General features: G+C 65.6%; 117 protein-coding genes, 4 tRNA genes and 3 pseudogenes (2 of these 124 running past the window's edge). 59 read left to right on the top strand and 65 right to left on the bottom strand.

Annotated elements, in window-relative coordinates; translation table 11 throughout:
- The 4 genes in view from pstA to P1K88_RS04390 are tightly spaced (at most 59 nt apart) and all read left to right on the top strand, a layout consistent with a single transcriptional unit that may run on beyond the window.
- A protein-coding gene (gene pstA, locus P1K88_RS04375; protein ID WP_276412842.1) for a phosphate ABC transporter permease PstA crosses the window boundary here: on the top strand, positions 1–2,489 show its 3' portion. Its footprint begins 163 nt before the window's first position; 2,489 of the gene's 2,652 nt are visible here — the last part of the coding sequence; its start codon lies beyond the left edge, outside the window; its stop codon occupies positions 2,487–2,489.
- Entirely contained in the window at positions 2,482–3,393 is a 912-nt protein-coding gene (pstB, locus tag P1K88_RS04380; RefSeq protein WP_276412844.1) for a phosphate ABC transporter ATP-binding protein PstB, read from the top strand. Before pstA ends, pstB begins: the two co-directional genes overlap by 8 nt.
- A 5-nt stretch (positions 3,394–3,398) precedes the next feature.
- A complete protein-coding gene (gene phoU, locus P1K88_RS04385; protein ID WP_276412846.1) occupies positions 3,399–4,073 on the top strand; it encodes a phosphate signaling complex protein PhoU in 675 nt (224 codons plus the stop codon).
- Between the two features lie 59 nt (positions 4,074–4,132).
- Entirely contained in the window at positions 4,133–4,879 is a 747-nt protein-coding gene (locus P1K88_RS04390; protein WP_276412848.1) for an MBL fold metallo-hydrolase, read from the top strand.
- A gap of 6 nt (positions 4,880–4,885) precedes the next feature.
- On the opposite strand, the gene P1K88_RS04395 is transcribed toward P1K88_RS04390, so the two are convergent.
- Together P1K88_RS04395 and P1K88_RS04400 are read right to left on the bottom strand one after the other, a co-directional pair.
- A complete protein-coding gene (locus tag P1K88_RS04395; RefSeq protein ID WP_276412850.1) occupies positions 4,886–6,181 on the bottom strand; it encodes an eIF2B alpha/beta/delta subunit family protein in 1,296 nt (431 codons plus the stop codon).
- A gap of 37 nt (positions 6,182–6,218) precedes the next feature.
- Complete coding sequence (locus P1K88_RS04400; RefSeq protein WP_276412851.1) at positions 6,219–7,322, bottom strand: aminotransferase class V-fold PLP-dependent enzyme; 1,104 nt, start codon at positions 7,320–7,322, stop codon at positions 6,219–6,221.
- A 135-nt stretch (positions 7,323–7,457) separates the two neighbouring features.
- On the opposite strand from P1K88_RS04400, the gene P1K88_RS04405 reads away from it, so the two are divergent.
- From P1K88_RS04405 to P1K88_RS04415, 3 genes are read left to right on the top strand one after another with little or no spacing between them, the layout of a single operon-like run.
- Positions 7,458–8,528 (top strand): metal ABC transporter substrate-binding protein, encoded by a 1,071-nt coding sequence (locus P1K88_RS04405; RefSeq protein ID WP_276412853.1) that lies wholly within the window; start codon positions 7,458–7,460, stop codon positions 8,526–8,528.
- Positions 8,525–9,271, top strand: a complete 747-nt coding sequence (locus P1K88_RS04410; protein ID WP_276412855.1) for a metal ABC transporter ATP-binding protein — start codon at positions 8,525–8,527, stop codon at positions 9,269–9,271. Before P1K88_RS04405 ends, P1K88_RS04410 begins: the two co-directional genes overlap by 4 nt.
- Positions 9,271–10,278, top strand: a complete 1,008-nt coding sequence (locus P1K88_RS04415) for a metal ABC transporter permease (RefSeq protein ID WP_276412857.1) — start codon at positions 9,271–9,273, stop codon at positions 10,276–10,278. The genes P1K88_RS04410 and P1K88_RS04415 overlap by 1 nt, the downstream gene beginning before the upstream one ends.
- Positions 10,279–10,283: 5 nt before the next feature.
- Here the strand turns inward: P1K88_RS04415 and P1K88_RS04420 are convergent, their stop codons facing one another.
- From P1K88_RS04420 to P1K88_RS04430, 3 genes are read right to left on the bottom strand one after another with little or no spacing between them, the layout of a single operon-like run.
- Positions 10,284–10,631, bottom strand: a complete 348-nt coding sequence (locus P1K88_RS04420; RefSeq protein ID WP_276412859.1) for a fluoride efflux transporter FluC — start codon at positions 10,629–10,631, stop codon at positions 10,284–10,286.
- A complete protein-coding gene (locus tag P1K88_RS04425) occupies positions 10,628–11,023 on the bottom strand; it encodes a CrcB family protein (protein ID WP_276412861.1) in 396 nt (131 codons plus the stop codon). The genes P1K88_RS04420 and P1K88_RS04425 overlap by 4 nt, the downstream gene beginning before the upstream one ends.
- Before the next feature lie 28 nt (positions 11,024–11,051).
- Complete coding sequence (locus P1K88_RS04430) at positions 11,052–12,131, bottom strand: ATP-binding protein (protein WP_276412864.1); 1,080 nt, start codon at positions 12,129–12,131, stop codon at positions 11,052–11,054.
- A gap of 76 nt (positions 12,132–12,207) precedes the next feature.
- Between P1K88_RS04430 and P1K88_RS04435 the strand changes: the two genes are divergently transcribed.
- Positions 12,208–12,651, top strand: coding sequence for a DUF7382 domain-containing protein (locus P1K88_RS04435; RefSeq protein WP_276412865.1), 444 nt, complete (start codon positions 12,208–12,210; stop codon positions 12,649–12,651).
- Positions 12,652–12,656: 5 nt separating this feature from the next.
- On the opposite strand, the gene P1K88_RS04440 is transcribed toward P1K88_RS04435, so the two are convergent.
- The 5 genes from P1K88_RS04440 to P1K88_RS04460 all read right to left on the bottom strand — a co-directional run bounded on the left by P1K88_RS04440 (position 12,657) and on the right by P1K88_RS04460 (position 16,521).
- Entirely contained in the window at positions 12,657–13,388 is a 732-nt protein-coding gene (locus P1K88_RS04440; RefSeq protein ID WP_276412867.1) for a protein-L-isoaspartate O-methyltransferase family protein, read from the bottom strand.
- A 48-nt stretch (positions 13,389–13,436) separates the two neighbouring features.
- Entirely contained in the window at positions 13,437–14,063 is a 627-nt protein-coding gene (locus tag P1K88_RS04445; protein ID WP_276412869.1) for a protein-L-isoaspartate(D-aspartate) O-methyltransferase, read from the bottom strand.
- Position 14,064: 1 nt separating this feature from the next.
- Positions 14,065–14,718 (bottom strand): HVO_0476 family zinc finger protein, encoded by a 654-nt coding sequence (locus tag P1K88_RS04450; protein ID WP_276412871.1) that lies wholly within the window; start codon positions 14,716–14,718, stop codon positions 14,065–14,067.
- 98 nt (positions 14,719–14,816) lie between these two features.
- Positions 14,817–15,407 carry a hypothetical protein gene (locus P1K88_RS04455; protein WP_276412872.1) on the bottom strand — a complete coding sequence of 197 codons (591 nt, stop codon included), beginning with the start codon at positions 15,405–15,407 and terminating at the stop codon, positions 14,817–14,819.
- Positions 15,408–15,564: 157 nt separating this feature from the next.
- Positions 15,565–16,521 (bottom strand): aminopeptidase, encoded by a 957-nt coding sequence (locus P1K88_RS04460; RefSeq protein WP_276412874.1) that lies wholly within the window; start codon positions 16,519–16,521, stop codon positions 15,565–15,567.
- A 147-nt stretch (positions 16,522–16,668) separates the two neighbouring features.
- Here P1K88_RS04460 and P1K88_RS04465 point away from each other — a divergent pair, with 147 nt between their 5' ends.
- Positions 16,669–17,733, top strand: a complete 1,065-nt coding sequence (locus P1K88_RS04465; RefSeq protein WP_276412876.1) for a type II glyceraldehyde-3-phosphate dehydrogenase — start codon at positions 16,669–16,671, stop codon at positions 17,731–17,733.
- 6 nt (positions 17,734–17,739) lie between these two features.
- Here P1K88_RS04465 and P1K88_RS04470 read toward each other — a convergent pair whose 3' ends face one another.
- Entirely contained in the window at positions 17,740–18,231 is a 492-nt protein-coding gene (locus tag P1K88_RS04470) for a metallophosphoesterase (RefSeq protein WP_276412878.1), read from the bottom strand.
- Positions 18,232–18,379: 148 nt separating this feature from the next.
- Positions 18,380–19,084 carry an SDR family oxidoreductase gene (locus P1K88_RS04475; RefSeq protein WP_276412880.1) on the bottom strand — a complete coding sequence of 235 codons (705 nt, stop codon included), beginning with the start codon at positions 19,082–19,084 and terminating at the stop codon, positions 18,380–18,382.
- Between the two features lie 263 nt (positions 19,085–19,347).
- On the opposite strand from P1K88_RS04475, the gene P1K88_RS04480 reads away from it, so the two are divergent.
- Positions 19,348–19,596, top strand: a complete 249-nt coding sequence (locus P1K88_RS04480; RefSeq protein ID WP_276412882.1) for a DUF7533 family protein — start codon at positions 19,348–19,350, stop codon at positions 19,594–19,596.
- Here P1K88_RS04480 and P1K88_RS04485 read toward each other — a convergent pair.
- Positions 19,593–20,267: an RNA ligase partner protein gene (locus P1K88_RS04485; protein WP_276412884.1), complete on the bottom strand. Its 675-nt coding sequence runs from the start codon at positions 20,265–20,267 to the stop codon at positions 19,593–19,595. The genes P1K88_RS04480 and P1K88_RS04485 overlap by 4 nt on opposite strands.
- Before the next feature lie 89 nt (positions 20,268–20,356).
- Here P1K88_RS04485 and P1K88_RS04490 point away from each other — a divergent pair, with 89 nt between their 5' ends.
- On the top strand, positions 20,357–21,472 hold the full coding sequence (locus P1K88_RS04490; protein WP_276412886.1) for an RNA ligase: 1,116 nt from the start codon (positions 20,357–20,359) through the stop codon (positions 21,470–21,472).
- 1 nt (position 21,473) lies between these two features.
- On the opposite strand, the gene P1K88_RS04495 is transcribed toward P1K88_RS04490, so the two are convergent.
- The 8 genes from P1K88_RS04495 to P1K88_RS04530 all read right to left on the bottom strand — a co-directional run bounded on the left by P1K88_RS04495 (position 21,474) and on the right by P1K88_RS04530 (position 29,611).
- Positions 21,474–23,315 carry a UvrD-helicase domain-containing protein gene (locus P1K88_RS04495; RefSeq protein ID WP_276412888.1) on the bottom strand — a complete coding sequence of 614 codons (1,842 nt, stop codon included), beginning with the start codon at positions 23,313–23,315 and terminating at the stop codon, positions 21,474–21,476.
- A 76-nt stretch (positions 23,316–23,391) separates the two neighbouring features.
- Positions 23,392–23,550, bottom strand: a complete 159-nt coding sequence (locus tag P1K88_RS04500; protein ID WP_276412889.1) for a DUF7563 family protein — start codon at positions 23,548–23,550, stop codon at positions 23,392–23,394.
- Between the two features lie 67 nt (positions 23,551–23,617).
- Complete coding sequence (locus P1K88_RS04505; protein WP_379786841.1) at positions 23,618–23,875, bottom strand: DUF7521 family protein; 258 nt, start codon at positions 23,873–23,875, stop codon at positions 23,618–23,620.
- Between the two features lie 75 nt (positions 23,876–23,950).
- A complete protein-coding gene (locus tag P1K88_RS04510; protein WP_276412893.1) occupies positions 23,951–24,301 on the bottom strand; it encodes an ArsR/SmtB family transcription factor in 351 nt (116 codons plus the stop codon).
- Positions 24,302–24,626: 325 nt separating this feature from the next.
- Positions 24,627–24,806, bottom strand: coding sequence for an HVO_0416 family zinc finger protein (locus tag P1K88_RS04515; protein ID WP_276412894.1), 180 nt, complete (start codon positions 24,804–24,806; stop codon positions 24,627–24,629).
- Positions 24,807–25,049: 243 nt separating this feature from the next.
- Positions 25,050–26,561 carry an Ig-like domain-containing protein gene (locus tag P1K88_RS04520; protein WP_276412896.1) on the bottom strand — a complete coding sequence of 504 codons (1,512 nt, stop codon included), beginning with the start codon at positions 26,559–26,561 and terminating at the stop codon, positions 25,050–25,052.
- Positions 26,562–26,690: 129 nt separating this feature from the next.
- Positions 26,691–28,820 (bottom strand): type II secretion system F family protein, encoded by a 2,130-nt coding sequence (locus P1K88_RS04525; protein ID WP_276412897.1) that lies wholly within the window; start codon positions 28,818–28,820, stop codon positions 26,691–26,693.
- Positions 28,820–29,611: a type II/IV secretion system ATPase subunit gene (locus P1K88_RS04530; RefSeq protein WP_336407605.1), complete on the bottom strand. Its 792-nt coding sequence runs from the start codon at positions 29,609–29,611 to the stop codon at positions 28,820–28,822. Before P1K88_RS04530 ends, P1K88_RS04525 begins: the two co-directional genes overlap by 1 nt.
- Positions 29,612–29,766: 155 nt before the next feature.
- On the opposite strand from P1K88_RS04530, the gene P1K88_RS18575 reads away from it, so the two are divergent.
- Positions 29,767–29,988 carry a hypothetical protein gene (locus tag P1K88_RS18575; protein ID WP_473092251.1) on the top strand — a complete coding sequence of 74 codons (222 nt, stop codon included), beginning with the start codon at positions 29,767–29,769 and terminating at the stop codon, positions 29,986–29,988.
- A 350-nt stretch (positions 29,989–30,338) separates the two neighbouring features.
- On the opposite strand, the pseudogene P1K88_RS18580 reads toward P1K88_RS18575, so the two are convergent.
- The 5 genes and pseudogenes from P1K88_RS18580 to P1K88_RS04560 all read right to left on the bottom strand — a co-directional run.
- A pseudogene (locus P1K88_RS18580) lies at positions 30,339–30,713 on the bottom strand (hypothetical protein); the annotation flags it as partial.
- 373 nt (positions 30,714–31,086) lie between these two features.
- The gene (locus tag P1K88_RS04545) at positions 31,087–31,614 is read right to left on the bottom strand and encodes a phosphopantetheine adenylyltransferase (protein ID WP_276412901.1); all 528 of its coding nucleotides are present in this window, start codon (positions 31,612–31,614) and stop codon (positions 31,087–31,089) included.
- 88 nt (positions 31,615–31,702) lie between these two features.
- Positions 31,703–31,825, bottom strand: a pseudogene (locus P1K88_RS18400) (urease accessory protein UreF); the annotation flags it as partial.
- Positions 31,826–31,929: 104 nt separating this feature from the next.
- Complete coding sequence (locus P1K88_RS04555) at positions 31,930–32,313, bottom strand: urease accessory protein UreE (RefSeq protein WP_336407612.1); 384 nt, start codon at positions 32,311–32,313, stop codon at positions 31,930–31,932.
- Positions 32,314–32,345: 32 nt separating this feature from the next.
- A pseudogene (locus tag P1K88_RS04560) lies at positions 32,346–32,591 on the bottom strand (urease subunit beta); the annotation flags it as partial.
- A gap of 234 nt (positions 32,592–32,825) precedes the next feature.
- Between P1K88_RS04560 and P1K88_RS04565 the strand changes: the two are divergent.
- Positions 32,826–33,545 carry a HoxN/HupN/NixA family nickel/cobalt transporter gene (locus tag P1K88_RS04565; protein WP_276412904.1) on the top strand — a complete coding sequence of 240 codons (720 nt, stop codon included), beginning with the start codon at positions 32,826–32,828 and terminating at the stop codon, positions 33,543–33,545.
- 212 nt (positions 33,546–33,757) lie between these two features.
- Positions 33,758–33,931, top strand: coding sequence for a hypothetical protein (locus P1K88_RS04570; RefSeq protein ID WP_276412906.1), 174 nt, complete (start codon positions 33,758–33,760; stop codon positions 33,929–33,931).
- Between the two features lie 68 nt (positions 33,932–33,999).
- On the opposite strand, the gene P1K88_RS04575 is transcribed toward P1K88_RS04570, so the two are convergent.
- A complete protein-coding gene (locus P1K88_RS04575) occupies positions 34,000–34,374 on the bottom strand; it encodes a truncated hemoglobin (RefSeq protein ID WP_276412908.1) in 375 nt (124 codons plus the stop codon).
- Between the two features lie 624 nt (positions 34,375–34,998).
- Here P1K88_RS04575 and P1K88_RS04580 point away from each other — a divergent pair.
- Positions 34,999–36,192 (top strand): MFS transporter, encoded by a 1,194-nt coding sequence (locus P1K88_RS04580; RefSeq protein ID WP_276412910.1) that lies wholly within the window; start codon positions 34,999–35,001, stop codon positions 36,190–36,192.
- A gap of 81 nt (positions 36,193–36,273) precedes the next feature.
- Positions 36,274–36,693, top strand: coding sequence for a DUF6069 family protein (locus P1K88_RS04585; RefSeq protein ID WP_276412911.1), 420 nt, complete (start codon positions 36,274–36,276; stop codon positions 36,691–36,693).
- Positions 36,694–36,708: 15 nt separating this feature from the next.
- Here P1K88_RS04585 and P1K88_RS04590 read toward each other — a convergent pair whose 3' ends face one another.
- Complete coding sequence (locus P1K88_RS04590; protein WP_276412912.1) at positions 36,709–37,197, bottom strand: DUF7552 domain-containing protein; 489 nt, start codon at positions 37,195–37,197, stop codon at positions 36,709–36,711.
- Positions 37,198–37,443: 246 nt separating this feature from the next.
- On the opposite strand from P1K88_RS04590, the gene P1K88_RS04595 reads away from it, so the two are divergent.
- Complete coding sequence (locus tag P1K88_RS04595; RefSeq protein ID WP_276412913.1) at positions 37,444–38,526, top strand: aspartate/glutamate racemase family protein; 1,083 nt, start codon at positions 37,444–37,446, stop codon at positions 38,524–38,526.
- Positions 38,527–38,535: 9 nt separating this feature from the next.
- Here the strand turns inward: P1K88_RS04595 and P1K88_RS04600 are convergent, their stop codons facing one another.
- Complete coding sequence (locus P1K88_RS04600; protein ID WP_276412914.1) at positions 38,536–39,141, bottom strand: hypothetical protein; 606 nt, start codon at positions 39,139–39,141, stop codon at positions 38,536–38,538.
- Between the two features lie 78 nt (positions 39,142–39,219).
- Here P1K88_RS04600 and P1K88_RS04605 point away from each other — a divergent pair, with 78 nt between their 5' ends.
- The 6 genes from P1K88_RS04605 to P1K88_RS04630 all read left to right on the top strand — a co-directional run bounded on the left by P1K88_RS04605 (position 39,220) and on the right by P1K88_RS04630 (position 43,720).
- Positions 39,220–40,260, top strand: a complete 1,041-nt coding sequence (locus P1K88_RS04605; RefSeq protein WP_276412915.1) for a P1 family peptidase — start codon at positions 39,220–39,222, stop codon at positions 40,258–40,260.
- 48 nt (positions 40,261–40,308) lie between these two features.
- Complete coding sequence (locus P1K88_RS04610; protein ID WP_276412917.1) at positions 40,309–41,865, top strand: methyltransferase domain-containing protein; 1,557 nt, start codon at positions 40,309–40,311, stop codon at positions 41,863–41,865.
- An 11-nt stretch (positions 41,866–41,876) separates the two neighbouring features.
- Positions 41,877–42,419: a GNAT family N-acetyltransferase gene (locus P1K88_RS04615; RefSeq protein WP_276412918.1), complete on the top strand. Its 543-nt coding sequence runs from the start codon at positions 41,877–41,879 to the stop codon at positions 42,417–42,419.
- Positions 42,416–43,189 carry a metallophosphoesterase family protein gene (locus tag P1K88_RS04620; RefSeq protein ID WP_276412920.1) on the top strand — a complete coding sequence of 258 codons (774 nt, stop codon included), beginning with the start codon at positions 42,416–42,418 and terminating at the stop codon, positions 43,187–43,189. Before P1K88_RS04615 ends, P1K88_RS04620 begins: the two co-directional genes overlap by 4 nt.
- Positions 43,190–43,246: 57 nt before the next feature.
- Positions 43,247–43,435, top strand: a complete 189-nt coding sequence (locus tag P1K88_RS04625) for a hypothetical protein (protein ID WP_276412921.1) — start codon at positions 43,247–43,249, stop codon at positions 43,433–43,435.
- 87 nt (positions 43,436–43,522) lie between these two features.
- Positions 43,523–43,720: a hypothetical protein gene (locus tag P1K88_RS04630; protein WP_276412922.1), complete on the top strand. Its 198-nt coding sequence runs from the start codon at positions 43,523–43,525 to the stop codon at positions 43,718–43,720.
- Between the two features lie 85 nt (positions 43,721–43,805).
- On the opposite strand, the gene P1K88_RS04635 is transcribed toward P1K88_RS04630, so the two are convergent.
- From P1K88_RS04635 to P1K88_RS04645, 3 genes are all read right to left on the bottom strand, one after another.
- Positions 43,806–45,113, bottom strand: a complete 1,308-nt coding sequence (locus P1K88_RS04635; RefSeq protein ID WP_276412924.1) for a cobyrinic acid a,c-diamide synthase — start codon at positions 45,111–45,113, stop codon at positions 43,806–43,808.
- Between the two features lie 632 nt (positions 45,114–45,745).
- Positions 45,746–46,468 (bottom strand): fumarylacetoacetate hydrolase family protein, encoded by a 723-nt coding sequence (locus P1K88_RS04640; RefSeq protein ID WP_276412925.1) that lies wholly within the window; start codon positions 46,466–46,468, stop codon positions 45,746–45,748.
- A 47-nt stretch (positions 46,469–46,515) separates the two neighbouring features.
- Positions 46,516–49,536, bottom strand: coding sequence for an FAD-binding and (Fe-S)-binding domain-containing protein (locus tag P1K88_RS04645; RefSeq protein WP_276412926.1), 3,021 nt, complete (start codon positions 49,534–49,536; stop codon positions 46,516–46,518).
- 33 nt (positions 49,537–49,569) lie between these two features.
- Here P1K88_RS04645 and P1K88_RS04650 point away from each other — a divergent pair, with 33 nt between their 5' ends.
- The 4 genes from P1K88_RS04650 (at position 49,570) to P1K88_RS04665 (ending at position 53,453) form a co-directional block, all read left to right on the top strand.
- Complete coding sequence (locus P1K88_RS04650; protein WP_276412927.1) at positions 49,570–50,739, top strand: IclR family transcriptional regulator domain-containing protein; 1,170 nt, start codon at positions 49,570–49,572, stop codon at positions 50,737–50,739.
- Between the two features lies 1 nt (position 50,740).
- A complete protein-coding gene (locus P1K88_RS04655) occupies positions 50,741–51,691 on the top strand; it encodes a 3-hydroxyacyl-CoA dehydrogenase family protein (protein WP_276412929.1) in 951 nt (316 codons plus the stop codon).
- A gap of 295 nt (positions 51,692–51,986) precedes the next feature.
- Positions 51,987–52,448 carry a hypothetical protein gene (locus tag P1K88_RS04660; RefSeq protein ID WP_276412931.1) on the top strand — a complete coding sequence of 154 codons (462 nt, stop codon included), beginning with the start codon at positions 51,987–51,989 and terminating at the stop codon, positions 52,446–52,448.
- A 573-nt stretch (positions 52,449–53,021) separates the two neighbouring features.
- The gene (locus P1K88_RS04665) at positions 53,022–53,453 is read left to right on the top strand and encodes a hypothetical protein (RefSeq protein WP_276412933.1); all 432 of its coding nucleotides are present in this window, start codon (positions 53,022–53,024) and stop codon (positions 53,451–53,453) included.
- A 187-nt stretch (positions 53,454–53,640) separates the two neighbouring features.
- Here the strand turns inward: P1K88_RS04665 and P1K88_RS04670 are convergent, their stop codons facing one another.
- From P1K88_RS04670 to P1K88_RS04685, 4 genes are all read right to left on the bottom strand, one after another.
- Positions 53,641–54,204, bottom strand: coding sequence for a type IV pilin N-terminal domain-containing protein (locus P1K88_RS04670; RefSeq protein ID WP_276412934.1), 564 nt, complete (start codon positions 54,202–54,204; stop codon positions 53,641–53,643).
- A gap of 619 nt (positions 54,205–54,823) precedes the next feature.
- Positions 54,824–57,214 (bottom strand): heavy metal translocating P-type ATPase, encoded by a 2,391-nt coding sequence (locus P1K88_RS04675; RefSeq protein ID WP_276412937.1) that lies wholly within the window; start codon positions 57,212–57,214, stop codon positions 54,824–54,826.
- Between the two features lie 66 nt (positions 57,215–57,280).
- Positions 57,281–58,030 carry a helix-turn-helix domain-containing protein gene (locus tag P1K88_RS04680; protein ID WP_276412939.1) on the bottom strand — a complete coding sequence of 250 codons (750 nt, stop codon included), beginning with the start codon at positions 58,028–58,030 and terminating at the stop codon, positions 57,281–57,283.
- A 208-nt stretch (positions 58,031–58,238) separates the two neighbouring features.
- On the bottom strand, positions 58,239–58,973 hold the full coding sequence (locus P1K88_RS04685; protein ID WP_276412940.1) for a helix-turn-helix domain-containing protein: 735 nt from the start codon (positions 58,971–58,973) through the stop codon (positions 58,239–58,241).
- 89 nt (positions 58,974–59,062) lie between these two features.
- On the opposite strand from P1K88_RS04685, the gene P1K88_RS04690 reads away from it, so the two are divergent.
- The 3 genes from P1K88_RS04690 (at position 59,063) to P1K88_RS04700 (ending at position 61,600) form a co-directional block, all read left to right on the top strand.
- The gene (locus P1K88_RS04690; protein ID WP_276412942.1) at positions 59,063–59,818 is read left to right on the top strand and encodes an MBL fold metallo-hydrolase; all 756 of its coding nucleotides are present in this window, start codon (positions 59,063–59,065) and stop codon (positions 59,816–59,818) included.
- 3 nt (positions 59,819–59,821) lie between these two features.
- Positions 59,822–61,111 carry an MFS transporter gene (locus P1K88_RS04695; RefSeq protein ID WP_276412944.1) on the top strand — a complete coding sequence of 430 codons (1,290 nt, stop codon included), beginning with the start codon at positions 59,822–59,824 and terminating at the stop codon, positions 61,109–61,111.
- A gap of 219 nt (positions 61,112–61,330) precedes the next feature.
- Positions 61,331–61,600, top strand: a complete 270-nt coding sequence (locus tag P1K88_RS04700) for a hypothetical protein (protein ID WP_276412946.1) — start codon at positions 61,331–61,333, stop codon at positions 61,598–61,600.
- A gap of 214 nt (positions 61,601–61,814) precedes the next feature.
- Here P1K88_RS04700 and P1K88_RS04705 read toward each other — a convergent pair whose 3' ends face one another.
- Complete coding sequence (locus P1K88_RS04705; protein WP_276412947.1) at positions 61,815–62,174, bottom strand: SHOCT domain-containing protein; 360 nt, start codon at positions 62,172–62,174, stop codon at positions 61,815–61,817.
- Positions 62,175–62,180: 6 nt separating this feature from the next.
- Positions 62,181–62,597, bottom strand: coding sequence for a DUF302 domain-containing protein (locus P1K88_RS04710; protein WP_276412949.1), 417 nt, complete (start codon positions 62,595–62,597; stop codon positions 62,181–62,183).
- A 557-nt stretch (positions 62,598–63,154) separates the two neighbouring features.
- Here P1K88_RS04710 and P1K88_RS04715 point away from each other — a divergent pair.
- Both P1K88_RS04715 and P1K88_RS04720 read left to right on the top strand, forming a co-directional pair.
- Entirely contained in the window at positions 63,155–63,421 is a 267-nt protein-coding gene (locus tag P1K88_RS04715) for an MTH865 family protein (protein ID WP_276412950.1), read from the top strand.
- 193 nt (positions 63,422–63,614) lie between these two features.
- Positions 63,615–66,758: a PAS domain S-box protein gene (locus tag P1K88_RS04720; RefSeq protein ID WP_276412952.1), complete on the top strand. Its 3,144-nt coding sequence runs from the start codon at positions 63,615–63,617 to the stop codon at positions 66,756–66,758.
- Here the strand turns inward: P1K88_RS04720 and P1K88_RS04725 are convergent.
- The gene (locus P1K88_RS04725) at positions 66,712–67,704 is read right to left on the bottom strand and encodes a transposase (protein WP_276411503.1); all 993 of its coding nucleotides are present in this window, start codon (positions 67,702–67,704) and stop codon (positions 66,712–66,714) included. The two genes, P1K88_RS04720 and P1K88_RS04725, sit on opposite strands and share 47 nt — an antisense overlap.
- A 38-nt stretch (positions 67,705–67,742) precedes the next feature.
- On the opposite strand from P1K88_RS04725, the gene P1K88_RS18405 reads away from it, so the two are divergent.
- The 5 genes from P1K88_RS18405 (at position 67,743) to P1K88_RS18410 (ending at position 73,424) form a co-directional block, all read left to right on the top strand.
- A complete protein-coding gene (locus tag P1K88_RS18405; protein WP_379786726.1) occupies positions 67,743–67,910 on the top strand; it encodes a helix-turn-helix domain-containing protein in 168 nt (55 codons plus the stop codon).
- 235 nt (positions 67,911–68,145) lie between these two features.
- Complete coding sequence (locus tag P1K88_RS04730; RefSeq protein WP_276412953.1) at positions 68,146–69,732, top strand: globin-coupled sensor protein; 1,587 nt, start codon at positions 68,146–68,148, stop codon at positions 69,730–69,732.
- Between the two features lie 78 nt (positions 69,733–69,810).
- A complete protein-coding gene (locus P1K88_RS04735; protein WP_276412955.1) occupies positions 69,811–70,425 on the top strand; it encodes a response regulator in 615 nt (204 codons plus the stop codon).
- 105 nt (positions 70,426–70,530) lie between these two features.
- The gene (locus P1K88_RS04740; RefSeq protein WP_276412957.1) at positions 70,531–73,137 is read left to right on the top strand and encodes a PAS domain S-box protein; all 2,607 of its coding nucleotides are present in this window, start codon (positions 70,531–70,533) and stop codon (positions 73,135–73,137) included.
- A 17-nt stretch (positions 73,138–73,154) separates the two neighbouring features.
- On the top strand, positions 73,155–73,424 hold the full coding sequence (locus tag P1K88_RS18410; RefSeq protein ID WP_379786728.1) for a HalOD1 output domain-containing protein: 270 nt from the start codon (positions 73,155–73,157) through the stop codon (positions 73,422–73,424).
- 650 nt (positions 73,425–74,074) lie between these two features.
- Here P1K88_RS18410 and P1K88_RS04745 read toward each other — a convergent pair.
- Both P1K88_RS04745 and P1K88_RS04750 read right to left on the bottom strand, forming a co-directional pair.
- A tRNA-Ile gene (locus P1K88_RS04745) sits at positions 74,075–74,149 on the bottom strand.
- A 316-nt stretch (positions 74,150–74,465) separates the two neighbouring features.
- Positions 74,466–74,538 (bottom strand) — tRNA-Asn (locus tag P1K88_RS04750).
- Between the two features lie 95 nt (positions 74,539–74,633).
- Here P1K88_RS04750 and cca point away from each other — a divergent pair.
- The gene (gene cca / locus P1K88_RS04755; protein WP_276412959.1) at positions 74,634–76,025 is read left to right on the top strand and encodes a CCA tRNA nucleotidyltransferase; all 1,392 of its coding nucleotides are present in this window, start codon (positions 74,634–74,636) and stop codon (positions 76,023–76,025) included.
- Here the strand turns inward: cca and P1K88_RS04760 are convergent.
- The 4 genes from P1K88_RS04760 to P1K88_RS04775 all read right to left on the bottom strand — a co-directional run bounded on the left by P1K88_RS04760 (position 76,004) and on the right by P1K88_RS04775 (position 79,608).
- The gene (locus tag P1K88_RS04760) at positions 76,004–77,011 is read right to left on the bottom strand and encodes a histone deacetylase family protein (RefSeq protein ID WP_276412960.1); all 1,008 of its coding nucleotides are present in this window, start codon (positions 77,009–77,011) and stop codon (positions 76,004–76,006) included. The genes cca and P1K88_RS04760 overlap by 22 nt on opposite strands.
- Positions 77,012–77,449, bottom strand: a complete 438-nt coding sequence (locus P1K88_RS04765; RefSeq protein ID WP_276412962.1) for a histone — start codon at positions 77,447–77,449, stop codon at positions 77,012–77,014.
- 55 nt (positions 77,450–77,504) lie between these two features.
- On the bottom strand, positions 77,505–78,950 hold the full coding sequence (locus P1K88_RS04770) for a single-stranded DNA binding protein (protein ID WP_276412963.1): 1,446 nt from the start codon (positions 78,948–78,950) through the stop codon (positions 77,505–77,507).
- Positions 78,951–79,125: 175 nt separating this feature from the next.
- On the bottom strand, positions 79,126–79,608 hold the full coding sequence (locus tag P1K88_RS04775; RefSeq protein WP_276412964.1) for a twin-arginine translocation signal domain-containing protein: 483 nt from the start codon (positions 79,606–79,608) through the stop codon (positions 79,126–79,128).
- A gap of 135 nt (positions 79,609–79,743) precedes the next feature.
- Here P1K88_RS04775 and P1K88_RS04780 point away from each other — a divergent pair.
- Positions 79,744–79,816 (top strand) — tRNA-Arg (locus P1K88_RS04780).
- A 150-nt stretch (positions 79,817–79,966) separates the two neighbouring features.
- Here the strand turns inward: P1K88_RS04780 and P1K88_RS04785 are convergent.
- Both P1K88_RS04785 and P1K88_RS04790 read right to left on the bottom strand, forming a co-directional pair.
- Positions 79,967–80,284, bottom strand: coding sequence for a hypothetical protein (locus P1K88_RS04785; protein ID WP_276412965.1), 318 nt, complete (start codon positions 80,282–80,284; stop codon positions 79,967–79,969).
- A gap of 72 nt (positions 80,285–80,356) precedes the next feature.
- Entirely contained in the window at positions 80,357–81,382 is a 1,026-nt protein-coding gene (locus P1K88_RS04790; protein ID WP_276412966.1) for a PAS domain-containing sensor histidine kinase, read from the bottom strand.
- A 155-nt stretch (positions 81,383–81,537) separates the two neighbouring features.
- Here P1K88_RS04790 and P1K88_RS04795 point away from each other — a divergent pair, with 155 nt between their 5' ends.
- On the top strand, positions 81,538–82,149 hold the full coding sequence (locus P1K88_RS04795) for a DUF309 domain-containing protein (protein WP_276412968.1): 612 nt from the start codon (positions 81,538–81,540) through the stop codon (positions 82,147–82,149).
- Here P1K88_RS04795 and azf read toward each other — a convergent pair whose 3' ends face one another.
- Positions 82,150–82,923 carry an NAD-dependent glucose-6-phosphate dehydrogenase Azf gene (gene azf, locus P1K88_RS04800; protein ID WP_276412970.1) on the bottom strand — a complete coding sequence of 258 codons (774 nt, stop codon included), beginning with the start codon at positions 82,921–82,923 and terminating at the stop codon, positions 82,150–82,152.
- Between the two features lie 148 nt (positions 82,924–83,071).
- Here azf and P1K88_RS04805 point away from each other — a divergent pair, with 148 nt between their 5' ends.
- The 3 genes from P1K88_RS04805 (at position 83,072) to P1K88_RS04815 (ending at position 85,175) form a co-directional block, all read left to right on the top strand.
- Positions 83,072–83,419 (top strand): dihydroneopterin aldolase family protein, encoded by a 348-nt coding sequence (locus P1K88_RS04805; RefSeq protein WP_276412972.1) that lies wholly within the window; start codon positions 83,072–83,074, stop codon positions 83,417–83,419.
- 93 nt (positions 83,420–83,512) lie between these two features.
- A complete protein-coding gene (locus P1K88_RS04810) occupies positions 83,513–84,622 on the top strand; it encodes a DUF7544 domain-containing protein (protein WP_276412974.1) in 1,110 nt (369 codons plus the stop codon).
- Between the two features lie 109 nt (positions 84,623–84,731).
- Positions 84,732–85,175: a DUF5790 family protein gene (locus P1K88_RS04815; protein ID WP_276412976.1), complete on the top strand. Its 444-nt coding sequence runs from the start codon at positions 84,732–84,734 to the stop codon at positions 85,173–85,175.
- Between the two features lie 6 nt (positions 85,176–85,181).
- Here the strand turns inward: P1K88_RS04815 and P1K88_RS04820 are convergent, their stop codons facing one another.
- Entirely contained in the window at positions 85,182–85,895 is a 714-nt protein-coding gene (locus tag P1K88_RS04820) for a creatininase family protein (protein WP_276412977.1), read from the bottom strand.
- A 317-nt stretch (positions 85,896–86,212) separates the two neighbouring features.
- Here P1K88_RS04820 and P1K88_RS04825 point away from each other — a divergent pair.
- Positions 86,213–86,286 (top strand) — tRNA-Phe (locus P1K88_RS04825).
- 58 nt (positions 86,287–86,344) lie between these two features.
- Here the strand turns inward: P1K88_RS04825 and P1K88_RS04830 are convergent.
- The gene (locus tag P1K88_RS04830) at positions 86,345–87,292 is read right to left on the bottom strand and encodes a hypothetical protein (RefSeq protein WP_276412979.1); all 948 of its coding nucleotides are present in this window, start codon (positions 87,290–87,292) and stop codon (positions 86,345–86,347) included.
- A gap of 298 nt (positions 87,293–87,590) precedes the next feature.
- On the bottom strand, positions 87,591–88,103 hold the full coding sequence (locus tag P1K88_RS04835) for a hypothetical protein (RefSeq protein ID WP_276412981.1): 513 nt from the start codon (positions 88,101–88,103) through the stop codon (positions 87,591–87,593).
- 161 nt (positions 88,104–88,264) lie between these two features.
- Here P1K88_RS04835 and P1K88_RS04840 point away from each other — a divergent pair, with 161 nt between their 5' ends.
- From P1K88_RS04840 to P1K88_RS04850, 3 genes are read left to right on the top strand one after another with little or no spacing between them, the layout of a single operon-like run.
- Positions 88,265–88,459, top strand: coding sequence for a cold-shock protein (locus P1K88_RS04840; protein WP_276276288.1), 195 nt, complete (start codon positions 88,265–88,267; stop codon positions 88,457–88,459).
- 2 nt (positions 88,460–88,461) lie between these two features.
- Positions 88,462–88,656, top strand: coding sequence for a cold-shock protein (locus P1K88_RS04845; RefSeq protein WP_276235313.1), 195 nt, complete (start codon positions 88,462–88,464; stop codon positions 88,654–88,656).
- A gap of 2 nt (positions 88,657–88,658) precedes the next feature.
- Positions 88,659–88,853, top strand: coding sequence for a cold-shock protein (locus P1K88_RS04850; protein ID WP_276412983.1), 195 nt, complete (start codon positions 88,659–88,661; stop codon positions 88,851–88,853).
- Between the two features lie 64 nt (positions 88,854–88,917).
- Here the strand turns inward: P1K88_RS04850 and P1K88_RS04855 are convergent, their stop codons facing one another.
- Both P1K88_RS04855 and P1K88_RS04860 read right to left on the bottom strand, forming a co-directional pair.
- Positions 88,918–89,661: a DUF429 domain-containing protein gene (locus P1K88_RS04855; protein ID WP_276412984.1), complete on the bottom strand. Its 744-nt coding sequence runs from the start codon at positions 89,659–89,661 to the stop codon at positions 88,918–88,920.
- Between the two features lie 57 nt (positions 89,662–89,718).
- Positions 89,719–89,904: a hypothetical protein gene (locus P1K88_RS04860; protein ID WP_276412985.1), complete on the bottom strand. Its 186-nt coding sequence runs from the start codon at positions 89,902–89,904 to the stop codon at positions 89,719–89,721.
- Between the two features lie 278 nt (positions 89,905–90,182).
- Between P1K88_RS04860 and P1K88_RS04865 the strand changes: the two genes are divergently transcribed.
- The 3 genes from P1K88_RS04865 to P1K88_RS04875 all read left to right on the top strand — a co-directional run bounded on the left by P1K88_RS04865 (position 90,183) and on the right by P1K88_RS04875 (position 92,757).
- Positions 90,183–90,890 (top strand): nucleotidyltransferase family protein, encoded by a 708-nt coding sequence (locus tag P1K88_RS04865; protein WP_276412987.1) that lies wholly within the window; start codon positions 90,183–90,185, stop codon positions 90,888–90,890.
- A gap of 40 nt (positions 90,891–90,930) precedes the next feature.
- A complete protein-coding gene (locus tag P1K88_RS04870; protein ID WP_276412988.1) occupies positions 90,931–91,611 on the top strand; it encodes a DUF4864 domain-containing protein in 681 nt (226 codons plus the stop codon).
- A gap of 132 nt (positions 91,612–91,743) precedes the next feature.
- A complete protein-coding gene (locus P1K88_RS04875) occupies positions 91,744–92,757 on the top strand; it encodes a lysylphosphatidylglycerol synthase domain-containing protein (protein ID WP_276412990.1) in 1,014 nt (337 codons plus the stop codon).
- 19 nt (positions 92,758–92,776) lie between these two features.
- Here P1K88_RS04875 and P1K88_RS04880 read toward each other — a convergent pair whose 3' ends face one another.
- The gene (locus P1K88_RS04880; RefSeq protein ID WP_276412992.1) at positions 92,777–93,247 is read right to left on the bottom strand and encodes a type IV pilin N-terminal domain-containing protein; all 471 of its coding nucleotides are present in this window, start codon (positions 93,245–93,247) and stop codon (positions 92,777–92,779) included.
- A 95-nt stretch (positions 93,248–93,342) separates the two neighbouring features.
- Entirely contained in the window at positions 93,343–94,461 is a 1,119-nt protein-coding gene (locus P1K88_RS04885; RefSeq protein WP_276412993.1) for a glutathione S-transferase family protein, read from the bottom strand.
- Between the two features lie 185 nt (positions 94,462–94,646).
- Here P1K88_RS04885 and P1K88_RS04890 point away from each other — a divergent pair, with 185 nt between their 5' ends.
- On the top strand, positions 94,647–95,180 hold the full coding sequence (locus P1K88_RS04890) for a 50S ribosomal protein L16 (RefSeq protein WP_276412994.1): 534 nt from the start codon (positions 94,647–94,649) through the stop codon (positions 95,178–95,180).
- A 381-nt stretch (positions 95,181–95,561) separates the two neighbouring features.
- Here P1K88_RS04890 and P1K88_RS04895 read toward each other — a convergent pair whose 3' ends face one another.
- From P1K88_RS04895 to P1K88_RS04915, 5 genes are all read right to left on the bottom strand, one after another.
- Entirely contained in the window at positions 95,562–95,993 is a 432-nt protein-coding gene (locus P1K88_RS04895) for an EamA family transporter (RefSeq protein WP_276412996.1), read from the bottom strand.
- Between the two features lie 115 nt (positions 95,994–96,108).
- Positions 96,109–97,260: an ABC transporter permease gene (locus tag P1K88_RS04900; protein ID WP_276412998.1), complete on the bottom strand. Its 1,152-nt coding sequence runs from the start codon at positions 97,258–97,260 to the stop codon at positions 96,109–96,111.
- A 73-nt stretch (positions 97,261–97,333) separates the two neighbouring features.
- On the bottom strand, positions 97,334–98,512 hold the full coding sequence (locus tag P1K88_RS04905; RefSeq protein WP_276412999.1) for an ABC transporter permease: 1,179 nt from the start codon (positions 98,510–98,512) through the stop codon (positions 97,334–97,336).
- A 22-nt stretch (positions 98,513–98,534) separates the two neighbouring features.
- A complete protein-coding gene (locus P1K88_RS04910) occupies positions 98,535–99,302 on the bottom strand; it encodes an ABC transporter ATP-binding protein (RefSeq protein ID WP_379786730.1) in 768 nt (255 codons plus the stop codon).
- 6 nt (positions 99,303–99,308) lie between these two features.
- Positions 99,309–100,487, bottom strand: coding sequence for a COG1361 family protein (locus tag P1K88_RS04915; RefSeq protein ID WP_276413001.1), 1,179 nt, complete (start codon positions 100,485–100,487; stop codon positions 99,309–99,311).
- Positions 100,488–101,081: 594 nt separating this feature from the next.
- Here P1K88_RS04915 and P1K88_RS04920 point away from each other — a divergent pair.
- Both P1K88_RS04920 and P1K88_RS04925 read left to right on the top strand, forming a co-directional pair.
- Positions 101,082–101,279, top strand: coding sequence for a hypothetical protein (locus tag P1K88_RS04920; protein ID WP_276413003.1), 198 nt, complete (start codon positions 101,082–101,084; stop codon positions 101,277–101,279).
- Between the two features lie 144 nt (positions 101,280–101,423).
- On the top strand, positions 101,424–101,645 hold the full coding sequence (locus P1K88_RS04925; protein ID WP_276413004.1) for a hypothetical protein: 222 nt from the start codon (positions 101,424–101,426) through the stop codon (positions 101,643–101,645).
- A gap of 276 nt (positions 101,646–101,921) precedes the next feature.
- Here P1K88_RS04925 and P1K88_RS04930 read toward each other — a convergent pair whose 3' ends face one another.
- The gene (locus P1K88_RS04930) at positions 101,922–102,272 is read right to left on the bottom strand and encodes a hypothetical protein (protein WP_276413006.1); all 351 of its coding nucleotides are present in this window, start codon (positions 102,270–102,272) and stop codon (positions 101,922–101,924) included.
- A 510-nt stretch (positions 102,273–102,782) separates the two neighbouring features.
- Positions 102,783–103,217 (bottom strand): DUF1810 domain-containing protein, encoded by a 435-nt coding sequence (locus P1K88_RS04935; RefSeq protein WP_276413007.1) that lies wholly within the window; start codon positions 103,215–103,217, stop codon positions 102,783–102,785.
- Positions 103,218–103,324: 107 nt separating this feature from the next.
- Here P1K88_RS04935 and P1K88_RS04940 point away from each other — a divergent pair, with 107 nt between their 5' ends.
- From P1K88_RS04940 to P1K88_RS04950, 3 genes are all read left to right on the top strand, one after another.
- Positions 103,325–103,501: a hypothetical protein gene (locus P1K88_RS04940; RefSeq protein ID WP_276413009.1), complete on the top strand. Its 177-nt coding sequence runs from the start codon at positions 103,325–103,327 to the stop codon at positions 103,499–103,501.
- A 148-nt stretch (positions 103,502–103,649) separates the two neighbouring features.
- On the top strand, positions 103,650–104,516 hold the full coding sequence (locus tag P1K88_RS04945; protein WP_276413011.1) for an ATP-grasp domain-containing protein: 867 nt from the start codon (positions 103,650–103,652) through the stop codon (positions 104,514–104,516).
- A 246-nt stretch (positions 104,517–104,762) separates the two neighbouring features.
- Positions 104,763–105,521, top strand: coding sequence for a hypothetical protein (locus P1K88_RS04950; RefSeq protein WP_276413012.1), 759 nt, complete (start codon positions 104,763–104,765; stop codon positions 105,519–105,521).
- 144 nt (positions 105,522–105,665) lie between these two features.
- Here the strand turns inward: P1K88_RS04950 and P1K88_RS04955 are convergent, their stop codons facing one another.
- Positions 105,666–106,052, bottom strand: a complete 387-nt coding sequence (locus tag P1K88_RS04955) for an Hsp20/alpha crystallin family protein (protein WP_276413013.1) — start codon at positions 106,050–106,052, stop codon at positions 105,666–105,668.
- Positions 106,053–106,224: 172 nt separating this feature from the next.
- Between P1K88_RS04955 and gap the strand changes: the two genes are divergently transcribed.
- Positions 106,225–107,232 carry a type I glyceraldehyde-3-phosphate dehydrogenase gene (gap, locus tag P1K88_RS04960; protein WP_276413015.1) on the top strand — a complete coding sequence of 336 codons (1,008 nt, stop codon included), beginning with the start codon at positions 106,225–106,227 and terminating at the stop codon, positions 107,230–107,232.
- A gap of 119 nt (positions 107,233–107,351) precedes the next feature.
- Entirely contained in the window at positions 107,352–108,560 is a 1,209-nt protein-coding gene (locus tag P1K88_RS04965) for a phosphoglycerate kinase (RefSeq protein WP_276413016.1), read from the top strand.
- 51 nt (positions 108,561–108,611) lie between these two features.
- Here the strand turns inward: P1K88_RS04965 and P1K88_RS04970 are convergent, their stop codons facing one another.
- Positions 108,612–108,785 carry a hypothetical protein gene (locus P1K88_RS04970; protein ID WP_276413017.1) on the bottom strand — a complete coding sequence of 58 codons (174 nt, stop codon included), beginning with the start codon at positions 108,783–108,785 and terminating at the stop codon, positions 108,612–108,614.
- A gap of 126 nt (positions 108,786–108,911) precedes the next feature.
- Between P1K88_RS04970 and P1K88_RS04975 the strand changes: the two genes are divergently transcribed.
- Complete coding sequence (locus P1K88_RS04975) at positions 108,912–109,490, top strand: riboflavin synthase (protein WP_276413018.1); 579 nt, start codon at positions 108,912–108,914, stop codon at positions 109,488–109,490.
- Here the strand turns inward: P1K88_RS04975 and P1K88_RS04980 are convergent.
- A protein-coding gene (locus P1K88_RS04980; RefSeq protein WP_276413019.1) for a PrsW family intramembrane metalloprotease crosses the window boundary here: on the bottom strand, positions 109,487–110,282 show its 3' portion. 236 nt of this gene lie beyond the right edge of the window; the window shows 796 of its 1,032 coding nt (coding positions 237–1,032); the start codon falls outside the window, past its right edge; it ends in the stop codon at positions 109,487–109,489. The genes P1K88_RS04975 and P1K88_RS04980 overlap by 4 nt on opposite strands.

Consider the following 110,282-nt stretch of genomic DNA (forward strand, 5'->3'; position numbering starts at 1 on the left):
GGGGGTTCTTCCTGACGCTGCTGGCCGTCGTCGTCGGCGGCGTCGGCATCGTCGGCCTCGCCTCCTACACGAACGTCGTCCCCGTGACCTCACAGCGCGTCCGTGGCATCGGCTTCGGACTGCTCGTCACGACGCTCGCCCTGACCGTCCTCGCCTACGGACTGGGCGTCTCGCTGGCGACGTTGCTGGGCCTCGTCCTGGTCTTCGAGGCCGTAGCCGTCGCGACCGCCGGCGTCGTCTCGCGCCTGGAACTCGTCGACACGGAACCGAACATGAGCGCCGGCCTGCTCGCCGGGGGCGCCTACGGCGTCATCGGCCTCGCCATCGGCGGGGCGCTCGGCGGGGCGCTCGTCGGCTTCGAGTCGATACTCTGGCCGGTCGTCTCGCTCGCCGCCGGGGCGGCGATGGCGGCACTCGCCATCTTCCCGCGCGAGGACCTCGGGTCGACGCTGCCGACGGCCCTCGTCGTCGGCTTGCTCGGCGCGGTGATCGCCACGTCGGTGCTCGGCGTCTCCTGGCAGTGGAACCCGGAAACCCTCTCCGGTGGCTTCACCGGGACCGCGATGGTTCCCGTCTTCGTGCTGTTCTCCTCGGTGCTCGCTGCCTGGTCGGCCGCGAAGGCCCGCGCGGGCTTCGGTGCCCGCGGTCGGGAGTACGGCGCGTTCCTCGTCATCAACCTGAACGCGTTCCTGATGCTCGCCGTCATGGCCACCATCGTGGTGTTCGTGACGGTGAAAGGCGTCGGCTTCGCGTTCCACGGCCTCTCGATCGGCGCGCTGGCCGCCCTCGTCCTCCTCTCGCCGCTCTTGGTCGGGGCACTCCATATCGCCCGCACACCCGCGGGGACCAGCGAGTGGCACAGTGGGGCCCGGCAGGTCCTGCGGCTCCTCCCGCTCGCGGCGGTCGGTTCCGTCGCCGCCGTCCTCCTCTCGGTGCTCGTCACGGGCAACGCGCTCGCCTACGAGTTTGTCTACTTCGTGCTCGTCAACCGGGCCGAGAAACCGCTCGACACCGCTGTCGCGGTGACGCCGGAAACGACCGTCGGTTCGCTGGTGCTCGTCGGTCCGGCGCTCCTGCTCTTCGTCTACTTCTTCCGCCGCTACGGCTCGCTTCGAGGGGTCGGCAGTCGCTTCGACCGCGCCGAACTGACCCGCCGGGCCGTCCCCGCGGCGGTGTTCGCCGTCGCGGCGCTCGTCTTCGTCTTCCTGGTCGGTGGTCCGACGCCGCTCGGCCTCCCGCTCGGGGCGACGGTCGGAACGGCCGCCGTCTACCTGGGCGCGCTCGCGGCCGGCGGCCTGGCCGTGCTCCCGCTGGCCGGCGTCCTCGTCGGCGACGGCGACCTCGGCGCCCGCGCCCAGGACCGGGCCCAGCTGTTCACGCTGGGCGTCTTCGGCGGCCTCGCGCTGCTGACTTCCGTCCTCTTCCTCCAGCCGGTCGCCCAGGTCGCTCCGAGTCTCGGCCCGGTCAACGCCGTGCCGGCGATGGGGCTGCTCGGCGCCGCCGGGTCGCTCGCGACGGCCGCGCTCACGGTCTTCGCCCGGCGGAACAGCGACGAGACGCTCCGCCGGCGGCTGCTCGCCGAGGAGACGCGCCTCGCGCTCGCGGGGGCGTCCGGATTCCTCGCGCTGGTCGGCCTGCACGTGGCCGTCACCGGCGTCCCGCTGTTCGTCGTGGGCCTCGCCGTCGCCAACGCCGGGTCGTTCGCCTGGCCGATGGTGATGCAGGCGTACATCCCGCTGGGCGCGGAACCCGGCGGCATCATGCCGGCCATCGTCGGCACGGTGTGGCTGGTCGTCGGCGCGACGCTCTTTGCCGTCCCGCTCGGGCTGGGGGCCGCCGTGTTCCTCACCGAGTACGCCGAGCAGGGTCGGTTCACCGCGCTCGTCGAGGTCGCCACGAACGCACTCTGGAGTACGCCGAGCATCGTCTTCGGCCTGTTCGGCGCCGCGTTCCTCATCCCGCGCATCGGCGGCGACGAGTCGCTGCTGGCCGGGATGCTCGTGCTTGGCTTCATGCTCCTGCCGCTGGTGCTCATCACCTCGCGGGAGGCCATCAAGGCCGTCCCCGACGAGTACCGCGACGCCAGCGCGGCACTGGGTGTGACCCAGTGGGAGACCATCCGCAGCGTGGTCATCCCGGCGGCGATGCCCGGCGTCATCACCGGCGTCATCCTCGGGGTCGGCCGCATCGCCGGCGAGACGGCCCCGCTCATCCTGGTGCTGGGCTCGACGCTCAACGCCACCGAGTCGGCCCAGGTCATCCAGGGCTTCCGCTTCATGGCGGAACCCCCGTTCGTGGCCAACGAGGCGCTGCTCTCGGCCTCGGCCTCGCTGCCGACGCAGGTGTGGGCCGTCATCGCGGCCGGCGTCAGCGGATCGCCCTCGATGGGGTGGGCGACGGCCTTCATCCTGCTGATGGTGGTGCTGACGTTCTACGCCGTCGGTATCGTCGCCCGGACCTACTTCAGGAGGAAACTGAACTATGAGTGATTCAATGACAGACACCGAACCCGCGAGCACCGCGAGCCAGACGACCACGACGACCGCCGGCGAGACCGACGAGGAGGTCCGCGCGGAGTGGACCGACTACCGCTTCGACGGGCAGGCGAAGCTCTCCGTCGAGAATCTCAACGTCTGGTACGGGGACGACCACGCCATCAAGGATGTCTCGATGGACATCCCCGAAAACAGCGTCACGGCGCTCATCGGCCCCTCGGGCTGCGGGAAGTCGACCTTCCTGCGGTGTCTCAACCGGATGAACGACCGCATCAAGGCCGCGCGCATCGAGGGCTCGGTCGAACTGGACGACATGGAGATATACGACTCGAACGCCAACCTCGTGGAACTGCGCAAGCGCGTCGGGATGGTCTTCCAGTCGCCCAACCCGTTCCCCAAGTCCATCCGGGACAACATCTCCTACGGCCCGCGCAAGCACGGCGACATCAACAAGGGCCTGCTCGCACGCCTGTTCGGGCGCGACGACACGGCCGAGGAGACCGAACTCGTCGAGCGTTCGCTGAAGCAGGCCGCGCTGTGGGACGAGGTCAGCGACCGGCTTGACGACAACGCACTGGGGCTCTCCGGTGGCCAGCAGCAACGCCTCTGTATCGCCCGGGCGCTGGCGACCGACCCCGAGGTCATCCTGATGGACGAGCCGGCGTCGGCGCTGGACCCCATCGCCACCTCGAAGATAGAGGACCTCGTCACCGAGCTCGCCGAGGACTACACCGTCGTCATCGTCACGCACAACATGCAGCAGGCGGCCCGCATCTCCGACCAGACCGCCGTCTTCCTCACCGGCGGCGAACTGGTCGAGTACGACGACACGGACAAGATATTCGAGAACCCGGCGAGTCAGCGGGTCGAGGACTACGTCACCGGCAAGTTCGGGTAAGCACGATGCCACGAGAGCCCTACCAGGCGACCCTTTCGGACCTCCAGGAAGACGTGCTCGCGATGGGCTCGCTCGTCGCCGACCGGCTGGAGATGGCGCTCGACAGTCTGGCGTCCGGTGACGAGGACCTCGCTCGTCGCGTGATCGAGGGCGACGACGAAGTGAACGACCTGTATCTCTCCCTCGAGGACCGCTGTATCGACCTCTTTGCCCTCCAGCAGCCCGTCGCGAGCGACCTCCGGCTGGTGGCCGCCTCGTTCAAGATACTCACCGATATCGAGCGTATCGGCGACCTCGCGACGAACCTCGCTGGCTACGCGACGGCCGCGAACGCGGGCCTCGTCCCCGAGGTGGCCATCGACGACATCGGCCGCGACGCCCTCGGGGCGTTCGAGCGGAGTCTGGACGCCTACGCCGACGAGGACGCCGAGGCGTGTCGGGCTATCGCCGCCGCCGACGACGACCTCGACGCGCTCTGTCAGTCCGCGAGCGAGACGGTCGCGCGTGACCTCATCGAGCGCGAGGCCGACGACGACCTCTGGTCGGTCGAGCAGCTTCTCGACGACGTCTCTCGCGTCCTCCTGACCATTCGCGACCTCGAACGGGTGGGCGACCACGCGGTCAACATCGCCGCCCGCACCCTCTATATGACCGAGTCGAGCACCGAACTCATCTACTGACCGACCGCCTGCGCCCCGAAACCGCCGACTTATTCCTGTCCCCTCGCGTAGGTGGTCCAATGACCGTTCGGCACGACGGCCTCACCGTCAGGTGGCTCGGGTACGCGACGCTCCGACTCGCCGGGGCGGACTCGGTCGTCTATCTGGATCCCGGCCGCTACGGGGTGCTGACCGGGGAGTGGGAGCCCGACGACGAGTCGCTGGGCCACCCACCGTCGCGGGACTACCGCCCCGAGGACGGCGACGTCGTCTGTGTCTCGCACGTCCACCACTACGACCCGGACGGCATCGAACGGGTCGCGAGCGACGACGCGACAGTCGTCGCCTTCGAGGGTATCGAGGGACGCGACGTCGAACGCGACCTCGACCCGATACTCGACCTTCCCTACGACGTCCGGGAGGTCGGGATGAAAGACCAGGTCACCGTCGGCGACGTGCCGGTGTGGACGACGCCGGCGTACAACGAACCCGACGGCCCCCACACCCGACCCGACGGCACGCCGTACCACCCGGAGGGCTTTGGCTGTGGCTTCCTGGTCGACGTCGAGGGGACCCGCGTCTTCTGGCCGGGCGACACCGACGTGTTGCCGGGCCACCGGACCGTCGACGTCTCGCTGTTCTGTCCCCCTATCGGCCAGCGCTTCACGATGGACGCGAGGGAGGCGGCGGCGCTGGCGGCGACCATCCGGCCGGACCTCGTGTTGCCGGTCCACTACAACACCTTCTCGACGCTCCGGGCCGACTCGCGGGCGTTCGCCGCCGACGTGGCACAGGCGGGGGTCCCCGTCGTCCTCGACGAGCAGTGACCGGACTCACCCGCGCCAGGCCGCCCACTCGCGGTGGGCCGCGGCGACGATCGCCACGTCCGCGCCGTCCAGTTCGCCCTGCTCGGTGAGGACCCCCGTCACCGCGTCGGCCGGCGTCACGTCGAAGGTCGGGTTCGCCACCGCGAGGTCGGCGTCGCCGTCGTACACCTCGCCGGCACCGCGCGGTTCCAGGTCGTAGTCGGCCGTCGCCGCCACCTTGTCGCTGGCGGCCACGACGTAGACGTCGATGCCGTCGTGGGCGGCCGCAAGCGCGGCCGCCCGGGTCCCGGCCTTGTTGACCACGTGGCCGTCCGGGAGGACCCGGTCGGCGCCGACGAGCAGCGCGCCGGCGTCCCAGTCGGCGAGTTCGAAGGCGAACGCGGCGTCCGTGGTCAGCGTCACGTCGTGGCCGTCGGCCAGCGACGCGGCGACGCCGACGCCCTCGCCGCCCGGCCGGGACTCGGCGACCAGGACGCCCTCGGTGTCGGCCCGGCGAATCGCGTCCGCGACGGTCCCCGACCGGGAGAGCGTCGCCACCCTGTCGGGCAGTCGCTCGGCGGCCAGCGTGGCGGCGTCGGCGTCGGCCTCGATCGACTGCTCGATAGCCCCCGTCGCGGCGTGTTCGAGGGCGGCGAGGGTACGCTCGTCGCTGGCGGCGACCACGGCCCGGTTCACGCGGTTCGCGACGACGGCCATCGACGGACGGGCGTCCAGCAGGCGCCCGGCCAGGTCGGTCAGGGCCGCCCAGTCGTCGCCGGTCCGCTCTGCGGTCTCCAGGTCGTCCCAGTGCCCCGCGACCGCCAGGGCGGCCTCGTCTCGGAGCACCTCGAGCGCGCGCAGCGAGAGCCAGGCCGACCCGTGGGCCGTGTCGTCGCGGACCGTCGCGACGCGGGGCCGCACCCGGTCGTAGGAGGTCCACAGGCGCGGGACCGTCTCGCGGCGGCGTATCTCGGGCGGGGCGACCCACGCGACCTCGGTCGTCTCCTCGTTCGTCGTCACGGCCCGCGAGGCACAGTCGAAGAGGAACGGGTGGACGACCCACCGGGTCCCGCGCCCTTCGTCCGCGACCGGGAACGCCTCGCCGGCGCGCACGAGCGTCACCGCGTGGGCCAGCCCGACCTCCTCGGCGATCTCGGCGCGCGCGGCCGTCTCCGGGTCGCGGTCGCGTCCCGCGTCGTCGGCGACGTGGCCCGCGACCCCACCCCACTGGCCCCGGTAGGACCCGACGGCGTCGCTCCGGCACAGGAGCAGTACCTCGCCCGCGTTCCGCAGGAAGCAGGTGACGACGTGCCGTTCGTCCATACTCGACCGTCGCGCGCCCGGACAATGAGCGTGGGGGCTACACCCGCTCGAGCAGGGCGTCGACGTCCTCGCGGGTGTTGAACACGTGGACCGACGCGCGGACGACGTCGGGGTGGGGCAGCGACCGGGCGACGATGCCGTCCTCGGCGAGGCGCTCGACGGTCGCCGCGGGGTCCTCGGCAGTAAACGAGACGAGGCCGGATTCGTACTCCCGTGGGCTCACCAGACGGTCGCCCAGTCCCGCCTTGAGCCGGTCGGTCAGGTCGGCGACGCGGGACTGGACGGTGTCGAGACCGACCGCCTCGATGGTCTCGATTGCCTCGGCCAGCGCGGCGTACGGGGCGGGCTGGGTCGTCCCGACCTCGAAGCGGCGGGCGCCCGCGTGGTAGGTGTAGTCGGGCGCGGTGGGGTCGGTGACGCTCCGGTAGCCGATGCGGCGCGGGCGCAACCGGTCGTGGGCCGCGGGGTCGACGTAGAGGACGCCGCTGCCCCACACCCCCAGCAGCCACTTGTGGCCCGCCATCGCGACGAAGTCCGCGCCCCACTCGGTGACGTCGACCGGGTGCTGGCCGAGCGACTGGACGGCGTCGACGAGCACCTGCGCGCCGGCGTCGTGGGCGATATCGACCACCTCGCCGACCGGCAGGCGCGTCCCGTGGGTCCAGGTGAGCGAGCTCAGCGAGACCAGGCGCGCGTCGGCCACCGTCGCCTTCACCTCGTCTATGTCCAGCCGGCCGTCCTCGGTCTCTATGACCCGCACCTCCACGTCGTGCGTGTCGGCCAGGCGGTCCCACGGGAGCGTCCCGGCGGGGTGTTCCAGGTCGGTCCGGACGACCACGTCGCCCGGTTGCCAGTCGATGGCACAGGCCACGAGGTTGACCCCGTCGGCCGTGCTCCGGGTCAGCGCGACGTCTTCGGGGGCGGCGCCGACGTGGCCCGCGACGACCTCCCGGGCGGCGGCCAGCTCGCTCCAGGCGACGTCGTAGGGCCCCTGCCCGGCCGGGGCCTCGAAGGCGTGATGCTCCAGGAAGTCGGTCGCGGCACCCACCACGTTGCGGGGACTCGGGCCGCTCGCGCCCGTGTTGAAGTACGTACACCGCTCCAGTGCCGGTATCGACGCGCGGAGTTCCGCTGGGTCCATACGCCACGTACGGGCACCGGCGTCTTGAGGACTGTGCCACCGACGGCGAGGCTCCTGCCGGGACGGTGGATTAGATCAGTCTAATCTCATACTTAGAGCAGAACTATTAATTACTTCGCCGTAGTCTATCAGGCAATGACGACTCCCGATACGCGGTCCGGACCCGACAGACGACTCTCGCGCCGACAGGCACTCGCCGCCGGCGGCTCGCTGCTCGCCGGCGCCGTCGCCGGCTGTGTCGGCGACAGCTCCGGTGGCGGGCGGACGACGAGCGACGAGTCGGGCCCCGTCGCCGTCGCCTCCTTTTTCAGCTTCTACGATTTCGCCCGGACGATCGCACGCGACACGCCAATCGAGGTGCGCAACCTCGTCCCGACGGGCCTGCACGGGCACGGCTGGGAGCCCAACGCGAGCATCACGCGCGACATCATCGAGGCGGACGCGTTCATCCACGTCGGGCCGGACTTCCAGCCGTGGGCCGACCGCGCCATCCAGACGCTCGAGGACGACGACGCCGAGACCATGACCATCAACGTCCGCGAGGGCGTCGAACTGGTCGACCTGGCGGCGAGTCTGGACCCCGAGGAGGAGGGTGTCGGTGAGGGCCGCGGGAAGGACCCGCACTTCTGGCTCGACCCGCTGCGCGCGAAGCAGTCCGTCGACAACATCACCGCGGGACTGGTCGAACTCGCGCCCGACCACGAGGCGACGCTGCGCGAGAACGCCGCGACGTACAAGTCGGACGTGCTCGACCGTATCGACGCCGACTACCGGCGCATCTTCGAGGCCGCCGACCGCGACGTCGTCCAGCTGGCGGCTCACAACGCCTTCCAGTACGTCGGTGTGAGGTACGGCGTCCGGATGCGCCCGCTCGTCGTCAACCTCGCCGCCAGCGGCGACGTCCGCCCGTCGGACATCACCGAGGCAAAGCGGGTCATCGACGAGAACGACATCCGCTACATCGGCGCGGCCGTCTTCGAGACGCGCCGACCGGCCCAGCAGCTGCTGGCCGAGACGGCCGTCGAGGCCTACTACCCCGTCACGCCCTACGCGGGCGTCCGCGAGGACTGGGTCGAGCGTGGCTGGGGGTACGAGGACATCGCCGACAACGTCAACATGCCCACCTTCGAGGTCGTCCTGGGCAACACGGCGCCCGAGGATGTCGGCATCGACGGCTGGAACGAACGGTGGCGGAACTTCGAATGACCGACCCCGACGCTCCGGTCGCCGAACTCGACGGCGTGTCCTTTGGCTACACGGCCACGCCCGTCGTCGAGGACGTCTCGCTGCGCATCGATCCGGGCGAGTACGTCGCCGTCGTCGGCCCGAACGGCTCCGGGAAGTCGACCCTGATGCGATTGCTGCTCGGCCTGAAACGGCCGGATTCGGGAGATGCGCGGCTGTTCGGCGAGCCGGCCCACCGGTTCGACGACGGGGCGCGCATCGGCTACGTCGCCCAGGAGGCCAGCGCCTCGAAGGAGATGCCCATCACGGTCCGGGAGGTCGTGAAGATGGGGCGGTTCCCCCACGTCGGGTTCGGGCGCCTCTCGAAAGACGACGCCCGCATCGTCGACCGGGCGCTCGAGACCGTCGGGATGGCCGCCTTCGCCGACCGCCGGGTGACCCAGCTCTCGGGCGGGCAGCGCCAGCGGACCTTTATCGCCCGGGCGCTCGCCGGCGAGGCGGACCTGCTCGTGCTGGACGAACCGACCGTCGGCGTCGACGCCGAGTCGGTCGCGGCGTTCTACGACCTGCTGGACTCGCTGCACGACGACGGTATCACCATCCTGCTCATCGAACACGACCTGCGCGCGGTCACGGACCACGCCGAGCGGGTGGTCTGTCTCAACCGCGAGGTCTACTTCGACGGGCCCACCGCCGAGTTCGTCGACAGCGACGCGCTGGCCCGCGCGTTCGGCACGGCGATGGCCGTCGGCGGTGATGCCTGATGAGCCTCCTGCTCGTCGCACTCCAGTCGAGCCCGCTCGATTCGGTCCTCTGGCCCCTGTACCTGCTGCTGGAGCTGTGGACGGACCTGCTGTTCTGGGTCGCCGGCGTGACGGGGCTGGAGCTGCTCCAGTACCGCTTCATGCACCGCGCCATCCTCGTCGGGCTCTGCATCGGCGTGATGGCGCCGCTCATCGGGACCTTCCTGGTCCACCGGCAACTGGCGCTCATCGGCGACGCGCTCGCCCACACCGCCTTCGCGGGCGTCGCCGTCGGCCTCTTTCTCAACGGCGTCTTCAGCCTCGGCGTCTCGCCGTATCTGACGGCCGTGGTCGTCGCGATGCTGGCGGCGCTGCTCATCGAACTCATCTCCGAGGCGACCGACGCCTACAACGACGTCTCGATGGCCATCGTCCTCTCGACGGGGTTCGCGCTGGGGACCGTCCTCATCAGCCTCAACGCCGGCGGGTTGGCGGTCGGCATCAACCAGTTCCTCTTTGGCAACCTCTCGACGGTGTCGATGGAGAACGCCGCCATCCTGCTCGTCCTCTTTACCGTCATCGTCGTGACCGTCGCGGTCACCCGCAACCAGCTGCTCTATGTCACCTTCGACGAGACGGCCGCGGCCGTCTCCGGGCTCTCGGTCGGCTGGTACAACCGCATCATGGTGATGCTCACCGCGCTGGTCGTCGTCGGCGCGATGCAGATCATGGGCGTCATCCTGGTCGCCGCGATGCTGGTCGTCCCCGTCGCCGGCGCGGCCCAGGTCTCCCGCAGCTTCTCCCAGTCACTGCTGGTCTCGGTCGTCCTCGCCGAACTCGCGGTCCTGCTGGGCATCGGCGTCTCGTACTACGGCGGGGCGACAGCCGGGGGCGTCATCGTCCTCGTGGCCGTCGCAATCTACGTCCTCGCCGTGGTCGTCGGGAAGGTACAGACGGCCGTCGGCGACGATTCGGTCGCCGAGGTCGGGCACATCTCCGCCGAGGACGCGGATTCGACCGCCGACTGACTCTCCTACCACAGGACGACGGCGATTGCCCCGCCGGCTGTGACCCCGACCAGCGCCGCGAGCAGCGTCCCGCTGGCGTACAGGCCCGCCGCCCGCGGGTGGCCGAGTTCGGCCAGGCGAACCGTCTCGAAGGCGAACGACGAGAACGTCGTGAACGCGCCACAGAACCCCGTCCCGACGACCAGCAGGGCACTCTCGTCGATCGGTGTGGCGACCAGCGCGCCCAGCAGGACGCTCCCGAGGACGTTCACAGCCAGCGTGTCGGCCCGGTCGCGTTCCAGGCGTGTGCCCACGAGGTGGCGTCCGAGCGCGCCCGCGACGCCGCCCGCCCCGACCAGTAGCAGGGGGTTCACGACAGCCACCTCGCGACGAGTCGGCCTCCGACGACGGCAAGGAAGGCCAGCGCGTAGTTCGCGGCGACGTTCCCGACCGCCAAGGCCGGCGCCAGGTCGCTGGTCTGGACGGCGAAGGTGCTGTAGGTGGTAAACGAGGAGAGAAAGCCCGTCCCGAGCACCAGCCGGGTCTCCGCCGACAGCGTGTCGGCCAGGTGGGCCTCGTACAGCAGGACCCCCAGCGCGAAGCTCCCCAGGACGTTGACGGCCAGCGTCCCGACGACGGCACCCTCGACTACCCCCAGGCCGGGTGCCGAGACCGACACCGCGTGGCGCAGGACGGCCCCCACGAACCCGCCGACGGCCACGAGCAAGAGCGGTTCGGCCCGCGAGAGGGTGTGTGACTCGCTCATTGCTGGGGACACAGCCGCGCGGTATTCGTCAGTTGCGGTCGGTCGCCGCTCGGGCCGACGGGCGGCCGTCACCGTCGGTGAGTGCGGACGCGCAGGGACTCTCGCCCTCGTGTGGGGTCTCGCGCTCGCGAACCCGGACGGTGTGCGCCGATTCGGTGGCGTCGTCGACGACCAGCGCCGTCCCCGTCTCCGCCGGCAGACCCGCCGATAGGCCCTCGGCCAGGTAGGTCGGTCGCGCCGCTGCCAGCGCGTCGAGGTCCGCCCGACTCGTCAGGTGGTGCGCGACCAGCAGGTCGGCCTGCGAGACGGCGACGGCCGGGAGCGCGCTGGGTCGCTGCGTCGCCAGCCAGCAGCTGACGCCGGGCTGGCGCCCTCTGGTGACCAGGCGCCGGAGTGGGCGGGCCGCGGCACCGTCGGTGAACGCGTGGGCCTCGTCGACGAGCAGCCAGGGCAAACGGTCGGTGGCATCGGCGACCCGGGCGTCGTAGAGGACGGTGGCGACGGCCGCGAGGACCGCGCCGGCCGGGCCGCTGTGGAGGCCGGTCAGGTCCAGGACGGTCACCTCGTCGGCACACAGCCCCCCGGCGCCCAGCCCGTCGGGGTCGAAGACGTCCCAGGACGCCGCCAGGTCGAGGTGGTTCGCCGCCGCCCGGCGAGCGGACGGGGCGGCGTCGCTCGCGGAGACCCACTCCCGCATCGCCGCGAGCGTCGCACACTCGCTGGCGGCCTGCCAGACGAGCGCGCCGGCGCCGCCGTCGGGCGCCAGGTCGAGGACGGTACACCACTGGCGTGGGCCGAGGCTGTCTGCCCGAACCTGCGGGTCGACCCGGCGTGCCTCGATGTGCGGCTCCGCGCCGGCGAGCCCGCCGAAGGCGCCCATCGGGTCGGCGACTACCGGCGTCACCCCCTCGGCCGCGGCCAGCCCCTCCAGCAGGACCCCGAGCGTGTAGGACTTTCCGGTGCCGCGCTTGCCGACGACCAGTCCCAGGTGTGGCCGGTCGACGTCGAGTGTTACGCGTGCCCCGTGACTTCCGTCTCGCGCCCGGTACCGCCCCAGCGGGGCGACCGGCCCGTCCCCGCGTCCCGTCTCGCGTCCGATGACGACCATAGGGGGGCCTGGTCCCGTCCCGATACTTGAATCTCCGTCCGAGGGTTCAAGTAGGAACCCGGGCCCAGACCGGTCCATGTTCGAGGCGCTGTGGCGCGACGACCGCGCCATCGAGGGACTGCCCATCAGACTGGTCATCGCGCTCGTCGTCGGCGTGGCCTGCCTGAGCGTGATGATGAGCACCATCTCCGGGATGGAGACGCTACAGGTCACCGAGGTCGACGTCGAACCCGTTCCGGAGGTGACCTCGCCGGGGTCACAGAACGTGACCGTCACCGTCGTCGACCCCGACGGGGGACCGGTCGCCGGGGCGACGGTGGTCGCAAAGAGCGGGACGGCGTCGCTCTCGGGGGTATCGACGGCCGAGACGAACGCCACCGGGACGGCGACGCTCGCGCTGTCGCCCACGCTGGAGAAGAACCAGGGCGAGGGAACCGTCAGGTTCGACGTGAAACCGCCCGCGGGGAGCAACTACCGGGACGACCGGTCGAACACGGCGCTCCTGGTGGTCCGGTCGTGACCGGACTACCGGTCCCAGTCGATCCACTCCTGCTCCCAGCCGTTCCGGGACTGGGCCGACCGCCGGGCGTGTTCGCGGTCCTCGCGCCGCGTCCGGTTGCGCTCGACGGTGTCGGCCTGCTCGCCCTCGACGAGCATCGGTTTGAACGCGACGCTCCCCAGACGCTGGTCGACGCCGTCGGGCGTCACGATGGCGAGTGCCTGCTGGCTGGCTCCGAGCGGCATCACCAGCCGTCCGTCCGGCGACAGCTGCTCGCGCAGCGCTCGCGGCGGTTCGATGGCCGCCGCCTCCACCAGGATCCGGTCGTAGGGGGCGTACTCCGGGAGGCCGCCGGCACCGTCGCGACAGTCGACGAGCACACCCTCGTAGCCCGCCTCCGCGAGGTTCGAGCGCGCCTCGATGACCAGCCGCCGGGTGATGTCGATGGCCTGGACGTTGGCCGCGCCGACGTGTTCGGCGAGTACGGCGGCAGTGTAGCCCACGCCCGCCCCCACGACCAGCACCGTGTCGCTTGCGTCCGGGTCCAGCGCCTCGAGGAGCCGTGCGGCGGTGTTGGGTGCGAGCACGCGGGTGCCGAGGCGCTCGAACGGCCGGTCGGAGTAAGCCTGCTCCTCGCCGACGAACGCCTCGCGCGGCACCGCTCGCATCGCGGCCGAGAGCCAGTCGCTGTGCACGACGCCCTTGCTGTCGTGTTCCAGGCTCGCGACCATGTCGTCCCGCAGTACCGCCGGGTCCATGACTGAATGTTCGACCGGAACTATATCAATGACGCGCCCACTGGGGCGCTACTGCAACCGGACGAACCGGACGGGGCCGTGGGTCTCGGCCGACAGCGAGCCGTCGGCGCGGCGCCGGGCCTCGACGAGGCGCTGCTGGTCGCCGCCGATGGGGGCGAGCAACAGGCCCCCTGGCTGGAGTTGCTCGACGACGGCCGGCGGGAAGGACGGGGCCGCACAGGTCAGGTAGGCACGCTCGTAGGGCGCGTGCTCGGCCCACCCCTCCTTCCCGTCGCCGACGCGAACCGAGACGGCGTCGTAGCCCAGCGACGCGAGCGTCTCGCGGGCGCGCTCGGCCAGCGGTTCGTGATACTCGACGCTGTAGACGTGGTCGGGGCCGACCAACTCGGCCGTGACGGCGGCGTGGTAGCCACACCCGGTGCCGACCTCGAGTACGTCGTCGCCGGGCCGGAGGTCAAGCAGATCGGCCATCCTCGCGACCATGTGCGGCGCCGAGATGGTCTGTCCCTCGCCGATGGGCAACGGGCGGTCCTCGTAGGCCTCCTCGCGGACCCCCTCGGGGACGAACCGGTGTCGCGGGACCGTCTCGAGCGCGTCCAGGACGGCTTCGTCGATGTGGTCGCGTGTACCGAGTCGGTCGACGAGCGCCGCCCGCTGTCGTCCCCAGTCGGGCATCCTACCAGGCCGACCAGGCCGTGGTCGACTCGTCGCGCACCAGCAGCCGGGCGATGTCCTTCGCGAAGGCGATGTCGCCGTCGAAGTCCAGCTTCTCGTGCTGGTAGCCGTGGGCGTCCTCCCGGACGTGGATGCCCTCGACGGTGAACTCCTCGTCGCCGAACTTCTCGGTCCCGCCGACGACGAACTCGAAGTCGCCGGGGACCTGCAGCTTGAGGCTCTCGGTCTCGTCGTGGCGGCCGTCCTTCGGGTGCATCGTGACGTTGATCGCGACGTTCCCGACCGCGCGGGACCAGATGGTCTCGACGTCGGTGACCGGGGCCTCCTCGGTGCGCCCCTCGGCGGTCTCGAGGCTGGTGATGCGGACGGTCATGACCGCCTCCTCGGTCTCGAGGAGGAACTCTTCGCCGACCTTCAGACCCTCGTCCTCCGGGACGTCGACCTGCGCGGAGAAGGAGTCGCCGTCCTGCGAGACGACGACGTCGGTCTGGACGGTGCGTTCCTCGGGCAGTCGCTCCTTGTGGACGTGGTCGCAGGCCGTACAGCGGACCGTGACCTGGCCGCCCGGTTTGAGGACCTCGTGGACGGTCTCTAACTCCGGCGAACAGGCCGGGCACGGCAACGCGATGCGGTCGCCCGGTGTAGCGTCAGTCATACCTACTCCTCTATCGTCCGGGCCTAAATGGTCGTCGCACCGGCCCTATCCGTGGTCTGCCGTCCCACGGTCGGCGACGCGGACGGGTCCGTCGCGGCTCAGGACTGCCAGACGTGGACGGTCTCGCCCGTCCCCGCGCCGACGGCCAGACGGCCCGCTCCGAACTGGACGCCGGTGACGTTGCTCGAGAGCGCCCCGGTCAGCGGGTGGCGCCGGACCGTCTCGGCGCCGACTCGGGTCCGGCGGACCGCCGCGAGTTCGTCGCGCGCCCGCGTCGGTAGGAGGAGTCGGTGCCCGACGTCGCCGGCCGCGACGACCGGCGGCGTCTCGGGGGGCTGGTCCCCGGCACTCGACAGGCGGTCAGCGCTGCCGTCGGCGACGACCCGGTGACTCGCCCGCCCGTCGGCAGTCACGACAGTCCAGTGGCTCCCCTCCCGACCGGGGTGGACGACCAGCCACTGCGGGCGACCCCCGGGCGCGAACGTCACGGCGTCGGCCTCGTGGAGGGGCCCCGCGCCGTCGACGTGGCGGTTCCCCGTCGGTCGGGGGTGGGTGTACCAGACGGTCTCGCCGTCGACCGGCATCGACTCGTCACCGCCGTCGGGCGCTGCCGTCGGAGGGGCCGCCGAGACACACCCGGCCAGGCCGGCGAGGGCGACCGTCCCGAGTACCGTCCGGCGCGTTGGCATCGGGCGTGTGTCCGTCCGGTGTCGAATTAGCCGTTCGGTTACCCTGCCCTCACCGCTCGCCGTTCCGGAGGCGATTTCCTCCCTCTGGTCGCGGCTATCGCCGCTCACTCACTACGAGGAAGTTTCACTTCCTCGCCGTCCTCGCGGCTCACTTCGTTCACCGCTCGCCCTGCGGGAGGTCTACGACCTCCCCGTCCGCGTACACGGTCGGCTCCGTCAGGATACCGTCCAGGTGCAGCGGCGCGTGGACGTCGCCCCCGATGGCGTGGTCGTCGCCGATGGCGATGTGGACGGTGCCGCCGGCCTTCTCGTCCAGCAGCACCGACCCGACCAGTTCGGTGACGGCGACGTTGGTCCCGATGCCAAGTTCGGCGAGGTTGTAGGCGTCCGCGCCGACTTCCTCGGCGGCGTCCTCGACCTGCTCGCGGATGGCCGGGTCGGAGATGTCGGTCACCTGGCCGTCCTCGACCTCGAAGGAGAGCAGTTCGCCGTCGAGTTTTCCGTGGGGACGCATCGTCCCGTCGACGACGAAGGTGCCGTCAGCCGTCTCGGGCGAGACGAACACCTCGCCGGCGGGGAGGTTCGACATCTCGCCGGCCTCGTGGACGATACCGGTGTCGAGGTGCCACTCCCGCGACCCGAGGCCGAAGGTGATGTCCGTGCCCTGGGGGGTCGTGACTCGAATCTCGCCGGCGTCCTGCACCTGGGCGAGCACGTCCTCACAGTGCTGCTCGATGGCCTCGTAGTCGGCGTCCAGCCCCATCAGGAACACGCCCTCGGTGATGCCCGGCAGCGTCGCGACCCGGGCGCCGGCGGCGTTGGCCTCGCTCCGGGCCTCGGTGTGGGTCAGGCTCTTGGTGGTCGGCGCGAGGACCACGTCTGCCGTCCGCATCGCCCCGGCGACCGGCGCCGGCGGTTCCTCGCCGTGCTGGTCGCCCGGCGGGTAGCGGACGAAGACGCTGTCGTCGGTGGTCTCGCCGGCGACCCGGTACAGCGCCTCCCCGATGGCCTTGCGCTTGTCGTCGGTGACGACGGCACACGATTCGTCGGCCTGGAGGTTCAGACACTGGTGGATGGCGGTCTCCGCTGGCTTCCGCAGCGAGGAGTTGTCCATACCGACGGGTCGGCCTCCGTCGGATTAACTCTTGGTGGGCCGGGGCTCGTGTCCTGTGCTACCTCGTGTCATTAGTACAACAATCCGAGTTAATTTCTCCACAAAACCACCGAAAAGAATATCGTGGTGCCACGAGTACGAAGGTACATGCTCCACGTGGGCATCAACGGATTCGGCACCATCGGCAAACGCGTCGCTGACGCGGTGCGTGCCCAACCGGACATGACTGTCGCGGGCGTCGCGAAACGCTCGCCGAACTTCGAGGCAACCATCGCGACCGACCGGGGCTACGACCTCTATGCCGCCGGCGACCGCGACCCCTTCGAGGACGCCGGCATCCCGACCGCTGGGACCGTCCACGACCTGGTCGCCGCGAGCGACGTCGTCGTCGACGCCACCCCCAGCGGCGTCGGGGCCGAGAACGCAGCCCTCTATGCCGAGTACGACACGCCGGCCATCTTCCAGGGCGGCGAGGACGTCGACGTCGCCGACGTGAGTTTCAACGCCCGGGCGAACTACGCCGCCGCCGTCGGCGCCCAGTCTGCCCGCGTGGTCTCGTGTAACACCACCGGCCTCTCGCGCCTGTTTGCCCCCATCGAGGAGGCCTACGGCATCGAGAAGGCCCGCGTGACGCTCGTGCGCCGGGGCGGCGACCCGGGCGATGCGAGCCGTGGACCGATCAACGACACGTTGCCCGACCCGGTGAAGATTCCCTCCCACCACGGGCCGGACGTCCAGACCGTCTTCCCCGACCTGGACATCGACACGATGGGCATGAAAGTGCCCACGACGCAGATGCACACCCACTCGGTCAACGTCACGCTCGCGTCCGAACCCACCAGTGACGCGGTCAGGGACCTCCTCTCGCGGGAGTCCCGGCTCTTTCTCATCCCCGAGTCGCTGGGCATCGACGGCACGGGCAAGATAAAGGAGTACACGCGCGACGCCGGCCGCTCGCGGGGCGACGTCTGGGAGAACTGCATCTGGGCCGAGTCGGTCACCGTCGAGGGCCGGGACCTCTACCTGTTCCAGGCCATCCACCAGGAGGCCGACGTCGTCCCCGAGAACATCGACGCCGTCCGGGCGCTCTCCCGGCGGACGGCCAGCGCCGAGCAGAGCATCGCCCGCACGAACGAGGCGCTCGGCATCGGCCGCGGCCTCGTCCAGCACGAGGGGGCGCCCGCCCGCGTCGACGGCCTCGCGGACGACTGACCTTCCTCACCCCAGGTCGTGGAACGTCAGTGCGCCGCTCTCGGTGTCCAGCGTCGCCACGGAGAAGGGGTCCGGCGCCGGCGGGATGGCGATGCCGCCGGGGTTGACCCGGACCGTCCCCTCGTACTCCTCGGTGCCGGCCTCGTGGGTGTGCCCGTGGACGACGTAGTCGTAGGTGCCACACTCCACCAGCGCGTCGACGATGGCCCCGCTGGTCCCGTGGTAGACGGCCACCTCGGTCCCGTCGAGGCTCAGTTCGCCCATCTCGCCGAGGTACGTGCCGAACGACTCGACGGTGGCGTCGACGGCCCACTCGCCGTCGTTGTTCCCCCGAACCGCGTAGAACGTCCAGTCGCCGTCGAACGGCGTCACCGAGAAGGGCGCGACAAAGTCGCCACAGTGGACGACCGTCTCACAGCCCTCGCGCTGGAACGTCTCGACTGCCGCCTCGACCCGGTCTAGGTTGTCGTGAGTGTCGGACACGATGCCGATGTTCATGGGTGTGTGTTCCGGTGGCGGCCCCAAGAACGTATGGCCCCATCGACGCGCCGAGTTGCGCCATCGCTCGCGGTCGTGACGTGACCGACGCGGCGGACGGAACGGGGCTACGGGGCCGTGCGTGAACGCCTCGTCGGGGGCAGGGCGGCTAGACGGAGGCTGTGAGGCCACCGTCGACACGGATGTTCTGGCCCGTGACGTAGCTGGACTCCGAAGAGAGCAGATACGCGACCGTGTCTGCGATCTCTTCGGTCCGTGCCGGGCGCTCCATCGGGATCTGCGCTCTCGTTTCCTCGTCTACGTCGTAACTATCGACGAATCCGGGCTGGACCGTGTTCATTCGGATCCCGGCCGACGCGTATCTATCGGCGTAGAGCTTGGTGAAACTCCCGAGCCCAGCTCGAAGCACCGAGGAGACGGGGAACGCGCTCGACGGTTCGAACGCCGAGAAGGTGGAGATGTTCACGATGGACCCGTGACCCTGGTCCGCCATGATCGGGGTGACGAGTCGTGCCATCCGGACCGTGTTCAACAGGACGAGGTCCAACCCTTCGTGCCACTCCTCGTCGGTGATCTCGAGGAGGTCGCCCGTCGCCGGGTGGCCCGTATTGTTCACGACCGCGTCGATTCGCCCGTAGCGCTCCGCGGTGGTCTCGACGAGCGCCGCCAGGTCGGCGGGGTCGGTCACCGACCCCTCGAACCCGTCGCCACCGAGGTCCTCCGCGACCTCGACAGCGCTCCCCGACCGTGAGAGCAGTACCGGCGTGTAGCCGTCCTCGTGGAGTCGCCGGGCACAGGCCTCCCCGATTCCACTTCCAGCAGCAGTCACTATGGCCACCTTCGCTTCGGACATGGACGTCCCTTCCACCGGCCGCGCTTTATCTATTTGCACCGGTCATGGGGTGGTGGTTGGGTACGAGCGGCCGGGAGTGAGACGCCAGCGGGTCCCGCGATGTACTGACAACGCGGGGGAACTGAACGGGCTGGGCGGCCACGCGAACCGGGCGAGGGCTCAGTCGGGGGGCCTGCTGGACCGACTGTCTCCCCCTTTCCGACGACTCCTCCCCCTCACGCCGTCCCGCACGCCTTTTATCCGGGTAGCGCCAACCCCCGCTAATGCCGAGGGGTATCCTCGAGACGGTCGGGCTGGTGACGGTGCTGGTCTTTGCCATCCCCGTCGCGCTGTTCGGCGCCGAACACCTCGTCCGCGGGGAGCTTCTCCAGGGCGTCGTCTTCATCGCCATCGCCGGTCTGATGGTCGCCGTCGAGCAGTACCTCACGACGCCGACGGACGTCCCCGGGCTGGTCGCGGAGAAGACCGTCGGGGCCGTCGTGAAGACCGACGAGTCCGACACCGAGGATTAGGACTGGTCGCGCCAGCGGTCCGGGTCGTCGGCCGCCAGGTACTCCCGCAGGAGCGAGGGGAACGCCCGGCCTTTCAGGTAGCGCAGGCCGAAGTCCTCGGCCCAGTTGATGATGCCCCGGTCCTCCGTGACGACGCCGGCGTCGAGCTCGCGGGCCAGGATGAGCAGGTCGAAGTCCTCCCGGGAGTCGAGCACGCCCTGACGGAGCGTGTCGCGGTACTCGTCGCGCAGTTCGGAGATGACCGCGTCGACCTGGGTCATGTGGTCGTGGTCCTCGACGGTCTCGGCGCGGGACTCCTCGGCCTTGCGGACGGCCTTCTCGGAGACGCGCAGGCCGCGGTTGACCCGGTCGGACATCTCGTCGATGAACGTGTAGACGAGCTCGGCCGGAATCATCACCTCGTAGTGGGCCGGCGACTTCGTGATGACCCAGGTGTCGAGTTTCGTCAGCACCTCGTCGCTGATATCCCGGTCTTCCAGCATCGTCGTCAGCTCGTCCTTGATCGACGGTGGCATGTAACAGGAGATGTTGTGGATCTGTTTCGCCGCCGCGATGAGGTCGAGCAGATCGAGACAGGCCGCCTCGAGGTCGCCGTCCGGGCCGCGTATCTCCGTCGTGAGAAACAGCGACGTGTCGAGCACGAAGCGTTGTTTGAGCGGGCGCTCGGCCATACCGGGTGCTTGGACCGCAGGGGAGATAGAACCACGGGCAGAGTGCTCGGTCTGGCAACATTTTACACCCCCGCACACCTATCGGTCACATGGGCGGCGACTGGACGACAGTCTTGGACACGGAGGACGTCGACCCCGAGGACCTGCTCGAGCACTTCGACCGGGCGTGGTTCCGGGGCCGGGAGTACCGCCACCTCACGGACGCCCGCCACGGCGTCGAGCGGGGCACCGCGCTCGTGGGCGACGCCGTCGTCCGCGGGTTCCCGTCGATTCCACGCGCGCTCGTCCTCGAGACGGCCGTCCCCGCACAGTTCGACGGGTCGGTCTCCGTCGAGGAGAAACTGAACGGCTACAACGTCCGTGTCGCGCGAATCGACGGCGACCTGCTGGCCTTTACCCGCCGGGGCTACATCTGCCCGTACACGACGGCGGCCCTCGAAGCGACGCTCGAGGCGACCGCCTTCTTCGATGACCACCCCGAGCGGATGCTCTGTGGCGAGTTCGTCGGCCCGGAGAACCCCTACACGACCCACGACTACGCGGCGGTCGACTCCGCGCGGTTCTACGTCTTCGACGTTCGGGACCGGGCGACCGGCGACCCGATGGGGCCCGAGCGTCGCCGGGCGGTCTGTGCGGAATACGAGCTCGAGGCCGTGCCGCACTTCGGGACGTTCGACCCGGGCGAGGCGGCGGCCGCGGTCCACGACGTGCTCGCCGACCTCGACGCCCGTGGCCGTGAGGGCGTCGTGCTGAAATCGGCGGACGGTCGGCGGGCGCTGAAATACACCACGAGCGCTATCCACCGCGCGGACCTCGAACACGCCTTCTCCTTGCCCTTCGACTACGGCCGGGACTTCATTTTCACCCGCGTCGTCCGGGAGGCGTTCCAGGCCGTCGAACGTGGCGAGGACCCCGAGGCCGTCCGGGAACGCGGCCGGGACCTGGGCGAGGCGATCCTCCCGCCGGCCGTCGAGACCATCCGGGCGGTCGCCGACGACGAACTCGTCGGCGAGTCACACACCGTCCGGAGCGACCCGGACGTCGTCGACGCGCTGCTCTCGTACTTCCGGGACCAGGGCCTCCAGGTAGAGGTCGAGCGGGACGAACGGGTCGACGGCGAACGCGTCGTCGAGTTCACGAAGGTGGCACGGGCCACACAGGACAAGACGGCGTACTACCTCGAGGGCGGGACCGTCGACGAGTGAGTCAGTCGGCGGCGACGGCCTCGCCGGCCTCGTCGAGCAGGTCCTCGATGTCGCGTTCGGTCGGCTCGTTCTCCAGCAGGACGCCGATGGGCAGGGTCGGCGCGCCGTCGACGAGGTTCTCCATCAGGACCAGGCGTTCGCGGGCCCGCGACATCCCGACGTAGAACACCCGCCGCTCGTTGTCCGTCAGGATCGGGACGGGGCTTGTGTGTTTGGTGAACTCCTCGACGCTGGGCACCTCGATTCCCTTCTGGTCTATCGTCGCGGCCATCTGCTCGACGACCTTCTCGGTGAGGTCGGTGGCGACGAAGACGTGGTCGGCCTCGCGTCCCTTCGCGGAGTGGATGGTTCCCAGACGGACGCGGTTCGGGTCCATGCTGCGGTAGTCGCCCGTGAAGTAGGCGTCGACGGATCGCTCCTGGAAGTTGGTCACCTTCCGGAGCATGTCCGCCGCGGAGGCTGGGTCGGGGACGAACGGGACGTGGTCGCGCACGACGTCCGGGTCCAGCTCGATCTCGGCGATGTCGTCTGCCTCGTGCTCGTCTTCGAGGTCTTCGAGCGCCTCGAAGAAGTCGTCGCGTTCGCCGGTGCCGAAGGCCGAGTCGGCGAGCATGTCGGCCAGTCGGCGGCCCTGCAGGACGGTGAGCGGTTCGTCGTTCTCCATGGCCTCGACGGCGCGGACGTACTGGGTCAGCCGGTCGGTCCACATCCGCTGGTCGGTCAGACAGGAGAAGGGGATGCCGTTGCCGATGAACTCGTCCATGAACTGGAACATCTGGTAGCGCGCCCGGAAGAGGACCATCACCGTCTCGTCGGACTGTTCGACGGTCTTGGTGACGTTCCGCGAGAGGTCGAACATCGAGGGGTTCTGGACGGCCTCGACGCGACCGCCCTCCTTGCGCGGGTTGAGGTCTTTCTCCTGGCGCTTCTCGATGTGGCGCACCTCGCGGTTGACGACGTTGAGGATGCGCGAGGGCAGGCGATAGGAGTTGGGCAGGATCTCGTCCTGGGTGACGACCTCCTCGAGCAGGAGGTCGGGGTCGGCGCCCTGCCAGGCGTAGACGACCTGGTCGTCGTCGCCGGCGATGAGCACTCGCCTCATGTGGGGCTTCCACTCCTGGTAGACGTCGTACTGCAGGGTCGTGATGTCCTGGAACTCGTCGATGATGAGGTAGTCGACGTTCGGGAGCAGCGAGCGCTGGGCGACCCGTTCGAGCATGTCGGCGAAGCCGGTCAGGTCGTTGTCGCCCTTGTAGGTGCGCCAGGCGCGGATGGCGTTTGGCACGTCAACCCGGTCGTCGTCGGTCGGCCACGTCGGCGTGTACTTGTTGCCCGTCTGGGCCCGGTCGTCGATCTCCGGGGGCAGGCGGACCTCCTCGTCGTCCCACTTGAAGGGGACGTCGTACCAGTCGGCGACGTCACGGCGGGTCCGCTGGAGCCACTGGCTCGTCGCGATGATCTTGTTCCCGAGCGTCGTCGAGCGGGCCGAACGGCGACGTGACCCCTCGTACTCGTCCTCGAACTCGAGGCCGAACTGCTCACAGAACTCCTCCTTGTCCGTCTCGCCGACGACGTCGCCACGCGAGAGGTTCAGCAACTCGTAGGCCTTCGCGTGCATCGTCGAGACGTTCCCGCGGAGCGCCCGGGGCGAGAGGTCCAGGCGCTCGGCCAGCCGCTCGCGTATCTCGGCCGCTGCGGCACGGGTGTACGAGACCACGAGTACGTCCCGGAACTCGACGTCGTCGTCTTCGAGTATCTCCTCGACGCGGTCGAGCAGCGCTGTCGTCTTCCCGCTACCGGGCCCACCGAACAGGCGGACGACCTCGGTGGTCGAGTCGGTCATTGGGCCTAGGCTAGACCCCCGCGACTATAAACGACGTGCTTTAAGAAAGGCGTGGGGCGAACTCACGTGGCCGCCGCTACGGGTGTCGCGGCGACCGCGCGTCTCTGACCTCGGGGCCGTCCCGAACCTTGTCTTCGCAGGCCGGACAGATTCGTGGCGCGCTGACGTCCGGAGGCGTGAAGACCCGCACGTAGTCTTTCGTGACGAAACCGCCGCAGTTCTGACACTCTGGCATGGGTACTCGTCACATTGTCATCAACTCTCATATAATTATTGGCAAAAATTACTTTCACATTAGTTGACTATCTGTACAGCGAGACGTACAGCATCGCGAACCCGATGATAAAGGGCACCGTCTCGGACATCTGGAGGAAGACGTCGACGAGCGGGGCGGTGCGCCCGGTCCCCAGCTGCGTGATGACGGTGGTGACCGCGACGCCCATGCTGATGAACGCGAACCCGACGAAGGCATACTGCAGGCGCTCCGAGGGGCGCTGCCGGTAGGCCTGGAAGCTGATGAGCGTGATACCGAGCGTCAGGCCGAAGACGGCCATCCGCATCAGGAGGAGGACGCTCCTGGCGACCTCGACGCCGTCGACCACGGCGTCACCACCCCCCCTGCGTCGGCGTCCGCTTCATTCCGGATTCAGCTCGTCCCAGAGCTGACTGAACCGGTCGGGGAGGTTCTCCTCGCGGTAGATGCGGACCCTGTACTCCTCGTCTTCAAGCGAGATGACAGTCGAGTCGAAGTTCGACTCGTAGACCTTGTAGTGGTTGCCGTCGTCGGCCACCAGTGTCTGGTCGGTGACCAGGTCGTACTCGTCTAACATCTCGATGCGACGGTAGACCGTCGGGAGGGACAGGTCACACTCGTCTGCGAGCTCCTTTGCCGACCGGGGCTCTTGACTGATAGCGGCCAGGACACGTCGGGCGTGTGAATCGCCGATCGTATCCAGGATCTCCTCGATACTCTTGTCCTCGGACACTGGTTCAGTCTACTCGTCGTATCATATAAGCGTTCGTGCAGCGGGTACCGTGTTCACACTCAGAAAACGCTCACCTGGCTATATACCGGTGGTGTCCGTCGGTTCGCCTGCAGTCGCCGGGCGGGTGTGAGGCCGCCGTCGCCGGCCGATATCCCCGTCGACGCCGGGCCTCGTGACCCAGCGCCCGCCCGTTCGTCGCCCGCCGGCGCCTGACCCTCGTCGGCCGGCGACTGTCTGCGTCTTTACACGGAGTAGCGACGGCGCCGAGAGCCGTGGCTCCGTCACTCGCGTCACCGCCGAAAAGTACCCCCCTCGCGGGGCGTGGTCAGTTTACCGGTGTCCAGCCACACACCGAGCACTCGGTCGCGGCGGACGAATGGAGCCCGCCACAGTCCGGACACTGCTTTTTGTTGTAGTTGTCCTCCCAACCTGTCTCCTCGACGTCGTGTCCGCGCTGGGTGAGAAATTCGTCGAACATGTCGTCAGGACTCGGTGCGGTCGCCATACATGGTATGCTATACCACGCCAGTACTTAGAGGTACTGGTCCCGTCGCATGTTGTCACGGAACGGCCGACGACGCGAAGCGCCCCCTGGACGGGACGAAACTGGAGAGCACATGTGTGCGGGACGCCGGCTTCCGAGTGGGACCGGGTCCCGGGCGCGCGACGTGTCGACGACGGCGTCGAGGTCGACCGTTCCGGGCCGGTTCGAGGGCCGTCCGGGAGTGTCGAACTGTCCCGGTACCAGTCAGGGGAGCTGGACGAAGTAGTTCGCCGAGGTCCCGCTGTACTCGATGGAGAAGCCGAAGAAGTCCTTCGTCCCCACCTTGTCGAAGGTCAGCGTAATGGTCTGCTCGCCGCCTGCCGGCACGACGATGTCGCTGTCGACGGTGTCCCAGTCACCGAAGAGGTACAACGTGTCGGCGTCGTTGCCGTTCAACACAGCGGAATCCTGGTTTGCCTTGTTGCTGTTCGAGGAATAAAACAGGAGCCGGGCACGCGTTATCTTCTGGTCCTGGGTGCCGGTGTTGGCCAGCGTAACCTCCACCGTGCCCGTGTTCTTGCGTTCCACCGATTCCAGGCTCACGCTCCCGGGGGTCCCGGGGTTGATTTCGGAGACGCTGTCCTCGCCACCACTCCCGCCGCCGACTGTGATTGTGAACGTCGTCCGTTCTCTGGGCTCGATGGTCCCGCTCCCGTCGAAGTCGCCTTCGGCGGTGACGACCGACGTTCCGGCGCTCGACGGCGAGAACACGACCGACGCCGCCCCGTCCTCGTCGCTCCGCTCCGTGACCGACGTCCCACCCGAGGGAAGGAAGGTCCCGTCGGACGTGCTGAACGTCACCTCGCCCGTCGCGGGGTTGTTGTACCGGTCCCGGACCTCGACGGCCAGTTCCGTCGACTCCCCGGTGCGGATGCTCTCCGTCACGTCGCCGTCTCCGGTCAGGTAGCGCGCGCCGAGGACGCTGTCGTCGACGTCACTGCCGACGCCGACCCGGGCAATCCGGAGCTGGTACTCGCCGGGCTCGAGGTTCACCGTCAGCGTGTTGTACGGGTCGCCGGGCGTGACGTCGATGTTGGCGACGTTGCCGTTCGGACTCCTCTCGTCCTCGAGGAGCGTCTCCCACTGTTCTTCGGTCAACGTCGTCGGGAGTTCGATCACGATGTCGCCGCTCCCGTCGTTGGTGATGGTCGTCGACGTGGTCGGCGCCGACAGGGGGACCGTCTCGATGGCCACCGACTGCGTGCTCGCCGTCGAGAGCTGGCCGTCGAGCAACACGAGCGTCACCTGGTCGCCCTCGATGAAGCTCCCCGAGCTGACGGGCAGTCCCGCACCGCCCTCGAAGGTGTTGACGAGCGTGTTGTGTTCGTACACCGTGACTGGCGCGTTTCCGTACTCGTTGTAGGCCGGCCGGTAACGGAGCGTCGTCGTCTCGAAGGTCCTGTCGTCCCCGTTCCAGTAGGTGTCGGCCGACGGCGCGCGGGCGTTCGAAACTGTCACCGTCCCGGCACCCCTCGTCTCGATAGTTCCCGCCCCGACGCCGGGGTTGATGAGGAAGAACCGTGACGGGTAGCGTGCGGCGAGTTCCAGCTGGGCCGACCCCGGGACGTCCTCGGTCCCCGACTGGAGGATGGTGCGCTCGAGGTTCAACATGTCCTGCTGGACGCGCTTGTTGTGCTCGAACTCGACTTGCTGGTTCTCGGCCGGGACGGCGTTGACCTGTATCAACGCGAGCATCGAGATGAGCAGTCCGAACATCAGTATCGCACCGACGACCGGCGAAACACCCCGGCTGTCGCGGCCGAACCGGCTAGCGGACCGGGCGGGGTCGCGGGTTGACCGCTGGCGACTCTGTGACTGGGTCTGTGTCTCTTGTGTCATAGTCTGTTAGATGAGCATGAACGCGGCAGTTGAGAGCACCACGAGCCCGATTCCGTACTTCAGGCCGCTGAACGCGTCGTTGTCGACGAGTTTCCCGGCCAGCAGCCCGGAGCCGAGCCCCTGGATGATCGCCGAGTGGAAGAACAGCGTCTCGTAGGCCGCGATGGGCAGATTCGAAATGCTGATCGGTGCCTCGATGTCCGTGTTCGGAGCCGTCGTCTGGGTGTTCGCGATCGGTTCGAGATACGCCGTCGTCAGCATCGCGACGACGAGCAGGTAGACCAGGAACCCGATGATGACGACGGCGACGTAGGAACTGAGCTCGCGTCGTCGCTGTTGCTCTATCTTGAAGCGGTTCCGGGTGTCGTTGGCGGCGATACTGAGAACCCGCGCGAGGTCGCTGCTCGAGCGCATCCCCTCGGCGATGAGCTTGATCGCCCGCGAGAGCTGTGGGACGCGCAGTCGGTCGGCGAACGAACGGAGTGCCCGGGACGTGTCGTGGTTCCACTCGATGTCGTTGCGGACCTTCCGCAGTTCCGTCTCGATGGGGCCACTCGACCACTTCGCGACGAGGCCGAGCGCCTCGGTGGTCGGCACGCCCATCTTGTTCGCGCTCGACAGCGCGTTCATCGTGTCCGGGAACTGGCTGGCGATCCGGTTCTCGCGACGCCGCTTTCGCTCGACGAACGCCGACAGCGGCACGATGACGACGAGGAGCGGCACGACGACGAGCAGGAGCGTCGCGACGCGGGGTGCATCGAGGAACGCCTGTCGGCTCAGTTCCGCGCTCCCCGCGTTGACGACGCCCCCGACCCAGAGCACTGCGAGCGGGACGCTCACCGGCAGTGTCATCAGGGGGCTGGCATCGAAGACGGCCGTCACCGGGAACAACGAATCGACGAAGTACCGCTGCCGGCGCTGGCGGAGGTACGCCCTCTGTTCTATTTGCATCTGCGCTTCGGGAGACGTCTCCTCGGCGCCATTGACCGCCGATGCGACCGTCTCGATCGCCTGCTGGACGAGATCCCGGGCGACCAGCACCGCGAGTCGCGCCGTCCCGTCGTTCGTGACGTGGTGTTCCGTTTCGAGGTCGACCTTCGGCTGGGTGAACGGGCTCGACAGCGTGTCGATCAGCACGAGGAACATCACCATCGCCAGCGGCATCACGGCATAGACCAGGAGCGTGACCTGGCCGACGGTGTTCGCGCCAAGCAGGCTCATCACGATGAGGATGACGATGAGGAACAGCGGTGCGGCGACGAACAGGACGACGAAAACCTCGCTCAGCAACGAGAGCGTCTCGAGGAACCCGGTCTGTTCGTCCCGTGCCTCCTCGAGGTAGGCGTCGGTCTGGGTCTCTAAGAACACCGTCACTTCGCCGCCCGAGTCGATCACGCTCAACAGGTCGTCGAAGAACTGTTCTAAGTTGTCACTCGGGGTGATGTTCCGGGCGTTCTGCAGGGCCGTATAGAGGTCGTTCCCGAACAGTTCGACGTCGCGGACGATCATCTGGAACTCGTTTGCCACCTCGCCGTAGGTGTCCTGGGCCGACCCGAGTATCTTGATCGTCTCGACGATGTCCATCCCGCCGTACGACAGCGCGTACATGAATGTGATCGCGTGTGGGAGGGTGACGTTGATGTTTCGACGCCGGCCGCCGACCAGCGATTTCGGATAGTAGTACCGGGCGAACCACGTCCCGCCGGCAAGGAGGCTGGCGGCGACGATAGCGAGCGCCCCACCGGTGAACAGCGTCCTGTTCTCGCCGAGGTACACCGTCACCTCGCCCCGGAACTCGAAGGGGTTCGACAGAGACCCGACGACGCCCAGGTCGACGAGGACGACGGTCAGGAGGACGCCCGCTACCACCCCGACGAACGCCGCTGCGATGGCGTACATCGCGGTCCGCTCGAGGTACACGTCGTAGTTCTGCCCGAACCGGGCCTGGTTCAGCCAGCGCTGGAGGTTCCGGTACTTCTTCGGGCGGAGTCGGTAGTAGCTCCGGAGGTACCCGTACTGCTCGCGGAACTCCTCGCTGTCCTCGGGCCGGACCGACTCGGGGTCCCGGTACTGACTGACCCCGGTATCGGTCGACGTTCCCCGACTGGAGGCGCTCCGGTAGTCGTCTCCCCCCATCAGCCGTCCTCAATGAGCGTTCGCAGGTCGACGTCGTTCGACTTCATCCCCTCGAGGTTGGGCCCATGTTTCCGGAGGTACTCGCCGGTGAGTCGACCCGCTTCGAGGTCGGCCATCGTCCCCTCGTGGTCCTTGTCGAACAGCTGAATCGCGCCGGTCACCTCGACGTAGCCGTTGATCCCCTCGTCGGCGAGGTATTGCAGGAGCCGTCGCCGGTCTTCGAGTTGCCGGTCGAGTTCCTCGTCGTCCCAGCCCCGCTCGCTGGCGATCTCGACCATCAACTCGGACTTTCCAGTCTGCTCGTGCGTGTCGGTCTCGGCGTCGCGCTTGAACACTGTCTTCGAGCGGACCTCGCTGCTGTCGTACTCCTGGGGCAGTATCTCGGCCGTCTCGACGTTCCGGCGGACGCGCTCGTCGCCCATGTAGGTCTGGCGCTGTATCGAGACGATGTCCAGGTCCTGGAGCATCTGGACCGGGACGTTGAGCGGCTCGTTTTCCATCCGGGAGATGACCGTCTCGACGGAGTCGGCGTGGAACGTCGTGTAGGCCGTGTGGCCCGTCGACATCGCCTGGAAGAAGGTCAGTGCGACCCGCTCTTCGGTCCGGATCTCCCCGACGAGGAGGTACTCCGGCCGCTGTCTGAGTGCGGCATTGAGGAGGTTGTACATGCTGACTTCGCCACGGCCCTCGGCGGTCAGCGGCGTACGCGTGACGCTCTGGATCCAGTTCTCGTGGGGGAGGTCGATCTCGCGCGTGTCCTCGATGGAGACGATCTTGCTCGACGGCGGGATGGAAAAACGAGATGGCGTTCATGCTCGAGGTCTTGCCCGACCCCGTGCCGCCGGCGAAGATGAGCGACTTGTTGTTCTGGATCGCGATCCAGTAGTACGCCATCAACTCCGCCGAGAACGTGTTCCACCGGACGAGGTCGACCGGGGTGAAGGGAATGTCGGCGAACTTCCTGATGGTGAAGTTCGACCCGCGGGTGCTGATGTCGCCGCCCAGCGTCATCTGCACGCGGCTCCCGTTCGGGAGCGAGGCGTCGACGAGCGGGCTCGAGACCGTGAGTTGCTTCCCGGCCCGCTGGGCCGTCCGGAAGATGAAGGAGTCGAGCGATTCGCGGTCGAAGGCGATGTTCGACTTCAGGTCGCGGTACTCCCGGTGGTAGACGAACACCGGGACGTTCGTCCCGTCACAGGAGACGTCCTCGACCGCGGGGTCACGCATGATGGGATCGATGGCTCCGTAGTCGATGAAGTCACGGACGAGGTAGTACAGGAGCTTGTGGAGCGTCCCGGCCTCGACCGTCGCGGCGTTCTTCAGGATCATCTCCTTCGCTTCCTGTTCGAACAGTGTCCGGCGCTCGAGTTCGTCGTCGAAATCCTTGTACATGAGCTGGTTGCGCAGCAGCTCGACGAGGTCGGTCCGGACGTACCGCTCGAAGTTGTTCATCGTCACCTCCGTGACGAGGTATCTGTGCTCCCGTGTGTGGTCGTCGTAGACGATGGCGACGAACGCGTAGGGCTTTCGCACCCACCGGTACTCGACCAGTTCGTACGCGTCGAGAAACGAGAAGTCGAAAAAGCGCGTCGCGATGAACTCGTTCGACGGCGCGTCGGCGAACTCCTCGTCCGTGTTCTCGACGTAGTAGTTGCGAACGTCGGTGAGGATGTCGGTCACTGTCGGGTCCTCCCACAGGACCATCTCCGTTTCGGACTGCTCGTCCTCGGAGTCGACCCGTTCGATGTCGAGCGCTTCTGTCAGCTGTTCGTCGGGCTGTTCGTCGCCCTCGCGTCGCTCGGAGACGCCGGCTGCCGATTCGGCGGTACTCTCCAACAGATTGCTGGCCTGTTCGGTTACCCCTCGTCCTCCTGTCGTTGGTTCGTCGTTCATGATAGTCTGTTCCGTCTTCCGCAGACCCGCCCCGAACGTTCGCTGTCACCCCGGTCGTCGACCGCTCGACAGCGAGAGTGCCACACTCACCGCCGTCCGGAGCAGACTCGGTTCGTTCGGACACCGGTGCGTCCCGATATCCACCCCCTTGACAGTCCGAACGGAGTCGTTATGTCAGGACCGCATCCACGTATGTTAGGATAGTCTCCAGTAAGCTACGTCTATTTATCAATATATCGGCTGATAATATCCATTAGATTATCGGTTGGTTTCCCGAACCACACAGATACGAGAGACGACACCGGCGGCCCGGGGTCTCGGAACGACGACCGTCGGGTCGGCCGAACCGTGGCCGCTGAACGACCGTTCCCTGTCACTCCCCGTCGTCGAGGAGTCGCCCGTGCGTGTCTATCTCGCCGTTCCGAATCCGGGTGCTACTGATGCGCGTGCCGTCCTCGGCGGTGACGAAGGGCGGCGTGTGGACCTCGAGCGGTCGGAGACCGTTCTCGCGGCGCTGCTGGTTGAGTTCGTAGGCGCGTTGCTGGGCTTTCGCCTCGGGCGAGGCGACGAGCGCGTCCACGTCCTCCCGGGTCGCGGCGGGGCCCAGCGCGTCCTCGAGCCGGTGAATGTCGTACGACGCGGTGTAGGCGGCCGCCAGGCGGTCCAGTTCGTCGTCCAGCGCCGCCTTCCGGTCCGCGAACGACCCGAGCAGTTCGACGTGGGAGGGGTCGCTGCGGGTCTCCGCCGCCAGTTCGGTGCTGGTGAGGGCGACGACGACGTGGCCGTCGCCCGTCCCGTCGTGACTCGCCGTCTGGAACGCCTTGTGCAACAGGGCGCGGTGCCCGTTGTGGACGGGCGTGAACGTGCCGCCGAGAATCGCCGTGCGTTCGGTGCCAGCCATACCGGTCGTTCTCACGGCACGGCCCTATAGGTGTGGGCACCTGCGACCGACGGCGCGGTCGCTCGCCGATCGATCGGCTATCGGTCGCTCAGCTGGCGAACAGCCGGCGGTCGGCCCGTTCGTGTTCGGCGGCGAGCACGTCGACTAGCGGGGCGAACGGCGCCATCTCCGCCACCGAGCGGTCGGCGCTGTCGTCGACGGCGGCGGCGACCCGGCCGTCGGCGACGAACTGCTCGAGACCGCAGGAGACCGAGTCGGTCCCGATCGGGAGAAACGAGTCCGCCAGGCGGAACGCCCCGAGGGTCCCGTCGTCGCTCATCGGTCGCCCCCGTCGATGGTCCGGACGTCGTGGTCGCCGTGCGGGTGTGAGTGCCCGCGGTGGTGGCCGTCCGTGCCATCGCCGTGGTCGTGACCATCCGTCCCGCCGCCGTGGTCGTGGTCCGGCGTCGCGTCGTCGAACGTCGTCGGCGGGGCGGACTCGTAGCGAACGGAGACGCCCTCGGGCAGCAGGTCCCGACCCAGCGTCTCCATGCGCTCGCCGCTGTCCGTGACTGGGAACAGCGCCCCGGCGTCCCGGACGGCGAGGCCCCAGTGCCGGTTCCCGAGCGCGTGACCGAGTTCCAGCGCAGCCGTGGCGGACACGTCCGCCCCAGCGAGCTCGAGGACCAGCGCCTCGACGTCGGTCAGCGCGACGATCACCAGGTCGCCGTCTTCCGTCGCGAGGACGTCGCCGTCTGCTCGTCGCCGGGTTCGAACCGGATGGCGGTGCCCGCGGGGATGTTCAGTCGCATCCCGTAGGCGGCCGCGCGGTCGAAGGCGAGCGCGGCGTTGGCCTCGAAGAAGTGGAAGTGCGAGCCGACCCGTACCGGCCGGTCGCCGGTGTTCCCGACGGTCACCTCGGCCGTCTCGCGCCCCTCGTTCAGCGTCACGGTACCCTCGCCGGCGACGATCTCGCCGGGGACGAGGTCGTCTGTCATCTCGCCCCGACACCTCCGGGGCGCGTCGCCCGCGCGGCGCTCCCTGTGGATTCGGTCATCGTAGGGTGGTATTTGGCGAGTCCCGTCATAAAGGGGCGCAGCGGAACAATATTTATGTAGTTGTGGGCTGGTTTGTGGGACGTTCGTTTACTCGGTGAGCATGCAACCGAACACGTCGCTACCGGACGTAGTGACCGCAACCGTCATTGAGCGTCGGCGAGAGGGTGCGGTGTAATGACTGCCACGGAACTGACCGCGTTGCTGACCGCCGGCGTCCTCGGGATCACACACGCCCTCGAACCGGACCACGTCGCCGGCATCTCGTCGCTGACCAGCGAGTACGCGGACTCCCGTCTGTCGGCGCTGGCCGGGGCCTGTTTCAGCCTCGGGCACGTCGCGCTCGTCGTCGCCTGGCTCGGCGTGGGCTACCTGGCGCTGGGCCGGACGTCGTTCCCGCCGGTCTTCGAGGCGGTCGGCACGGCCGGTGCCGGCGTCCTGCTCGGCCTGCTCGGGGCCGTCATGGCCGTCACGGGGCTGCGACGGACGGTCCGCACGACCGAACACGACCACGACTCCATGACCCACAGCCACCCGCACCTCCACCTCCCGTTGCCGGGCTTCGAGGGCCACGACCACGGCCACGACACCGTCTCGTACCTCAAGACCGGGCTCGTCGGCGCGCTCTTCACGCTCTCCCCGCCGGTCTCGATGCTCGTCTTCTCCTCGACGCTCCTGCCCGACTACGGCGCCACCGTCGTCACCCTCGCCGTCGTGACCTACGGCATCACCATCACCGTGACGATGAGCCTCCTCGGCGCGGGCGCGGGCGCGCTCTTTGGCGTCACCGAGGCGCGCAGCGCGACGTTCCACGGGGCCGCGCAGGCCGTCGCCGGTGTCGCGATAGCGCTGCTCGCGTCGACGCTGCTCGCCGACGCGGTGCCCGTGCTGGTCTAGCGCGGCCGCCACCCGCTCGTTCTCGCATCCGTAGTCGTCGGTCACAGCCCGAGCGCCGACGACGGCCGAAACGAGCAACGTTCCCCGCCACCGCCCTCGCCGCCGGCCAAAACTGACAAAACACACCGACCGTCTCGAACCCCGACCGCCGCCTGCTCGACGAGCCCAGCGAGGGCATCCAGCCCTCTCTCGTCGCTCAGAGCAGCGCGGACATGCAGGACGTCAACCCGGACCCGGCACGATCATCCCGTTCGCCGGGCAGAACCTCGGTGTCGTCCGCGAGATGGCCGACGCTGCTACGTGACAGAGCGCGGCGCGACCGTCGAGAGGTCGGGCCGACGGCGCTCACCGACGAGGCCGCAAACGCCGAGTATCTGGCCGTCTGACCGGTGGACTCGGGTCCGCGGTCGGCCACGCCCGGACACGTTCTCGCCGGGTCGAAAGCGAAGCCCCGTCAGTCGTCGTCCGGTTCCGCCAGCAGGTCCTCCTCGTAGGCCGCGACCGCTTCCACGACGGCGGCCGCGTCGTCGTCCGGGACGTCGAACGCGTCGAGACTCTCCTGGAGTAACTTGACGGCACGCTGGATGTGTGCGGGTGTGAACGGGACGTGGAGGTGGGCCTCCCGGACCGGCGCCGCGTCGTAGGTCTCCGGCCCGCCGGCGGCCTCACAGAGGAAGTCGGTCTGGGTCCGCCGCAACAGCTCCATGTCCGCGCTCTCGAAGAACTGTCCGAGGTCGTCGTCTTCGACCAGTCTGTCGTAGAAGTCGTCGACGACCGCACGGATGCCCTCGCGTTCCCCCAACCGCTCGTACAGCGTCTGCTCGCTCATAGATTCTGAACGGCCGTTTCGACTAATATTGCTTTCGCCGTGGACGCGAGCAATCCGTCTTCGACCCACCACGAACCGGGTCTCACGGACGGACGCCTCTGTAGTGCCGTGGTCGTCGGCGGTGTCGAATCCTGCCGACCGGCGAGTCCACATCGCCTAGCGGCACGGCGAACAGCCGCTCGTCGACCTGGATTCCCCGGAACAAGGATACCGTCTCGGTACGTCCTGTTACGTATATACTCTCACCACAATTGGTGGTTAAATACTCGAATAGACATCTAAAAACTCCAAATACACCCCTATCGAGTTGTATTGGGGCCATATATATGCCTATACGTGGTATATGGTCTCAAAAATGAGACACTTGCAGTAGTGGTGGGAAAATATACCCAGAGATACCGATATCGTATGTCATATCGGGAGCTGCGATCGGAACACGCCGCTCGAGGAGTGGTTCGTGACATCTCTCCGGGATGCTGCACGACTCCCTCGGCAGTTCCCCGGGTAGCGGTCTGTCCTGGCCCACCACGTGAGGCAGTGACTGGAACCTCGACGCAACCGCCGGTACCGGGTCCACAACAGTATTACCCCCTGGGAGCCACAAATCCGGGTGATAGCGGCGAGATGTCCACCACACGCACCCGCCTGTCCCTGGCCGGCATCGTCTTCACCATCCTCTTCGCGCAGGTGCTCCTCTACCCCGGCGTCGACGTCCTGGTCACGGCGCTGGGGGCACAGACGCGCCTCGACGCGAGCATGTGGTTCCTCGCGGCCGAGTTCGGGGCCTTCATCGCCTTCGCCGGCGTCTGGGGGGCGGCCAGCGACGCGGCCGGGAAGCGCGTCCCGTTCGTGGCTGTGGCGGCGGTGGGCGGCGCCGTCGGGTACGCCGCGCTGGCGACGCTGCCGACGCAGTTCTCGCTCCCGTTCGAGGCCATCCTGCTCCTGCGGGCCGTCCAGGGCGCGACGACCATCGGCGCGTTCTCGCTGGCGATGACCATGCTGATGGACTTAGAGGGCGGCCACGGGCGGAACATGGGCGCGGCCGGTATCGCCATCGGTGCCGGCACCGCGCTCGGAGCGCCCGTTGGCGGCCAGCTGTTCACCCAGGGGCCGCTCGTGCCACTCTACGTGGCCTGTGCCCTCATGTGCCTCGTCGCGCTCGCGACCCGGGCCATCCCGGACCGCGCCCCGGCGGAGAACCGCGACTCCGTGCTCCGCATCCTCACCGGCGGGGTGCGCGAGCGGCCGGCGCTGACGCTGCCCTATGCCTTCGGGTTCATCGACCGGCTGACCGCCGGGTTCTTCGCGCTCGTCGGGACGCTGTACTTCCGGACCGCCTTCGAGTTGAGCCCCGGCGCCACCGGCCTGATGCTCGCGCTGTTTTTCGCCCCGTTCGGGCTGTTGCAGTACCCGTTCGGAGTGCTGTCGGACCGCATCGGTCGGACGCTCCCCGTGGTCGCCGGCTCTGCGCTCTACGGCCTCGGCGTGGTCGCCGTCGGCCGGGCACCGAGCGTGGAACTGGCGGCCGTCGCGATGGTCGCCGTCGGCGTCCTGGGCGCCCTGATGGCGCCGGCGACGATGGCGCTCGTCTCCGACCTGGCGGCGCCCACCGGCCGGGGGGTGGCGATGGCCGGCTTCAACGTCTTCGGGAGTTTCGGGTTCCTCGTCGGCATCCTGCTCGGTGGTACCGTCGCCGGCGCCTACGGCTACCCCGCCGCCTTCACCGCCATCGGCGCGCTGGAACTGGGACTGGCGCTCGTCGCCGCGCCGGTGTTCCTCCGGTTGAACGCCGACCGGCGGGTCGTCTTCTCGCGGTGAGTGCCGTCCAGGCAGAGCCCGTCCCGGTCGACCGGCGCCGTGATGTCAACGCTTAATCTATTCCGGCTGCCTACCTCTCGTATGGCAACCGAAGCCACCAGTCGACAGCACAGCGCGGGACCGTCGATGCCGGTCCGTGCCGGTGTCGGGCTCGCACTCGGCGTCCTCGTGAACGTGGGTATCGTCGCCGGGGCGACCAGTCTGGGCGTGGCCCCGGGCTTTCGTCCGTTGACCGTGCCGCCGGTCGCCTTCCTCTCGGCCGTCGGGGCCGTCGGCGCCGTCGTCGTCTACCAGGGCTTCCGGCGCTACCTGGACCGGCCGGACCACTACTTCGTCAGGGTCGCGGCCGTCGTGCTCGTCCTCTCGTTCCTGCCCGACGTCGGCCTCCTGCTCAACGACCCGGCCGCCACCGTCGCCGGCGTCGTCGTCCTCATCGTGATGCACGTCGTCGTCGCGGCCGCGTCCGTCTGGACGCTCGTCTACTGGAACCGCACCGACTGACTCCCGATCACTCGTTCAGCGGTTCTCGCTCAGTTTCGAGTCGAGCTGGCGGGTGACGAACTCGTCGTCGAGCAACGCCTCGGGCCCGGCGAACTGGACGACCGGGCCGTTCTCGACGCGGAGCCACTCGTCGCTTCCGTTGCCCGCCAGCGTCACGGTCTGGCTGGTGCTCGGAAGGCCGTTCTCGCGCCGTCGGCCCGTCCGTTCGCGGACGCTGACGAGTTCGACCGTCGTGTCGTCGGTCGCCGAGACGGTCAGGTCGTACCTGGCAAGCTCCGGGTCGACCCGGCGCATCGCCGCGCGGTACCGGCCGGCGAGTTCGCACGCCGCCTCGGCGTCTGCGTAGGCCTCGAACCGACACTCCCTGACGGGCTCCGGGCGGAACCCGGACACCCGGCAGGCGACGACGTACCTCCCTTCGGGGTCGGCGAGCGTCTCGATGCGCTCGCGGAGCCGCGACACGGCCTCGGCCGGGTCGCCGTCCCGTTCGCGGCCGCCCGTCACGGGCGGATCGCTCCCCTGCGACCGCGATTCACGATTCGTGGCCCGCGCTCGACCGTCCGTGGCCCGATGTCCCGGACGCCCCGCCGCGTCGGCTCTCGCATCATACGCGTTAGGCTGGCCTAAACGTTGATAACCGCTTCGGATTTTAGGCGGGCCGAAAAACGAACGGTGGAGCGCACCGGCCCGACACTCGCCGGGGCCCCGACTTATTTATTTAGCGGACGTCTGGGCTGTACCAACGGCGCCATGTCCGAGACGATAGGCATCATCGGTGGGATGGGGAACGAAGCGATGGCCGACCTGGCGGCGAACGTCGCCGCGTTGCCGGACGCGGACGACTACTCGTATGTCTGCTATGGCAACTCCCGGCAGGCGTTCACCCCGGAAGAGGCCGACGGCGAGTGGGAGGACGGCGACCCTCCGATACGTCGCAAGCGGCACACGGGCGAGTTCACCGCGGCACTCCTCCAGAACTTCGGCGCCGGTAGAGTCGGCCTGGCCTGCAACGGCGGGCACCCGCTCTACCGGGACATCTACGGGGACTTCGACTCGACGTTCGTCGACATGATCGCGGAGACGGCGGCCGTTCCCGATGCCGACGACGGCGTGCTGGTCCTCGGGACGAAACGGACGCTCGAGGAGCGGCTCTACGACGACGAGCTCGAGGCGGCCGGCATCGACACGTACCAGCCGACGCCGGCCGACCGACGGCGGCTCATGGACGTCATCTACGACCCCGAGTTCGGCATCAAGACGGGCGAGGTGACCGACGAGGCCGAATCGATGCTCTGTGACGTCGTCTCGGCGGCCTGTGACAGGCACCCGGCCATCGACTCGGTCGTCCTGGGCTGTACCGAGCTGCCGCTTGCGCTGAACGCCGAGAGCGTCCCCCGCCTCAAGGCGGCGGGCGCGCTGCCGGACCACCTCTCGGTCATCGACCCGACGCAGGTGCTCGCCGAGTCGCTCTTTCCCTCCACGGGGCCCGTCGAGACGCCCGACCAGGTCGCACTCTCGGAGTTCCGCGGGGAGTTCCTGGACTACGACCCGCCGCTGACCGTCGCCGTCGACTCCCTAGAGCAGATGGTCGAGTTCCAGACGAAGCTCGTCGAGTGGACGATGGACTACTTCGCCGACCGCGACGCACACGTCGGTGGCAGCTACATGCACGTCCCGACGCTGTTCCTGATCGACTACACGCGCCCGGTACCGGTCGACACCGACGCCCTCGACGTGACCGTCCACCGGTACGAGACCGTGCCGTCCGAACCCGACGCGGCCGTCGAGACGGCGCTGGAACGGAACTTCGAGGCCGTCTCGCACCTCTGTTGAGACTTCCCCCTACAGGTTCGTGAGGAACGGCGCCAGGAGGCCGAGGACGATGAGGCTGGCGAGTGCCACGACGGCGATGCGGAGGAAGGCCATCCCGTAGGCGGTGTTCCGGGCCTTCTGTCGGGCGACCACCTTGTAGTTGAGGAGCCGGGCGTACTCGAAGGTCGTCTTCGAATCGACGGTCGTGTCCTGGTCGTAGTCGTCGATCCACGACTCGACGGCGTCCTCGAGGTCCGCGGGCGTCTCGATGTCCCCGCTCCGTGCGTACCGCTGCAGGTCGACCGGGTCGTCGTTTCGCCAGACCAGCCACCGGTGGTCCAGGAACCGCTGGCCGACGCCCTCCCCGTAGAACTTCCGGGGCGCGAGCGCGTCCGTCAGGAACGTGATGCTCAGGACGATCATCAGCACGCAGACGACCCCCAGCACGACGAACAGACCCTGTGCCCACAACCCGGCGAGCCGGTTGTACGCGAACGTGATCCAGGTCCCGAGGGCCGCAAGCAGGAACGTGATGCCGACGATAGCCGTGTCGCTGATGCTGTCGAGGTTCGAGATAGAACGGAACGTCTCGTCCGCTTCCGCTTTTGCGATCTCCCCGTTCGTGTCCTCGGACATAGTTTCCCCATAGACGAGCCATTGTATTAGAAAGTGGGCATAACAACACTAATCCGTGGGTCGGCTGTAACCGGGAACATGACAGCGAACTCCCGACCCAGAATCCGCGAGGTCGGTGTCTGCCCCGGCCGACTGCCCACAGGGACGGACAACTCCATCACGGACGTCCCCGGAGTGTGCGTCGGTCACGAGACCGTTCGCGAGGGTGCGCCGACGGACGCGGAGTGTGTCCGGACCGGCGTGTCTGTCGTCGACCCCGACGGTGACCGGAACGTCTACGAACGTCCCGTCACCGGGGCGACCCACGTCCTCAACGGGTACGGCAAGTCCGTCGGCTTCCCGCAGGTCGACGAGCTGGGCGACATCGAGACACCGATCGGCCTGACGAACACGCTCGACGTCTGGACCGTCGCCGACGCGCTCGCGGGCCACGTCGTCGAGACCAACGAGGCTGCCACGTCGGTCAACCCCGTCGTGGGCGAGTGCAACGACGGCGTGTTGAACGACATCCGCGGGCAACACGTCACCGCCGACCACCTCTCGCGTGCACTCGAGGCGGCGACCGCCGCGAACACGCAGGAAGGCTGCGTCGGTGCGGGTACCGGAACCACGGGCTTTGGCTGGAAGGCCGGCATCGGGACGGCCTCGCGTCGCGTCGACGGACACACGGTCGGGGCGCTCGTCCTCACGAACACGGGCAAACCGGACGACCTCCGCATCGATGGCCTCCACGTCGACGCCTTCGTCGACGACTCGACCGGCGCCGTCTCGGCGGGCGGCTCGATCATGATGCTCGTCGGGACCGACGCGGCGCTGTCGGCCCGAAAGCTCCACCGCGTGGCAACGCGGACCGACCTCGCGCTCGGCCGGGTCGGCGGCATCGCGCACCACGGTAGCGGCGACTTCACTGTCGGCTTCGCGAACGGGCGCGGCGATCCGGTGGCCGACAGCGACCTCACCCCGCTGTTCAGGGGCGCGATCGAGGCCACCGAGGAGGCGATATACAACTCGCTCCTGCGGGCAGAGACGACCAGCGGACTGGAGGAGACGACGATACGGGCAATTCCCGAGGACGCCGTCGCCCGTGCAGTAGCAAACCGCAACGCGAGCGGTACGTAACTGGGCCATACACAACACCTATCTTCCCAAGCCCGCTACACCACGGTGATGCCACCCGAGGAACTGGACATCCAGTCGGAAGCGACCGTCTCCGTGCTCTTCCTGGACGTGCGGAACTTCACGCTGTTGCTCGACAACTACGATTCCAAGGACATCACGGAGATGCTCGACTTCCTTTTCAGTTCCGTCCGCGACATCGTGACCGACCACGGCGGGACGGTGGACAAGATCGTCGGCGACGGGATGATGGTCGTCTTCGAGGGCGACGACCCCGGGACCGAGGCGCTCCGGGCCGCGACCGAGATCCACCAGAACACGACCGGCGAGACCGAACGGACCCAGGGCTTCGGGACCATCGAGATCGGCATCGGTATCTCGACCGGGACGGTCAACCAGGCGAGCCTCGCCGACGTCGACTCGACGGTCATCGGCCGGTGTGTCAACATCGCCGCCCGACTCGAGGCGCTGTGTAAGAAGTTCGACGCCTCGATCCTCTTCGACGCGGAGACCTACCGCAGCAGTTCCGTCCGCGGCCTCACCAAGGGCTTCATCGCCCGCAAGATTCCGGACCAGAACCTTCGTGGCATCCGGAAGGGTATCGACGTCTATCACCTCTGTGATACCCACAAGTTCAGCGAGGAGTACATCAGACTGTTCAACGAGGGCGTCGAGCAGTTCGTCGACCAGAACTACGAGGCGGCGCTCAGCGCGTTCACCGAGGCCTACACGCGCGACGAGCGCTACACCGACCAGGCCTTGCTCAACCACTTCACGAACAGCTGCTTAGAGCACATCAACAACGAGCGGGCCCTCTTTCGCAACCCGGACCGCTACGAAGAACACTCGACGACCCAGGAACGCCAGTCCCTGGAACTGGAGGGGTACATCGACCGCGTCACGCTGACCCGCGAGTTCGACCCCGAGTACGTCCTCGACGTCGGCTGTGGGACCGGGAAGGTGACCCAGCGCCTCGCGAAGTCCTACCCCGACAGCACCATCGTGGGCCTGGACACCTCCCGCTCTGCCGTCGCGAAGGCCCGGACCGAACACGCCCCCGAGAGATTCGACATCGAGTACAAACACGCCGCGATAGAGAACTACTGTCCGGACGACGAACGCGGGCGCTACGAACTCATCTTCTCGAACTCGGCGATGCACTGGGTCGAAGAGCAACACCACGCTTACGCGAACCTCCGGCGGCTGATCACCGAGGACGGCCTGCTGGCCATCCACCAGGGCCACGAGGGCACGTACAAGGAGTTACACCAGGTGACCGTCGACGTCCTCGAGGACTTCGGCTACGACTCGTACTTCGAGAACCTGAGTCCGCCGCTGGACCTCATCTACTACACCGAGGAGGCGATGCGGACGCTGCTCGAACGCCACGACTTCGACCCACTCGAGTCGAAAGTCGAGGAGACCACCGCACCGGACACCATCATCGAGGACTTCGCCGAGGCGAGCCTCAACGCCTACTGTGACCGACTCGAGAACGACTCCCAGCGGACTGTCTTCCGGGAGCAGTTCAAGAAGCGCGCCAACCGGGAACTCGACACCGACGACGTCACGGTCCGTCGGATATACGTGATTGCGACTCCAGCGTGAGGGTGTACACGATGGTCACGGTGGAATTCGTTCGCGACCCACGGCCCTACGGCAGCGAGATTCGGCGGCTCCTCGCCGAGGCAAACGACGAGTTCGTCCCGCCGCTTGCGTCCCGTGAGGGGACGACACAGACGGCTGGGCTCGACGAACAGCGAAACGACGCGCTCGAGGACTACCACGAGCAGTGCATGGACCAGTCGTTCGTGCTTGCCCACGCGGACGACGACGTCTACGGATTCCTCTCCTTTCGCCAGGACTACGCGACCGAGGCGCTGGGGGACTACATCCCCTCGAACTACGTTTCGACGATCATCGTCGACGAGGCCCGTCGCCGCGAGGGGTACGCACGACGGATGTACGAGACGCTCCTGACGGACCTCCCGCCGTCGGCGCGGGCGCCCTACGTCACGACCCGGACCTGGAGCACGAACGACGGGCACCTGACGCTGCTCGAGGAACTCGGGTTCGAATGCCTCGCTCGCCTCGAGGACGACAGGGGCGAGGGCATCGACACAGTCTACTACGGCATCGCCGCCGACGAGTTCGACCCGTGAGCGGCCCCATCGCGGTCCTCGGCGACGTCCACCTGGAACCGCGCCGGGAATCGCGACTGTTCGACGCGCTCGAGGCGACGCTCCGGGACGTCCAGTCACACGACCCGTCGCTGCTGGTCGTGCTGGGCGACGTCGTCCAGGAGACGGCCCCCGGGACCGACCGGCGATTGCTCCGCCGGTTCGTCGACTGCCTCGAGCGTACCGACGTCCCGTTCCGGTGTGTCCCCGGCAACCACGACCTGGCCGGCCTCTCGCCGGCGGCCTATCGCGACGTCGTCGGCCACGACCTGTGGGACATCGACCCGTCGGCCGACTGCGTCTTCCTCGATTCGACGGCGCCCCACCTCGACGGCGGCCGGGGGGAGGTCTCCGAGGCCCAGCTGGCGCGGCTCCGGGACCTCCGTGGCGAACTGACCGACGCCGTGGCGTTCGTCCACCATCCGCTCGCCCGCCAGACCCTCGACGGCAACTACTGGCACGAGTCGGCCCCGGCCGGCGCGTACTGTGCGAACATGGACCTCGTGTGCGACCGCCTGTCTGCCGCCGGTGTCGCGACGGTCGTCAACGGACACCTCCACTGGTGGGGGTACGTCCGGTCGGACGACGTGGTCCACGCCACCGTCGACGCGTTCAACAAGGAACTGCATCCACGGGGCGAGACGGGGAACTACGCGCTGGTAGCGCCGGGCGACCCGGCGTCGGTCACGAAGGTGGCCGGCGACGGGACGGCCGAACGGCTCGACGGACGGTTCGACCGCTCGCCCGACTAGGGGCGCCGACTGGTCCGCTCCCCAACACTTACGTTCGCGTCTGCCGTCCATTCGCTCGTGTCGGCCGCTGCCACGTCGTTCTGGCAGGAGTGCGACCGCTACCACGACCTCGCGGAGCGGTTCGAGCGCAATATCGAGATCACCCACCCCGACGCCCTGTCGGGGCGTAGCGGCACCTACAGCTGTGGCTGTGCCTGGTGTGCCCGTGAGGTGACCTACTACACGTACGCCGGCCCGCGACGCTGATGGGCGCTGGCCCCCGTCCAGTTTTGGGTGGCGGCGCAGAGACTTCACAGGCGCGGGTTTGAATACCGTCATGCCCCATGTACGGGTATGGATACCGACCGACTGCTCGAGCTCGCACCCCACTACATCGCCATGCTGGCGCTGGTCTTCCTCGTCCTCGAACTCGTTACCATACTCGTTGGCGACATCGGCTTCCTGACCGAACTGGCCATCATCGTCGTCATCGTCTTTGCCTACCGCCCCATCGTGATTCGCCTCGGCGTCGCCCCCAGCGGCTGGCAGTGAGCGAACCGGAACCCGACTGTCCGGTCCGGGCACCGTCTCTGGCGTACGGCTCGCCGCGCTCACCTCGGCCACGCACGGCGGCCGGTCAGCGCTCGGCCGCCCGCTCGACGAACGCGTCGAACGCACCGCTCTCGGGGTGGAGGTGGCAGTAGGTCCCCAGCGTCCGGTGCGCACAGAGGCCGTCCCGTCCGTCGAGAATCCCCGTCCCTCGCACGACGTCGAACGCGAACTGCGCGTCGCCGGCGACGTCGGCGCTGGAGTAGTGGAACTCGTGGCCGCGACGCCGGTCGGCCGCCGCCGCGGTCAGCGTCCCTCGCGTCGCCCGCAGTTCGACGTGGTCCAGCGCCTGATAGCGGTCGTGCATGCGGACCGTCGCGGGCAGCACGCCGGCCATCTCGTGGGTCTCCCCGTCCGTCGTCGTCAGCGACTCGGCGAGCGCCATCAGCCCGCCACACTCGCCCAGGACGGCCGCACCGTCGACGGCGCGGGCCGCGATGGCGTCCATCGTCGGACTCTCTGCCAGCGCCGCTGCGTGTAGTTCGGGGTATCCGCCCGGTAGGTAGACGCCGTCGCACGCCGGTAGGTCGTCGCCGGCGAGCGGCGAGAACGTGGCGACCGACGCCCGGTCGCGGAGGCATTCGAGCGTCGCCGGGTAGGTGAACCGGAACGCCGCGTCACGGGCGACGGCGATGCGGGCGTCGGTCGGGGCGCCTGTCTCGTGGGGCTCTGGACGCGGCGGGGCACGCGCGAGGTCGAGGAGCCGGTCGACGCGTATCGCGCCGGCGGCGTCGTCGAGGGCCGCCTCGTCGAGGGCCGCCTCCTCGCCCATGTGGAGGCCGAGGTGGCGGTCCGGAATCTCGAGCGCGTCGTCCGGCGGAATCCGACCGAGGTACGCCAGCTCGTCCGGCAGGGCGTCGCGGATGCCCTCCGCGTGGCGGCCGCCGTGGGCGCGCTGGGCGACGACGCCGGCGACGTCGACGTCGCGGCCGGCCCGGGACGCGTACTCGCGGAACCCGTGGGCCGTCGCGGCGACGCTCTCCATGCCGGCCGTCGCGTCGACGACCAGCACCACCGGGAGGGAGAGCGCCTCGACGACCATCGCGGTGCTGGAACAGTCGCCGTCGTACAGCCCCATCACCCCCTCGACGACACAGACGTCGCCCTCGCCCCGGTAGTAGTTTCGGCGCACGCCCGCGCTCCCTTCGAGCCACAGGTCGAGCGTCCGCGAGGGCGTCCCCGCGACGGCCGCGTGGTGGCTCGGATCGATGAAGTCCGGCCCGGCCTTCGCGGGCTGGACGTCGTGGCCCCGGCTCTGGAGGGATCGAAGGATAGCGAGCGTCGCCACGGTCTTCCCGACGCCCGACCGGGTACCGGCCACGACGAACCCCTTCATCTGCCCGCCCCTCCCCACACCACGGAGGTTGCGCGGTCGTCGCTCTCACTCGCCGGTCGCGTCCCGCTGTCCACGTGTGCTGTCACGTCGTTCGTTCCGTGGGGGGCGCCGCATGAATGAGTATCGACTGGCCTCACCACGGGGTCGTCGTCCAGCGACGTCTCGAACGCTCAGGTGGTCGGGAGGAGATTCCCCCGTTCGAGCCCCGTGGACGCCCGCACCGTGACGGACGCGCTCGCCCCTCGGCACCCAGCACGGCACCGCAACTGGACCCGGCAGGCGCCGCCGGGAAGTTCCCGGTGTACCCATCCAGTCACACGGCCGTCGCCTCACAGGACTCGTGGTCGGTGCGTCGGAAACGGTCTCACGAATCAACGTTGCCGGACTCATACAGCCGAACTCGCTATTCGAAGTGCAGCGACCCGACTCACACTCATAAATAGTTAAATTATATATTCATATTTGCGGAATACATGAACTTAAAAGTATAATAGGGTTATAATAATGACAAATTCTCACTTTTCACCTCCATAGTGCGAATTTATACCTTCAAAACAGCCTCTCAGGGAAGCGTATTCCCTCATACCGGGTGTAAACAGTCGTCGGTTGAGCCACTACGACGGCGGCCCGCCTCACTCCGACGGAGCGACGACCGTGTTGCGAAGCGTCCCGACACCCTCGTAAGTAATCTCGACGGTGGCTCCGGGTTCGACGGTGCCGGGATTGGCCGGACTCCCGAAGGCGATGGCGTCGCCGGGGCGGAACGTGAACCGCTTCGAGAGGAACGAGACGATCTCGTAGGGGTTGAACAGCATCAGCTCGGTGTTGGCAGATTGGCGTGTCTCCCCGTCGATGACGGTCGTCATATCGAGATTCCGCGGGTCGAGGTCCGTCTCGATCCAGGGGCCAAGCGGGCCCGAGGTGTCGAAGGCCTTGCGGGCGGTGCGGCCCTGCTGGTCGAGGGCGTCGACGTCGTTCATGACGGTGTAGCCCCGGACCACGTCGGGGACGTCTTCCTCGGCGACGTCGTGGCACCGCTCGTCGATGACGGCGACGAGTTCGCCGGCGTAGGTCAGCTCGGCCGTCCAGTCCGGGTAGCGAATCGGATCCTCCGGACCGACGAGGGATGCCGGGGGTTTGATGAAGAAGTCGGGCTCTTCGGGGCGTTCGTAGTCCATCTGGTCGAGCGTCTCGGCGAAGTTCCGGCCGACGCAGTAGACGGCCGACGGCGAACACGGGTAGGTCAACTGTCCGTCGCGACCGACGACGTACTCGCCGTCGTCGGCGGTGACGACGCCGTCCTCGTAACGACCGGAGACGACACCTTCGGGGGTCTGCAGGCGTGCACGCTTCATACGCCTCGGTTCTCGCCCTGCTAAAAATGTCTACTGGAACGCGGCGATTACAGCCGGTCTGCGACGGCCTGGATGGGGTGGGGCGGGATACCCTCGGCGCCCTCGCGGTCGCCCAGTTGCGACCGGCAGGACCCACCGGGTGCGACGACCTGTTCACCCTCGCTCTCGGCGACCGCCTCGAACAGCAGGCCCCCGATGGTCTTCGAGAGGTCGTAGTGTTCGTCGTGGTAGCCGAAACTGCCGGCCATCCCACAGCAGGTCGTCTCCAGCGGGTCGACCTCGTAGCCGACCCGGCGGAGGACGCCGACGGCGTGGTGGTCCTTGTTCGTCGCCGTCTGGTTGCAGTGGCCGTGGTAGGAGAGCGACCCGGCGGCACCCGACGAGCGGTCGGCGGCCTCGAGTTGGTCGCCCAGACGGTTGACGTCGAGGTACTCCAGGGCGCCGTAGGCGCTTTCTGCCACGTCTCCGACGCGGTCCCCGTTCAGCAGGTCGCGGTACTCGTCCTGGAACATCACGGCGTCCGAGGGCTCGACGAAGACGACGTCCCAGCCGTCGGCCACCTGAGGTGCGAGCCGGTCGGTGTTGGTCCGTGCACGGTCACGCGCTAGGTCGAGCATTCCCGACGAGAAGGCTGCACGACCCGACGGTGCGGTGTCGTCCGGAATCGCCACGTGGACGCCCGCCGCCTCCAGCACTTCGACGGCAGCCTTGCCGGTCGCCGGATATGAGTAGTTCGTGTAGGTGTCCGGGAACAGCAGCACCTTGTGGTCGGCCTCGACCGGGGAGACGGTCGACCCACCGCGAGCCTCGAACCAGTCTTCGAGCGTCTCCCGTCGGAACGGCGGCAGTTCGCGGTCCGGGTGGATGCCCAGCAGTTTCTGCATGGCGGCCCGGGCTCCCGGAATCTCGGTCGCCCAGTTCGAGACGGGTGCCAGCGCCGACCCCAGTTTCGAGACGGTGTCGATGTTGGCAAACAGCCGTTCGCGCAGGCTCACGCCCGCCTCCTGGTGGTGCTGGTGTTTCACCTCCGTCTTGAGCTTCGCCATGTCGACGCCGGTCGGGCAGTCGCTCTTACAGCCCTTGCAGCCCACACAGAGGTCGAGCACCTCCTCCTGGAACCGGTCGGAGTGAATCTCGTCTTCGGGCAGGTCGCCGCTGATGGCCGATCGAAGCAGGTTCGCCCGGCCACGGGTCGTCTGGACCTCCTCCTTCGAGGCCCGGTAGGTCGGACACATCACGTCCTCGCCGGTCTGCCGGCAGGTCCCACAGCCGTTACACAGCTCGACGAGCTGGGTGAAGCCGCCCTCGTCCTCGAAGTCGAGCGCCGTCTGGGGCTCCAGCGACTGGTACTCCGCGCCGTACCGGAGGTTCTCGCGCATGTCCGCGCCGACGCCGCGGTCGGCGTCCGGGCCGACGTCCTCGGAGTCCGAGCGATAGACGACGTTGCCGGGGTGCATCCACCACTCCGGGTCGAAGGCGGTCTTGACCCGCTTGAACGCCTGCCAGAGGTCCTCGCCGTACATCTTCGGTGTGAACTCCGTGCGGGCGATGCCGTCGCCGTGTTCCCCGGAGAACGACCCGTCGTGTTGCAGCACCAGGTCGGTCACGTCCTCGGTGATGGAGTGCATGTCCTCGATGCCCCCTTCTGTCTTGAGATTGAGGATGGGGCGGATGTGGAGCGTCCCCGACCCCGCGTGGGCGAAGTACGCCGCCGACGTGTCGTGGTCCTCCAGCACCGCCTCGAACTTCGTGACGTACTCGGCCAGCTCCTCGGGCGGGACCGTCGCGTCCTCGATGAACGGGTACGGCTTGGGGTCGCCGTCGAGGCTCATCAACAGCGGGATGGCCGCCTTCCGGAGCTTCCAGATGTCGGCCTGGTCCTCGTCACCGTAGGCCTCGACGACCTCGAAGGCCCGCCCGTTCTCGAGGAACCGCTCGTTGGTGGCGGCGACGGCGGCCTCGAAGTCGTCGTGCAGTTCCGAGTCGTACTCCAGCATGAGCGCGGCGTCGGTCCCCTCGGGGATGGGTTCGACGTACTCCGCGTAGCCGTCGGACTCGGCCGCCAGCCTGAACACCTCGTCGTCCATCAGTTCCACGGCGCTGACCTCGTAGTCCAGCGCCACCGGGACCGCTTCCATCGCCGCGACGAGGTCCTCGAAACAGTACAGCGCCAGCGCCGTCTCCTCGGGGACGGTCACGAGCGACAGCTCGGCCTCGACGATGACGCCCAGCGTCCCCTCCGAGCCGACGAACAGCTTCGCGAGGTTCATGACCGCCTCGCCGTCCTCGTTCTCGTAGACGACGCGGTCGAGGTTGTAGCCCGTGACCCGCCGCTTCAGGTCGGGGTAGCGCGCCTCGATCTCCTCGGCGTTGTCCTCGACGACCTCGCGAACTGTCCGGTATATCTCGGCCTCGCGGTCGTCCTTGCCCACGATGTCGTCCCACTCCTCGGAGTCGAGGACGACCTCGCGGGCGTGGAGGAGCGACCCGTCCGAGAGGACAGCCGTCACCTCGTCGGTGTAGGCGTCGGTGATGCCGTAGCGGACCGAGTGCGCGCCGGTCGAGTTGTTCCCGATGCCGCCGCCGACCGTCGCCCGGTTCGAGGAGGCGGGGTCGGGTGCGAACTTGAGTCCGTGCTCGCGCAGGCGGTCGTCGAGGTCGTCCTGGACGACGCCGGGCTGGATGCGCGCGGTCTGTCCCGCCGGGTCGACGTCGACGACGTCGTCCATGTGCCGGGACATGTCGAGGACCACACAGCCCGGGCCGACGGTCTGGCCGGCGAGCGAGGAGCCGGCCCCCCGCGGGAGAATCGGGATCCCGTGGTCCGTGGCGACATCGACTGCGGCGCGCACGTCCGCGACGTCGGTCGGGTAGACGACCCCGGCTGGCTCGGCGCGGTAGATGCTGCCGTCCGTCGCGTAGAGCACTTGTACGTACTCGTCGAACTCGACGCGGCCGGTCACGCGCTCGCGGAGGTCCGCCGCCAGCGCGCGGTACTCCGCGACGTCGGGGCGGTCCTGGTCGAGCTCGTGTGCCGACCACGTCGACCGTTCGTACTCGGTGGCCATGCGATACCTCATGATCGATCCGTGTTAAATCCTATGCCGCGCGTTCACACTTGTTTCGGGTACTGCACTCGCGGACACACCAGCTATCTCGCTCGGGGCGAGACCGGGATCGAGACTGGAACGGCGTGGGACCGCCTCGCGCTCGGCGTCGACGACGTCGACGCCACTGCCGAACCGGTCGACCACTACGGCGTCGCGCAGGCATCCGGCCCACAGCCCGAGGCCGGTGCCTACACGGCCCTCCTCGAGGAGCCGGAAGGCATCTGGTCGGACATGTCCGACGAGCGTATCGACGCTATCGTCGACGAGCACGGGTTGCCCGCAGAGACGGACAACACGATCACCGACCGCGAGTCCCTGTTCGACGACCTCGAGACGATCCGCGACAGAAGGGTGGCCCCCGACGAGGAGGAACGCGTCGACGGGACCGGGTGTATCGGGGTCCCCGTCGACACGGGCGACCGCCGCGAGGCCGCTATCAGCATCACCGCCCCTCTCCACCGTCTGACTGCCGGCGACACGCAACAGCGGATCATCGAGATGGTCAAGCAGACGGCTAACGCCATCGAAGTGAACCCGGCCCACGAGTCACGCCCCCTCGAATTTACGCCCTACCAGTCCAGCGGCCGGACCTTCGAAACCGCACCGCTGGACTCCAGGTACGACGACTGGGACGGTACCTGTCCCGTCCCGGGCCGAGGTGGACCGTTTCGCGTGGCTCGGACTGAATCGACTCGTGTCGCCGACACCCGCTCCGAGGTGGGCGATTCGTGCCTCTCCTATCTGATGTACAATTGTTATTCTGTGGGTCGTGAACGCCGGATGCCCGACCGGTCTGCGCGGGGGTATCCCACAACTCGCTCTCGCATCCCGTATCCAGTCCAGGGCTCTGTGAGTGCGCCAGGCGAAGCGGTCGGGTATCCGGTGTTGCCGGGGATCAGGGTATCTGCACTCGACGGCCTCGACACGAGGTACTGGAGACCCACAGACGAGGTACCGGTCGCGGGTAACGGACAGCAGCCGTCGGCGCCGAGTCGGACGTCGAACGGACCGTGTACTGGACGACCACTGGTCGAGTGTCCGGTCGTGCTACAGACGGACAGACCGAGCGTCGCAGACGTCCACGGAAGGCGGACTCTGAACCGAATACGACACATCAATTGCAAAGCATTTATGATGGTAAATAACGAGACCACTACGTAGTATGCAAGAAACACACCGTGTCGGTGTCTTCGGGGCTGGCGATATGGGACACGGTCTTGCGGCGCACTTCGCCGTTCACGGTCACGACGTGACCCTGTTGGACCACCGGCAGTCGAACCTCGACGCGGCCAGAGACAGGATTCACGACGTGGTCTCGTTCCTCAACGACCAAGGAGTTACCGACCAGCCTCCGGACGCGGTCACTTCGGACATCGAGTATACGCTGGACACCGCGAGTGGGCTTTCCAGTACCGACTTCGTCATCGAATCCGTTCCGGAAGATATCGACGTGAAACACCAGGTGTTCCGCCAGATAGTCGAGGCTGCCCCGAGCGATGCGGTCCTCGCTTCGAACACGTCCGGTCTTCCGATCACGGACATCGCAGCGGGAATCGCCGACCACGCCGCGCGTGTCGTTGGCTGTCACTGGTGGTATCCGCCGTATCTCCTCCCGACGGTCGAGGTCATCCGGGGTGAGGAAACCAGCGACGAAACCGTCGAGCGGGTCGAATCGCTCCTCCGATCCGTGGACCGAAAACCGGTCCTGGTCAACAAAGACGTTCCGGGATTCGTCTGGAACCGTATCCAGATGGCCATCTTCCGCGAGTCACTACACATCGTCGAGGAAGGGATCGCCTCTGCAGCGGACGTCAACAAAGCGATCCGTGACGGATACGCGCTCAGAACCGCCGCAATCGGTCCGTTCGAAACGATAGACATCGCGGGCCTCGATTTGGTCCAGACGGTTCTCGACGACCTCAGTCCGCATCTCTGTGACGACGACGAAGCGAATCCCCTGCTCGAAGCGCACCTTTCTGCGGGGCGCGACGGAATCCGCAGCGGTAGCGGTATCTTCGAGTACGACGACTCGCCCGAAGAGATCACGCAAGCACGCGACGAACAGGTTATGGCGATCCGCCGAGCACTCGAAGAGACCCGGGCCGACCGATGACCATCCTCACGCACCCACAGACCGCGCTCTACCCGGAGAGAACCGAGACACGATAGACGGTCGCACGTGGCGATGTCCCGGGCGAAACCATCGTCTACTCATCGCTATCGAGGAAATAATGATATACTACCTATATATGAATTTATACAGGAGTTATAAACCTGAATCGGGAGATACAGATGTAAAATAAGAGATATAGGGAAATTAAAGTGTAAATACAGGGAGAACTATCCACAATACGCGAATCCAAGTTTATAATCTCTTCGTGACGAGGTAGGATACACATCGACCTGCGGTGCTCGACGAGCTGCCCGAACCCAACGTCGGTACTCGTCGCCTCGAACTTACTCGAGTCACGCACCGAGTCAGTCTGCTGAACGAAGTCGTACGTCCCCTAGCCCGTGATACAGGGCGAGACGAGGGGGAAGGCTACCGAACCGTGAAGCGTCTCTGGACCGCTGACACTGTGCCTGGAATTTCCGGACGTATTACCGTCCGTTCACAAACAGATACCACACCACGCGGTGCGCGTCGAGTCGAGCTCGAGGTCACTGTCAACGATCAGCCCTGGGCGACGTACACAGCAACGATCAGTACGGACGACGACCGGACCAGTGTCGACGTCGAGTACACCTCGAACCGGCGATTCGGACTGCGGCGCATTCCCCAGCAGATCGTCGCAGAACGCTACCGCAACGAGGCGCTCACAGCGCAGGGCTACACCGTCGTTGAACGTGACTCCAACTTTGGTATTTGAGATTTCTGGCTCTGTTGCATCCCTCGCCAGCAGACACTACTGACCTGACCGATACAGGGATGTAGAGACTACTTCTGGGCGTAGAGACGCGACTTACTCCCGAATGCTTCGGAGTCCGAAAATCACGAGCAGCAGTAACCCCGCGGCTACCCCCATCGCTATCTGACCACGAATCAGTGGAAACAGGTTGTTTATGGTGATAGCAATCCCGATGAGCAAGGTCGCGATTGCCACCCATCTCGCTCTCTCCTCTAGCACAATCGAAGCGGAGTGTTCTGTCTTGGATAACTCTTTGCCGACCTGGCTGACGGAAATCGATGAGAGATCCACCGCCCCAGTGAGTAGTGGACAACAAGGTGCGTAGACGAAAGGAACGAAGCGGTCTCGCTGACTGAATCTTCGCTATTTACACGCCATTTCTGTCACCATCAGCGGATTCTGACGGAGCTGGACAATTTTCAACCGCCGTGGCGACTCCACGCACGAGTGGGGCATATCCTTAGAATTACTACCCGTGGACTCACAGCATGCCTTGTGCCCTCCAGACGTGACTTGCTTACGGGTGTAGCTGGCATGTTGAGCGCGACCGCGGGCTGTCTCGGTACCGAGGAGTTCATCGCTCGGTGTTCCAGTCGCGGAGTGGGTAGTGGCTCGCAACATCTCCGTGAAATTGCCCCAATCGAAGGTGACGAACGGATCGCCCTCGGGATACTGGTCTCTGAGCAGGCTGTTTCCAGTCAACTGTATCACACGGTACGGATACGAGATAGTGACGACACTCTCGTTGCTTCGGTCCCGCTCATGAGTAATCGTGGGATGAGCAGTCTTGACCCCGAAGACTACCCGGTATTCGGATCCAGCAGTGGCGAACTTTACGCGGTACCGCTGGGTCCGCCACCGGTTCATGGTGAGTACACGGTCTCGCTGATGGGTTCGGAGGGCGAGCAGATCGCAACCACCAGGCTCCGGTTCAATTGCTACGCGGAGGACGGAACGCTCCCGTAACTGAGACCGATGGGTCGCAATGAGGTGGCTCTGTGCAGTATTCACGCCCGGTATCGGTCACGCCAGTACCGACAGAACCCGAGTGCGATCTGCACTCGGTGCTGCATACAGCGCGCATATCACCTATTGTGATAGACTTGCAATCACAGGTGATCCTGCTGGCCGATCCGGATCTTTACATCTGGTATCAGGCGATCAACTCCTTGTCGATAACGACCGCCTGCGATGGGCTATGAACGACCTGGACCGATATCTCACTCCCCTGTGTCAATTCACAGTCCGATTTTGCTATCCGGAAAATGATGCTGTCACCAGCGGTGTACTGTCCGCCCTGTAAAAGCGCACCGCCGTTATTCACACCGTCTACCTGATTGTCGATCGTATTCAACGACCTCTCGTCGAAAATCTCATCGCCCTCGATCTGACCGTCCGACTGGCGGATTGCGTTGTACGACCCTGCTGGAAGATTGACGATCCGTCCCTGTCTCGTTCCTACCTCACATGCTGCCCTCACTGCGATCTCGACGTCCGAGATTGCGACGGATTCACCGGCGACATGTGTCAGTTTGACGATCCCACCGCTGTTTCCATCTTGGGGGATGAATGCGCCACTTGACTGGGCGACGTTCGGTGCAGGGTCATCGAGGTCCTCGGTGAAACCGAGGACAAATACGGAGATTGTTGCGGCTAATATAACGACAATTGCAACCATCAGAATGACTGAAATGATAGGTGAGACGGCGCGGTCCATCCCTATAATTCGGTTTTGTGTACCGACGGAATAAAGTGTCCCTCTCAGTCTGCAACTCTCTGTCGAAGACACTCTCTGTACCGGTCACCCTGCGTCTGGCTGCGGTTTGAAAGCTCGTTCAGACGGAGGGACACCGAGAGCGCGAACCCCTCGCGCTGGAAGGGTTCTCTCAGCGGGGATGGCCGGTCTCGAAGGGGGTTCAAGTTCCTGGACTGTCGCTTGGAGTCGGTCAGCAGCCAGCCTCTGTGTCGCAATCGAGGTCGCGACGATCGTTGTAGGGAACCCGGACCGTCGACTCGGCGACGGGCGTTCCCTCAGCTGCTTGAACATGGGCGTCGCCTTGCTCAACACCACCGGACGGCCGAGTGCATCGCCACACGCCAGTCCGAGAAGACCGACCGCTGCGCTCTCGCTCTCGATAGTGGCGCTTCGGCCGTCGTGACAACGAGCGCGAGTGACAGTCGTCGCCAGTTCCCGGTCCGGCCAGGTTCGACGGCCGTAGACTGGCACACCGGCGTGACTGTTGATTGACTCGACGAGAACATGGGCCGGTGCATCGCCGCCAGTCGAGACGTGCTCGTTCCTGTCAAACGATGCTCGACTGACGACACGCAAGACGTCAGGAGTCGAAGAACTGGTCGGGCGTCAGTCGGGAGAGTCGCAGCGCGTTCCCGGTCACGCCCAGACTCATCCCCATGTCACCGACGACGACCGCGAGCGCGACGCTCACGAAGCCGAGGGGGACGCCGAGTGCGAGCAGTGCCTTCACACCGAGACTCGACCAGATGTTCTGGCGGATCACCCCGTTGGCCTCGTGCGACAGGGCATACAGGTACGGCAGTTTGGCGATGTCGTCGCCCATCAGGGCGATGTCGGCCGTCTCCAGTGCCGTGTCCGTTCCGGCTGCCCCCATCGCGATACCGACGTCCGCCGTGGCGAGTGCGGGGGCGTCGTTGATGCCGTCGCCGACCATCGCCACCGCACCGTACGCCGCCTGCAACTCCTCTACGGCAGCCACCTTTCCGTCCGGCAGGAGTTCGGCCCGGTACTCGTCTACGCCTACCTGCTCGGCGATGGCCCGGGCGGTCCCCTCGTTGTCGCCCGTCAGCATGACCACGTGTTCGATACCGAGGCCGTGGAGTCGCTCGACGGCCCGTGAAGCCCCCGGACGGACCTCGTCGGCGATCGCGACGACGCCCAGCAGCTCGGACTCCGTTCCGACGAGGACGACCGACTTGCCGTCCTGCTCGAGATCGGCGAGGATGGTGCTATCGGGACCGGTGGGTGCCTCCTCCGTCACAGCACCGCCGTCGGTCGCGTGCCCAGCCCGCGACAGGTCGAAGCCCAGGTCCTCGAACAGCGCGGGCTTGCCCGCGTAGTACGTCTCGCCGTCGAGCGTGGCGCGGATCCCTTTGCCAGTCAGACTCTCGAAGTCCGACGGTGCCGGGCGGTCGGTCACGCCTGCCTCGCTGGCGTGGGCGAGGATCGCCGCCGCGATGGGGTGTTCGCTTCGCTGCTCGAGGCTGGCGGCGTACCGGAGCACGTCCGTCGCCTCGTTGTCTCCGAGCGGGACGACGTCGGTGACGGACAGTTCACCCTTCGTGAGCGTCCCCGTCTTGTCGAGGGCGACGACGTCGACCGCGCCCATCGCTTCGAGGTGGTTGCCGCCCTTGACCAGTACGCCGTTCTTTGCGGCACTCGTAATCCCGGAGACCACGGAGACGGGCGTCGAGATGACGAACGCGCACGGACACGCGATTACGAGCAGGGTGAGCCCGCGGATGAACCACGGCTGCCAGCCTCCGGGGAGCGTGAGGACGTATCCGGCCACGTCGACGGTGACCGCGCCGTCGATGAGCAGCGGCGGGACGGCGGCAGTGAGAATCGCCAGGGCGACGACAACGGGCGTGTAGTAGCCCGCGAACCGGTCGACGAACTGCTCCTTCTCGGTCTTTTTCTCCTGGGCGCCCTGCACCATCTCGATGATCCGCGAGAGCGTCGAGTCACCAGCCGTCGACGTGACCGCTACCTCGAGGTACCCTTCCTCGTTGATCGCGCCGGCGTACACCTCGTCGCCCTGCGATTTGTCGACAGGGATACTCTCACCGGTGATCGGGGATTCGTCGACGGCACTCCGGCCATCGACGACCGTGCCGTCGAGCGGGATCTTCTCGCCGGGACGGACGACGACAGTCTCGCCCACAGCGACGTCTTCAGCCGGGACGGTCACCTCGACGCCGTCGACGGCTTTGCCGTCTGCTCGGGGCGTCTTCGACGACCCGGTGTCGCGACGGACGGTGGCGTCGTCCGGCGAGAGTTCCATCAGCTCGCGCAGCGAGTCACGTGCCCGGTCCATCGAGTAGTCCTCGAGCAGTTCCGCGATACTGAACAGGACGGCCAGCGTGGCGGCCTCGACGAAGTAGCCGATGCCGGTGGCCGCGATGATCGCCGTCCCCATCAGGAGGTCGATGTCGAGACTCCGGTTCCGTGCGGAGTAGTAGCCGCCACGGACGACCGGATACCCGCTGAGGGCGATCGCCACCAGGAAGAGCCCATCCGCGACGGTGAGAGGATAGTTCAGGACGCTGGCCACAGCGGGATTCAGCCCCGTGAGGACGAATTCGAAGAGGAGTCCCAGGACGAGAAAGCCCGCGCCGACCCACGTCTTGATCGCGCGAGCGCTGGTCCAAACCTCCGACGGGGGTGCGATGTCCACACCGCCACTGGCCCCGTCTTCGGCATCACGCCCGTCGACGACCTCGTAGCCCGCCCCTTCGATCGCCGCGATCACATCAGCCTCCGAGATGCGGTCGGGGTCGTAGGTCACCGTGGCCGTGCCCGTGGTGGGCTGGAGCGTGGCGTCGAGGACGCCATCGACGCGTTGGAGACTGTTGTCGACCTTCTGTGCACAGGACGGACAGTCCATCTCCGGGACGACGAGCCGGACGGACAGGTCCCGTCCCTCCCCGTCGGTTCGTATCGCGCTCTCTCCCGCGCCGTCGTCGTTCATTACGTCGAGGTACGGGCGTCAACTCGATAAGCCTTGGTTGGAATATTCCAAGAACAGGGGCTCGGCTCACAGTGGCGTCGACGACTGCTCCGCTGACCGCTCCCGAGAGACGTGCTGTTTCGCCAGGTGTTCCTCCGCCCGCCGGAGCCGGTAGGTGAGCGTCGACCGTGGAACGTCGAGATGTGCGGCGAGTTCACCGACGTCGACCTCTCGTGGTGTCTCGTAGTATCCGTGTTCTACGGCAGCACGGAGGGCTGCCTCCTGTTCCGGTGAGAGGGCAGTGGTCCCGTCGTCGGCCTCGTCAGTCACCACCGCAGTGTCCGCCGTTCGGAGCATCTCCGTCTGTGCGCAGTCGCCGACAGCGTCCTCGAGTTCGTCGAAGAACGCAGCGACGTCACCGCTGCCGGAGTGGATGAGCCGCCAGGTGTAATGCCGCCCCTCGTGACGCGTCTCGAACATCACGCCGTCACCGAGATAGTCGAGGGCGATGTGGGGCACTGATGCACAGGTAGCGGTTCGCTCCCAGTACGAATAGAGGACGAGCGTGCCGTCCGTGTGGTCGAGGACCTGTGTCTCCTGCGTGGCCCCACAGTCCTGTGTCGCGAGACAGTCCGCGTAGTAGTCGGCAGTGAGGAAGGCGTTCTCGATAGCCTCGAGGGCTGCGGGCGCGCCGGTCGCGTGGTCGACTCGCCAGAGACGCTCCGACGTCGCGTGCAGCGAGAGCGACCGGATCCGGGCGTCAGGATGGTCGGCGAGCGTCTCAGCCACCCGGTTGCACCCAGGCTGGTATTCGAGAGCGAAGACGAGTTCGCGCATACGCCCACCTAGGAGTCAGCAAGTCATAACACGTGGGTCCGGACTCGCCGTGTGCCGTCGTTCGAATCACCCCGCCTTCGCGGGGGCAGGGACTCACGCCGTGCGCCGGAACCACTTCGCGAGCCCGGCACTCGTCGCCATCGTCGAAGATGCCGACAACGTCCTCACTATCGGTTAATCTCGTGTTCCTCTCCGAACAGACGCCTGTTCAGTCGGCGACCCGTTCGGTTTGTCCCGACTTCGCTACTTGCAGCGGATCTGTCGACGACGTCGCGGTCACCAGGCGCAGGAACTGCCCGGCGTTCGTCAGGAGTTTGTTTTCCGCTTTCCGAAGGTGTTCTTCGTACGTTGAGCGAGCGACGACCGTCTGGTCGGCCAGGTCTCGGAGCGATGTCTTCCGGGGTTGCTCGTAGTACCCGCTTTCGAGGGCCAACCGGAGTGCCGCCATCTGTCGCTCAGTCACGTCTTCGAACAACTGATCGACCGGGGCCAACATACTGTGTGGGATCTGCTGTTCCGTGATAGCGGTCTTCGAGAGCACCTCAATGTCCCTGTCGTCCTCTAGGTCCTGCAGAAGGGCCCGAACATCGCTCTCGTCGAACGCGATGACAGTGTAGTGTTCCCACCCCTGACGATGGATCGTCGGCGGCTGGTACAGGGCGTTGAATTCCTCGAACCGTTCGATGATGGAGTCCTCTAGCGAACAGAGACAGGACTGCGTGACAACGTGGAGACCGGATCCGTCGACCGACTCGTGGAGCACCGTCCCGAGACGGTCGATTTCTTCGAGCAACTCGTCTGTCGGCGACTCGGGTGACGTGAGCTCGAGTACCTGGCAGTCGCTCAGATACCACTCGCGGATCGTGAGGTCCGGGTAGTGTTCCGAGAGTTCCCGATAGGGACACTCGTGTTTCACCCGGAACGAGGCCTCGTAGAGGCTCATGTTCGTATGAAATACGCTGATCGAATTAAGGATGCCGGTCATGTCCGGCAGGACCTATACCTAGATACCCCGTCTATGGGAGAGCACTGATGCCGGCAATCGACCCCGACCGATTCAGCGAACGTGTCCAGACCGACGGCGAGGACGTGGTCGTCCTCGACGGCCGCCACCAAGCGGCCGTCGACGACTGGCACACTCCAGACAGTGGTAACATCGATGTCTACGACGAACTCACTGACGAGCCCCACGCGGCGAAGGGAACCGGCGGCGCGCAACTCGCCGAGCGACACGGCGTCCCCTACTATCTCCATCCGAAAGATGCGCTCGCTCTCGACGCAACTCCCATCGAGGACGGGCAAACCGTGACGGTCGGCGAACTCGAAATCGAGGTCGTCCACACGCCCGGACACAGCGAAGGGAGCGTCTCGTTCGAGGTCGACGGCGCGGCACTGATTACGGGCGATAGGCTCTTCGACGAGAGCGTGGGACGCGTCGAACTCGGCGTCGAGGCCGGGATCGAGGACTCCGACGTGGAAGCGAACGCCGCGACGCTCTACGAGAGTCTCCAGCGCCTGCTGGACCGCTCGGAGGACGCGGTCGTCCTGCCGGCACACGACTCCGGGGCACCAGAGCCGCCGGTGACCGCGACCCTCGCTGAACTCAGTGAGCGAAACGCGGAGCTCCGGCGAGACCGTGCGGCGTTCGTCGAGACGCTCGCCGCCGACGTCCCGGACCATCCGCCGAACTTCGAACGCGTCAAGCGAACCAACGTCGGACAGGAATCAGTTCCCGACGACGAACTGGCCGAGCTCGAACTCGGACCGAACAACTGCGCCACAGGGTAATCAATGAGTACCGCACCCAACCGCGAACAGGGGATCCGCGAACACCTCGGGCAGTTCTCGCTGCACGTCCTGCTCGTGTTCGCTACCGGACTGACGATCGGGTCAGAGCGAGCGGTCGTACCGGTCCTGGGTCGGGACGTCCTCGGCGTCACGTCGCTGTTCGTCATCGGCTCGTTCGTCGTCTCGTTCGGGCTCGTCAAATCTATCCTCAACCTCTATGCCGGAAAGTGGGGCGAGGAGTACGGTCGCAAGCCCGTCCTCGTGCTCGGGTGGGCGACGGCACTTCCGCTCCCGCTCGTTCTGATCTTCGCTCCGAGTTGGGGCTGGATCACCGTCGGGAACATCCTGCTCGGCATCAACCAGGCCCTGACCTGGAGCATGGCGATCAACGCCAAAATCGACCTCGCAGGTCCGGACCAGCGCGGCCTCGCAGTCGGAATCGACGAAGCGTTCGGCTACAGCGGCGTCGCTGCCGGCGCGTGGATCACGGGTCTCATCGCCGGACAGTGGAGTCTCCGGCCCGAACCGTTCTACTTCCTCGCCGCCGTCGTCGTGCTGGCGTTCCTGATCTCCATCTTCCTGATCGAGGAAACCGTCCAGTACGCACAGGCAGAGGGGGATGCTGATCATCACGATGCGAATCTCCCGTTCAACGAGGTGCTGAAGCGCGCGACCTACGGCGACAGGACGTTGTTCGCCGCGGCACAGGCCGGTCACATCGAGAATTTCGTGGACACGCTGTTCTGGATCGCAGTGCCGCTGTATCTCACGAGCCACGGGCTCGGCATCACGGGAGTCGGCGTCGTCGTGGGCGTCCACAGCGCGATGTACTTCCTGCAGATTGCGACCGGCGGACTCGCAGACCGCATCGGTCGCCGGCCGCCAGTGGTCGCGGGGATGTTCCTCGCCGGTGCCGGTGTCCTCGGGATGGCGCTCGTCGACGGGTACCTCCCGTGGACTGTTTTGGCCGCCGTCTCCGGATTGGGAATGGCGTTGCTGTATCCGAACCTGATGACCGTGCCTGGCGACGCCGCCCACCCGACCTGGCGGTCGGCCGGCATGGGCGTCTACCGGATGTGGCGCGACTCCGGCTACGCCATCGGGGCGATCTTGATCGGTCTCTCGATGGAGTTCGTGAACGCCGAAGCCGCTTTCTACGTGACTGGGATCCTGATGTTCCTCTCGGGATCGGTCGTATACGTGTGGATGGAAGAAACCCATCCCCAATTCGGCACCCACGAACCCCCGGCCCCTGCACCAGAGACACCGGGCCAGCCGGTAGCAGACTCCTGATTCAGGATTCCGGTTCGCAGACGAAACGGAGAAGCAAGTTCCGGATCTGAAGACGCCTTCCTGTCTCGGTCTGCTAAACGCTTTGTACGATATCCCCGTATTGCAGGTCTGTCCACGACGATCACCACTCCCGGGCCGGACACGGAAGGTGCGTACTGGGCTCACTCATCTTCGACCAGTTCGATGCTGGCCAGCTGGACCGTGTCCACGGTCGGGTCCATGGCCACGTTCGACGACGGTACCGGTGTCGTCGTAAATCCCCGCTTCTTCGAACGCTCGCTCGAACGTCTCTCCCTTTCCGATACAACTCACTCCGCCATGGGCGGGCTTCCTCCGGCATCCGCCGCTCGGTCGATGATGCGAGAGGGCAGCATTGTCCGGATGGTGGCTGACCGTGCCGTGAGCGCCCCTCTCCAGCACTCACCTGGCCGCACTTTCCTCCCTACCCTGGACAGCGTGTGGGACGAAGTGGTTACTGTCGCCGTCTGATTCCAGCCGAACGTCTAGCTGTGTCTCCGGATGGCCAGGTTCGGGACCGCTCTCGTGATCGTGCTCATCGGTAGCGTCAGTAGCTCCGCCGCCATTGCCGTCGTCGGTGCCACCTGCGGGGAAATCGCCGGGAGTTACACAGCCTGCCAGGCCGGTCGCAGGTGCTCCGCCCGGAACGCGATCAGGCGTCGTCGTGTGGACATGGTACTGATGGCTAGTCCTCGGGTTGCGTCTGGAGTCGGCGTCGCCGGTCCTCGAATTCCTCGTCGGAGAGTTCCCCACGAGCATACGCCGTGCGGAGTTCCTCCATCGCCGGATCTTGAGTGATCTGACTGTCAGTCCCGCGCTGGACGACGAGGTAGCCACCACCGAGAAGAATGAGGAGCAAGGTGAGCGGGACGAGCATTCCGACGAACGGCCACCACCCGCCAGCACCGCCGTACTGACCCATCATCCCGCCGTACCCCATCATCCCGCCGAATCCCATCCCCATCGTGAGCAAGGGGAGGACGATGATCGCCCCGAGGATCAGGAGGATAATGGTCGTCGTCTCGAGCTGGTTCGACGAAGACATCGAAGATCAGGCCTCCGACATGGATTCCTCTTCGTCGGTGACGGCCGAGAGAACACGCTCGAACCGTTCGGTGACCTCGGTCCCGATGGAGTCGAGCGCGTCGTTGTCTGCGATGCCGACCAATTGCTGCGGATCGACGGCACTCACGACGATATCGCCGTCATCGGTTTCGTAGACGATGACGTTACACGGGAGGAGTGCGCCGAGTTCGATCTCTTCGGTCAGTCCCTCGTACGCCAGCGAGGGGCTACAGGCCCCGAGAATGCGGTACTGGCGGAACTCTTTGCCGAGCTTCTCCTTGAGCGTCGCCTGGATGTCGATGTCACAGAGGACGCCAAATCCCTCGTCTTCAAGCGCTGCGATCGTCGTGTCGACGATGTCATCGAAATCTCCTGTTACTGACGCTTGTATTGTATAGACCATCAAATACAATACTCTTTCCACAGGATTAACGGTTGGGTACCTCGACGGCGGGCATTGGGGATAGTGTATCGGCTAGAACGGCGACTGTTCCGGCCATCCGGTACGTTCGAACGGTTTTCGTCGCCGATCAAATTCATCATCCGAGAGCTCACCGCGGGCATAGCGCTCACGGGGAACCGACAGCGGCTGCTCATCGGTCCCGCTGGATCCCCGGGTGCTCGGAACACTGTCTACATCTACCGAAGGAAGGTGTATGCGTGACGTCGTCGACACACGATTGTTGACGCGGCGTAGAGCGGGCCGAGAATACGACCGACAGAGGGTCCGAGTGACCGACTACCAGCACGAGCAGCTACTAGCCGTTTTCCAGATGTCGTGCCCGCACACCGAGAGAAGGGCTTCTCCCTGAATGGCGTTCCACACTCAGAAACGACTAGTATACGAGAAGAATGTGAAAATAGGTAGATAGCGACTGATTGCGTTCATATTATTGAGGTGATGTGAATGCCAGGTAGCTAATAGTGGGGTTAAACAACCACCGCGGAATTGAAGCAAGCATGACCGCATCGGAACAGGAAGACCAGATCCGACAACAACTTCTCGAAGTGTTCGGACAGCCATCCTATCCCATCAGCGAACCATTTGAATTGATCCCCGTCTTGCCCGACGGGGCGGCGACGACGTTCGAGGCTGGTGATGTGACGATCGGGGCGATGGAACTCGGGATGGAGTATTCGGAGTATCAGGACTATCCCTACACAGACGTAGAATCGCTAGTTGAAGACCTGATGACCGGCCTCCGTGACGACGGCGTGTTTGAGTAGGTGATTCCTGCCGGTTGCACTGCTTGTGCGTCCGGAATACCGATCAGCTTGATTCATTCGTACGACCCTCATTCCCAAGATTGATTCCGAAGTCTGAACGGACTTAAAAATGTTTCCGGTATTGTGTGATTATGTGAATAAAGATGAGATTTATCAGTCTCGATTAGGTACCACATCGCATCTGGGTGACTTAATGGGGTATTTACAGTCCATTCCTGCTACGACATCCGAGGATCTTCTCAAACTCGTTGACGTGATGGTGGTCGTACTTGACGTTGACGGGCGAGTCACACTCACAAACCAGAAAGCCCGTGAGATCTTGGGCTACGAAGAGGGAGAACTCGTCGGGCGCGACTGGTTCGAAACGTGCGTCCCGAAACCGAACCGAACCGACGTTGCCGAGGTGTTCGATCAGTTGATGGCTGGGGAGGTCGAACCGGCCGAACGGCTTGAGAATCCAGTCATCACGAAGAACGGTGAAGAGCGAATTATCGAGTGGCACAATACCGTTCTCCGGGACGACGAGGGGGAGATCAGCGGCACGCTCAGTTCCGGGCTGGATGTCACCACCCGGAGAGAGAACGAGCAGCGACTCCGGGAAGAACGCGAGAAGTACTCGACACTCGTCGAGAACTCGAACGACGGGATCGCTATCATCCAGGACGGAACGTTCAAGTTCGTCAACGAACGGTTTGCCGCGCTCCACGAGACGACCAGAGAGGACCTCATCGGCGACTCGGTTCGAACACACGTCGATCCAGAGTATCACGATCTCATCCAGAAGCGGTACGAGCAGCGGGTAGCAGGTGAAGACCCACCGACACGGTATGAAATCGAGATACTCGATGGGAAACGGACACTGGAAATCAACACCGCATCCATCGAGTACGAGGGAACGCCCGCAGACATGGGGATTGTCAGGGACGTAACCGAGCAGAACCGTCGGGAGCGGGAACTCGAACGAAGCAGACAACGGTACCAGACACTCGTCGACCGGTTCCCGAACGGCCTCGTCACGCTGTTCGACGAGGACTATCGGTATCAGGTGGTCGGCGGAAGGGGGTTTGACGAGTTAGAGCGGTCTGTGGACGACCTCGAAGGTCGTTGCCTGGAAGAGGCGTTCTCGTCAGAAGCTGTCGACATTCTCAAACCGCTCTACCAGCAGGCACTCGATGGTGAATCCAATACGGTCGAAGTGACGTTCCAAGACCGCGTCTTCAAGAGCCACGTTGCTCCAGTACGCGATGACGAGGGGAGCGTCTTCGCTGGCATGTCGCTGTCTCAGGATATCACTGAACAGAAACAACGCGAACGAGACCTCGAAACTGCCCGCCAGCGGTACCGGACACTCCTCAAAGCAGCGCCGGACCCGGTTTTCGTTGCCGACGTGGACACGGGCGAGATCATCGAAGCGAACAGAGCGGCAGCGGAGTTTCGCGGCCAACCGCACGAAGAGATTATTGATCTCCATCAAACAGATTTGCACCCGTCAGACGAGGTGGACAGGTACCGCGATCTTTTCGAGACGGCTATTGAAGAAGGGGAAAGGAAACGTAGATTGTCGAACGGTGACCCGATCTACGCGGTGACTGCAGACGGAGACCGAGTCCCTGTCGAAATCAGCGTCGAAACGATCGAACTCGACGAGGAGACCGTCATCTATGGAGTGTTCCGTGATATCAGCGAGCAACTCGCGTACGAGCGGGCGTTGACTGGCCTCCACGAGACGACACCGACTCTTTTCGAAGCCGAGACACGGTCCGCTGTCTGCCAGCAGGTCGTCGAGACGGTCACGGACGTACTTGATCTGGACGGAGCCACGGTCTATCTTATCGACGAGCGCGACGGCGTACTTCGACCGGTCGCTCACGCTTCGTCATCCGACCAGGCCGATACGATTGATCCGCCTGTCTTTGAACCGGGCGAGAGCATTGCGTGGCGCGTCTTCACACAGGGCGAGCCCGAGGTGTTCGAGAATGTTCGGATCGATGATGACGTGTATAATCCCGAGACAGTGTTTCGAAGCGAGATTATCGTGCCGCTTGGCGAGCAGGGCGTTCTCATCGTCGGGGACACGCGACCTGACGCGTTCGACCGCCAGTCAGTAGAACTGGTCGAGATACTGTGTGCGACAGCTGAAGCGGCACTTGACAGTGCTGACCGCGAAAAGCAACTCAAAACACACGAGCAGCACCTCCAACAGCAGACCGAACAACTGGAGCAAGTCGAATCGATCAATTCCCAGATTCGGGACGTGGCTCGTGCTATCATCCAGTCGGACACACGTGAAGAGATCGAAGAGACTGTCTGCACCCATTTGGTTGAGTCAGCCCCGATCACATTCGCGTGGATCGGCGAGAGAGACCTGATAACAGAGACGCTCACTCCACGGGTCACGGCCGGTGATCATCGTGGGTATCTCGATGATTTCTCACGGTCACTTGCGGATGACGCGGCATCCGAGCCGGCAGTGGAGACCGCGCGTACAGGCGAGAGGAGGGTCATAGACAATACCGCGACAGATATCACGCGATACGACTGGCGAAGTAGTGCCGTCCAACACGGATTCCAGTCGGTCTTGAGTGTTCCGCTCACGTATCAGGACACCATACGAGGTGTTCTTACCGTCTATTCATCAAATCGGGCAGCATTCACAGGCATGATGGAGCCCGTTTTGTCGGAACTCGGGGAATTAATCGCTCACGCGATCGAGGCCACCGAACGCAAACAGTCGCTCCTCTCGAACCAAGTGACCGAACTAGAGTTCGATATTCAGGATCGGGCATGCTTTTTCTTGCGATTCGCTCAACGAACTAATTCTTCGCTGGAGGTCGAACGGATCGTTCCACAGACCGATGATTCGTCTCTGCTCTTCGTCCGAATCGTGGACGGGCCGGTCGAGCAGTTACTGGAGGAGGGCAAACAATCAGCGGAGGTCAGGAGTGTTCGTCTCATTGAGACAGAGAGCGATGCACTCATCCAGCTCCGGATCGAGAAACCATTCATTGCCTCACGGTTAGCCGACCATGGTTTAATCGTTCAGAATATCTCGGCCGGTAGCTCTGAGTGTCGGGTAACGGTCGCAGTTCCACCGACGTTCAGCATCAACCAGGTTATTGATACGATCTCGTCAGTGTACGATGATACCGAAGTACTCGCGAAACGCAGTCAGAGACAGTATTCCGAATCGCCGGGGGAATTCGCCGATCAAGTTCTTGAGAAACTCACGCCGCGGCAGCGCGAGGTCGCCGAGATGGCGTATCTCCGTGGAGCGTGTCATAGAATCCATCTCATAGCTTCTCACAGCCCGGTTCGTTTCCTCGGTCGTAGTTGGTGATTGCAACGACGAGCCGGAGACACAGTGCAAGGAACACTTCTGTTCGTGCGTGGACGCGGCCTCGGGCGCGGACGTGCCCGAGGCCGCAGTCCTTGACTGCGTCGTTGGTCCGTTCGACTCCTGTCCGGTGGTTGTACGTCTCGTCCAAGAGGGATTGTTTCAGCTGTACGTCCTGGCTGTGTTCCTCGATGCGGTCTTCGACCCTGTACTCGATGTCTTTCGGGTCGTCGGTGTTTCGCGGATTGTATGGGGTGATTGGCACGACCCCTGCGGCCAGCAGGTGGTCGTGCCAGTCGAGGACGTCGTAGGCGCTGTCTCCGAGCATCCAAATTGGTGTATCGACGGCGAGCGCGTTACGCGTGACGCGCATCGCCGTCTCCTGGTCTGCTTGCTTGGTCTGTGTGAACTCCGCTGCAATCGGTATCTTTGGACCGGTTGAGACAATCGTACAGCCGAAGCCGTAGTAGTAATCTTCGGCCGTTGGATCGTAGTTCCATGACGCCGCGTCGTTGTACTGAATCGCCTCAATGTGCGTTGAGTCGATAGAGTACGTCGAGTCGAGCAGGCCCCGACAGGCGGCCTGCTCGACGAGCCTGTCGAAGACATCGTCGATGACGTGTTCGAGGTCGGTGAGAAAGCGGTCAACCGTGTCTCTGGATGGAGGTTTGTCGAGTCCGCAGTAGTACCAGACGAGGCCGTGTTGGAGTTCTCGTGCAACCGGACGCGTTCCGTAGATGTCCTTGTAATAGCAGTGCAGAAAGCCGCAAAAGAGGTCTGGTGGCTGATGCACTCGTGTTCGCCCCCTCAAAGCGGGGGCGAACACGTCGTAATTCAGCAGAAACTCGAACTCAAGGTGCTCGAACAGCGGGACTGTCTCGGTAGCCGCGACATTCAAGAAGTCGTCTACCGAAGCTACGTCTTGCAGGGTGCTGGCGCTCGTAGACACAGTTCCAACACCCTGCTTCCTTCTCTGAGAACGTTTCTATGACACGCTCCCGTGGGTATTTCGACTCGCCGAGGGAGGTGAACGGAAAAGAAGTAGCGTCCGAATTAGAGATCTCCCCATCGGCGTTTCATCGGCACATCCGAACTGCGGAGTACAAACTGTTCTACACGCTCTTCGAAAACGGAAATGGCCTTTCCGATGGCTGATCTCACGATTCACCATTCGATAATCGGTCGATAGTCTGTTCTATACGAGATAGTATCCGGATGTATGGATCTCACGACCAAGAGCTCGGTTTTGCCGACCCTGTCGTTTCGGTCGTATCTTCTATCCTTACCTGTTTTTGTACCGTTCAAATGTGACCCCTGTCCCCCTGCCAGCATCTACAAACTTTGACCCACTCGTTTGAGGGAGTATATCTGCTATGGACCGGTGACGACCATGTCACACGATAGCGATTACAAGATCACAGACGAAGACCGTCGGCAGGTCAGCGGTCAGCAACTTACGAGCGAGATCGGGATCGACCCCGGCAAAATCAACTGGCGAAAGGACTTCACCCGGTTTGACCAGGACGACAGACAGCGGCTCGAATCGATGGACGCGACGTTTGACCGGATAGCAGATGACCTCGTCGATGAGTTCTATACGCACCTCGAATCCTATTCACAAACTGTCGATATTCTCAACTCCTCGACAAAATCGGTCGAGGCCCTCAAAAACAGTCAAGCCGAGTATCTCAGAGACCTCGGCCGTGGGCAGTACGGTACTGAGTATTTCGATCGCCGGGCAAGAATCGGGAAAATCCACGACATGCTCGATTTGGGGCCGAAAATCTACCTCGGCGCGTACTCGATATACTACGAGGGAATTCTCTCCGCGATTGCAGCGGACGTAAAACAAGAACTCACGCAGACCGATGGAGGAGTCCCAGTCTCCCAGGAGGCAGATACTGAGACGAAACCCGATTCACAACCAACCAGTACGACACCAGCTCATTCCACCGGACCGGGCGAAATCAGCGTGACGACCGCAGAGGATGCGGTCGATACTGTCGTCGAACGCGCGCTCTCCACGCTCAAACTACTGCTTCTCGACCAGCAGGTCGCCATGGATACGTATATCCATTCGTACAGTCAGCAGATCGAAGCCGAACTGGAGCGACGCGACCAAGTTTCGGAGGAGGTGCAAGTTTCGATCGACGAACTCCGGGAAACGTCCGAGGATGTCGCGGGGAGTTCCCAAGAGATCAGCGAGATCGCAGAAGACCAGGCTGACAACATGCAAGAGGTTGCCGGAGAAGTGTCCAGTCTGAGTGCGACAGTCGAAGAGATCGCTTCGACGACGGAACAGGTTACTTCGACGAGTCGGACGGCGAGACAGCTCGCTGAAGACGGGCACGAATCAGCGACTGATGCGATCGATGCGATGGAAACCGTCGAGGGAGCAGCGACGGATGTGTCTGCAGATGTCGATCAACTTCAGGACCGTGTCGAGGAGATCGACGAAGTGGTCGATGTTATCCACGATATCGCCGAGCAGACGAATATGCTAGCACTGAACGCGTCGATCGAAGCTGCACGAGCAGGCGAAGCAGGCGATGGGTTCGGCGTCGTCGCTGACGAGATCAAGAGTCTCGCGCAAGAGTCCCAAGATCAGGCTGGCCAGATCGAGCAGATGATCCAGCGAATCCAGACGGATACCCAGGAAACCGTCGCCAATCTCCAGGAGACGAACACGGCGATCGATCAGGGGATCGGCCAAGTCGAACAGGCGATGGAAAACCTCACCGAGATCGTCGAGGCAGTGAACGAAACCGCCGAAGGGATCGAGGAAGTCGCTCAGGCAACGGACGACCAGGCGGCAACTACCGAAGAAGTAGCGAGTATGACCGACCAGGCGGTCGAGAAGGCCAAGGAAGTCAGCGAAGAGATCGAACAGATCGCCACCGCAAACGAGGAACAGACTGCCAAGGTCAACGAGATCAACGAGTCAGTCCAGAAACTGACAAAGACTGCTGGAGAGTGACGCGATGCGAGGCGTTTGTATCCTCCGATCCGGACGCACTTCCCCTTCCAATCAATGCGTGGTGCTCTCACCAGACCGATGTCACAACTGAACGGACCCCGGGACCGCGAATCGGATGCCAGTGGAACAATTCTGGTCGTGGATGATGAACCCCATCTCGTGGGGATGTATGCGGCGATGCTCGAAGATGACCATACCGTACACACGGCGACGAGTGGGGAAGCAGCGCTCGACCAGTTCGCAGCCAGTATCGATATCGTGTTGTTAGATCGCCGGATGCCTGGGCTGACCGGTGATGAAGTACTTGAGACGATTCGCGCGGAGAGCTACGAGTGTCGAGTGGCCATGGTCACGTCTGTCGAACCCGATATGGACATCGTCGATCTCCCGTTTGACGCGTATCTCGTCAAACCGATCCGACAACGGGACCTGGTTGAGCTCGTCGATGACCTGTTACTGCGTTCTCAGTACAGTGCCGGGCTTCAAAAGCTGCTGCGTGTCTCGTCGAAACTCGCGGCGCTGGAATCACAGTTCTCTGCTGAGAAACTGGATTCACATGAAGAGTATAGAGACCTGCGCGCCCAGAAAGAGCGACTTGAAGAAGTGAATCATGAACGGCAAACAGAACTGATCGAACGCGGGGATACAGAACTCGTGTTTCGAGATGTGTTCGAGGAGGTGGAGAACGTATGACCCGTGCCGATTCGTTACGAACGGTTCTCATAGAGGTGTCGCCGTCATCGATACCGTCTCTCTCGTGTGGACAACGTATCGGGCGACATCTGGTGGTGGCATCCGATGAGTGAAGCGGATACCGAAGCCCCTCATAGCGTCGAGAGTGGGGTTTTCTCGGTGGGTCGACAGTCGCCAGACGTACTCTATGTGCAACACGGACAGGAGCGCCACACTGGGGTCACATCCGCTCTTACAGACGAACATGGCCTGACGATTCATGTAGTCTCGTCGGTTCACACGGGAGTCGATCGGTTGCAGAGCAATTCAGCAACGTTTGATTGTCTCGTCATCGATACAGGCGACGAATCACTTGAACGGTCACTTATATCGAAAGTGCAAGAACAGCGGCCCGATCTGCCACTCATTGTGTACGCCGGAGCGGAATGTGGTTCAGCTATGTGTCAGGAATATCTCTCCGCCGGCGCTAGTGACGTTGTCTCGAAAGCAACTGATACTGAGACAGGCACACTCCTGGCCAATCGAATCGAACACTGTGTGGCGCTCGACCGAGAGCGTTCTCGGGCCGACCAGCTTCGGACGACGATCGACCAGATGAAACATGGGGTGCTGATTGCTGATCCTGATGGGGAAATCAAATACGTCAATCAAGCGTTCGAAACACTAGGATACTCGCGGAAAACACTCGAAGAGTCATCTCTTATCGAATTACGGTCCAAAGCCCACGACGAACAGGTTTGTCAGGAGTTCTGGGAGACACTCACTGCTGGAAACGCGTGGAGTGGCGAACTCACGGTGAGTGGCGGGGACGGTGAGACATATCCGGTCAACCTAACAGCAACGCCAGTTCAAGATACTGACAGCGAGATTCGACGAATCGTTGCTGTTGGTGATGAAATCACCAACCGGAAACAGTATGAACGACAACTCGAAGACACCCGGCAGAAATATCAGGCGTTGATTGATACGGCACCCGATGCGATCGTTGTCGCCGATGCCGAGACCGGTGAAATCGTTGAAACGAACGAGACGGCCGTTGAGTTGTTTGACCGACCACGGAATGAACTTGTTGGGATGGACCAAACGAAACTCCATCCGCCCGAACAGCGAGACCGGTACCGCGAGCTCTTCGAGCGGCACCGACGAACCGGCGAGGCGGTTTTCGACCAGTTCGATACCGGTGATCCAATCTACATTAGTACCGCCGACGGCGATCGCATCCCAGTCGAAATTAATGCGAAAGTCGTCGAATTGGATGGTCAAACACTCGTCCAAGGGAACTTCCGTGATATAACCGAGCGCAAAGAACGTGAGCGGAGGCTTCGGGGTTTCCGCGAGGCTGTCGAACAGGCGGGTCATGCTATCATGATCACGGACACTGACGGAACGATCGAATACGTCAATCCAGCATTCAAGGAGGTAACTGGCTATTCGGAAACAGAGGCACTTGGCGAGCGGCCGAGTATACTCAAATCAGGGGAACACAACGAAGAGTTCTACGAAGACCTCTGGGGAATGATCACTTCTGGTGATGTCTGGCAGGGGGAACTCATCAACGAGCGAAAAGACGGTACCAGATATATAATCAACCAGACAATATCTCCCGTGACAAATGAAGATGGTGAGATCACCGGATTCATCGGTATAAATGCAGATATCACCGAGCGCAAAGAACGCGAACACGAATTGGAGATTCTCCGGACAGCGATCGATCACGCGGAGATACCCCTGTCATTAACAGACCCATCGCAGGAGGGTAATCCGCTCGTCTACGTCAACGACGCATTCGAGAAGGTAACTGGCTACGCGGAGCCCGAAGCTATTGGCCGTAACTGCCGCTTCCTGCAAGGCGATCAGACGGACCCAGAGACTGTGGCCACGCTCCGAGAAGCGATCGATGCTGAAGAGGAGGCCACAGTCGAGCTACGCAACTATCGGAAAGACGGAGAGATGTTCTGGAACCGGCTCACGGTCTGTCCGATCTACGATGAGGACGGCAACTTGATCCGGTATTTCGGGTCACAACAGGACATTACGGAACAGAAAGAATTCCAGGAACAGCTCAAACGCGAGCGTGATCGGCTCGACGAGTTCGCTGGCACGGTCGCTCACGACCTTCGGAACCCGCTCACGGTCGCCCTCGGACACGTCGACCTCGCATATCAGAACCAGACGACGGACGACGTTGCGACGCTCCTTGAAACGGCTATTACGGCACTAGAGCGAATGGAGACCGTGATTGACGAAGTACTGACCCTCTCAGAACAAGGCGAGACGATCCAGGAACCGGAAGCTGTCCACCTTGGAGAGGTCGTTGATGATGCTTGGGGTCTGACCGAAACATCATCGGCAACTCTCTCACTAACCGATGACATCGATGATGGGTCGGTGCTCGCGGACGAGTCTCGCCTCTGTGAACTCTTCGAAAACCTCTTCAGGAACGCTGTCGAGCATGCTGGACCGGACGTAACTGTTCAAGTCGGGACGCTCGCGGAGAGAGATGGGTTTTTCATTGCGGATGACGGTCCAGGGTTGCCACCGAAGGATCACAACCGTATCTTCGAAAGTGGCTACACAACAAGCGATGACGGTACCGGGTTCGGGTTAGCAATCGTTAAGCAGATCGTCGAAGCTCATGGCTGGGAGATTACGGTGGCCGATGCGACAACTGAAACAGGCGGTGCGCGGTTTGAAATAATCACAGAAACATGACGAAACAATCACAACTAATGAGTGGCTCTCAGCGCTGTGAGAACGGGGAGTACGATGAATATGCGGTGTGCGAATTCGAATCACCGAGTACGAGGATTGTCTCTGCAATCGCTACGTCGACGGAGCGCAACCACGACGAATTACGGCCACTGTACGACGTGATAGACCCAGATGCGCTCGATAGGGTCGTCGATAAGTCAGCTACCAAGATGTGTGTCGAGTTCGTATACGAAGGCTGTACCGTCTGTGTGGATGATGAACGGGTTCGAGTCATCACAGATCCGTAACGAACGCGCACAACGATTTTCTCCCCACATCACAAATATTTCGGTGCGACCACCACGAAAGACCGAATCAAGCGCTTGGCGGAAAAACGCCAGCCGAGGCGATCAACAACCAGACAGTGCCGTGATAAAATGTGTTGTTTTACCGTTATTTGTTTCTGGTTATCCTCTTGTGGCTATCTTCATAGTGAATCCATTGATATTGCTAACTTTTCCGATAAGTAAAACCGATGGAGAAGTATTTTGTTCTCTTGTGATAGGCTGAGTTCGCAGGTCTACTGACCGTCTGATTCATCCACGCCGGTGTGAAACAAACGATGGCCGACTGCTGAATATTTGCCAAATGGTATTACGTGCTCTGACCGCACGCCCGCAAAGGGACTTCTCACGAAAAAGCGTTCATCAGCCGCATCTTCCAGACTACTTCTGAAGCGCTTTACCGGACAGGATAGCGGACCACATCAATCGGCCATAGATTACAAACCTACTCTTCCTCGACTAATCCAGGAGGCAAGATGGCAGCGGCCCCCAACCAGACGCTGGTTGGGTCACTCGGACCCCACTCAGCTAAATCAGCCACCGAACTCAGAAAATTAGGGTTAGAATCGCTCTCTGTTCCAAATCTGTTGGCTCACAGTGGGGCAGACTCTGGATGGGCCCTGCCGGATTTGAACCAGCGCTCAATCGGTTATGAGCCGATCGCTTTAACCAGACTAAGCTAAGGGCCCTCGTCGTCGTATTCTTGAGTCCGCGTCTTTAGCCTGTCGGGTCACCGTCGGCAGATTCTCGCCGCAATCCGGGCTGGCAGCGATAGACGCCGGCGAGTCCACGCCCGGCCGGTGACAGGGCCGGTACTCTGAGGCGACGCTCCGCTCGCCATCGTGTTCACAGAAGACGACGCCACCGCCAGGGCTCGAACGAGTCGAGACGGTCACTCGCTTCGCTCGTGCTGCGACTCGCCGGCTCGAACCCTGGTTCGGACGTCAGTCGCGAGCGGCGGTACTCGGAGACGACGCTCCTCGCGTGGTGTCGCCCGGAGAAAGACGCCACCGCCAGGGCTCGAACCTGGGACAACCACGTTAACAGCGTGGTGCTCTACCAACTGAGCTACGGCGGCTCGCTGCACTCGGGGGTAGTCGGAGTTGTCAAATAGGGCTTTCGCTTCCGCCCGGCATCGACACGCTTTCACGCACTCTGTGGAAAGGGCGGGATATGAGCGACGAGTTCGACGCGGTCGTCGACCGGGTGCGCGAGCGGGTCTCGCCCTCGCCCGACGAGCGCGAGCAGCTCCAGCGGGTCGCAGATGCGGTGATGGACCGCGCTCGGGATGCCGTCGCGGACCTCCCCGTCGAGGCGACGGTGCTCCAGGTCGGGTCGACGGCGCGGGGCACCTGGACGGCCGGGGACCGCGACATCGACGTCTTCGTGTCGTTCCCGACCGACCTGGACCGCGAGACGCTCGAGCGCTACGGGCTCGAGGTGGGCCACGCCGTCCTCCCCGACGGCCGCGAGGAGTACGCCGAACACCCGTACGTCGTCGGCGAGCGCGAGGGGTACGACGTCGACCTGGTCCCGTGTTACGACGTGGCCTCGGCGACAGACATCCGATCGGCCGTCGACCGGACTCCCTTCCACACGCGTTACCTCGAGGCCCACCTAGACGAGGAGCTGGCCGACGGGGTCAGGGTGACAAAGCAGTTCCTCAAGGGCATCGGCGTCTACGGGAGCGACCTGCGGACCAGGGGGTTCTCGGGATACCTGACGGAGCTGCTGGTGCTGGAGTACGGGGGGTTCCGCCCCCTGCTCTCGGCGGCCGCGGACTGGCACCCGCCGGTCGAACTCGACCCGGCCGGCCACGGCCAGACGTCGTTCGACGACCCGCTGGTCGTCATCGACCCGACGGACCCCGAGCGGAACGTCGCCGCCGTCTGTTCGGCCGAGAACGTCGCCCGCTTCCAGCACTACGCCCGGGTGATGCTTTCGGACCCGAACGAGGACTACTTCGAGGCCGCGCTGCCGACGCCCTACGGGCCCCCGGACGTCCGCGCCGCCCTCGAGCGGCGGGGGACGACGCTGGTGGCGCTGCGGTTCGACGCGCCCGACGTCGTCGAGGACCAGCTCTGGCCACAGCTGCGCAAGTCGCTGGGCGGACTCACCGACGCCCTGGACCGCCGGGGGTTCGACGTCCTGCGGTCGGCCACCTTCGCGAGCGACGGGACCGACGCCGACTCGACACGGGCCGACCACGACGAGGCTGTCTTTTTGTTCGAACTCGCCGTGGTCGACCGTCCGGCCGTCGAGCGCCACGAGGGGCCGCCGGTCCACGTCCGCGAGCACGCGACCGGGTTCTACGAGCGCTACGCCGACGACCCGGACGTCGCGGGCCCGTACGTCGCCGGCGACCGCTACGTCGTCGAACGGCCGCGCGAGTTCACCTCGGCCGTCGCCCTCCTCCGCAGCGACGCCGTCTTCGACGTCGGTCTCGGCCCGCACGTCGAGGCGGCACTCGAGTCGGGCTACGACGTGCTCGTCGGTGCCGAACTCACAGCGCTGACGGACGACTTCGGCGTCGAGTTGGCCGGTTACTTCGAGCCAAAGCCCTGAGCGGCCAGCTCGTCCAGGACGTCGCGCGCCTCGTCGCTGACCTCGTCGTCCGGTTCCATGGGCGTGTAGCCGTCGAACACTTCGTGGACCATCGTGACCGAGTCGGCCAGCGTGTCGAGTCCGTATCCGCCCTCGAGGACGAACCCGAGGCCGGCGTCACAGTCCGCGGCGGCCTCGCGGACCCGTTCGGCCATCGCGCCGTACCCCTCCGTCGAGACGCGCATCCGCGAGATGGGGTCGTGCTCGTGGGCATCGAAACCGGCGCTGACGAGCAGGAGGTCGGGGTCGTAGTCGACGATAGCGGGCGCGATGGCCTCGTCGATGGCCGCGAGGTAGTCGGCGGTGTCCGCGCCGGGCTGGTACTTGACGTTGAGGTTCGTCCCCGCGGCGTCGCCGGCACCCGTCTGGGCTATCGCGCCGGTCCCCGGGTAGAGCCCGTCCTCGTGGATGGAGGCGTAGAAGACGTCCTCGCGGTCGTAAAAGATGTCCTGGGTTCCGTTGCCGTGGTGGACGTCCCAGTCGAAGATGGCGACGCTGTCGGCGCCGGCCTCCAGGGCCGCCTGCGCGGCGACGGCCGCGTTGTTGATGAAGCAAAACCCCATCGCGTCGTCCTCGACGGCGTGGTGGCCCGGCGGCCGGCCGAGCGAGAACGGCGTATCGCGAGCGACCGGCCCCTCGAGTGCCGCCTCCGCCGCCCAGACGGCCAGGCCCGCCGAGGCGAGCGCGGCCTCCCACGTCACCTCGACGGCGACGGTGTCGGCGTCCCAGTTGCCCCCGCCGTCGTCACAGAACTCGCGGAAGGACTCGACGTACTCGGGGTCGTGGACCGAGCGGACCAGGTCCAGGTCGACGTCGTCGGCGTCGACGTACTCGACCCCGTGTTTCTCCTTGAGTGCGCGCCTGACGGCGCGGAGTCGGTCGGGACTCTCTGGATGTCGCGGGCCGGTGTCGTGGTCCAGACAGACCTCGCGATAGCCGAAGTTCATTCAGTAGTACTGTGCGAGTTCGAAGTACATCTCGATGTCCTCTGCCTTGATGGTCCGGCGGTCGGCGTGGCGAGCGAGCGTCGCGGCCGCGGCGGCCACGTCGTCGGCGTAGGTCTCCAGCATCTCCGCGAGTGCGACCCTCGCGTCCATCGCCACCCGGTAGTCGTCGTCGATGTCGAGCCGAGCGATGCGGTCGACCGGGGCGACCGGCAGTTCCAGGTCGTCCTTGTCGGAGACCCGCGTGACGCCGAAGTCCGACGGCATCAGTGTCTTGCGGCCGTCGGCCGTCGCCTCCTCGGCGGCCGTCACCGCTAGTGACGCCCCGTGGGACTGGATCCGACGGGCCAGTTCCTCCGCGGAGCCTGCGCTCACTCGTAACCCGTCTGCGTTGCGCCGGATGACTGCGTCCACCGGGGCGAACGGAAGCTCGACGCTCATACCAACAGTCCGGAGTGTTGCGGTCTTAAGAGTTTCCGTAGCGCCGCTCTCCGTCTCAGAAGACGTCCTCGGCGTGGAGCCGGTCGTCGCGCAACTGCCCGCGGATCGTCACCTGCTGGCCCAGCTGGACGTGTTCGCTCGTCTCGACGGTCATCGTCTGCTCGCCGTCGTCGAGTACCACGGGGTCGCCCGTCTGGACGACGGTCCCGGTGAACTCGACCTCCTCGCCGTCGGCCGGGCCGTCCGCAGCAGCCGCGGCGCTCGCGGCACCGTCGACGCCGCTTTCGGCCTCGTTGCCGCTGTCGGCGCTCCCGTCGGCGAACGAGGAGAGGCCGGCGTGGTCGCTGTCGCCGGCCGTCGGTTCGGGCGCCGTGGCGGGCGAGGCGTCGACTCTGTCGTCGAAGACGACCACCGTCGACTGCCACCCGGCCGACGCCTCCTTGTCGTCTTGCCACCCGTCCTGTATCTCGACGTCGGCCGCGAGCACCTCGTCGCCGGGGGTGATGTCCTCGTCGGCCTTCTCCCCCCACAGCGCCACCCGGATGTCGCCGGTGGCATCCCGGAGCCGGACGTTCCGGACCTGCCCCTCGCTGCCGTCGTCGCGGTCGAAGGTGCGCTTCGGGTCGGCCTCCAGCACCACGCCGGCGATGTCGACCGTCTCGCCGATCTCGACGGCCTCGATGGGGTCGGCGTCCGGTTCGAAGGCGACCTCCTCGTCGATCTCGTCGACCGCGCCCTGGTCGCCGACGTGCAGTTCGAGCGACCCGTCCCGCTCGCGGACGTAGCCGTCGATTACCTCGACGGCCGCCCCGGTGTCGAGTTCCTCGGCGCGGTCGGCCTGGTCGTCCCAGAGCGTCACGCGCACGCGGCCGGTCTCGTCGCCCAGCGTGAGGTTGGCGACCCGCCCCTCGCTGCCGTCGTCGCGGTCGAAGGTCCGAATCGAATCCGTCCCGAGGACGAGGCCACGGAGGGTGACGTCCGACTGCCCCATCGTCAGCGACTCGATGGTCGACCCGTCGCCGGGTTCGACCTCGATCGTGGCGTCCTCGTCGGGTTCGGCCTTGTCGACCGAGACCTCGAGGCCGTTGTATCCCTCCTTCGGGCGCCCCTTGATGCGCAGGACCTCGCCGACCTCGAGCGCCCCGTCGGCGATGTCGGCGGCCTGCTCGTCCCAGAACGCGAGGCGGACGTGGCCGGTCTCGTCTGCCGCTTCGACGTTGATGACCCGGCCGTCCTCGTCTTCCCCCTCGCGCTCGAAAGTCCGCAGGTCGCTGACGGCCATCACCTTCGCGAGGAACTTCACCTCGTCCATCCCCGCCTCGATGTCGGCGACGGCGTTGACCTCCCCCTCGCTGAGCTCGTGGGCGATGAGCATCGCCGCCGTCTCCTCGTCCGCGAGGCCCCCCATCTGCTCTACCTTCGCCTCGACAGCCTCGCGGAACTCTGCCTCGGAGACGTCGGCCTCGACGTCCTCCTCGTAGACATCTTCTATCGCGCCCATCTATCTATGGGAGGCAGGGATGGGCTCCGCTTAAGCGTTGTCGTTGGTCGAGCGACCCGGCGCAGTCTGTCGATCTGTGGCTGCGAGCACACGGTACGAGCACCTGGTCGCCCCCTCGGATATAAACCTCCGGACCGGCCCGGCTTCTCGCGCCAGCCCGGGCGCGAGGCCGCGATCACAGCTCCGAATCGGCCACCTGCTCGGGTCCGTCTCCGTGGTCGTGCTCGACGACGACCCGGCTGGGGAGGCCCGCATCGAACGTGGCCGTCGCCGTGTACTCGATCTCGACGATGGCCTGCGTACACGCCTGGTCCTCGGTGCCCTCGCGGTCGGTCGTCCCGACGCTCACGGTCAGCGTGTTCGACTCGCGGTCGTACTCACTGCCCAGCAGCGTCGCGGTCTTGCACCCGTCGCGCCCCCAGATGACACCCTCGACGACGACGCGTGGCGCCTCGAAGCGGACCGTCGCCTCGTCGCGCTCACCCCCGCTCGTCCGGTCGTCGACGGCGAACTCGGTGTCTTCGAGCACCGGCGACTGGCTCGGTTCCGCCGGCGTCTGCTCATCCGTTGGGGACCCCTCGCCGCCGGACGACGAACACCCCGCGAGGAGTACCGCGCCGGTTGCCGCCAGCCCACCGAGAAACGTTCTCCGGTTCATACATCTCCTGACGCACTCCCGGGATACGGCGTTTGCGTTCGCTCAAACCCGGTCTTGACCGTGGTGTGTCGCCCCGTCGCGTGGCGCTCGGCGAACCGTCACCCTTTTGAGCAGCACCCACCTCCATCGATATGAGTCCGGATAGGGTAGTGGACTATCCTCTTGGCTTGCGGAGCCAGGGACCGGAGTTCAAATCTCCGTCCGGACGCTACATTTCCGCGAACAACTCCGCGAGCGACTGCCGTGTCGCTCGCTCTCGAGAGCGGTTATGCGGAGCCACGGAGATTTGAGCAGACGAGGAACGCGCAGCGAAGCGAGCATTTCTCGGCGAGTTCAAATCTCCGTCCGGACGTTCGATTCACTCACGCCCGGACGTGCTCCACGCTCGCTTCGCTCGCGTGGGCTGGACCCACCCGGACGCGGTGACGCCCCGGACGAACCGCTCTGCGTACCAGGCCGTCAGCACGACGGGGAACAGCAACACGGCGTCGAAGGGGGGCGTCCCCTCGACGCGCCCGACGGTCACCATGACGAACACCGCGACGATGGCCACGACCAGCAGCGTCGCGACGCGGTGGGCCGTCCCCAGGTCGAGTCCCGCCAGCGCGGCGCGAGCCGCGACGGCGAGTCCCGCCAACAACAGTACCACCGGCCCGTACCGCCCCCGTGTATTCATCGGTAGTCGCACGCGCTCTCAGGCGATAAACACCACTTGAGATCGAGTCCGTACCACTCGATAACACGCGTCTCAGGGCTTTTTCGGCGGCAAATAGATGGTGACGACGTTACCGTCGTCGTGGCGGTCGAACCGGAGTTCGCCGCCGAGTGACTCGACGCACCACTTCATCACGAACAGCCCCGTCCCCGACCCGTGTGCGGTGGTCGTCGTCTGTGTCAGGTCGTCGATAGCGTCGAGTTCGGTGTCCGGTATCGGCGGGGCCGTGTCGGCGACGCGGATCTCGACGCGGCCGGTGTTCGGGGAGGCCCCGACGGTGACCTCGACCGTCGGGTCGCCGTCGTCGTGCCGGATGGCGTTGTCGACGGCGTGGGTCAGGGCGTGGTCGAACGCGTCGTCGATGTGGACCCACATCTCGTCACGTTCGGTGACGGTGACGCTGGCGTCGGGATACCGCTCCCGCAGTCGCTCGATGACTTCGGCCACCGCGTCGGTCGCGTTCTCGAGCGTCCGGTCGGCGACCGTCTCGGCCATCGCCCGGTCGATCTGCTTGACCGACTCGGTCAGGCGGGCGACCTCGCCGGCCTTGCGCCGGATGGTCGCCGCGTCGGCCTGCACCCGTCGCTCGTCGGTCTCGGTCCGGATGTTCTCGGCCCGGCCCGCGATGACGGTGACGTCGTTGCGGAGGTTGTGCCGGAGGACGCGCGAGAACAGACCGACCCGGCGCGTGGCCGCGTAGTAGTCCGTGACGTCGAACACCTCCGCGATCACGCACTCGCTCCCCCCGTACCGCGAGAGCCGTATCTCGGTCCATATCAGTTCGCCGTCGGCGCGCTTCACTCGCCACCGACACTGCTGGGGCTCGCCGGCGGCGGCCGCCCGCAGCCACTCGCGGAACTGTTCGCCACCCTCGGTCTGTGTGTTCGCGCTGTACTCGTCGACGGTCATCTCGCGCAGCGTCGCGACGTCGTAGCCGAACAGCGACTCGATTCGGCCGTTCACGTCGAGCACGGCGCCAGTCTCGGGGTCGTACAACACGATGCCGACGTGTAACTGCTCCAGCCGCGCCGGCAATCGCTCGTCACGCTGGACCGACATCGGTGTAAGCTGTCGGCCTGGCCTACTACGTGGTTACTATGACCGGTATATATCGCTCCCCTCGCCTCGGTAGGGTACCGATTCGGCGTGTGTCCGGCCGCGATGCCCGACGGTCGCGCCCGGCCGTTTTTGCCCGCCCCGTCCGTAGCACACGCATGGACGCGCACCTCCGGGCCGGTATCGCCGTCTACAACGCCGGTCGCTACCACGCGGCCCACGACGCCTGGGAGGACTACTGGCTCGACCTGGAGGCGGGCGACGACGAGCGGTTCCTCCACGGGCTCATCCAGTTCACCGCCGTCGTCCACCACGCGTCCACCGGCAACTGGTCGGGTGCCCAGGGGCTGGCCGAGAGCGCCGGGACGTACCTGGCGCCGCTGCCCGAGGACTACCGGGGCGTGAACCTCGACGTGGTCCGCCCCTACCTCGCGCGGGTCGCCAGCGACCCCGAACACGCCGAACGCGTCGCGCCGCCCCCGCTCACCCACGACGGCGTCGCCGTCGACTACGAGGCGCTCGACTTCGACGCGACGGCCGTCGCCGCCGCGGTACTGGCCGAAGCCGACGGCTACGACGAGGGTGACGTCAAGCGGGCCGTCGGCTACGCGCGCGGGGAACTCGACGACCGCGGCGAGGGTACCTTCGTCGGCTTGCTCTTCTCGTTCGTCCGCGAGGGTGAGAAACGGCCCATGGTCGCCGAGCGACTCGCTGCACACGTCGCACGAGAGCGGCAGAAAGACGACGACGTCCGCGGTCTGTTCGACTGACTAGGCGTCCGGTTCGACGACGCGCTCCTCGCCGTCGAAGTAGGCGGAGTTGTCCTGTGGGTCGTAGCCAAGCACCTCTTTCGCGCGCTCGAGGGAGTAGTACTTGCGGTCGTTGTCGGAGATGCCGTAGACGATCTCGTAGTCGTAGTCGGCCTCGAGGGCACACTGGTGGATGTGGGCGCAGTCGGGGTAGGAGAGCCACATCGCCTGCCCGCGCTCGTAGTCGATCGGCGGGTGACCGCGGGTGAGGTTCCCGATGCGGATGTTACAGACGCTGATGCCGTACTCGTCGTGGTAGTAGCGGCCCAGCACCTCGCCGGTCGCCTTCGAGACGCCGTAGAGGTTGCCCGGGCGTGGCAACTCTGTGCCGTCGAGGCGGAAGTCGTCGTGCGAGCGGTACAGCTCCGGCGTGCGCGTGTCGGTCTCGAAGGACCCGACGGCGTGGTTCGACGAGGCGAAGACGAACTTCTCGACGCCCTTCTCGACGGCGACCTCGTACATCTTCTGCGTGCCGTCGATGTTGTTCGACAGCACGGAGTCCCATGGGGCCTCGGGACGCGGGTCGCCGGCGAGGTGGATGACGGCCTTGGCGCCGTCCATCGCCTCCCTGATGTCGTCGGTGTTGCTGACGTCGCCGACGATGTACTCGTGGCCGGGGTTCTCGCCTGGCGGATTGTGGTACATCAGCCGCCAGCAGTACTCGTCCCCGATGCCCTCGAGGATGGCCTCCCCGACAGCGCCGCCGGCACCTGTGAGCAGAACCGGGTCGTCCATTCGAGTAATGGGAGGCGAGCATGCAATAGGTAACTTGCGGTTCGATTCGGCCCCGCTGCATCCGCCACCGCCACGCCCGACGGGGGCCGAACCATCAGGTTTCGACGCGCGTCCAACAGTATTTATCCGACCGCCTCGAGAGGCCCGCATGGACCCCACCACGGCCCAGCGTGCCTGCTTCGAGGCGGGCATCAAGTTCGGTTCGCTGTACCACCAGTTCGCCGGGACGCCCGTCAGCCCCGCGAGCGCCGACTCGCTGGCGCGGGCGATGGAGGAGGCCATCGAGAACCAGCCCCACTGCGAGGCGGTCACCGTCGCGTTCGACGACGCGGCGCTCAGGGCGGCCATCGACGAGGGCGGCGCGGACTACACCGAACTCACCGGACGGTTCCTCGAGGTGCGGATGGTCGTCGACTACGAGGGGACCGTCGTCGAGACGAGCATGGCGATGGTCGACGGCTACCCGCTGATGCGGGTCGACGACGTCGCCGAGTGATCCGCTCCGTCGTCGCGCCGTCCCGGTGCGTCGCGCGAAGAACCGTGTCACTCCTCCGAAAATTTTAGGCTCGCGCCCCGTGCAGCCGTCCGTATGGCCCTCCACGCAGTCGGTAACATCGACGACGCGATAGACGCGACCAAGGAATTCCTCTTGCCCTTCGACCTCCGGCGGTGGTTGAAACTGGCCGTCGTCGTCTTCTTCATCGGTGGCGGCGGCACCGGCGGGATTCAGAACGCCGGCAACCTCCAGAACGTCGGGGACGGCGGCGGCCCCGGCGGCCCCGGCGGTCCGACCGGCGGGTTCTCGCTGACCGCGCCCCTGGACGTGGTGCCGGCGCCGTCGGCGGCCGTCGGACAGGTAGCGCCACCCGGTCCCGGCGTACCGTCCGACGCGGCCCAGGCCCTGGCCGGCCTCGGCCTCGTGACCGTCGTCCTCGCCGTCGTCGTCCTCCTGCTCGTGGTTATCACCTTCGCCGTCGTCGGGGCTGTCATGGAGTTCGTGTTCGCCCAGTCGCTCATGACGACGGAGGTCCACGTCCGGCGGTACTTCGGCGAACACCTCGGGAATGGTCTCCGCCTGCTCGCGTTCCGCATCGTGGTCGGCCTCGTGGCCTTGCTCATCTTCGGCGGCCTGTTGTTCGCGGTGTTCGTCCTCGCCGTGGGCGGCAACCTCGCCGACGTCGGCCCCTCGGCGATACTCGGTTCCCTCGGCCTGTTCGTCGTCGTGGTGGTCGGGATGGCGCTCGTCTTCGGGACCATCAACGGCTTCACCAACGTCTTCGTCGTGCCGCTGATGATACAGGGCGACGATGGCGTTCTCGCCGGGTGGAGTCGGCTCTGGGCGTCCCTGACGGCCGAGCCCAAGCAGTACCTCGTGTACCTCTTCCTCTCGGTGGTGCTCGCCATCGGCGTCGGCATCGTCGGCACCCTGCTGGGTCTCGTGGCGTTCGTCGTCCTGGCCATTCCCTTCGGCATCGTCGGGGCCGTGTTCTGGTTCGGACTCGGTGAGGGTCTCGCTGCGGGCGTCCTCGTCGGCGTCGTCGCGCTCCTGTTCGTGCTCGCCCTCCTCGTGGTCGCGAATCTCATCAAGGCACCCCTCCAGTCGTTCCTCCGGTACTACGCGATGCTCGTGCTGGGCGACATCGACGCCGACCTCGACCCCATCCCCGAGGTGCGGGCCTCGGTGCGGTCCGACGCGTAGGGGGCAGCCGGTCGTTTTCGGTTTCCCGAACCCTGGCCGACTCACGCCTGGCCATTACACTTTCACTTTCAGGCGGGCTTTTAATCCCTCTGGGTGTCAACTGTGAACTATGACACAGACCAGTCTGGACGACGACGAACTGTTCGGCGAGGCGGCCTCGGAGATGCGCTCCGACGTCGAGGCGTCGCTCGACGAGGCCCGGGCCGCGCTCCCCGACGCCGACGCCGTCTGGGACGTCGAGGCAGACAACACGCTCGGCGTGCTCAACGCCCTGAAGACCGCGCTGGACGTCGGCGACGCCGAGGAGCACCTGCGCGACGCCAAGAAGTGGTACACGATGGGCGAACGCGCCGACGCCTTCGAGGACGCCGAGGACCTCGCCGAGGACATCGAGACCGTCGAGGACCTCATCGCCGACGTCGCAGACGCCCGCGACCAGGTCGGCGACCTCACCGCCACGGTTCCACAGCTGCGCAGCACGTTAGAGGAGTTCGCGGCAGACGACGAACAGGCCGACGCCGACGGCGACGCCGAGGCCGAGGCGGGCGCCTGACCCCGCCTACCGCTCTCGCGTCGCGACCCGTGCCAGCACCGTCGCGAGCGCCTCGCCCGCCTCGTCCAGCAGGTCTCGCCCCCGGTCGGCACTCGCCTCGCGCGGGTCCCCGACCGTCCCGTTCTCGCTGAACTCCGCCGTGTCGTAGGCCAGGTTGACGCCTTCGACCCACTCGCCCCAGCCGTCGGCACCGCCCTCGGCGGCCCCGTCCAGTCGGGTCTCGTCGACGCTGTCGGGGTCGGTGTGCCGGAGTAGACTGGTCTCGACGGGACCGCCGTGGCCCATGTCCGGCGCGTCGACGGCGTCGAACCAGGTGAACGGGACCGCGTAGGCCTCGTCGTGTCGACTGACTGCTCCACAGACCTCCCTGAGGGCATCCACGTTGCCCCCGTGGCCGTTGACGGCGACCACCCGGTCCCAGCCGTGGTGGGCGAGACTCCCCACCGTCTCGCGGACGTAGTCCCGGAAGGTGTCCTCGCCGACCCACAGCGTCCCCGCGAAGTGGCGGTGCTCCTCGGCGACGCCGACGGGGATGGCCGGCGCGACGACCACCTCGTCCTCGTGTGCCGCCGCGCCCGCCCTGGCGACTGCCTCGGCCGTCAGCACGTCCGTCCCCAGCGGTGCGTGCGGGCCGTGCTGTTCCGTGCTCCCGACGGGCAGGACCGCCAGGTCGGTGTCGACCGCCTCGGCGTCCGGCCACGTCGCGTCCCGTAGTTCCATACGGGCGCTATGTGTCCGGGTGTACAATAATGCCCCCAGTCGTGCGAGACTCGTTAGCCTGCGAACAGGTGACGAAAGCCATTTATCCGGACCTGTGGTACCCCGTCCCATGATAGATGGGTCGACGTGTCCGGTCTGCAGCGGCCACGTCTCGACGGACAACGGCACCGACTACGAGTGCGACGACTGCGGCGCGGAGTACGACTCCGCCGACCTCTTCCTGCCGTAGTGACACGGTGACACGACCCGCGATTCGGGCGATGGCGCGCCGGCTATCGAAATCCTTTTTGATACCCTCGTCATCGATTCAGGTGCGCGCCGCCTTAGCTCAGACTGGGAGAGCACTCGACTGAAGATCGAGCTGTCCCCGGTTCAAATCCGGGAGGCGGCATTTCTGTCTCGAACGAACCACCGAGCGACGCGACTTCGGCGAGCCCCGAATCACATACTCACAGGTCGATTCCCGTCGTGTAGTTGACCGTCCTGTAACTTGGAATCGCGTAGGAGAACACGTCCTCCTCACGGAGGAGGCCGTCGAGGTCGCCGTAGCGGGACCGCATCGTCGAGTAGTCGATAGAGTCGCGGTCGCCGCGGATCCGGACCAGGTCCGATGGAATCTCGAACGTGTCCCAGCCCATCACGGCGCCGATGCGGTCGACGAGCGCCTGTACCTTCTTGGTCCGCGGGTCGCTGAACTCGCACTGCCATCCGTTCAGCGAGTGGTGACTCGAGGTGGTCCCCCCGCTGGTGCCGCCGTGGGAGAAGCCGGCCGTCTCGAGGCGCGGGTAGACCTCGTCGCGGATCCGCGTCTCGAAGGCCTCCGTCTGGATCTCCTCGAGCGCGTCGACGAGCCAGTCCATCGGCAGGCAGTTCTCGACCCACTCGGAGACGTTGTCGCCGTAGTTGTGCGACTGGCCGTTGATCCACGCCGAGTCGGCAGCGAGCAGGAGGGCCCGCTGGAGCGGCGAGAAGTCGGCCGCGCCGTGCAGCCACAGCAGGAAGTGGATCGTCCCGAGCGGGTACTTCCGCGTGAACTGCTCGCGTGACACTCCGCGGACCTCGTTGAGGTTGCAGGACCGCTCGAGGCCTGCGAGGACCTCGTCGGCCGTCCCCCGGACGATGTGGTGGCCCACGCTGCGGATCGTCGGCCGGGACACGTCCAGGTCGACCCAGACCGCGTCCCGGGCCGCCGTGCGGTCGGTGTAGTATACCTCCTGGAACCCCGTGTAGAAGCCGACGACGGTCCAGTCGAGGCGGTCGCTGAGGAACGCGGCCGAGAGGAGCGCGTCGAGGTCGCCGCCGACGACCATGTCCTGGTCCGTCGCGTCGAGAAAGGGGTACGCCGATCGCAACTCGGTTGCCGATAGCGACTCCCGTGGCTGCCGTCCCGGTGTCATGTAGTTCGTTCGGCGCTACCGGGCGCTGAAAGATAAGCCTTGACCACGGCGGGACGGCCCGATATCATCCCCAAGATGATATATTGTCCGCCGGGGCGTAGACACCGGGATGACACCCGGATAGACGCGGAGAGACGTCGTCCGGATGAGTGGGCTCGGTGCGGCGCTGTTGCTCGCCGGGTGTTCGGGCGGTGGCGACGCTACGAGCGAGGGTGACACGGCCGACGCAGGGAACCCGTGGTGTGGCCGGGCCATATGGTCGGAGTCGCTCGGACCGCGCGTTGGTCAGCGCCCGGGGTCAGTACTGGTAGACTGCGTTGGCGATGCCGGCCGTCTGGCCGACGTTCGTGGCGGTTAGTCCGGCGAGCAATCCCACCCCGGAGAGACCGAGGAGCAACGTCCCGGCGTAGACGACGGCCCCCGCGACGCTCAGTATCGCGCCCACGCTGTACACCCATGGCGCCGCCGCGACGTGCTGGCCGGTGTAGGCCAGTCCAGCGGCGGGGATCAGCATCCAGGCGACGACGGTCAGCGACAGGAGCGGGTCGACCGGTGGGGTAGCCAGCAGGCCCGCGGTCCCGACGAGCGTCGCGCCGAGGCCCGCGAGCAAGACGAGCTTCCACGCACGCAACACCCCCTCGGACATCTCTCCCCAGGAGAGGGCGGTGAAGGCGACGAGGATGGCGTCCATCACGAGGTGAGCGATGAGGACGGTCCGCAGGGTCACGACGTCGAGGTGGGCCGCCGTGGCGAAGGTCCACGCCAGGGGCACCAGGACCACGGGGCCGTTCTCGCGAGCACGGTGGAGCATACCCGACGCCTCGTCGCGGACCTACAAGAACGGTCGGGCTGTGAACTGCATGTGTGTCGTTCTCTGTCAAGATTCGGCCGCTGTCCGTCGGTTCCGTCGATCCGAGCGGCGATACGCGTACCGACACCGTTATCCGTGGTACTGGCGTCTGTTGAGTTGCAATGGCGAAAGGAACGGTTGATTTCTTCAACGACACGGGCGGTTACGGTTTCATCGAGACTGAGGACGCGGACGAGGACGTTTTCTTCCACATGGAGGACGTTGGCGGCCCTGACCTCGAAGAGGGACAGGAACTCGAATTCGACATCGAGCAGGCCGACAAAGGCCCGCGCGCGACCAACGTCACCCGGCTCTAACGATGGCAACAGGCAAAGTAGACTTCTTCAACGACACTGGCGGTTACGGTTTCATCGAGACCGAGGACTCCGACGAAGACGTCTTCTTCCACATGGAGGACGTCGGCGGCCCCGACCTCGAGGAAGGGCAGGAAGTCGAGTTCGACATCGAACAGGCGGACAAGGGTCCGCGCGCGACCAACGTCACCCGGCTCTAACGATGGCAACAGGCAAAGTAGACTTCTTCAACGACACTGGCGGTTACGGTTTCATCGAGACCGAGGACGAAGACGACGACGTCTTCTTCCACATGGAGGACGTCGGCGGCCCCGACCTCGAGGAAGGGCAGGACGTCGAGTTCGACATCGAGCAGGCGGACAAGGGTCCGCGCGCGACCAACCTCACGCGGCTGTAAGGCGGTTTCTGCAGCCAGCAATACTCACCCACTCCCGAGCACCAGCAGTCGTCGCCGTCGCGGCTCAGGCGTCGACCAGCGGCGCGTCCGCACGATAGACCAGCTCCATCGGGAGGCCGCGCCGGTCGGTCGGCGGATCGGCCGGCAGGGTCCTGAGCGTTCCCGACCCCGGCTGGGCGGTGTAGGCGAGCACCACCGCGTCGAGGACGTCCGCGACGGTCACGGCTGCCCCGTCGGTGGACTCGGCGGCCTTCTGGACGGTGGGTGCGGCGTCGCGGTCGTAGCGCGCCAGCGTCCGCATCCGCTCGGCGTAGCCCGCGGCCGTCCCCCGGGCGTACTCGAGTGGGTCGTCGGTGAAGGCCCGGAAACACAGTTCGGGATGGGTCGACCTGACCACTGCCGCGGCCTCCGGAATCTCCTGGAGCAGTTCGTCCAGCATAGCGATGCCGTCGCTGAGTGCGAAGGCGGCCTCCGAGAGCGAGTCGCCGCTCTTTCGCTCGTGGACGCGGTTCCCCGTCGAGTAGCGGCGCTTGCGCGTGGCCTCGCGGACCGGCGGCGTCAACACGGCGACGTCGCGCGGTCCGAGTACCGACCGCGCCAGCGCGTCACACTCCCGGGTCGGGTCGCCCGACTCGACGAGGCCGACGGGCAACGAGACCAGGATGCGCCGGGCCGTCTCCTCGTAGCGGGCCCAGCACTCCCCGATGCCGTCGAAGACCTCGGCGTGATCGAAGCCCGACCTGGTAAAGCCCACGGCGAGCCACGCCCCCTCGTTCCAGACGACGCCGACGTACCGTTTCGCGGCCATCGATTGGTATCGGTCATCGGCCGACAAAAGCCTGACCCGTCGGTGGTCGTGTGCCGCTCAGTCCGTGCCGAACTTCGTGAGCTCCGTCAGTGGCACCAGTCGGTGCTCGATGGTCGGCTTCGTGTACCCCGCAGACTCCTCGGTGTGGCCGCTCGTGTAGACGGCGACCTTCTGCTGGAGGACGTGTGGGACCCCCTCGTTGTTGCGGATGACGTCCACCGACTGCCACGCTTCGCTCTCCATGCGGTTCCGTCACACGCGCCGGGCACCTGGGTCTTTCCCCGGGCGCACCCGACGGAGACGGTCTTCGGCCGTGCGCCACAGTGCGGACAACACGGCGTCTCCCAGCGCTCCTCGCTGAGCCCCCGTACGTGCTCGAGCGGATGGCCGCCTCCGCCTGGACCGCCCGGTCACAGGTCTCACACTCGACGGACGACCGCTCCATGTTCGTTCCTCGGGATTTGTGACGGAAAATTGCGTTGGCCGGCAGACCCTTCCGCCGTGCCCCTCTGGCCACCTGTATGGACGGCGTGGTACTCGCGGCGGGCGAGGGCACGCGGCTGCGCCCGCTCACCGCCGAGCGACCGAAGGGACTGGTCACCGTCGCCGGACGACCCTTGCTCTCGCACTGCTTCGACGCCCTGCGGTCGGTCGGCGTCGACCGACTCGTGGTCGTCGTCGGCTACCGGGGCGACGACATCGTCGACCGCTACGGCGACGCCTACGAGGCGACGCCGCTCGCGTACGTCCGCCAGGACGAGCGCCTCGGCCTCGCCCACGCGCTCCGGCAGGCGCTCCCGGCCGTCGAGGGCACGTTCGTCGTGATGAACGGCGACAACGTCTGCCGGGCGAACCTCGGGGCCGTCCTCGACCGCCACCGCGAGACGGACGCCGCCGCGACGCTACTCGTCGAGGACGTCTCCCGCGAGGAAGCCAGCGAGACGGGCGTCGTCGAGACGGGACCCGACGGCCGCGTGACCGGCGTCGTCGAGAAACCCGACGACCCGCCCTCGACGCTCGTCAGTCGCGGCTTCTACGTCTTCGGGCCGGCCATCGAGCCCGCGTGCCAGCTCGTCACGCCCTCGGCCCGCGGCGAGTACGAGCTCCCCGACGCCATCGACCTGCTGTGTACCGCCGGCCACCACGTCGAGGCCGTCGAACTCGACGGCTGGTGTCACAACGTGAACGAACCGGCCGACAGGGCCCGTGTCGAGGACCGGCTGGGCTGACCGACGGAACAGCGAAGAGGCTCGCCACCGTTGGCTCTGTATGGCTCTCTCGCGTCCGCGAGTCGCCACGGTGGCGCTGGCGGCCCTCGTGGCGCTGTCCGGCTGTGCCGGGCTCTTCGGCGGCGACGGCACCACGTCCACGGCACAGCCGGTGACGCCCGCGCCGGTGCCCGAGGACGCGGGACGGACTACGCCGACCGCATCCGCCGCGACGGCCACGCCGACCCTGTCGACGTCGCCACCCAACGGGCGCGCGCTCGCCGGCGCGGTGCCGCCGCGCGACTACTGGGCCGGCATCGCCGCCGACACGAACGGGACGGCCGTCTCACAGCCCCGATACTTCTCCCTGCATCCGACCTGTGAGCGCCCGCCGGGCCAGGTCATCCACATCCAGGTGGCCGCGCTGGGCAACAACGACCCGACCACCGACGAGGGCCTCAACACAACCTGGCGGTTCCTCGCTCCCACCTACCGGCAGTCCTTTGCCACCCCCGACGGGTTCGCCGACGCGTTCGCCGTCGGGTACCGGCCCCTGTTTACCGCCCGCGCCGTCGCATACGGCCCGCTCGACCGCGACGGCGACCTCGCCACGCAGCGGGTCAGCGTGCTGGGCCCGGACGGCACGACGACGAGTTACACCTGGCGCGTCCAGAACCAGACGGCGGCCCCGTACGAGGGGTGCTGGATGACGACGGGCGTGACGCCGGTGACGAGTCAGTGAGACCGGTCCCGGCGTGGGGCGTCCCGCAACAGAGATTCGTCCCGGCAACGCCCGCGACGTGGGCCGGGGACTACATAGCGATATATAGCCAACATAGGAACCATGAAACTGGCGTCTCCGTACGTTCCGCCAGTGACTCCCTCGAGACGCGACCTCGCCCGGTTCCTCCTGGGGACCGCCGTCGGCGTCGGCTCCCTGGGCGTCTACCTCCGGGCCGTCGGCGCCGACCAGGTCCTCGGGCGAGCGTCGACCATCGCCGGCCCCGCCCTCGCTGCCGTCGTCCTCCTCGTCGTCGCCGAGGCGTTCGCCGACGGTATCGGTGTCTGGGCGTCGGTTCGGCCGCTCGGTGACGGCCTCTCGCCGGCCCAGAGCGTCCAGTTCGCGCTCGCGGGCGACTTCTTCGATACGCTCAGCCCCGCCGGGCCGGTGAGCTCCGAACCGATCATGGCGCGGTTCATCGGCGTCACGACGGAGACGAGCTACGGCGAGGCGCTGGGCGTCCGCGGCGTCGCGAAGTACGTGAAATCGGGCGCGCAACTGGCCGTCTCGACAGTCCTGGCCGCCGTCCTCCTGCTGGGGACGCCGTCGGCGACGGTCCTGCTCACGACGCTCGGCGGCGCGCTCCTCGGCCTGCTGCTCGTCGGCGCGGTGACGGTCCGGTCCCGGCGGGTGCTCTCTGCGGCGCTAGTCCCGGTCCTGACGCCGGCGGTCGGGCTGGTCTCCTCGCTGTACCGGGAGGTCCCTCACGACCGGGCGACCGTCGTCGCCGCGGTCGACCGGTTCTGGGCCCGCATCGTCAGGTTCCGGGACCGGCCCGGCCTGCTCGCGCTCGTCGCACTCGGCGGCGTCACGGAACAGGCACTCACCGCGGCGGCGCTGTGGGTCGCCTTCGCCGGCACCGGGACGGCGGTGCCGCTGTTGCCCATCGTCGCGCTCGTCCCGCTGCCACAGGTGGCCAGTGCCGTCCCGATTCCGGCCAGCATCGGCGCCTACGACGTGTTGCTCGCCGGCGCACTGGCCGTCGTCACCGGTGTCCCGGCCGCCGTGACGGCCACGCCCGTCCTCGTCGTCCGGACGCTGAGTATCCCGCTGGCGCTCTCGGCCGGCGGCGTCGCTGCGGCGTTCCTGCGTGGCTGGCGTCCCTGAGCGCGGCCCGCGGGCCGTCCTATCGCTGACTCGGGGCCGGCCACCGGTAGATGACGTAGGTCTCGGTCTCCTCGTCGGTGTTCGCCTCCCAGACGAGTCGGAGCGTCGCCTCGCTCAGGTCCAGGTGCGCCCCGGCGCCGACGCCGCTGAAGTGGTCGGCGTGGATGGATAGCTCGGTCCCGGCCGTGATGCGCGTCGGCGCCTGTGCCCCGAGCGGGTCCCCCGTCAGCGTCGCGGCGCCGCCGTCCGAACTCCTCGCGTCGCTGACGACGAGAGTGAGGTCGGCCCGCTCGAGCGTGTCGCCGCTCTCGAAACTCAGGTTCAGGTACTCGCCGTTGCCGTCGGTTCGCTCGCTGTACTCGGCGACGATGGCGACCTGTGGGGCCTGCGTGGGTTCCTGCTCGCCGAAGGAGACGACGTACGCCCCGATGACCGCTCCGAGGACGACGACGATGGCGACCATCAGGACGACGCCGACGACCGGACTCACACCACGGTTGGACTCCCACGGCCCGTTCATTGACGGGTGTCCGTGGCACTGTCGGATATACTCCCCGCACCCCTCTCAGGCTCAGAGAACGCCAGTCAGACTGTCACGACGAGGTCGGCGGGCGGTTCCCCCGGCAGGTCGTCCCGGTCGTGGGCGGCCTCGAAGTCGGGCTCGGGCCCCTTCGGGACGATGCGCTTGGGGCTGACGTCCGGGTGGGTCGTGTAGTAGTGTTCCTTGATGTGGGTCATGTTCACCGTCTCCGCCACGCCGGGCTCGCGGCTCGCTTCGTCTTCGCGGGTCGTCTCTCCCCGCTCAGACGTATCGAGGTCGCTTTGCGACCTCGCACTCCCCGTTCGCTCGCCCGTCGTCCCCTCACTCCGTTCGGCGACGCCCGTCTGATAGAGGTCGCGAAGGTACGGCCAGAGGTTGTCGTACTCCCGGATGAGTTTGTGGTTGCACATGAAGTGCGTGTGGTACACCTCGTCGAAGCGCACGAGCGTGGTGAACATACAGATGTCCGCCTCGGTCAGACGGTCGCCGGCGAGGTACCGCTGGTCCTCGAGCACCGAGTCCCAGTGGTCCAGCGCGTCGAACAGCTCCTCGACGGCGCTGTCGTAGGCGGCCTGCGAGTTGGCGAACCCACAGCGATAGACGCCGTTGTTGATCGGTTCGTAGATGCGCTCGATGACGTCGTCGACCTCGTCCCGGTACCCCGCCGGATACAGGTCGACGTCGTTGTCGGCGACCGCGTCGAACTCGGTGTCGAGCATCCGGAGGATCTCTTTCGACTCGTTGTTGACGATGGTCTCCTCTTTCGTGTCCCAGAGGACCGGGACGGTCACGCGACACGTGGCGTCGGGGTCGGCTTTCACGTACAGTTCCCGGAGGTAGTCAGAGCCGTGCAGCGAGTCCTCGGTACAGCCCGCTTTCTCGGGGGTGAACTGCCAGCCGTCCTCGGCCCGGTAGGGGTCGACGATGTCGACGCTGATGGCGTCCTCAAGCCCCTTCAGTTTCCGGACCAGCAGCGTCCGGTGAGCCCACGGACAGGCCAGCGAGACGTACAGGTGATAGCGCCCCGGCTCCGGCTGGAACCGGGCGTCGGGGTCGTCGCGGACCCAGTTCCGGAAGGTCGTGTCTTGCCGATCGAACTCGCCGTCCTCGTTCGTGCTCTCGTAGGCGTCGGTGCGCCACTCGCCGTCGACGAGCATGTTCATGATACCGGACGAACGGGCTTGACGGGGATAAACACCCCAGGAAAGTAACCTCGGTGTCACCACCCCAGGGGGACGAAACCGTCGCCGCCTCCACCCTGTGTGTGAGACACGGCCATACAGCGACTCTCCAGCGCCCTTCGAAGCGCTTATTGGGACGCTTGGCCAGGTATGACTCAAGAGTACCCATGTCTGACAAACCCGCCTCGATGTATCGGGATATCGACAAACCCTCGTACACGCGCCGCGAGTACATCACGGGAATCCCGGGCTCGAAGATCGCACAGCACAAGATGGGACAGAAGCAAAAGGACGCCGACGACTACCCCGTCCAGATCAGCCTCATCGTCGAGGAGTCCTGCCAGCTGCGCCACGGGTCGCTCGAGGCCTCGCGCCTCTCGGCCAACCGCCACCTCATCAAACAGCTCGGGGAGGACGGCGACTACAAGATGACCCTGCGGAAGTTCCCCCACCAGGTCCTGCGCGAGAACAAGCAGGCGACCGGTGCCGGGGCCGACCGTGTCTCAGACGGGATGCGCCAGGCGTTCGGCAAGATCGTCGGCACCGCCGCCCGCATCCAGGCCGGCGAGCAGCTGTTCACCGCCTACTGCAGCGTCGAGGACGCCGGCCACGTCAAGGAGGCGTTCCGCCGCGCGTACAACAAGATCACCCCCTCGTGTCGCATCAAGGTCGAACGCGGCGAAGAGCTGCTTATCGCGTAACCACGCTTCGACAGCCAATTCTTACGTCGTCGGATGTCCTCGCGCCGCGTAGCGGCGCTGCGGACACAGCGTGTCGGCTCTGTGGCCACGTCATTCGGTTGCGGGTCGTCGGCCCGCAACCGGCCCCCTACAAGAACGTGGGAAACCTGCCACTCGCTCACGGCGCTTTGCGCCGTTCGCTTGCGGGGATACTCCGTGAACTCGCTGTTCGCGACCGGTGAAACGGATTGCCTCGCTCGCCGTATGCTCGTTGGGGCATTTCCGCTACTCGGTCATGTTGCCCCGCTCGAGTGGTGATCCGTGCTGCTTACGGGGCGCGAATCTTCCATGGAGCTCTCCCTGTGTTTCGGGGGGCTAATCGTGGTGCTCTCGTCGCTTTCGTCACGCGCCCGAAATGAAGTATACGGCCAGCATGGCGAAGAATACGCCGAGCACTTTGCGCGTGGTAAACTCCTCGCCCAAAACGAGAACCCCGATCGCCGAGGAGAAGACGAGAAACATCGCGAAGATGGGCGTGACCACGCTTACGGGGCCGAGGGACAGCGACTGGTACAACGAAATGATTCCGATCCCCAAAAAGACGCCCGCCGCGAGCACGTACGCCAGTTTCCGTGAAGACAAATACGTGACGATGCCCTGGTCCGTGTACCACAACACGCCGAGTGCCATCACGATGAGCAGGGTGTTAGAGATGACGACGGCCACATTGCTCGGAATTGCGTCGGGACCGGTCGTCGCTACGCGCATGAGTGGGGAAACGAGCGCGTACGCCCCCATCGCGAGAAGCGCGTAGTGTAGGTATGTCGCGTCCATACCCACGCCTTGCCCGATACAGACAAGTGTTTGACGACCTGCGGAGGTGGCGGGGCTCCCGTGTGAGGTCCCACCGGTGACACACCCGACCGAGCGTCGTCGATCACGAACAGCCTCAGCCACGCAGCGCGTCGACGGGACGTTCATTCGCTGCACGCCAGGCCGGATACGCCCCGGCTATGAGGCTCGTCAGTATGCCGAAGGCTGCAGCGCCGATCAGATACAGGAGCGAATCGGACGTGAACGCGAGGGGGTCGCCAAGAAATATCGCATTGGCAATCGACGCGACGGCGAAGGCGATCGTCAACCCGACGACCACGCCGATCGCTCCCAGCATAACAGCCTCGACGAGGAGAATCCGCACGATGTCGGCTTTCCCGTACCCCGTCGCCCGTAGCACGCCGATCTCTTCGCGGCGCTTGATGACCGCCATCAGCATCGTATTCGTGATCGAGACGCCAGCGACCAAAAGCGAGATGGACCCCAGTCCCGTCAGAAACACGTTGATCCCGTTGACGATCGTCTTGAGCAGTCGGACCAGGGACGTGAGTTCGAAGACCAGCAGTCGATCCTTCCGCTCGTTGAATCGTTCCCGAAGGGCATCCGCAGTGGACTCCGCCCTGTCGACGGACCGCGTTCGGACGCGGACCTGGTCGTACTCACGGGCGGGCGCTTGCTCGATCGGGAGGTACACATCACTCGAACCGAAACCCTGCGTCGCTGCGAGCACGGCGACGACCCGGTAGGTCGCTCCCGTGCCCTCGTCGAGCGCGAGCGTGAGTCGGCTTTCGGGGCCGAGTCCGTGTTCCCGGGCGAATTCGTTCGAGACTACGATGCTCCGCCGCCAGTTCTCGGGTATCTCCCCGTCGTCGATGGTGTACAGCGACCGCGGATCGTTCATGTACGTGATCGAAACGGACTCGCGGCTGTCGCCCCGTCTCACCCACTCTGCCTCACCCCCTCTGGTGGCAACGACGCCTGCCGGACCGACCGTTTCCTCGATCGCTTGCACATCCTCACGATCGAAGTGGGTAGGCTCTTTGTCGATTCCCGGGGCGACGAAGACGTCCGTCGCACCCTGCTCTTGGATGGACTGGAACTGGCTCTGCTTGAACGCCGCCCCGCCTGCCCCGATCGCCCCGATCGCGACTACGCCGATGACGATTGCTGCGGCCGCGAGTGCCGATCGGGCCTTCGCACGCGAAACGTTCCGCCACGCGATGACTACCACGGGGAATCGGCCAGTTAACCGGTAGAGTCTGCTCATCCGCGCTCACCTCGCTTGCCATCCACCTCGTCCAGTGACATCGCGGTCCAGACCGCTGGAACGGCTCTGTCCATCAGTCGAACGCCTCCGCAGGTCGTTTGTTCGCGGCCTTCCACGCTGGATAGACGCCGGCGACGAGCGCGGTCGCAATCCCAACGAGGAAACCGACACCGACGTACTGCAACCCGGCCCGGGTGAACGCGAGTGGATCGCCGACGAGGAACACGTTGATCACCGCGCCGATACCGAGAGCGATCGGCACGCCAATCACGCCCCCGATGACGCCGAGTATCGTCGCTTCGGCGACGAGCATGCGAACCACGGCGCCTCTGGTGTACCCCACCGCACGCAGGACACCGATCTCCCCCTCACGTTCGATGACGGACATCAGCAGTGTATTGGCGATCGTGACACCCGCGACGAGCAGCGAAATAGCGCCCACGCCGATGAGGAACTGGTTGACCGTCTCGAACGACTGCTCGAACTGCTCGCGCTGTTGCTGGACCTGTTGGACGGAGACCGTCCGCCTGCGTGAATTGAATTCCGTCTCGATATCGGTAGCTGCCCCGGCGACCGAGCCCGCTGACGGGTCGACTCTCACGATCACTTCGTCGTACGTCGCGTCTTCGAACCTCGAGACGGGAACGAAGACCGACCGATCGGCCGAAAGCGGGTCAGCAAACCCCTGTGGTCGAAGGACCGCCGCAACCGGGAATGTCCCTTCGAGTTCGTCCTCCACGATGACCGTCATCTGATCCCCGGGCTCGATGTCGTTGTCGGCGGCAATCCGCGAACCGACGATGACGCTGCGCCGCCAGTTTTCCGGGACCGACCCGTTGGCAGTCCCGTAGAACGTACCGGGGTCCGCTATCCCTTTGACCTGCGCGGTGACGACGGTCTCCCCGGCTGGAGTGCGGACGAGCGAGCCGAACGGCTGGACGACGGGGATGACCGTCGCACCCGCTGCCGCCCGGCGCATCCGGGCGACTTCCGCCTCGGAGAAGTTACGGTTGGGGTCCTCGGCCTCTGGATACACGACGGGATGGACAGTCGCCGTCCCCCCGAACCCCTCGTACGCCGCGACCTGGTTCTGTTTGAAGGCTTCTCCCCCGATGCCGATAGCCCCGACGGCCACGACTCCGATGACGACAGCGACGACAGCCAGAGTCGACCGTGCGGTCGCCCGGGAGACGTTCCGACGCGCCAGCAAGACAGTCGGTGCGAGGGCAACGATGCGTCTGAGCCCGCTCATCGACGAGCGGTCTCGATCGTCACTATTCCTGCTCACGAGCCCCTCCGTCGGCGCTTGCGGCCGTGTCTGGCACACGGAGGTTGCCGTCGACTAGATTGACCACTCGGTCGGCGGCCTCCGCGACGTACTCGTCGTGAGTGACCATCACGACGGCAACCCCCTCTTCAGCGCGGAGCTCCTCGAACAGATCGAGGATCTGATCACCGGTGTCGCGGTCGAGATTTCCCGTCGGTTCGTCCGCTAGCACGAGTTCTGGGTCGTTGATCAGCGAGCGAGCGATCGCGACCCGCTGTTTCTGTCCGCCCGAGAGTTCGTCTGGTGTGTGATCTAGCCGGTCGCTCAGTCCGACTCGTTCCAGGAGTTCGATCGCTCGGTCGCGCGTCTTCCGGGGGGTCCGATCGAGCATTCGGGGCATCTCGACGTTCTCGAGCGCCGTCAGCGTGGGAATGAGGTAATAGCTCTGGAAGACGAAACCGATCGTCTGTTTTCGCTCGCGGTTGCGTTCGCTGTCCGAGAGCGTTGCGACGTCCTGATTCCTGAGGCGGATCTCGCCCGACGTGGGGACGTCCAAGAGACCCAGCAGGTTCAGGAGCGTCGACTTGCCGCTGCCGGAGGGACCGACGATAGCGACTGAGTCGGCCGTATCGATCCGGAAGTTGATCCGCTTGAGCGCGCGGATCGTCTGCCCACCGGTCTGGTACTCCTTGACCACGTTCGTGCCACTGATGAGCGGCGTCCCCGTGAGGTCTTCCGTGCCATCGCCGTCTCCTGGTCGGTCGTCGACGGGCACGATCGATCACCGCCACACGCGGTACCCGACCGCACCCAGGGCGAGTACGATGGCGAGTCCGACGACGGGCAATAGCGGGAATCCGCCCCCACTGGGCGTTCGGGTGACGACTTCGCGCTCGACGGGGACCTCGGTAACCGCACTTCGTTCGACGCCGTCGACGACGTACTGTACCTCGACCGGGACCGAGGAGACGTTCCCCTCGACGTTCGCTTGGAGGGTGAAGGAGGCGAAGTCGCTCGCCGCGATCTCGCCGATGAAGTACTCGGCGGCACCAACTCGCTGTGCATCACCGACCGAAACAACGACGGCCTCCGCTTCGGTCGACCCGACGTTACCGGCAGTTGCCGATATCTCGATCCGTCCGCCTCTCTGGACCGCATCCAGATCCGTCAGGGTCACTTCGGCGGGGTTCGGTGGAGCGGTGAACGAAGCCTGGACCGTCTGGGTCGTCCGGCGCCGCACTCCGTCCTTGGTGTATTCGAGCGTCACGTTTACTGGGAGCGTGCCAGCCTCTTCGGCGGTCGCGGGGAACGTGAACGTGGCCGTCTCGCCGGCCGACACGTTGGCACGGACGCGCTGAGTGACGTCGAACGCCGCCGCCGGTGAGGACGCAGTGACCCGCAGTTGTCGGACCTCCTCGTCGAGACCGTTCGCAACGGTGACGTTTACCGGCCTGGTTGCACCCGGAACTGCGTCACGGACCGAGAGCTCGATCTGGGGACGGTCACCGGATGCGGCGAGTCGGTCGGTCCCGACGCTCATCTGCTTCGTGACAGTCCTGGTTTGCCCACCGTCTGTGGTGTACTGGAGCGTTGCCCGTACCGTGCTCGGAGCGTCTTCGAGGAAGGTCGCGGTGTAGGTGAACGACCGTTTCGAACCGGACTTGAGGACCGCCGCGATACGCTCGGGATTCTCGACGGCTACGTTAGATCCGTTTACGAAGAGGCGGACGTCGCGGATCTCGTTCGACTCGCCGTTGGTCACGTTGACCGACACCTCTGTTTCGCCACCGACCTTCGGATTCTGTGCCCGCACGTTCAGTCCGGGACCATCGCCGCCGACGACGACGGTCAGGGGGTACTCGCGCCGGACGTAGTCGCCGTCGGGCATCCGTCCGGTAGCGAACACGCGGAGATTCTTCACGCCGGGATTGTCGAACGAGAGCGTCAGTGGGACCGTCAAACTCCGACCGCCACTCACGGTTCCGATGTTCTCCGCTCGCGCTCTGTCGTTGGCACTACCCGCCGGTCGGACGTATACGTCCGTTATCTTCACCGCTTTCGACCGGTTCGTCGAGCTTCGAACAGTCGTCCTGATCTCTACCAGCTGGCCGGGGGCCGGCTGTTCGGCCGAGAGTGTCACGTTCGTGATGGCGATGTTGGATTCGGCCGACACCGTCCCCACAGCGATTGGGGCGACTGTGACAAGGAGTAACGTGAGGAGGACCACGGGCCAAATCGATGCCGGAGATCGCGTTCGCACTGACCCGATCATCGATGCGATGCTAATGGAGGGGCTTGATTGGGGACCATTCCGTACCGGGTTCTCTCCAATAGATATTAATTCTGGTGATATGTAACAATCGTGTCTACTCCGTCCTGTCGCCGTACCGTCTACACAGACACTGCAGCGACGGATGTCGGCCGTCTCACCGGTGAGGGAGTCCGCTGACGGACGTGTGACGTAACAGACTCCAACCTCGAAAAGCGAAGTACGAGGCTGTCCGAGGCCTGAAACAATAACCTCTAAACTGTCCCGCTGCTCTTTGACAGGCGTATGTCCCTGTCAAGAGACGTCCTCCTGTTCAGTATCGTCCTGATGCTGTTGGCTGTCCGGATCGAAGCTCGTGGATACGGCAGTTCGGGGGAGATCGTCCTCGTCTCGCTCGGAATCGGACTGCTCGGAATCGTCGGGAGTTTCGTCTCGTCGGTAGCCTCTATGGGTCACCGGCCTGATTCCGACCCGTCTGAGTGATCTGCGACCTGTGAGACCGACATTCACTCCATTGGCACTGGTTCACTAGTTCCTGCTGCTGATACCCGCTATCGTCAGCACGACGTCCGTGACGGGTGAACGAATCCCCAGATTATATGCTGATTCTTTGCATTGCTGAGAGCGATGGTCCCGCTCCAGTTGCCAGGTGGCCCCGAACTGCTCGTGCTCGTGCTCGCCCTCGGTCTCAACCTACTGATTCTCGTTGGGTTCTTGGGTGGCCTCGGCTACTTCCTCCTCCGGATTCGCTCAGGCGGGAGTGTAAGCGAACGGCTGGACCGCATCGAGCGGAAAGTCAGTCGGTTGGAGGCCCAGGTCGAGCAACTTCAGGACGACGAATCGGAGTGAGTGGCTTACGAGATGCGCTCTCAGGAAGGGTGTGATAACGCGCGACGTACCGATGTCGCGTTGTTGACTTCCCGTGAGAGTGCCTCGAGCACAGACCCGTTGGGTCTCTCAGTAACATACCGACCTTGGGCTGCCAATTGTAGCTCGCTGTGAATAGTTGTCGTACACAACGGGCTTTTCTGACGCCGTGCCAGAGACACAGCGCGAGTGGAGCACCAACCGGAGCTCGATTACTGCGCTTGCCGACCGGTTCATCACGGAGAAAACCTGCAGGGGTCACTCGGAGATGGCCGGCGTGTATCTGCCGGTGTTCTCTGTGGTGACCACTACGAGCTCGACTCGACCTGAATCTCTGACAAGTGCTTGCAGATAGTTCACGTATCCCCTTTCCGGAGGGGCTGGATGGAATATCGCTTGAGACATACCATCTCTGTCTGATGTCTGCTGTCCGTCGATGGTACATTCGACTGCGTACCAAACGGATTCCGTGAACACACCGGTATACGTCGTGGACTCCTCGGGTGGCAGTTGCTCTGTGGCGGTCAGATTCCGTTGCGGTGCTGGGATCGTTATCTCGCCCGCTACTGTTCCGGTTTCATTATCTAGGTCACTCCCGACGTCCGTCACGGCCAGTTGTATTGCATGGGGGAGAGAATCCTGGTTGGTAAATTGGAGGCTTCCAGCTGGGGGATCACCGTTCGTGACCGTGGCGCAACCGGCAAAACTGCCGATAGCGCTTACTCCGACCGCCGTCAGAAACGCACGCCGATTCAGGGAGGGCATGAGTCATTCCACGTGCCGCCGGAGGACTTAAACCACTTGTGAGAACTGGGACTCGGTCTACGCCCGGACCGATATTTCGTCCCTTACACCTCTCACGAATAATCTTTGGTCTCGTGCTGACTATACCCTCTGTATCTTGTACGGCGGTACTGACAGGCCCTAGCAGATTGTTGAGGCTGTGCTGCATACGGCACGCAAGCCGGTCAGCAGCCCTCCGCCCACAGCCAGGACTGAGAATCGGTCGATACAGAGGGCTAATCTAACAGCGTCGCCGCCGTTTCGGACCGCTGAATTATCAACGGGAACTGAGGCGTTCCTATCGGTTACACCGTAGCGCACGGTCCGATACTGGTATTACTCTGAGAGAAACTCCATTGTCTTCTCATCTGTTTTATTATCATAGTACTTTTCCAGAGCCGTCCGGAACGGAGTCGGATCATCTGCGACAGCATCGAACAACGTCATCGACGAACGGAACTTCAGGTCGTCAGGTGAGCCAAATATCTCGTTCGCTGTGCGTCCTTCGATTCCGTTCGTTATTTCTGTACATCCTCGCAACCGGTGCCCTAATACAGGATGCGCAAGATACGCTTCCGCCTCTCGTCGCGACGATATTGCATACTTCCGAGCCGTCGGACTCTTGCCGAGTCCCTCGACCTGCGGGAAGATGAACCACATCCAATGACTTTGCTTGCGGCCTGATCGCAATTCCCGTTTCACCTGCTCTATTACAGGGTCCTGAGCATCGACGAATCGTTGTAAATTGTGGGGATCATCAGAACTTGTCATTACCACCACTTGGCGGCGCAGTAAGAATATAATCTTTGACGTGAGTCGGTCGGATTTCGTATCACCCACTGGAAAAGAATTAACTCACGCTCGGTAGAAGCGCGTGCATGGACAGCCGACGTACCCTCTACGCCGCTGCGTCCGTTGGTGCGTCGCTATCGTACGTATTCAACGTTCTCGCGTTCACTGGTACCTTCGACGTCTTCCGTTGGTTCGTGTTCGCCGTCGTCTTTCTCGGGTTTACCTACGGATTCGAGACGTTCATTGACTGGCAGACTGGATAGTGGTGCCGCACTTGGCCCCAGTCGCAGTTCCGTGAGACTCCCCCCTCGATATTCATCACGCGGGAATTGTCAGAGAGAGGCTCAACAGAGCTCTCTCATCCCGACACCTGAGACAGGTCTTTGTACCGACCGTCCTAACCGACGAGCGATGCTGACCCTCGCCGTCGCGACGAACGCCGAGACCTACGAGCGGATGGGCGATCCGCTCTCGGCCCGCGGCATCGACGTGGGCCACGTCCAGGCAAAGGAGCGGGCGATTCCCCTCACCGAGGACCCCTTCGACGACTTCGACGTGGGCTTTGTCTACCCGACGCGCATCATGGAGGGCGCCGTCGTCGACGCCTATCTCGACGTCCCGTGGGTCAACGACCGCGAGGCCATCCTGCGCTCGCGCAACAAGGCCGACGTCCTCACCCGCCTCGGGCGGGCCGACGTGCCGGTCCCCGAGACGGTCATGGTGTCGAACCCCGCCGACGAGGCCGACCTCGTGGCGGCCTTCGAGCGCCTGGGCCCGCCCGTCGTCGTCAAACCGAACTCCACGACCCGGGGCGTCGGGGTCGCGAAGGCCCACGACCTCGATTCCTTCCTGGGCATCTGTGACTACCTCTCGCTGGTCCACGACTACCGCGCGACCGGCGACCAGTCGTTTCTCGTCCAGGAGGTCGTCGCCGACGCGACGGACTACCGGGCGATGGTCGTCGACGGCGAGTACGTCGGGGCCGTCGAGCGCCGACTCCCCGCCGCCGCGGGCCAGGCGGGCCGCTGGAAGCACAACGTCCACCGGGGCGCCGTCGCCGAGGGGGTCGCCTTGCCGGACGAGCTCCGGGCGCTGGCCGAGCGAGCAGCCCAGGTCCTCGATATTCCCTATCTGGGCGTCGACCTGCTGGTCAGCGAGGACCGCGCCGTCGTCAACGAGACGAACGCCCGCCCGACCATCGACAGCGCGACGAAGTACGAAGACGGGTTCTGGGACCAGCTGGCGGCGCTGATTCGGGCGACTGCCCGGGACAGGTGACCGCGAACTTCGAAGGTGGTCGCGATGACGCCGTGCCGATCGCGGCGTAGATTACACCGAGCAACGCACAGGCGGGTCCCCGCCGGGACCCTGAGACCTGCCTGCAGGGGCCCCCGAGCTGTCAGCCCCGACGGCTCGCCGGTGCCGTTCCATCGCCACACGCGGCGCAGCCAGGCTCCGTCGGTGGCGTTGGTCTCCTCTGTCCCGTCGGAAAAATAAGTATCCGTGAGGTACAACCGCCCGTCTATGGACCGCCCTGCCCTCCATGCCCTGCTGGCCGTCTGTGTGCTGACTGCCGGCTGTTCGCTGTTCGCCCCCGACCACACGCGTGAAGAGCGTGCCGTCGGGACACTCGACGACGCGACGGACGCGCTCGAGTCCACCGAGTCGTACCGCTTCGAATCACACATGACCGTCACCACCTCCGCCGACGGCCGCTCCGAGCGGGTCGACGTCGACTTGACCGGCGCCGTCGACGTCGCTGACCGCGAGATGTACCAGCAGGCCACCAGAGATGGCGAGTCGCGCCGCGCGTTCGTGCTGAACCGCACCGTCTACCGGGAGTGTGCGCCGCCGTGGGACGGCTGGGCGGTCGAGGACCCGGCCGAGGACGACCGCTGGCTGAATCAGACCACCGCCGCCCGGCAGCTCTCGCTGCTGGAGTCCGGATCGCTCTACTGGAACGGCACCGAATCCGTCGACGGCGAGCGGACCGTGGTCGTCACCGGCCAACCGACCGTCGACGCGCTCACCGAGTACCGGGACGACCAGTCACGACCGGTGTTCGGCGGGCCGAACATCGAGGACCCCGAACTGCGAGCCTGGATCGACGCCGACACCGGGCGGCTGCTCCGGACCGAGCTCCGCTTTACCGTCTCGAAGGGGGACAATTCGGCGACGGCGACCATGACGACGACCTTCGGCGACTACGGCGACCCGGTCTCGGTCGAGTTGCCCGACGAGGCGCGGTCGAACCAGTACGAACTCGGCTGTCCCGGCGAGTGACCCGGCGGAATCGAGGACAGCGTTCCCGACGGGCCGGGCGCTTATCGCTCCGAAGCACCGCTGTCGAAGGGTTCAGTGCCCTCACTCGATGCCCGTCGGTCACCGCGCGCGCAGGGGGCCCTCGATCGAGGCGAAAAGTAGTCTCTAGAGCTCGATGTCGGCCGAGTCCTCTTCGCGGTCGAACGTGACCTCGAGGATGCCGTTGTTGTAGGTGGCCGACGCGGAGTGTTCGTCGACGCGGGCGGGCAACGAGAGCCGTTCGTGGTACTCGCGCTGGTCGCTCGTCGCGTCGATGGTGAGCGCGGTCCCGTCGCACTTCAGGTCGATGGCGTCCTTGTCGACGCCCGGGACGTCGGCGACGACGCGAATCTCTCCGTCTGTCTCGTGGACGTCGACGTGTAAGTTCCCCCCGTCGGGCGTGGCGTTCCGGTCGATGTGGACGTCCCCTTCAGCCCCCATCATCTCGTTCATCATCCGTTCGATTTCCCGGAAGAACTCGTCGAAGGGGTCGTCTCTATCGTCACGTCTCATCAGTGGGGTATCGTACGAGCGACCGTCTCAAAAGCCTTCTGTCGGGTGGACCACCTGTGATCGCGCGGTGGTTGTGTATCGATGATAGGTTCTGGGCGAAATCAATCATTTACACACATCCGAGTTCAACTTCGAAAATACTTTACTCCAGACCGGACGTTTTTCAGACGGTATGAGCGACCCAGTTCGCGTCGGCCTCAACGGCTTCGGCCGGATCGGCCGTAACGTATTCCGTGCCTCGCTGGAGAACGACGACGTCGAGCTCGTCGGCGTCAACGACGTCATCGACGACGAGGAGATGGACTACTTCGCCAAGTACGACACCGTCATGGGCAAACTCGAGAGTGCGAGCGTCGACGACGGCGTCCTCACCGTCGAGGGAACCGACTTCGAGGCGGGCGTCTTCCACGAGACCGACCCGACGGAACTCCCGTGGGACGAACTCGACGTCGACGTCGCTCTCGAGGCGACCGGCATCTTCCGCACCTACGAGGACGCGAGCCAGCACTTAGCGGCCGGCGCGGACAAGGTACTCATCTCGGCCCCGCCCAAGGGCGACAAGCCGGTCAAGCAGATCGTCTACGGCGTCAACCAGGACGAGTACGACGGCGAGGACGTCGTCTCGAACGCCTCCTGTACGACCAACTCCATCACGCCGGTCGCGAAGGTGCTCAACGACGAGTTCGGCATCGAGTCCGGCCAGCTGACCACCGTCCACGCCTACACCGGGTCGCAGAACCTCATCGACGGTCCGAACGGCAAGCCCCGCCGCCGCCGTGCGGCCGCCGAGAACATCATCCCGACCTCGACCGGTGCCGCACAGGCGACCACCGAGGTCCTGCCGGAACTCGAGGGTAGACTCGACGGGATGGCCATCCGCGTCCCGGTCCCGAACGGCTCTATCACGGAGTTCGTCGTCGACCTGCAGGACGAGGTGACCGAGGCCGACGTCAACGCCGCGTTCGAGGAGGCCGCCGAGGGCTACCTCGAGGGCGTCATGGGCGTCACGGACGAACACGTCGTCTCCTCAGACATCGTCGGCGACCCCTACTCGACGCAAGTCGACCTCCAGTCGACGAACGTCGTCAACGGGATGACGAAGATCCTCACCTGGTACGACAACGAGTACGGCTTCTCGAACCGGATGCTGGACGTCGCCGAGTACATCACCGAGCAGTAGACCGGGCGGACTTCCTGTCGTCTCGATACGCCGCGAGCGCCCCGCTCGGCCCGCCTGGTCGCGGGGCCGTCGACCGACTACACAATCTCTAAAGGTCCCCCAGTCGTGGGTCCGCGTACATGACCTTCCAGACGCTCGACGACCTAGAGGACGGCCAGCGCGTCCTCGTGCGCCTCGACCTCAACTCGCCGGTTGAGGACGGCGAGGTCCAGGACAACCGCCGTTTCGAACGCCACGCCGAGACGATCCGCGAACTCGTCGACCGCGGTTTCGCCGTCGCCGTGCTCGCCCACCAGGGCCGTCCGGGCGGCGACGACTTCGTCTCGCTCGAACAGCACGCCGCGATTCTCGGCGACCACGTCGGCCACGACGTCGACTTCGTCGCCGACACCTACGGCGAGGACGCCCTGGCGGCCATCGACGCCCTCGCGGCGGGCGACGTACTCGTCTTAGAGAACACGCGGATGTGCGACGACGAACTGCCCGAAGAAGACCCCGAGGGCAAGGCCGAGACGGAGTTCGTCAGGACGCTGGCGCCCCACTTCGACGCCTACGTCAACGACGCCTACTCGGCGGCCCACCGGTCGCACGCCTCGCTCGTTGGCTTCCCGCTCGTCCTGCCGGCCTACGCCGGTCGCGTCATGGAGACCGAGTACGAGGCCAACACCGCTATCGCCGAGCGCGAGTTCGACGGCCAGGTGACGATGGTAGTCGGCGGGACCAAGGCCACCGACGTCATCGACGTGATGACCCACCTCGGGGAGACGGTCGACGACTTCCTGCTGGGCGGGGTCGCCGGCCAGCTGTTCCTGCGCGCGGAGGGGTACCCGGTGGGCTACGACGTCGGGGACACGGACCTCTACGACGAGCAATACGAGGCTAACGAGGGGAAGATAGAGCAGATGCTCGATGAACGCGGCGACCAGATCACGCTCGCCGTCGACATGGCCTACGAGGGCGAGGACGGGGGTCGCGAGGAGATCGCCGTCGAGGACATCCCCGAGGACACCGCCATCGACTTCCTCGACGTCGGGTCCGAAACGGTCATGGAGTACTCGCCGGTCATCCGTGACTCGGAGGCCGTCTTCCTGAAGGGCGCGCTCGGCGTCTTCGAGATGGAGGCGTTCTCGGTCGGGACCGTCGGCGTCCTCGAGGCCATCGCCGACACGGACTGCTTCTCGGTCGTCGGCGGCGGCGACACCTCGCGTGCCATCGGCATGTACGGGCTCGACGAGGCCGACTTCGGCCACGTCTCCATCGCCGGCGGCGCGTACATCCGCGCGCTCACGGGTGCCGAGCTCGTCGGTGTGGAAGTCCTCCAGCAGTAAGCAGTCCGCTCGCGTTCTCGCTGCCGTGGTCGTGTCGCCGTCGCTCGCCGCCTACGATTGCCGTCTCGTCTCCGCGTGCCGGCGCGACCAGTCGTCGCCCGTCGACTCCGGGAAGTCGCTCCGGCGCTGTTCCTCGCTGGCGTCCGCTCGTGGTCTGACCCGCGCGTGACGGGTCCGCCAGTCGTCGTCTTCGGTCCGTTCGACGGACGGGTCTGCCTCGGCCATACCAGTACTGACTCGCGGCTCGAATATATTTCTTGTGTACGACTGTGTAAAAAACTTCACTCGGCTCCGAGTAATTTCTGGAACCCGGAACGAAGGCCTTTGGACGCCGGGCTACCTACGGCGGGTATGTTCACCGGTATCGTCGAGGCGACCGGCGAGGTCCAGGCAGTCGTAGACGACGAGGGCGGCCGGCGGGTCCGCATCGGGACGCCCTTTTCCGGGCTCTCGGCGGGCCAGTCCATCAGCGTGAGCGGGGCCTGTCTCACTGTCGAGGACGCCGTCGACGGCGAGTACTTCGAGGTGTTCCTCGCTCGCGAGACGCTCGCCCGGACGTACTTCGACACCCTGGAGGCGGGCGAGGCGGTCAACCTCGAACGGGCGATGCCCGCCGACGGCCGGTTCGACGGTCACGTGGTCCAGGGCCACGTCGACGCCACCGCCGAGGTGCTTTCCATCGAGCGGGAAGGGGACGACTGGACCTACACCTTCTCGCTGCCCGAGGCCCAGCGAGACTACCTCGTCCAGAAGGGGTCGATCACGGTCGACGGCATCAGTCTCACCGTCGCCGAACGGCGCGAGGACGCCTTCGACGTCGCCATCATCCCGACGACCTACCGCGAGACGACGCTCTCGGGCAAGTCGGTCGGGGACCCGGTCCACCTCGAGGTCGACGTCGTCGCGAAGTACGTCGAACAGCTCTGCTAGGGGTCGAACTCCGTCCGCTCGGCCGGCGGCCCGACCTCGTCGGTGGCGTGGGCGCGGGCGTAGGCCTGCCGGTAGGCGTCGAGTTTCCGCAGCAACAGGAGGCCGAACACGCCGTCGAAGACGATGACGAACCCGAAGAAGGCCACGAACGGGTCGACGTTGTAGACGGCCGAGAGGATGCCCGAGACGGGGCCGACCAGCGAGTTGTACGTCCCGTGGATGAGCGCGGCGATGAACAGCCCCTTCATCACGATGGGCCCGGCGTTCTCGGGGTTGAACTTCGCCAGGCCCAGATAGTAGCCGGCGAACGCCGAGTAGATGACGTGGCCCGGGCCCGCGAGTGCCCGGACCGCCGCGACGTCGCCGCTCTCGCTGAACGCCTGGAGCGACCCGGCGACCATATCCGTGTTCTGGGTGATGTAGAGCGCGTTCTCGATGGTCGCAAAGCCAAGGCCCGCGGCTGCGCCGTACACCGCGCCGTCGATGACCGCGTCGAAGCGGTCGTCACGGAAGGCATAGAGTCGCACAGCCAGCAGTTTCACGCTCTCCTCGACGGGCCCGACCACGACGAAGAACATGACTACCTGCCCGACGTACGGGACCAGGCCGAACCCCGAGCCGATGGCCTGGACCGGCCCGCCCAGGAAGACGTTGAGCAGGCCGGCAAAGCCCGCGAACAGCACGCCGAGGAAGAACGTGCCCACGAGCAGGGTCAGCGGTTCCGAGGTGGTCACGTCCGCGTACCAGACGTAGGCCGCCAGCAGGAGCGCGGGCACCGCCGAGAGCGCTGCC

It is taken from the genome of Haloarcula halobia (genome assembly GCF_029338255.1).
GTDB lineage: Archaea > Halobacteriota > Halobacteria > Halobacteriales > Haloarculaceae > Haloarcula > Haloarcula halobia.

Coding starts and splice junctions, on each gene's coding strand:
- pstB (WP_276412844.1), top strand. CDS start 2,482: ATGAGTGATTCAATGACAGACACCGAACCCGCGAGCACCGCGAGCCAG.
- phoU (WP_276412846.1), top strand. CDS start 3,399: ATGCCACGAGAGCCCTACCAGGCGACCCTTTCGGACCTCCAGGAAGAC.
- P1K88_RS04390 (WP_276412848.1), top strand. CDS start 4,133: ATGACCGTTCGGCACGACGGCCTCACCGTCAGGTGGCTCGGGTACGCG.
- P1K88_RS04395 (WP_276412850.1), bottom strand. CDS start 6,181: ATGGACGAACGGCACGTCGTCACCTGCTTCCTGCGGAACGCGGGCGAG.
- P1K88_RS04400 (WP_276412851.1), bottom strand. CDS start 7,322: ATGGACCCAGCGGAACTCCGCGCGTCGATACCGGCACTGGAGCGGTGT.
- P1K88_RS04405 (WP_276412853.1), top strand. CDS start 7,458: ATGACGACTCCCGATACGCGGTCCGGACCCGACAGACGACTCTCGCGC.
- P1K88_RS04410 (WP_276412855.1), top strand. CDS start 8,525: ATGACCGACCCCGACGCTCCGGTCGCCGAACTCGACGGCGTGTCCTTT.
- P1K88_RS04415 (WP_276412857.1), top strand. CDS start 9,271: ATGAGCCTCCTGCTCGTCGCACTCCAGTCGAGCCCGCTCGATTCGGTC.
- P1K88_RS04425 (WP_276412861.1), bottom strand. CDS start 11,023: ATGAGCGAGTCACACACCCTCTCGCGGGCCGAACCGCTCTTGCTCGTG.
- P1K88_RS04430 (WP_276412864.1), bottom strand. CDS start 12,131: ATGGTCGTCATCGGACGCGAGACGGGACGCGGGGACGGGCCGGTCGCC.
- P1K88_RS04435 (WP_276412865.1), top strand. CDS start 12,208: ATGTTCGAGGCGCTGTGGCGCGACGACCGCGCCATCGAGGGACTGCCC.
- P1K88_RS04440 (WP_276412867.1), bottom strand. CDS start 13,388: ATGGACCCGGCGGTACTGCGGGACGACATGGTCGCGAGCCTGGAACAC.
- P1K88_RS04445 (WP_276412869.1), bottom strand. CDS start 14,063: ATGCCCGACTGGGGACGACAGCGGGCGGCGCTCGTCGACCGACTCGGT.
- P1K88_RS04450 (WP_276412871.1), bottom strand. CDS start 14,718: ATGACTGACGCTACACCGGGCGACCGCATCGCGTTGCCGTGCCCGGCC.
- P1K88_RS04455 (WP_276412872.1), bottom strand. CDS start 15,407: ATGCCAACGCGCCGGACGGTACTCGGGACGGTCGCCCTCGCCGGCCTG.
- P1K88_RS04460 (WP_276412874.1), bottom strand. CDS start 16,521: ATGGACAACTCCTCGCTGCGGAAGCCAGCGGAGACCGCCATCCACCAG.
- P1K88_RS04465 (WP_276412876.1), top strand. CDS start 16,669: ATGCTCCACGTGGGCATCAACGGATTCGGCACCATCGGCAAACGCGTC.
- P1K88_RS04470 (WP_276412878.1), bottom strand. CDS start 18,231: ATGAACATCGGCATCGTGTCCGACACTCACGACAACCTAGACCGGGTC.
- P1K88_RS04475 (WP_276412880.1), bottom strand. CDS start 19,084: ATGTCCGAAGCGAAGGTGGCCATAGTGACTGCTGCTGGAAGTGGAATC.
- P1K88_RS04480 (WP_276412882.1), top strand. CDS start 19,348: ATGCCGAGGGGTATCCTCGAGACGGTCGGGCTGGTGACGGTGCTGGTC.
- P1K88_RS04485 (WP_276412884.1), bottom strand. CDS start 20,267: ATGGCCGAGCGCCCGCTCAAACAACGCTTCGTGCTCGACACGTCGCTG.
- P1K88_RS04490 (WP_276412886.1), top strand. CDS start 20,357: ATGGGCGGCGACTGGACGACAGTCTTGGACACGGAGGACGTCGACCCC.
- P1K88_RS04495 (WP_276412888.1), bottom strand. CDS start 23,315: ATGACCGACTCGACCACCGAGGTCGTCCGCCTGTTCGGTGGGCCCGGT.
- P1K88_RS04500 (WP_276412889.1), bottom strand. CDS start 23,550: ATGCCAGAGTGTCAGAACTGCGGCGGTTTCGTCACGAAAGACTACGTG.
- P1K88_RS04505 (WP_379786841.1), bottom strand. CDS start 23,875: ATGCGGATGGCCGTCTTCGGCCTGACGCTCGGTATCACGCTCATCAGC.
- P1K88_RS04515 (WP_276412894.1), bottom strand. CDS start 24,806: ATGGCGACCGCACCGAGTCCTGACGACATGTTCGACGAATTTCTCACC.
- P1K88_RS04520 (WP_276412896.1), bottom strand. CDS start 26,561: ATGTTCGGACTGCTCATCTCGATGCTCGCGTTGATACAGGTCAACGCC.
- P1K88_RS04525 (WP_276412897.1), bottom strand. CDS start 28,820: ATGGGGGGAGACGACTACCGGAGCGCCTCCAGTCGGGGAACGTCGACC.
- P1K88_RS18575 (WP_473092251.1), top strand. CDS start 29,767: ATGTCGGCGAACTTCCTGATGGTGAAGTTCGACCCGCGGGTGCTGATG.
- P1K88_RS04545 (WP_276412901.1), bottom strand. CDS start 31,614: ATGGCTGGCACCGAACGCACGGCGATTCTCGGCGGCACGTTCACGCCC.
- P1K88_RS04565 (WP_276412904.1), top strand. CDS start 32,826: ATGACTGCCACGGAACTGACCGCGTTGCTGACCGCCGGCGTCCTCGGG.
- P1K88_RS04570 (WP_276412906.1), top strand. CDS start 33,758: ATGCAGGACGTCAACCCGGACCCGGCACGATCATCCCGTTCGCCGGGC.
- P1K88_RS04575 (WP_276412908.1), bottom strand. CDS start 34,374: ATGAGCGAGCAGACGCTGTACGAGCGGTTGGGGGAACGCGAGGGCATC.
- P1K88_RS04580 (WP_276412910.1), top strand. CDS start 34,999: ATGTCCACCACACGCACCCGCCTGTCCCTGGCCGGCATCGTCTTCACC.
- P1K88_RS04585 (WP_276412911.1), top strand. CDS start 36,274: ATGGCAACCGAAGCCACCAGTCGACAGCACAGCGCGGGACCGTCGATG.
- P1K88_RS04595 (WP_276412913.1), top strand. CDS start 37,444: ATGTCCGAGACGATAGGCATCATCGGTGGGATGGGGAACGAAGCGATG.
- P1K88_RS04600 (WP_276412914.1), bottom strand. CDS start 39,141: ATGTCCGAGGACACGAACGGGGAGATCGCAAAAGCGGAAGCGGACGAG.
- P1K88_RS04605 (WP_276412915.1), top strand. CDS start 39,220: ATGACAGCGAACTCCCGACCCAGAATCCGCGAGGTCGGTGTCTGCCCC.
- P1K88_RS04610 (WP_276412917.1), top strand. CDS start 40,309: ATGCCACCCGAGGAACTGGACATCCAGTCGGAAGCGACCGTCTCCGTG.
- P1K88_RS04615 (WP_276412918.1), top strand. CDS start 41,877: ATGGTCACGGTGGAATTCGTTCGCGACCCACGGCCCTACGGCAGCGAG.
- P1K88_RS04630 (WP_276412922.1), top strand. CDS start 43,523: ATGGATACCGACCGACTGCTCGAGCTCGCACCCCACTACATCGCCATG.
- P1K88_RS04635 (WP_276412924.1), bottom strand. CDS start 45,113: ATGAAGGGGTTCGTCGTGGCCGGTACCCGGTCGGGCGTCGGGAAGACC.
- P1K88_RS04640 (WP_276412925.1), bottom strand. CDS start 46,468: ATGAAGCGTGCACGCCTGCAGACCCCCGAAGGTGTCGTCTCCGGTCGT.
- P1K88_RS04645 (WP_276412926.1), bottom strand. CDS start 49,536: ATGGCCACCGAGTACGAACGGTCGACGTGGTCGGCACACGAGCTCGAC.
- P1K88_RS04650 (WP_276412927.1), top strand. CDS start 49,570: ATGCCGCGCGTTCACACTTGTTTCGGGTACTGCACTCGCGGACACACC.
- P1K88_RS04655 (WP_276412929.1), top strand. CDS start 50,741: ATGCAAGAAACACACCGTGTCGGTGTCTTCGGGGCTGGCGATATGGGA.
- P1K88_RS04665 (WP_276412933.1), top strand. CDS start 53,022: ATGTTGAGCGCGACCGCGGGCTGTCTCGGTACCGAGGAGTTCATCGCT.
- P1K88_RS04670 (WP_276412934.1), bottom strand. CDS start 54,204: ATGGACCGCGCCGTCTCACCTATCATTTCAGTCATTCTGATGGTTGCA.
- P1K88_RS04675 (WP_276412937.1), bottom strand. CDS start 57,214: ATGAACGACGACGGCGCGGGAGAGAGCGCGATACGAACCGACGGGGAG.
- P1K88_RS04680 (WP_276412939.1), bottom strand. CDS start 58,030: ATGCGCGAACTCGTCTTCGCTCTCGAATACCAGCCTGGGTGCAACCGG.
- P1K88_RS04685 (WP_276412940.1), bottom strand. CDS start 58,973: ATGAGCCTCTACGAGGCCTCGTTCCGGGTGAAACACGAGTGTCCCTAT.
- P1K88_RS04690 (WP_276412942.1), top strand. CDS start 59,063: ATGCCGGCAATCGACCCCGACCGATTCAGCGAACGTGTCCAGACCGAC.
- P1K88_RS04695 (WP_276412944.1), top strand. CDS start 59,822: ATGAGTACCGCACCCAACCGCGAACAGGGGATCCGCGAACACCTCGGG.
- P1K88_RS04700 (WP_276412946.1), top strand. CDS start 61,331: ATGGCCACGTTCGACGACGGTACCGGTGTCGTCGTAAATCCCCGCTTC.
- P1K88_RS04705 (WP_276412947.1), bottom strand. CDS start 62,174: ATGTCTTCGTCGAACCAGCTCGAGACGACGACCATTATCCTCCTGATC.
- P1K88_RS04710 (WP_276412949.1), bottom strand. CDS start 62,597: ATGGTCTATACAATACAAGCGTCAGTAACAGGAGATTTCGATGACATC.
- P1K88_RS04715 (WP_276412950.1), top strand. CDS start 63,155: ATGACCGCATCGGAACAGGAAGACCAGATCCGACAACAACTTCTCGAA.
- P1K88_RS04720 (WP_276412952.1), top strand. CDS start 63,615: ATGGGGTATTTACAGTCCATTCCTGCTACGACATCCGAGGATCTTCTC.
- P1K88_RS18405 (WP_379786726.1), top strand. CDS start 67,743: ATGACACGCTCCCGTGGGTATTTCGACTCGCCGAGGGAGGTGAACGGA.
- P1K88_RS04730 (WP_276412953.1), top strand. CDS start 68,146: ATGTCACACGATAGCGATTACAAGATCACAGACGAAGACCGTCGGCAG.
- P1K88_RS04735 (WP_276412955.1), top strand. CDS start 69,811: ATGTCACAACTGAACGGACCCCGGGACCGCGAATCGGATGCCAGTGGA.
- P1K88_RS04740 (WP_276412957.1), top strand. CDS start 70,531: ATGAGTGAAGCGGATACCGAAGCCCCTCATAGCGTCGAGAGTGGGGTT.
- P1K88_RS18410 (WP_379786728.1), top strand. CDS start 73,155: ATGAGTGGCTCTCAGCGCTGTGAGAACGGGGAGTACGATGAATATGCG.
- cca (WP_276412959.1), top strand. CDS start 74,634: ATGAGCGACGAGTTCGACGCGGTCGTCGACCGGGTGCGCGAGCGGGTC.
- P1K88_RS04760 (WP_276412960.1), bottom strand. CDS start 77,011: ATGAACTTCGGCTATCGCGAGGTCTGTCTGGACCACGACACCGGCCCG.
- P1K88_RS04765 (WP_276412962.1), bottom strand. CDS start 77,449: ATGAGCGTCGAGCTTCCGTTCGCCCCGGTGGACGCAGTCATCCGGCGC.
- P1K88_RS04770 (WP_276412963.1), bottom strand. CDS start 78,950: ATGGGCGCGATAGAAGATGTCTACGAGGAGGACGTCGAGGCCGACGTC.
- P1K88_RS04775 (WP_276412964.1), bottom strand. CDS start 79,608: ATGAACCGGAGAACGTTTCTCGGTGGGCTGGCGGCAACCGGCGCGGTA.
- P1K88_RS04785 (WP_276412965.1), bottom strand. CDS start 80,284: ATGAATACACGGGGGCGGTACGGGCCGGTGGTACTGTTGTTGGCGGGA.
- P1K88_RS04790 (WP_276412966.1), bottom strand. CDS start 81,382: ATGTCGGTCCAGCGTGACGAGCGATTGCCGGCGCGGCTGGAGCAGTTA.
- P1K88_RS04795 (WP_276412968.1), top strand. CDS start 81,538: ATGGACGCGCACCTCCGGGCCGGTATCGCCGTCTACAACGCCGGTCGC.
- azf (WP_276412970.1), bottom strand. CDS start 82,923: ATGGACGACCCGGTTCTGCTCACAGGTGCCGGCGGCGCTGTCGGGGAG.
- P1K88_RS04805 (WP_276412972.1), top strand. CDS start 83,072: ATGGACCCCACCACGGCCCAGCGTGCCTGCTTCGAGGCGGGCATCAAG.
- P1K88_RS04810 (WP_276412974.1), top strand. CDS start 83,513: ATGGCCCTCCACGCAGTCGGTAACATCGACGACGCGATAGACGCGACC.
- P1K88_RS04815 (WP_276412976.1), top strand. CDS start 84,732: ATGACACAGACCAGTCTGGACGACGACGAACTGTTCGGCGAGGCGGCC.
- P1K88_RS04820 (WP_276412977.1), bottom strand. CDS start 85,895: ATGGAACTACGGGACGCGACGTGGCCGGACGCCGAGGCGGTCGACACC.
- P1K88_RS04830 (WP_276412979.1), bottom strand. CDS start 87,292: ATGACACCGGGACGGCAGCCACGGGAGTCGCTATCGGCAACCGAGTTG.
- P1K88_RS04835 (WP_276412981.1), bottom strand. CDS start 88,103: ATGCTCCACCGTGCTCGCGAGAACGGCCCCGTGGTCCTGGTGCCCCTG.
- P1K88_RS04840 (WP_276276288.1), top strand. CDS start 88,265: ATGGCGAAAGGAACGGTTGATTTCTTCAACGACACGGGCGGTTACGGT.
- P1K88_RS04845 (WP_276235313.1), top strand. CDS start 88,462: ATGGCAACAGGCAAAGTAGACTTCTTCAACGACACTGGCGGTTACGGT.
- P1K88_RS04850 (WP_276412983.1), top strand. CDS start 88,659: ATGGCAACAGGCAAAGTAGACTTCTTCAACGACACTGGCGGTTACGGT.
- P1K88_RS04855 (WP_276412984.1), bottom strand. CDS start 89,661: ATGGCCGCGAAACGGTACGTCGGCGTCGTCTGGAACGAGGGGGCGTGG.
- P1K88_RS04860 (WP_276412985.1), bottom strand. CDS start 89,904: ATGGAGAGCGAAGCGTGGCAGTCGGTGGACGTCATCCGCAACAACGAG.
- P1K88_RS04865 (WP_276412987.1), top strand. CDS start 90,183: ATGGACGGCGTGGTACTCGCGGCGGGCGAGGGCACGCGGCTGCGCCCG.
- P1K88_RS04870 (WP_276412988.1), top strand. CDS start 90,931: ATGGCTCTCTCGCGTCCGCGAGTCGCCACGGTGGCGCTGGCGGCCCTC.
- P1K88_RS04885 (WP_276412993.1), bottom strand. CDS start 94,461: ATGAACATGCTCGTCGACGGCGAGTGGCGCACCGACGCCTACGAGAGC.
- P1K88_RS04890 (WP_276412994.1), top strand. CDS start 94,647: ATGTCTGACAAACCCGCCTCGATGTATCGGGATATCGACAAACCCTCG.
- P1K88_RS04895 (WP_276412996.1), bottom strand. CDS start 95,993: ATGGACGCGACATACCTACACTACGCGCTTCTCGCGATGGGGGCGTAC.
- P1K88_RS04900 (WP_276412998.1), bottom strand. CDS start 97,260: ATGAGCAGACTCTACCGGTTAACTGGCCGATTCCCCGTGGTAGTCATC.
- P1K88_RS04905 (WP_276412999.1), bottom strand. CDS start 98,512: ATGAGCGGGCTCAGACGCATCGTTGCCCTCGCACCGACTGTCTTGCTG.
- P1K88_RS04920 (WP_276413003.1), top strand. CDS start 101,082: ATGTCCCTGTCAAGAGACGTCCTCCTGTTCAGTATCGTCCTGATGCTG.
- P1K88_RS04925 (WP_276413004.1), top strand. CDS start 101,424: ATGGTCCCGCTCCAGTTGCCAGGTGGCCCCGAACTGCTCGTGCTCGTG.
- P1K88_RS04935 (WP_276413007.1), bottom strand. CDS start 103,217: ATGACAAGTTCTGATGATCCCCACAATTTACAACGATTCGTCGATGCT.
- P1K88_RS04940 (WP_276413009.1), top strand. CDS start 103,325: ATGGACAGCCGACGTACCCTCTACGCCGCTGCGTCCGTTGGTGCGTCG.
- P1K88_RS04945 (WP_276413011.1), top strand. CDS start 103,650: ATGCTGACCCTCGCCGTCGCGACGAACGCCGAGACCTACGAGCGGATG.
- P1K88_RS04950 (WP_276413012.1), top strand. CDS start 104,763: ATGGACCGCCCTGCCCTCCATGCCCTGCTGGCCGTCTGTGTGCTGACT.
- P1K88_RS04955 (WP_276413013.1), bottom strand. CDS start 106,052: ATGAGACGTGACGATAGAGACGACCCCTTCGACGAGTTCTTCCGGGAA.
- gap (WP_276413015.1), top strand. CDS start 106,225: ATGAGCGACCCAGTTCGCGTCGGCCTCAACGGCTTCGGCCGGATCGGC.
- P1K88_RS04965 (WP_276413016.1), top strand. CDS start 107,352: ATGACCTTCCAGACGCTCGACGACCTAGAGGACGGCCAGCGCGTCCTC.
- P1K88_RS04970 (WP_276413017.1), bottom strand. CDS start 108,785: ATGGCCGAGGCAGACCCGTCCGTCGAACGGACCGAAGACGACGACTGG.
- P1K88_RS04975 (WP_276413018.1), top strand. CDS start 108,912: ATGTTCACCGGTATCGTCGAGGCGACCGGCGAGGTCCAGGCAGTCGTA.